97 protein-coding genes (1 of these 97 running past the window's edge) are annotated in these 110,299 nt (G+C 60.3%); 48 read left to right on the forward strand and 49 right to left on the reverse strand.

Annotation, left to right across the window (positions count from 1 at the left end):
- Together BLR20_RS14240 and BLR20_RS14245 are read left to right on the forward strand one after the other, a co-directional pair.
- Nucleotides 1-1,207: the 3' portion of a cyanate transporter gene (locus BLR20_RS14240; protein ID WP_032611632.1), read on the forward strand. It extends 11 nt beyond the left edge of the window; 1,207 of the gene's 1,218 nt are visible here — the last part of the coding sequence; the start codon falls outside the window, past its left edge; it ends in the stop codon at nt 1,205-1,207.
- 77 nt (nt 1,208-1,284) lie between these two features.
- A complete protein-coding gene (locus tag BLR20_RS14245) occupies nt 1,285-2,220 on the forward strand; it encodes a LysR family transcriptional regulator (protein ID WP_032611696.1) in 936 nt (311 codons plus the stop codon).
- Nucleotides 2,221-2,227: 7 nt separating this feature from the next.
- Here BLR20_RS14245 and BLR20_RS14250 read toward each other — a convergent pair whose 3' ends face one another.
- The 6 genes from BLR20_RS14250 to BLR20_RS14280 form a co-directional block, all read right to left on the reverse strand.
- Nucleotides 2,228-2,377 (reverse strand): hypothetical protein, encoded by a 150-nt coding sequence (locus BLR20_RS14250; protein WP_002554136.1) that lies wholly within the window; start codon nt 2,375-2,377, stop codon nt 2,228-2,230.
- Between the two features lie 126 nt (nt 2,378-2,503).
- Nucleotides 2,504-3,181 carry a type 1 glutamine amidotransferase domain-containing protein gene (locus tag BLR20_RS14255; protein ID WP_032611630.1) on the reverse strand — a complete coding sequence of 226 codons (678 nt, stop codon included), beginning with the start codon at nt 3,179-3,181 and terminating at the stop codon, nt 2,504-2,506.
- 165 nt (nt 3,182-3,346) lie between these two features.
- A complete protein-coding gene (locus tag BLR20_RS14260) occupies nt 3,347-4,564 on the reverse strand; it encodes an aldose 1-epimerase family protein (protein ID WP_010438692.1) in 1,218 nt (405 codons plus the stop codon).
- A gap of 475 nt (nt 4,565-5,039) precedes the next feature.
- Nucleotides 5,040-5,384 carry a DUF7693 family protein gene (locus tag BLR20_RS14270; RefSeq protein WP_054994314.1) on the reverse strand — a complete coding sequence of 115 codons (345 nt, stop codon included), beginning with the start codon at nt 5,382-5,384 and terminating at the stop codon, nt 5,040-5,042.
- An 81-nt stretch (nt 5,385-5,465) separates the two neighbouring features.
- On the reverse strand, nt 5,466-6,398 hold the full coding sequence (locus BLR20_RS14275) for a hypothetical protein (RefSeq protein WP_054994315.1): 933 nt from the start codon (nt 6,396-6,398) through the stop codon (nt 5,466-5,468).
- Nucleotides 6,399-6,463: 65 nt separating this feature from the next.
- On the reverse strand, nt 6,464-7,624 hold the full coding sequence (locus BLR20_RS14280; protein WP_054994316.1) for a TDT family transporter: 1,161 nt from the start codon (nt 7,622-7,624) through the stop codon (nt 6,464-6,466).
- Between the two features lie 129 nt (nt 7,625-7,753).
- On the opposite strand from BLR20_RS14280, the gene BLR20_RS14285 reads away from it, so the two are divergent.
- Complete coding sequence (locus tag BLR20_RS14285) at nt 7,754-8,707, forward strand: LysR family transcriptional regulator (RefSeq protein WP_054994317.1); 954 nt, start codon at nt 7,754-7,756, stop codon at nt 8,705-8,707.
- Here BLR20_RS14285 and BLR20_RS14290 read toward each other — a convergent pair.
- The 11 genes from BLR20_RS14290 to BLR20_RS14340 form a co-directional block, all read right to left on the reverse strand.
- Nucleotides 8,641-10,056: a lipid II flippase MurJ gene (locus BLR20_RS14290; RefSeq protein WP_054994318.1), complete on the reverse strand. Its 1,416-nt coding sequence runs from the start codon at nt 10,054-10,056 to the stop codon at nt 8,641-8,643. The two genes, BLR20_RS14285 and BLR20_RS14290, sit on opposite strands and share 67 nt — an antisense overlap.
- Before the next feature lie 15 nt (nt 10,057-10,071).
- Complete coding sequence (locus BLR20_RS14295) at nt 10,072-10,893, reverse strand: acyltransferase (RefSeq protein WP_054994319.1); 822 nt, start codon at nt 10,891-10,893, stop codon at nt 10,072-10,074.
- Complete coding sequence (locus BLR20_RS14300) at nt 10,890-12,305, reverse strand: O-antigen ligase family protein (RefSeq protein WP_054994320.1); 1,416 nt, start codon at nt 12,303-12,305, stop codon at nt 10,890-10,892. Before BLR20_RS14300 ends, BLR20_RS14295 begins: the two co-directional genes overlap by 4 nt.
- A complete protein-coding gene (locus BLR20_RS14305) occupies nt 12,305-13,405 on the reverse strand; it encodes a glycosyltransferase family 4 protein (RefSeq protein ID WP_010430881.1) in 1,101 nt (366 codons plus the stop codon). The genes BLR20_RS14300 and BLR20_RS14305 overlap by 1 nt, the downstream gene beginning before the upstream one ends.
- Nucleotides 13,396-14,613, reverse strand: a complete 1,218-nt coding sequence (locus tag BLR20_RS14310) for a glycosyltransferase family 4 protein (RefSeq protein ID WP_032611613.1) — start codon at nt 14,611-14,613, stop codon at nt 13,396-13,398. The genes BLR20_RS14305 and BLR20_RS14310 overlap by 10 nt, the downstream gene beginning before the upstream one ends.
- Nucleotides 14,614-14,616: 3 nt before the next feature.
- Nucleotides 14,617-15,930: a cellulase family glycosylhydrolase gene (locus BLR20_RS14315; protein WP_054994321.1), complete on the reverse strand. Its 1,314-nt coding sequence runs from the start codon at nt 15,928-15,930 to the stop codon at nt 14,617-14,619.
- 1 nt (nt 15,931) lies between these two features.
- Entirely contained in the window at nt 15,932-17,110 is a 1,179-nt protein-coding gene (locus tag BLR20_RS14320) for a glycosyltransferase (RefSeq protein WP_054994322.1), read from the reverse strand.
- Nucleotides 17,110-19,101, reverse strand: coding sequence for a GumC family protein (locus BLR20_RS14325; RefSeq protein ID WP_054994323.1), 1,992 nt, complete (start codon nt 19,099-19,101; stop codon nt 17,110-17,112). Before BLR20_RS14325 ends, BLR20_RS14320 begins: the two co-directional genes overlap by 1 nt.
- Nucleotides 19,102-19,118: 17 nt before the next feature.
- Entirely contained in the window at nt 19,119-19,898 is a 780-nt protein-coding gene (locus BLR20_RS14330; protein ID WP_010430866.1) for a polysaccharide biosynthesis/export family protein, read from the reverse strand.
- Between the two features lie 132 nt (nt 19,899-20,030).
- On the reverse strand, nt 20,031-21,488 hold the full coding sequence (locus BLR20_RS14335) for a mannose-1-phosphate guanylyltransferase/mannose-6-phosphate isomerase (RefSeq protein WP_032611607.1): 1,458 nt from the start codon (nt 21,486-21,488) through the stop codon (nt 20,031-20,033).
- Nucleotides 21,488-22,924 carry an undecaprenyl-phosphate glucose phosphotransferase gene (locus tag BLR20_RS14340; protein WP_010430860.1) on the reverse strand — a complete coding sequence of 479 codons (1,437 nt, stop codon included), beginning with the start codon at nt 22,922-22,924 and terminating at the stop codon, nt 21,488-21,490. The genes BLR20_RS14335 and BLR20_RS14340 overlap by 1 nt, the downstream gene beginning before the upstream one ends.
- Before the next feature lie 522 nt (nt 22,925-23,446).
- Here BLR20_RS14340 and yegS point away from each other — a divergent pair.
- On the forward strand, nt 23,447-24,364 hold the full coding sequence (gene yegS / locus BLR20_RS14350; protein WP_032611605.1) for a lipid kinase YegS: 918 nt from the start codon (nt 23,447-23,449) through the stop codon (nt 24,362-24,364).
- Here the strand turns inward: yegS and BLR20_RS14355 are convergent.
- A complete protein-coding gene (locus BLR20_RS14355; RefSeq protein ID WP_010430855.1) occupies nt 24,348-25,010 on the reverse strand; it encodes a response regulator in 663 nt (220 codons plus the stop codon). The two genes, yegS and BLR20_RS14355, sit on opposite strands and share 17 nt — an antisense overlap.
- Nucleotides 25,011-25,177: 167 nt before the next feature.
- The gene (locus tag BLR20_RS14360; RefSeq protein ID WP_054994324.1) at nt 25,178-25,609 is read right to left on the reverse strand and encodes a hypothetical protein; all 432 of its coding nucleotides are present in this window, start codon (nt 25,607-25,609) and stop codon (nt 25,178-25,180) included.
- A 450-nt stretch (nt 25,610-26,059) separates the two neighbouring features.
- Between BLR20_RS14360 and BLR20_RS14365 the strand changes: the two genes are divergently transcribed.
- Together BLR20_RS14365 and BLR20_RS14370 are read left to right on the forward strand one after the other, a co-directional pair.
- Nucleotides 26,060-26,986: a chemotaxis protein CheV gene (locus BLR20_RS14365; protein WP_003315817.1), complete on the forward strand. Its 927-nt coding sequence runs from the start codon at nt 26,060-26,062 to the stop codon at nt 26,984-26,986.
- A gap of 102 nt (nt 26,987-27,088) precedes the next feature.
- On the forward strand, nt 27,089-27,898 hold the full coding sequence (locus tag BLR20_RS14370; RefSeq protein ID WP_010430848.1) for an MOSC domain-containing protein: 810 nt from the start codon (nt 27,089-27,091) through the stop codon (nt 27,896-27,898).
- A gap of 57 nt (nt 27,899-27,955) precedes the next feature.
- On the opposite strand, the gene BLR20_RS14375 is transcribed toward BLR20_RS14370, so the two are convergent.
- Complete coding sequence (locus BLR20_RS14375) at nt 27,956-29,884, reverse strand: transglycosylase SLT domain-containing protein (protein WP_003412171.1); 1,929 nt, start codon at nt 29,882-29,884, stop codon at nt 27,956-27,958.
- A gap of 204 nt (nt 29,885-30,088) precedes the next feature.
- Between BLR20_RS14375 and BLR20_RS14380 the strand changes: the two genes are divergently transcribed.
- The gene (locus BLR20_RS14380) at nt 30,089-31,999 is read left to right on the forward strand and encodes an ATP-binding cassette domain-containing protein (protein ID WP_010430843.1); all 1,911 of its coding nucleotides are present in this window, start codon (nt 30,089-30,091) and stop codon (nt 31,997-31,999) included.
- Between the two features lie 68 nt (nt 32,000-32,067).
- On the opposite strand, the gene BLR20_RS14385 is transcribed toward BLR20_RS14380, so the two are convergent.
- Complete coding sequence (locus BLR20_RS14385) at nt 32,068-32,508, reverse strand: universal stress protein (protein WP_054992601.1); 441 nt, start codon at nt 32,506-32,508, stop codon at nt 32,068-32,070.
- Between the two features lie 129 nt (nt 32,509-32,637).
- Between BLR20_RS14385 and BLR20_RS14390 the strand changes: the two genes are divergently transcribed.
- The 7 genes from BLR20_RS14390 (at nt 32,638) to BLR20_RS14435 (ending at nt 41,124) form a co-directional block, all read left to right on the forward strand.
- The gene (locus tag BLR20_RS14390) at nt 32,638-33,075 is read left to right on the forward strand and encodes a hypothetical protein (RefSeq protein ID WP_032611597.1); all 438 of its coding nucleotides are present in this window, start codon (nt 32,638-32,640) and stop codon (nt 33,073-33,075) included.
- Nucleotides 33,076-33,768: 693 nt separating this feature from the next.
- A complete protein-coding gene (fadB, locus tag BLR20_RS14410; protein ID WP_054992602.1) occupies nt 33,769-35,934 on the forward strand; it encodes a fatty acid oxidation complex subunit alpha FadB in 2,166 nt (721 codons plus the stop codon).
- 4 nt (nt 35,935-35,938) lie between these two features.
- Complete coding sequence (gene fadA, locus BLR20_RS14415; protein WP_003370497.1) at nt 35,939-37,114, forward strand: acetyl-CoA C-acyltransferase FadA; 1,176 nt, start codon at nt 35,939-35,941, stop codon at nt 37,112-37,114.
- Between the two features lie 104 nt (nt 37,115-37,218).
- The gene (locus tag BLR20_RS14420) at nt 37,219-37,455 is read left to right on the forward strand and encodes a DUF1653 domain-containing protein (protein ID WP_010430827.1); all 237 of its coding nucleotides are present in this window, start codon (nt 37,219-37,221) and stop codon (nt 37,453-37,455) included.
- 113 nt (nt 37,456-37,568) lie between these two features.
- Nucleotides 37,569-40,181 (forward strand): type I DNA topoisomerase, encoded by a 2,613-nt coding sequence (topA, locus tag BLR20_RS14425; protein WP_046269261.1) that lies wholly within the window; start codon nt 37,569-37,571, stop codon nt 40,179-40,181.
- A gap of 123 nt (nt 40,182-40,304) precedes the next feature.
- On the forward strand, nt 40,305-40,826 hold the full coding sequence (locus BLR20_RS14430) for a DUF6586 family protein (RefSeq protein WP_054992603.1): 522 nt from the start codon (nt 40,305-40,307) through the stop codon (nt 40,824-40,826).
- A gap of 64 nt (nt 40,827-40,890) precedes the next feature.
- A complete protein-coding gene (locus BLR20_RS14435; protein ID WP_003315798.1) occupies nt 40,891-41,124 on the forward strand; it encodes a hypothetical protein in 234 nt (77 codons plus the stop codon).
- A gap of 14 nt (nt 41,125-41,138) precedes the next feature.
- On the opposite strand, the gene sulA is transcribed toward BLR20_RS14435, so the two are convergent.
- Both sulA and lexA read right to left on the reverse strand, forming a co-directional pair.
- Nucleotides 41,139-41,609 (reverse strand): SOS-induced cell division inhibitor SulA, encoded by a 471-nt coding sequence (gene sulA / locus BLR20_RS14440; RefSeq protein WP_010430818.1) that lies wholly within the window; start codon nt 41,607-41,609, stop codon nt 41,139-41,141.
- Nucleotides 41,610-41,618: 9 nt separating this feature from the next.
- Nucleotides 41,619-42,227, reverse strand: coding sequence for a transcriptional repressor LexA (gene lexA, locus BLR20_RS14445; RefSeq protein ID WP_003315796.1), 609 nt, complete (start codon nt 42,225-42,227; stop codon nt 41,619-41,621).
- A gap of 256 nt (nt 42,228-42,483) precedes the next feature.
- Between lexA and psrA the strand changes: the two genes are divergently transcribed.
- From psrA to BLR20_RS14465, 3 genes are all read left to right on the forward strand, one after another.
- The gene (psrA, locus tag BLR20_RS14455; RefSeq protein ID WP_003403692.1) at nt 42,484-43,200 is read left to right on the forward strand and encodes a transcriptional regulator PsrA; all 717 of its coding nucleotides are present in this window, start codon (nt 42,484-42,486) and stop codon (nt 43,198-43,200) included.
- A 123-nt stretch (nt 43,201-43,323) separates the two neighbouring features.
- Nucleotides 43,324-44,334 (forward strand): beta-N-acetylhexosaminidase, encoded by a 1,011-nt coding sequence (nagZ, locus tag BLR20_RS14460; RefSeq protein WP_054992604.1) that lies wholly within the window; start codon nt 43,324-43,326, stop codon nt 44,332-44,334.
- 9 nt (nt 44,335-44,343) lie between these two features.
- Nucleotides 44,344-45,084, forward strand: coding sequence for an S-methyl-5'-thioinosine phosphorylase (locus tag BLR20_RS14465; protein WP_054992605.1), 741 nt, complete (start codon nt 44,344-44,346; stop codon nt 45,082-45,084).
- A 1-nt stretch (nt 45,085) separates the two neighbouring features.
- Here BLR20_RS14465 and BLR20_RS14470 read toward each other — a convergent pair whose 3' ends face one another.
- On the reverse strand, nt 45,086-45,625 hold the full coding sequence (locus tag BLR20_RS14470) for a cytochrome b (protein WP_054992606.1): 540 nt from the start codon (nt 45,623-45,625) through the stop codon (nt 45,086-45,088).
- Nucleotides 45,626-45,829: 204 nt separating this feature from the next.
- Between BLR20_RS14470 and BLR20_RS14475 the strand changes: the two genes are divergently transcribed.
- From BLR20_RS14475 to BLR20_RS14485, 3 genes are read left to right on the forward strand one after another with little or no spacing between them, the layout of a single operon-like run.
- Nucleotides 45,830-46,615: an endonuclease/exonuclease/phosphatase family protein gene (locus tag BLR20_RS14475; protein ID WP_025990935.1), complete on the forward strand. Its 786-nt coding sequence runs from the start codon at nt 45,830-45,832 to the stop codon at nt 46,613-46,615.
- A complete protein-coding gene (clsB, locus tag BLR20_RS14480) occupies nt 46,612-47,862 on the forward strand; it encodes a cardiolipin synthase ClsB (protein WP_054992607.1) in 1,251 nt (416 codons plus the stop codon). Before BLR20_RS14475 ends, clsB begins: the two co-directional genes overlap by 4 nt.
- Entirely contained in the window at nt 47,859-48,857 is a 999-nt protein-coding gene (locus tag BLR20_RS14485) for a lysylphosphatidylglycerol synthase domain-containing protein (protein WP_054992608.1), read from the forward strand. The genes clsB and BLR20_RS14485 overlap by 4 nt, the downstream gene beginning before the upstream one ends.
- Nucleotides 48,858-48,868: 11 nt before the next feature.
- Here BLR20_RS14485 and BLR20_RS14490 read toward each other — a convergent pair whose 3' ends face one another.
- Nucleotides 48,869-49,777 carry a MurR/RpiR family transcriptional regulator gene (locus tag BLR20_RS14490; protein WP_010430794.1) on the reverse strand — a complete coding sequence of 303 codons (909 nt, stop codon included), beginning with the start codon at nt 49,775-49,777 and terminating at the stop codon, nt 48,869-48,871.
- A 283-nt stretch (nt 49,778-50,060) separates the two neighbouring features.
- Between BLR20_RS14490 and BLR20_RS14495 the strand changes: the two genes are divergently transcribed.
- The 16 genes from BLR20_RS14495 (at nt 50,061) to BLR20_RS14570 (ending at nt 69,633) form a co-directional block, all read left to right on the forward strand.
- Nucleotides 50,061-51,998 carry a bifunctional 5-dehydro-2-deoxygluconokinase/5-dehydro-2-deoxyphosphogluconate aldolase gene (locus BLR20_RS14495; RefSeq protein ID WP_054992609.1) on the forward strand — a complete coding sequence of 646 codons (1,938 nt, stop codon included), beginning with the start codon at nt 50,061-50,063 and terminating at the stop codon, nt 51,996-51,998.
- 61 nt (nt 51,999-52,059) lie between these two features.
- A complete protein-coding gene (iolE, locus tag BLR20_RS14500; RefSeq protein ID WP_054992610.1) occupies nt 52,060-52,965 on the forward strand; it encodes a myo-inosose-2 dehydratase in 906 nt (301 codons plus the stop codon).
- Nucleotides 52,966-52,978: 13 nt separating this feature from the next.
- Nucleotides 52,979-53,788, forward strand: a complete 810-nt coding sequence (gene iolB / locus BLR20_RS14505) for a 5-deoxy-glucuronate isomerase (protein ID WP_054992611.1) — start codon at nt 52,979-52,981, stop codon at nt 53,786-53,788.
- Between the two features lie 28 nt (nt 53,789-53,816).
- Nucleotides 53,817-55,319 carry a CoA-acylating methylmalonate-semialdehyde dehydrogenase gene (locus tag BLR20_RS14510; RefSeq protein WP_054992612.1) on the forward strand — a complete coding sequence of 501 codons (1,503 nt, stop codon included), beginning with the start codon at nt 53,817-53,819 and terminating at the stop codon, nt 55,317-55,319.
- Between the two features lie 35 nt (nt 55,320-55,354).
- Nucleotides 55,355-56,185 carry a TIM barrel protein gene (locus BLR20_RS14515; protein ID WP_054992613.1) on the forward strand — a complete coding sequence of 277 codons (831 nt, stop codon included), beginning with the start codon at nt 55,355-55,357 and terminating at the stop codon, nt 56,183-56,185.
- A gap of 58 nt (nt 56,186-56,243) precedes the next feature.
- Nucleotides 56,244-58,181 (forward strand): 3D-(3,5/4)-trihydroxycyclohexane-1,2-dione acylhydrolase (decyclizing), encoded by a 1,938-nt coding sequence (gene iolD / locus BLR20_RS14520; RefSeq protein WP_054992614.1) that lies wholly within the window; start codon nt 56,244-56,246, stop codon nt 58,179-58,181.
- A 68-nt stretch (nt 58,182-58,249) separates the two neighbouring features.
- The gene (iolG, locus tag BLR20_RS14525; RefSeq protein ID WP_010430774.1) at nt 58,250-59,260 is read left to right on the forward strand and encodes a bifunctional inositol 2-dehydrogenase/D-chiro-inositol 1-dehydrogenase; all 1,011 of its coding nucleotides are present in this window, start codon (nt 58,250-58,252) and stop codon (nt 59,258-59,260) included.
- Between the two features lie 52 nt (nt 59,261-59,312).
- Entirely contained in the window at nt 59,313-60,173 is an 861-nt protein-coding gene (locus tag BLR20_RS14530) for a sugar phosphate isomerase/epimerase family protein (RefSeq protein ID WP_054992615.1), read from the forward strand.
- A 66-nt stretch (nt 60,174-60,239) separates the two neighbouring features.
- Nucleotides 60,240-61,259 (forward strand): Gfo/Idh/MocA family protein, encoded by a 1,020-nt coding sequence (locus tag BLR20_RS14535; RefSeq protein ID WP_054992616.1) that lies wholly within the window; start codon nt 60,240-60,242, stop codon nt 61,257-61,259.
- A 247-nt stretch (nt 61,260-61,506) separates the two neighbouring features.
- Nucleotides 61,507-61,677, forward strand: coding sequence for a hypothetical protein (locus tag BLR20_RS27800; protein ID WP_156357939.1), 171 nt, complete (start codon nt 61,507-61,509; stop codon nt 61,675-61,677).
- A 44-nt stretch (nt 61,678-61,721) separates the two neighbouring features.
- Entirely contained in the window at nt 61,722-62,657 is a 936-nt protein-coding gene (locus tag BLR20_RS14545; RefSeq protein ID WP_010430766.1) for a sugar ABC transporter substrate-binding protein, read from the forward strand.
- A gap of 69 nt (nt 62,658-62,726) precedes the next feature.
- Nucleotides 62,727-64,304 (forward strand): sugar ABC transporter ATP-binding protein, encoded by a 1,578-nt coding sequence (locus tag BLR20_RS14550; RefSeq protein ID WP_054992618.1) that lies wholly within the window; start codon nt 62,727-62,729, stop codon nt 64,302-64,304.
- Nucleotides 64,305-64,351: 47 nt separating this feature from the next.
- On the forward strand, nt 64,352-65,377 hold the full coding sequence (locus BLR20_RS14555) for an ABC transporter permease (RefSeq protein ID WP_003370536.1): 1,026 nt from the start codon (nt 64,352-64,354) through the stop codon (nt 65,375-65,377).
- 302 nt (nt 65,378-65,679) lie between these two features.
- The gene (locus BLR20_RS14560) at nt 65,680-66,084 is read left to right on the forward strand and encodes a TraR/DksA family transcriptional regulator (protein ID WP_002554078.1); all 405 of its coding nucleotides are present in this window, start codon (nt 65,680-65,682) and stop codon (nt 66,082-66,084) included.
- Between the two features lie 192 nt (nt 66,085-66,276).
- Nucleotides 66,277-67,881 carry a methyl-accepting chemotaxis protein gene (locus BLR20_RS14565; protein WP_054992619.1) on the forward strand — a complete coding sequence of 535 codons (1,605 nt, stop codon included), beginning with the start codon at nt 66,277-66,279 and terminating at the stop codon, nt 67,879-67,881.
- Between the two features lie 267 nt (nt 67,882-68,148).
- Nucleotides 68,149-69,633: a T6SS phospholipase effector Tle1-like catalytic domain-containing protein gene (locus BLR20_RS14570; protein ID WP_054992620.1), complete on the forward strand. Its 1,485-nt coding sequence runs from the start codon at nt 68,149-68,151 to the stop codon at nt 69,631-69,633.
- A 19-nt stretch (nt 69,634-69,652) separates the two neighbouring features.
- On the opposite strand, the gene BLR20_RS14575 is transcribed toward BLR20_RS14570, so the two are convergent.
- Nucleotides 69,653-69,892 carry a DUF2789 domain-containing protein gene (locus BLR20_RS14575; protein ID WP_032611563.1) on the reverse strand — a complete coding sequence of 80 codons (240 nt, stop codon included), beginning with the start codon at nt 69,890-69,892 and terminating at the stop codon, nt 69,653-69,655.
- A 442-nt stretch (nt 69,893-70,334) separates the two neighbouring features.
- Here BLR20_RS14575 and BLR20_RS14580 point away from each other — a divergent pair, with 442 nt between their 5' ends.
- Nucleotides 70,335-70,802, forward strand: coding sequence for a hypothetical protein (locus tag BLR20_RS14580; protein WP_010430754.1), 468 nt, complete (start codon nt 70,335-70,337; stop codon nt 70,800-70,802).
- A gap of 18 nt (nt 70,803-70,820) precedes the next feature.
- On the opposite strand, the gene BLR20_RS14585 is transcribed toward BLR20_RS14580, so the two are convergent.
- The 7 genes from BLR20_RS14585 to BLR20_RS14615 form a co-directional block, all read right to left on the reverse strand.
- Nucleotides 70,821-71,201, reverse strand: a complete 381-nt coding sequence (locus BLR20_RS14585; RefSeq protein ID WP_010430751.1) for a Na+/H+ antiporter subunit G — start codon at nt 71,199-71,201, stop codon at nt 70,821-70,823.
- Nucleotides 71,198-71,476 carry a K+/H+ antiporter subunit F gene (locus tag BLR20_RS14590; protein WP_002554071.1) on the reverse strand — a complete coding sequence of 93 codons (279 nt, stop codon included), beginning with the start codon at nt 71,474-71,476 and terminating at the stop codon, nt 71,198-71,200. The genes BLR20_RS14585 and BLR20_RS14590 overlap by 4 nt, the downstream gene beginning before the upstream one ends.
- Nucleotides 71,473-71,961: a Na+/H+ antiporter subunit E gene (locus BLR20_RS14595; protein WP_010430747.1), complete on the reverse strand. Its 489-nt coding sequence runs from the start codon at nt 71,959-71,961 to the stop codon at nt 71,473-71,475. Before BLR20_RS14595 ends, BLR20_RS14590 begins: the two co-directional genes overlap by 4 nt.
- Nucleotides 71,958-73,643 (reverse strand): monovalent cation/H+ antiporter subunit D, encoded by a 1,686-nt coding sequence (locus BLR20_RS14600; RefSeq protein ID WP_010430744.1) that lies wholly within the window; start codon nt 73,641-73,643, stop codon nt 71,958-71,960. The genes BLR20_RS14595 and BLR20_RS14600 overlap by 4 nt, the downstream gene beginning before the upstream one ends.
- On the reverse strand, nt 73,640-73,984 hold the full coding sequence (locus tag BLR20_RS14605) for a Na+/H+ antiporter subunit C (protein WP_002554068.1): 345 nt from the start codon (nt 73,982-73,984) through the stop codon (nt 73,640-73,642). The genes BLR20_RS14600 and BLR20_RS14605 overlap by 4 nt, the downstream gene beginning before the upstream one ends.
- On the reverse strand, nt 73,984-76,902 hold the full coding sequence (locus BLR20_RS14610) for a monovalent cation/H+ antiporter subunit A (RefSeq protein WP_010430741.1): 2,919 nt from the start codon (nt 76,900-76,902) through the stop codon (nt 73,984-73,986). Before BLR20_RS14610 ends, BLR20_RS14605 begins: the two co-directional genes overlap by 1 nt.
- A 195-nt stretch (nt 76,903-77,097) precedes the next feature.
- A complete protein-coding gene (locus tag BLR20_RS14615; RefSeq protein ID WP_010430738.1) occupies nt 77,098-78,033 on the reverse strand; it encodes a DMT family transporter in 936 nt (311 codons plus the stop codon).
- A gap of 111 nt (nt 78,034-78,144) precedes the next feature.
- Here BLR20_RS14615 and BLR20_RS14620 point away from each other — a divergent pair, with 111 nt between their 5' ends.
- Together BLR20_RS14620 and BLR20_RS14625 are read left to right on the forward strand one after the other, a co-directional pair.
- Nucleotides 78,145-78,714, forward strand: a complete 570-nt coding sequence (locus tag BLR20_RS14620; RefSeq protein ID WP_054992622.1) for a helix-turn-helix domain-containing protein — start codon at nt 78,145-78,147, stop codon at nt 78,712-78,714.
- A 41-nt stretch (nt 78,715-78,755) separates the two neighbouring features.
- Nucleotides 78,756-80,159: an FAD/NAD(P)-binding protein gene (locus tag BLR20_RS14625; RefSeq protein ID WP_054992621.1), complete on the forward strand. Its 1,404-nt coding sequence runs from the start codon at nt 78,756-78,758 to the stop codon at nt 80,157-80,159.
- A gap of 621 nt (nt 80,160-80,780) precedes the next feature.
- On the opposite strand, the gene BLR20_RS14635 is transcribed toward BLR20_RS14625, so the two are convergent.
- Nucleotides 80,781-81,887, reverse strand: a complete 1,107-nt coding sequence (locus BLR20_RS14635; RefSeq protein WP_054992585.1) for a sigma-54 interaction domain-containing protein — start codon at nt 81,885-81,887, stop codon at nt 80,781-80,783.
- Nucleotides 81,887-83,026, reverse strand: coding sequence for an FMNH2-dependent alkanesulfonate monooxygenase (ssuD, locus tag BLR20_RS14640; protein WP_003407645.1), 1,140 nt, complete (start codon nt 83,024-83,026; stop codon nt 81,887-81,889). Before ssuD ends, BLR20_RS14635 begins: the two co-directional genes overlap by 1 nt.
- 388 nt (nt 83,027-83,414) lie before the next feature.
- Between ssuD and ku the strand changes: the two genes are divergently transcribed.
- On the forward strand, nt 83,415-84,320 hold the full coding sequence (gene ku, locus BLR20_RS14645) for a non-homologous end joining protein Ku (protein WP_054992586.1): 906 nt from the start codon (nt 83,415-83,417) through the stop codon (nt 84,318-84,320).
- A 20-nt stretch (nt 84,321-84,340) separates the two neighbouring features.
- Nucleotides 84,341-86,947, forward strand: coding sequence for a DNA ligase D (gene ligD / locus BLR20_RS14650; RefSeq protein WP_054992587.1), 2,607 nt, complete (start codon nt 84,341-84,343; stop codon nt 86,945-86,947).
- A gap of 85 nt (nt 86,948-87,032) precedes the next feature.
- On the opposite strand, the gene pssA is transcribed toward ligD, so the two are convergent.
- Nucleotides 87,033-88,376, reverse strand: coding sequence for a CDP-diacylglycerol--serine O-phosphatidyltransferase (pssA, locus tag BLR20_RS14655; protein ID WP_010434972.1), 1,344 nt, complete (start codon nt 88,374-88,376; stop codon nt 87,033-87,035).
- Nucleotides 88,377-88,668: 292 nt separating this feature from the next.
- On the opposite strand from pssA, the gene BLR20_RS14660 reads away from it, so the two are divergent.
- Nucleotides 88,669-90,855 (forward strand): TonB-dependent receptor, encoded by a 2,187-nt coding sequence (locus tag BLR20_RS14660; protein ID WP_054992588.1) that lies wholly within the window; start codon nt 88,669-88,671, stop codon nt 90,853-90,855.
- Nucleotides 90,856-90,893: 38 nt separating this feature from the next.
- On the opposite strand, the gene BLR20_RS14665 is transcribed toward BLR20_RS14660, so the two are convergent.
- Nucleotides 90,894-92,036 carry a glycerophosphodiester phosphodiesterase gene (locus BLR20_RS14665; protein ID WP_010434970.1) on the reverse strand — a complete coding sequence of 381 codons (1,143 nt, stop codon included), beginning with the start codon at nt 92,034-92,036 and terminating at the stop codon, nt 90,894-90,896.
- Nucleotides 92,037-92,307: 271 nt separating this feature from the next.
- On the opposite strand from BLR20_RS14665, the gene BLR20_RS14670 reads away from it, so the two are divergent.
- From BLR20_RS14670 to BLR20_RS14680, 3 genes are all read left to right on the forward strand, one after another.
- Nucleotides 92,308-93,240 (forward strand): 2-hydroxyacid dehydrogenase, encoded by a 933-nt coding sequence (locus tag BLR20_RS14670; RefSeq protein ID WP_054992589.1) that lies wholly within the window; start codon nt 92,308-92,310, stop codon nt 93,238-93,240.
- A 109-nt stretch (nt 93,241-93,349) separates the two neighbouring features.
- Nucleotides 93,350-94,072 carry a CTP synthase C-terminal region-related (seleno)protein gene (locus BLR20_RS14675; protein WP_032611545.1) on the forward strand — a complete coding sequence of 241 codons (723 nt, stop codon included), beginning with the start codon at nt 93,350-93,352 and terminating at the stop codon, nt 94,070-94,072.
- Nucleotides 94,069-94,395: an antibiotic biosynthesis monooxygenase family protein gene (locus tag BLR20_RS14680; protein WP_032611543.1), complete on the forward strand. Its 327-nt coding sequence runs from the start codon at nt 94,069-94,071 to the stop codon at nt 94,393-94,395. Before BLR20_RS14675 ends, BLR20_RS14680 begins: the two co-directional genes overlap by 4 nt.
- A 4-nt stretch (nt 94,396-94,399) precedes the next feature.
- On the opposite strand, the gene BLR20_RS14685 is transcribed toward BLR20_RS14680, so the two are convergent.
- The 3 genes from BLR20_RS14685 to BLR20_RS14695 form a co-directional block, all read right to left on the reverse strand.
- Nucleotides 94,400-95,818, reverse strand: coding sequence for a short-chain fatty acid transporter (locus tag BLR20_RS14685; RefSeq protein ID WP_010434966.1), 1,419 nt, complete (start codon nt 95,816-95,818; stop codon nt 94,400-94,402).
- Between the two features lie 204 nt (nt 95,819-96,022).
- Entirely contained in the window at nt 96,023-96,679 is a 657-nt protein-coding gene (locus BLR20_RS14690; protein ID WP_010434964.1) for a CoA transferase subunit B, read from the reverse strand.
- Nucleotides 96,680-96,721: 42 nt separating this feature from the next.
- The gene (locus BLR20_RS14695) at nt 96,722-97,423 is read right to left on the reverse strand and encodes a CoA transferase subunit A (RefSeq protein WP_003391701.1); all 702 of its coding nucleotides are present in this window, start codon (nt 97,421-97,423) and stop codon (nt 96,722-96,724) included.
- Nucleotides 97,424-97,552: 129 nt separating this feature from the next.
- Here BLR20_RS14695 and BLR20_RS14700 point away from each other — a divergent pair, with 129 nt between their 5' ends.
- The 3 genes from BLR20_RS14700 to BLR20_RS14710 all read left to right on the forward strand — a co-directional run bounded on the left by BLR20_RS14700 (nt 97,553) and on the right by BLR20_RS14710 (nt 99,546).
- The gene (locus tag BLR20_RS14700) at nt 97,553-98,443 is read left to right on the forward strand and encodes a LysR family transcriptional regulator (protein WP_010434962.1); all 891 of its coding nucleotides are present in this window, start codon (nt 97,553-97,555) and stop codon (nt 98,441-98,443) included.
- Nucleotides 98,444-98,531: 88 nt separating this feature from the next.
- Nucleotides 98,532-98,813 carry a hypothetical protein gene (locus BLR20_RS14705; protein ID WP_054992590.1) on the forward strand — a complete coding sequence of 94 codons (282 nt, stop codon included), beginning with the start codon at nt 98,532-98,534 and terminating at the stop codon, nt 98,811-98,813.
- 124 nt (nt 98,814-98,937) lie between these two features.
- Nucleotides 98,938-99,546, forward strand: a complete 609-nt coding sequence (locus tag BLR20_RS14710) for a LysE family translocator (RefSeq protein ID WP_054992591.1) — start codon at nt 98,938-98,940, stop codon at nt 99,544-99,546.
- Nucleotides 99,547-99,551: 5 nt separating this feature from the next.
- On the opposite strand, the gene ssuE is transcribed toward BLR20_RS14710, so the two are convergent.
- From ssuE to BLR20_RS14755, 9 genes are all read right to left on the reverse strand, one after another.
- Nucleotides 99,552-100,133: an NADPH-dependent FMN reductase gene (gene ssuE / locus BLR20_RS14715; RefSeq protein WP_054992592.1), complete on the reverse strand. Its 582-nt coding sequence runs from the start codon at nt 100,131-100,133 to the stop codon at nt 99,552-99,554.
- A gap of 250 nt (nt 100,134-100,383) precedes the next feature.
- Nucleotides 100,384-101,472 carry a polysaccharide biosynthesis/export family protein gene (locus BLR20_RS14720; RefSeq protein WP_054992593.1) on the reverse strand — a complete coding sequence of 363 codons (1,089 nt, stop codon included), beginning with the start codon at nt 101,470-101,472 and terminating at the stop codon, nt 100,384-100,386.
- Nucleotides 101,473-101,552: 80 nt separating this feature from the next.
- Entirely contained in the window at nt 101,553-102,962 is a 1,410-nt protein-coding gene (locus BLR20_RS14725; protein WP_054992594.1) for an undecaprenyl-phosphate glucose phosphotransferase, read from the reverse strand.
- A gap of 13 nt (nt 102,963-102,975) precedes the next feature.
- Complete coding sequence (locus tag BLR20_RS14730) at nt 102,976-104,205, reverse strand: glycosyltransferase family 4 protein (RefSeq protein WP_054992595.1); 1,230 nt, start codon at nt 104,203-104,205, stop codon at nt 102,976-102,978.
- 73 nt (nt 104,206-104,278) lie between these two features.
- A complete protein-coding gene (locus tag BLR20_RS14735; RefSeq protein WP_054992596.1) occupies nt 104,279-105,394 on the reverse strand; it encodes a glycosyltransferase family 4 protein in 1,116 nt (371 codons plus the stop codon).
- A 111-nt stretch (nt 105,395-105,505) separates the two neighbouring features.
- On the reverse strand, nt 105,506-106,711 hold the full coding sequence (locus BLR20_RS14740) for a glycosyltransferase family 4 protein (RefSeq protein ID WP_054992597.1): 1,206 nt from the start codon (nt 106,709-106,711) through the stop codon (nt 105,506-105,508).
- Complete coding sequence (locus tag BLR20_RS14745) at nt 106,708-107,709, reverse strand: glycosyltransferase (RefSeq protein WP_054992598.1); 1,002 nt, start codon at nt 107,707-107,709, stop codon at nt 106,708-106,710. Before BLR20_RS14745 ends, BLR20_RS14740 begins: the two co-directional genes overlap by 4 nt.
- A gap of 84 nt (nt 107,710-107,793) precedes the next feature.
- Complete coding sequence (rfaH, locus tag BLR20_RS14750; RefSeq protein WP_010434947.1) at nt 107,794-108,306, reverse strand: transcription/translation regulatory transformer protein RfaH; 513 nt, start codon at nt 108,304-108,306, stop codon at nt 107,794-107,796.
- A 51-nt stretch (nt 108,307-108,357) separates the two neighbouring features.
- Nucleotides 108,358-110,299: polysaccharide biosynthesis tyrosine autokinase (locus BLR20_RS14755; protein ID WP_074594782.1), on the reverse strand; the 1,942-nt coding region annotated here is incomplete at its 5' end.

The following is a 110,299-nucleotide window of genomic DNA, read 5'->3' on the forward strand; positions in this document are numbered from 1 at the left end:
TAGCTCGGTGGTTCAGAATATTGGGTTGATGATCAGTGTCCTGCTGGTGGCGTTGAACCTGCGTCCGTCGATGGCCGCGGTCGGTCCGTTGCTGGTGGCGATTCGTCTGGACATTCCGCTGGGTTTCGGGACGGCGTCATTGCTGACCATGCTGCCGGTCATGACCATGGGACTGGCAATGTTTTTCGGCATGGGCATCGCTCGTTACCTGGGTTCGTATCGCAGCATCATGCTTTCACTGGCGCTTATCGGTCTGGCAACTCTGGCGCGTCTGTTTCTCGATTCTGCTGCGGAACTGATTCTCAGCGCTGTGCTGGCGGGTCTCGGTATTGCCTTGATTCAGGCGCTGATGCCCGCGTTGATCAAATCGCGCTTCAAGTCCGACGTTTCCTTGTGCATGGGCTTGTATGTGACCGCAATCATGGGCGGCGCCGCGCTGGCCGCTTCATTCAGCCCTCTGCTGATGGGCAGCAGCGGCAGTTGGCGCTTCGGCCTGGCGGTCTGGTCGCTATTGGCTCTTCTGGCATTGTGCTTCTGGTTTGCCCAGCGGCACGTATTGCGGCCTGACGCGTCAGCCGCTGCAGGTCTGCGGCAGACCTTCTTCCACACGCCTCGGGCCTGGATGCTGGGGATTTTCTTCGGCCTTGGCACGGCGTCCTATACCTGCGTGCTGGCTTGGCTGGCGCCGTATTATCTGGAGAATGGCTGGAGTGAGCAGAGTGCAGGGCTGCTGCTGGGCTTTCTGACGCTGATGGAGGTCGTATCGGGTCTGCTGGCTCCGGCGTTGGCCAACCGCAGTCGCGATAAGCGCATGGCGCTGGTTGTGCTGCTGATGTTGATGATGATTGGCTTTGTCGGGCTGATTCTGATGCCGCAACAGCTGGGCCTGCTGTGGGCATGCCTGCTGGGGTTGGGGATCGGCGGTCTTTTTCCGATGAGCCTGATCGTATCCATGGATCATTTCGATGATCCACAGCAGGCGGGCAGCCTGACGGCATTCGTGCAAGGTGTGGGTTATCTGATTGCCAGCCTGTCGCCGCTGCTTGCGGGAGTGATTCGTGACCTGACGGGCAGCTTTGAAGGGGCGTGGTGGTCACTGATGACGTTGGTCGCGATCATGCTGTTGATGGTGGTGCGACTCGACCCCCGACGTTATGCTGATCATCTGCGCAACGCACTCGGCGAACCTGTAATCACTGGCAGGTAGGCGGCATGATCGCATTTTGATGCTATCTTGTGCGCGTTGACCTGACCGCCTGGTCACAGCGCCAGCGAGATACCCTGATGCTTAACAGTAATGCCCTGAGAAAGCTGGACATGCAGGACCTGATGGTCTTTGTCTCGGTGTACGAGCAGCGCAATCTGACCCTGGTCGCGGAAGCGTTGCATGTCAGCCAGTCGACGGTCAGTTATTGCCTGAAAAAGCTGCGTGCGAACTTCGAAGACGATCTGTTCATCTGCACCCGCAATGGCATGCGGCCGACCCGCAAGGCGCTGGCCATGCACGACCATGTGCAGCAGATTCTCCGCTCGGTCAATCTGTGCCATAACGGCCTCGACCTGTTCGACCCGACTCGTGCACAGACCACCTTCACAGTCTGCGCCCCTGAGTATTTCGAGCTGCTGGTATTGCCGCATTTGATGCGTGACTTTGTTGCCGCCGGTTTCTCGGTGACGGTCAATGTGCAGAAGCTGGAGAAGCAGTTGCCTGCCGAGCAATTGAACGATGGTCTGTTCGACCTTGCCCTGTGCTTCGGGCCTGGGTTTCACCGAGTCCCGGACAGTCTGATTTCGCAGGTATTGATGGAGGATGATCTGGTTTGCGTCATGGACTCCCGGTTTGCGCCGCTCAGCGCCCTGATCGACCTTGAAACCTTCATCCAGCATCGTCATGTCTATCCGACGCCGTGGACGTCCGACACCAACATGGTGGATGGCTGGCTGCAGCGGCAGGGGCTGGAGCGCAACATCGTCGCGCGGGCCAACAGCTACCGGGCGGCCTTGCAATTGCTGGAAGGCACCGATTTCATGCTGGTGCTGCCACGGCGCATTCAGACGCTGCTGGGTAATGAACTGTGGATTTCAGTTTTCGAACTGCCGCCTGACCTGCCAGGCTTCAGTCTGGACATGCTGTGGAGCGCCCAGGCGGATCGAGACGAAGCCAGTGGCTGGCTGCGTGAACAAGTCGTGAAGGTGTGTGCCGAACGCGGCCTGCTCTGACGCGGTGTCAGTTGCCTGACTTGTCTTTCTGCGGGTCGGGTGAGGTCGCAGGTCGAGCCTGTTCACCCTGCTGATTGAGCTGTTTGTTCTTCTCGCCCACTTTGCCGGCGTTTTCCGGCTTGTGATCGAGGTCTTCGCGTTTGGATTCATCGGCCATGACCGTACTCCTTCTTGTTGGGGTGTGTGGTTATTGGTCAGTGTGGCGTGGGCAAGATTCGATTTAAATGACGCGCGGTCCTTTGCCCGATGCTGATAGCGTCGAACGCCGAACCGCGCAAACCGATCAGTTCAGCAGAGTGATCAGGTCTTTGGCCGCCTGCGCAGAGCTGGCCGGGTTCTGGCCAGTCACCAGTTTGCCGTCGGTCAGCACGTAAACGCCCCAGTCCTCAACTTTGGAATAGTCACCGCCCAGTTGCTTGAGCGTGTCTTCGACCAGAAAAGGCACGACATTGGTCAGGCCGACCGCTTCTTCTTCACTGTTGGTGAAGCCTGTGACGCGGCGACCTTTGACCAGCGGCCGGCCGTCCGGCGCTTTTACGTGACGCAATACGCCAGGTGCATGACAGACCATCCCGTGTGGCTTGTCTGCCTTGGCAAAAGCCTCGATCAGAGCGATGGAGTTCTTGTCTTCAGCCAGGTCCCACAGTGGGCCGTGACCGCCCGGGTAGAACACAGCATCGAAATCGGCAGCATTGACGTCAGCCAGGCGGCCTGTGCTGGCGAGCGCTTTCTGAGCTTCAGCATCTTTGGAGAAACGCTTGGTGTCTTCGGTCTGAGCGTCTGGCTCATCGCTTTTCGGATCCAGCGGTGGTTGACCGCCTTTCGGAGAAACCAACGTAACGTCGGCACCGGCCTCTTTGAACGCGTAATACGGCGCGACGAACTCTTCTAGCCAGAAACCGGTTTTCTTGCCGGTGTCGCCCAGTTGGTCATGGGATGTCAAAACCATCAGGATTTTCATGTGCATGCTCGTCTTTGAAGGGTTGAGAGGGTGTAGACAGGCGAAAGCCTCAAGTGTTGTGAGAATTTTTACGACCTGAACGAGCAGGGCCGGATGTCGACACAATGACTTGCGTCGACATCCGGCCCTGTTTCATCGCTGTGTTGAAGAGACGTCACATGAGGATCATTGCTCTTTGGTCAGATCCACCAGCGGCTCTTTGCGCACTTCGGTCTCGCGACCGTCCTGAATGTGCTTGACCTGCCCAAGGGCTTTGTCGACCGCGCCCTTGTCAGCCAGCAGGCTGTAGCTGATCTGGAACTGACGTTGCTCTTTTGGGGCAATGGTTGGCACCAGATTCAGTGGGCGCTGGAAGCGACGGTTATAGGAGAAGCTGGTCCCCGGTTCCAAGCCGGTGACGTAGCCCTGGCCTTTGGTGTCGGTGTTTTTCCACAGCGAGAACACCGGCAACTGCTTGGTATTGAAACCGACCGACACACCCAGGCTGCCAGCCTTGTTGTGCAGCACGGTCAGCGTGTCACCCTTGGCATCACCGTAGGGCACGATGTTGTAGACCGTCTCGTCGTAATCCGGCGTCGGTGCGCGGTAGGTCTGCCAGTCGCCCAGGTCACCCTTGGCTTTTTCATTGAATGGCGAAACCTGTTTGACCGGTGCTTCGAAACGCGCCCCTTGCTCGAGGAACGGCGTGCTGAAGTTGCTGTGGTACAGCGCCTGGTATTCTTTCGGATAGTCGCCATTGTTGGTCAGCGTATCGTTGAGCGAAAAGCTCGTGCTGCCTGGCTCGGTGACCAGTTCGGTCTGCACCGAGAAGTCGACCTTCTTGAACGCCTGCTCCTTCAATTCACCCTTGAGGCGAATCGCGTAAGGCGGTTTTTCGTCGATCTGCAGTGTCACCTTGCTCGCCGGAATGTTGGCGGCACGGCCGTGCAGGGTCAGCAGTTCGCCGTTATCCATGCCCGGATGGCCCACCCACTCATAGCCGCAGCGAGTCACCAACTCGTTGAAACCTTCCAGCCAGCCCAGTCCGCCGCGTCCATTGAGCTCGATGAAGGCCGGATTGACCACGTCCTTGACCGGCGAATCCCAGCCCATGCGCACATCGCCGACTGATGCCTGCAGCACGTTCATGCCGCGGGTCGGGACGACTGACAGCTTCATCGTGCCGTTGTCGATATCGATGATGCTCACGCCTTCCTGACGACCGCCGTGCAGCGTACGCATTGTGATAGTGAACGGCTTGTCGGTCTTGACGCCCAGTTGCTGGCTGGTGATCTGCTGATTCTGCGCAGCCTTGTCGGTGTCGAGCAGCACGTAATCCCAGGCAAACACACTGGAAGCGGCTGTGAGGGCGCTGAGGCCCACGAGCAGGGGAAGGGATTTCATGGTGGTGGTCCTTCTGTAATTATTGGAATTATGGCGTTGCGTATCGTCTGAGTAGCCATTTAACGCCGAGTTAAACGATTCAGCAATGGGCTGAGTCCAGGCAAAGCGTTTTTCAGTCGCAATGGCACTGACGGCACAGACTGCGAGGTTACTTTGGCCTCATCAAAATGACTCGTCGAACCTCAATCCACCTCCCGGCATAGAACCGCTGTGTGACGCGGAGCGTCACGAACTGCATTCCCACGCGGAGCGTTGGAACGATAGTCAATGTCATGCCGTGTACGCAGCCGCTGCCGACGCAGTGCTTTTCAAGCGCGATGGCACTGACGACGCAGAGTGCGACGTTAGTGACGGCTGAATCCTGGCGCTGATCCGGGGTAGCCTGGCAGGACGCCAGGCTAGCCGCATTCCCACGTGGAGCGTGAGGAACGAGAGGTGCCTCGGCCCAGCATAACCAGGCACGTTAAAGCCACGATCATTGAGAGCCCGACGACTGCCCTCTAACCTGATCGAGAGCGGGCTGCCAGGCCATCGCCTCACCCAGCAACTGCTCGATCTGCGCATGCTCCCAGCCACTGAGCAAGCTCACCGGATCGGTGCGCAGCCAGCTTTCGAACGAGCCTTCCCGACCCTGCGGGCAGCGACATGCGCGACAGCGGGTCGGGGTGCCTTCGGTTATTTCCAGAGTCAGCAGCCAGCCCTCGATCTCGACCTGCTGCAGCCCGGAACCGGACGGCGTGCCGATTAGCTTCAGCGACCGCGTACCCATTGCAGCATCGCGCAGTTGTTGATACACCTCACGAGTCGTCAGCGCTTTCACAGGCGTCCCTCAATTCCATTTTGCTGAGTAAGGCAGGATTCCGAATCATGCCGGTTAGAGCAGACATGCGAGGCAGGCGCTTCAAAACGTTGAAGGCGCGCCAAACAGGCTTTCGATCTCGGGCCGGGTCTGGTTGATCGCACCCAACTGACGGATCAACTGGGCCTGCCTGCTGCCACGCACGCCGGCAGTGGTCATCAGCGCATCGCGCACGTAGGTGTAGACACCGCTGACACCAAACGGTGTGATGTAGCGAACATGCTTGCTGAGGCCTTGGGTGATCGTCTTGAAGTGCTCGCTGGCGTAATAGGTTCTGCGCGTCCAGGCCGATTCGAACACCAACTCCATCATGACGATATTCAGGCGCGACTCTTCGACCTCGTGATTAACATCCGGCGCCGGTGGTGCAGGCTTGGCGTTATCGTAGGGTTGTGCAAGGTGCAGGCGCAGTTTCAGCACGGCATCGGAACTGGCCATGTCATGGGCGAGTTGCTCAATGGCTTTGCGGGCCGCAGGCAGGTCATCGCTGGCGAGATGAAAGTGCAGATGCATCTTGTCCTGCGCGGCGGTTTCGTTGGGGATCGGGTCGGGCAGACGATCCACCAGGGTGCTGGAGCCATCCGGAACGTCGTAGGCGATGGTTTCCTCGAACATGTTCTGCTCGTCGGAGAACAGCAGGGCACTGGCATCCTTGAATTGTTTCTGCGCTTCGGCGGACAGAAAACCGATCTCGACGCCACCATCCAGCACATAGCCCGGCAATGCCGTAACGCCTTCGATGACTGGCCACAGGTGGCCGTCCTTTTCGCGCGTCAGGTGATGCTGAACATACCAGCCCAGGCCTTCAAGCCTGGCGCACAGCGGGCCATGAACGTCGCGCCAGTAAGTCGCAAACAGTTCATGGGGAACACCCGTCTTGCGCAGCACGGTGGTGTAGGAGTTGATAACGATGTTTTCATCGCGAGCGGCGTGGTTGCCGGAAAAGGTGCTCGCGGAAAAGACTGAGTTGGGCATGAAGGCTCTCTGTCATGAAGATATTCCTCTCAGGCGCCTCGTAACAGAGGTAAGTTCAAGGAAACTTACCGGCGGACACCCCCTTGTGCGGCGATGCAAGGCGAGACGAACAGATGACCCCGATAGGCACCGGCCAGCGTCCGTACCGACACGACCGACCACATCAGCGCCAGCAGCGCGACGAGCCACGTGCCAAACACATCAAACAAGCCCAGATGCAGGGTAGCGCCGAGCTTGAGCGTCGCCAGCGCATACACTCCGAGCGGGAAGGTGAACGCCCACCAGCCCAGATTGAAGCCGATGCCCTGTTTCACGTAGCGCACCGTAATCAGCACGGCCAGCGCCATCCACCACAGACCCAGCCCCCAGAACAGCGTACCGACCAGCACACCGATGCCTGCTGCCACCGTGCCGATGGATGCGAGGCCGTGGGCGGCGAAGATGGCCGGGGCGTCGCTGCCCATCACCAGCATGCCCAGTGCGCCCGTACCGATGGGACCGAGTGCCAGCCAGCTGGATGCCGCCATGCTTTCATGGGGCAGTTTGTGCAACGCCAGGCGCAACAGCAGAATCACCAGAATGCTCAACGCCACGGGCACCGAATAGGCCCACAGTACGTAGCTGGTGATCAGCACCGTGAACTGCGAGTCAGCGGCCGCAAGATGCGTCGTCAACGATCCCCCGCAGGCTGCGGCGACTTCTGCTGCCACCACCGGTAACAGCCAGACAGCGGTCATCTTCTCGATGCTGTGTTCCTGACGGGTGAACATCATGAAAGGAATCAGCACGCCGCAGGCCAGGGCCATTGCCACGTCCAGCCACCACAAGGCTTCGGCAACCGGCACAATGGCGCTGCCCCAGCGCGCCGGTCCGAACACCAGCAGGCCATTGATGATGGTTGCCAGGCCCATGGGGATGGTGCCGAAGAACATCGACACGGTGGAGTGCCCGAAGACCTGCCGTGCTTCATCGAAAAACAGCAACCAGCGGCTGGCGTACATCACGCTGAACAGCGTGAACAGGGCGATGTTCAGGAACCACAACGCTTCGCCCACCGCGCGCAGCGAAGCAGGGCCACCCGGCAGTTGAGCCAGCGCCAGCGACAGAATCCCGGTACCCATGGTGACCGCGAACCAGTTGGGAGTGAATTGTCGGATCGCCTCCAGCGGGCTGGTCAGTGCTGCGAAAGGGGCGTTGCCCTTGATGAGGATTGCGAGCCTGCTCATGACAGTCTCCTGCTGATGGTTTCGGGACGTGCCATCAGTCTACGGATCGACAGTCAATCTTCTAAACGGGTAATCTCTCTCATCGTTACCTGTTTTTCAGGTAGGTTTGTTCCGTGAGAGAAGAACGCCTTGAGAATCAACCTGCGGCAATTACAGATTTTTTGCGCGATCACCCGCTGTGGCAGCACCACCAGCGCAGGCAGCGCTCTGGCGCTGTCCCAGTCAGCGACCAGCGCGGCATTGAACGAGCTGGAAAGCGCGCTGGGTACGCGTTTGTTCGACCGGGTGGGCAAGCGGCTGGTTCTCAATGACAGCGGGCAGACACTGCTGCCCCGTGCCATGAAAATGCTGGAAAACGCCCAGCAGATCGAAGACAGCTTTCTGTTGCCCGACGCGGCGCTGAACGCTCGCCTGCGCATCGGCAGCAGTAGCACCATCGGCAACCACGTGGTGCCGCAGATCGTCGGGGCACTGCGCGGCTCGACGCCGCACCTGCGAATCGATGTGGACATCGGCAACAGCGCGCTGATTGCTCGCAAGGTCGCGCAGTTTGAAATCGACATGGGCCTCATCGAGGCACCTTGTCATCTGCCGGAGCTGATCGCCGAGCCGTGGCTGGTGGATGAAATGGTCATCGTCGCCGGCTGCGCCCATCCGCTGGCCGGGCAGGAACACGTGTCGCTGGGCGAACTGCAGAGCGCCGAGTGGCTGCTGCGGGAGCAGGGTTCCGGGACGCGTGAAGAAGTCGAACACTTGCTGCTCAGACATTTGCATGACCTGCAGGACATGCGCCAGGTAGGCAGTTCGGAAGCGATCATGCGCACTCTCGCTCAAGGCATTGGTATCAGTTGCCTGTCCCGTCGTGTGGTCGCCGACCTGCTGGCGAGCGGGCAGTTGCGCACGCTTGCCAGTCCGTTGCCGCCGCTCAATCGTCGGTTCTTCATGATTAGGCACCGCGACAAGTTCATCTCGCCGAGCCTGGAGCGCTTCAGGGAAGCCTGCCGCCAGGCCGCCGATCAGGCGTACACGTTGCGCCACGGTTTGAGCCACAGTGCCAGCCCGACCAGCAGTAGCGCGCCATAGACACAGCTCAGGGCCAATTGCAGCCAGGTGTCGTGCAATGGATGCAGCAGCAGGGCGGCGATAGCCATCAGCAGGCCGGCCAGCAACCAGTGGCTGCGCCACGGCAAGACATTCAGCAATGCCTGGCGGCGCATCAGCAGCACGCCGGTGACCAGCGCGCCGCCCAGCGCGGCGAGGGCAATGCCGGTCAGGCCGACTGTAAAAGGCAACAGGCCGAGCAGCAGCGCATTGCACAGACTGCCGATCAGCTCGCAGTTGAGCGGCAGGCGCGTGTCACCGGCAGCATAGGCATAGCGCGCCAGCAAGGCATTCCAGGCACCGAACATCAGCGGTACGGCAAACCAGGCCAGCAGCCCCGGTAGCGGCCCGCCCTGGGTCTGATCAGGCAGCAACAGTGTCAACAGCGCCCCGGCCGCGCCGATCAGCCCGGCTACCGCCGGCAAGGTCAGCAATGTCGCGCTGCCCAGCCCGCGTTTCAGCAGCAACAGGCGCTGATCGCCAGCACTGCCGCTCATCAGACCGAGCAACACCTGATTCAGGCTCATCAAGGCAATCAGCGGCAGGTTGATCAGCTTGCGCGCCAGGTTCACCCAGGTCACCGCGCCCTCGCCGAGCAGCGAAGCCACCATGCGCTCCAGCAGGGCAAGCCCTTGGCTGGCCAGGTTGCTGCTCAGCAGCGGGCCGATGCGCTGCAACAGCTCACGTATTGCGCCAGCTTCCGCGTGCCACTGCCAGGGCCGCCAGCCCGAACGATACAGGGCTGGCAACAACACACTCGGCATCAGCACGCTACCCAGTACGCATGCGCTGGCCAGCCCGGTCGACGTCGAGGCATGGCTGAACGTGGCGAGGTAGATGACCGGCGGCAGGTTGAACAGCAGCGAGCCGAGCCCGGCCAGCACGAAGCGCGAGCGAGCCTGCAGCGGTACGCAAAACAGCGCATGCAGCATGAAGCCCGGTGCGCACCATGCCAGCCAGCGCAGGCCGCTGGCAGCCTGCGCGTAGCCATCGGCGTCCAGCCCCGGACCGATCAGCCGCACCAGCCCTCCGGCGCCCAGCAGCAGAACGACGCTCACTGCCACGCCAGTCAGTAACAGACGCGGTGCCATGCCTCCCAGCCAGCGCTGTTGCCGTTCAACGCTACGCTGCTGATAAAGGGGCAGGGCGGCAGCGCTGAGCAAGCCTGCCGCAAGTGACATGCGCAGCGCCTCGGGCAGGAACATCGAAACCAGAAACGCGTCGCTCTGGCCTCCGGCACCCCAGGCCGCCACCAACAGCCATTCGCGGGCAAATCCGGCAGCCAGCCCGGTGAGGGTGGCCAGTGTCAGCCAGAGTGTCGAACCCAGCATCGCCTGCGCTTCTGATCAGTGAAACAAGGTGAACAGGCCTTTGCCGCCCACCTTGTAATTGAGGCCACGGGCGCGCTCGCCCTTGATCTCCGCGTTCGGGCCACTGACGATGGCGTACGGCGGAACCGGTTTGGAGACCACGCTGTTACCGCCCACGACTGCGCCTTCGCCGATGTCGGCGCCGAACGAAAGCAGCGCCCGGCTGCAGATCCAGGCGTAGTCGCCGATCAACACCGGTCCGCCTACTGCCCAGAATTCGGGTTCGTTGAGATCATGTCCGCCGGCGATGATCAGCACATGCGAAGCGATGGTGACGTGATCGCCGATCACCAGTCCGCCCCGCGCGTCCAGCTGGCAGTGCCAGCCCACCGTGCTGTCATTGCCGATGCGCAGGCTGTCGACGCCCAGTACTTCGGTATTGCGCCAGACCGTCGACCCCTTGCCGATCTTCGCGCCGCCGATGCGCAACCACAGCAGGCGCAGGGTATGACTGGGGACCTTGCAGATCAGGATGTTGTAAGCCTGCTCCCAGGTCCGCAACATGCGGTCGCGCAGGGTCGGCCAGTTGATTCCGTACAGTGGGATAAGGGGGCCTTTGGTCTCGATGGCCAGCAGCTTGTAAAAGCGTCGCGCCAGCGGGTGTTCGATTCTCGGCTCGATATTGAGGTAGCAGATGAACGACAGGGTGCGTTCCTTGATACGCGTTTCAAAGCACACTTCGTTGTCCAGCATCCACTGGTAGGCGGCTTCCAGCTCTTCGAGCGGCACCGCCATCTTGCGCGCGTAATCGGGCAGTGCCTCTCTGAGATTATGAGAATGCATCATGCGGTGTTTCATGAGGAGGCTCCCGGCTCGGGTGAGGCGTCAAGGTATCTGGATGGGGTGTCGGGCCTGGCGCGCAGGCGTCGGGTTTCCTGCAGGCTGATGCCGAGCAAGAGCCAGAACACTGCAACCAGCACATTGGTGAAACTGAAGTAATGGTCGAACAGACCGCTGAACAGCGCCGCCAGCACACCGGTGGTGCAGCCCAGCGCGATGGCGTTATCGCGAGTCAGTACGACCCGGCCGCTCGCGGGGCGCACTTCTTTCCACCAACTGAGGGTGATGGCGATGAACAGCAGCATGCCGGGTACGCCGATCTTGTAGATGTAGTTCAGCCACAGGTTGGAAATGCCGAACTCGGTGTAGCCCAATACCGGTGGGTCGGTCTTGAAACCGATGCCGAACGGGAACGTGGCAACTGCGTCGGGGAAATGGCTGTATTCCAGAAAGCGAATCGCGGTACTGGCGTCGTCGTCGCTGAACAGCCCCATCAGCCGGTCTTGCAGAGGCGGATAGAACATCAGCAGAAGAATGCCGGCCACCATGCCACCCATCAGCAGCCGTCCCAGGTGCGGAATGCGTCGCCGGGCCATCAGCAGCATCATCGCAATGAGGCTCAACAGCGCGCCGCGTGAGCCGGTCAGCAACAGGCCGACTGCGCCCAGTGCAGCCACCGTGAGGCCCAGCTTGCGAGCCGCGCCGCTGCGCGTCATGCCAAAGCAGAAGGCCAGCGGCAGCAGCATCGCCAGCGCACCCCCCGCCACGTTGGGATGCATCCACGGTGAGCCCATGCGACTGGCGAGCGAACGCAGGCTCTCGTTCAGGATGTCGGCACCGCTGTAGCCCAGGCTGCCGAGGATAGGAATGATTGCAGTGGCCGAGCCTTTGGTGACGTAGACCCCGATCGACAGCATCAGCATCAGCAGCGTCCCGCCGAGCAGCGCAATGATCGCGTCTTCCAGCGTCTTGAGGCTGGTCAGCAAGCGTGGCACCAGAAACAGGATCGACAGGTTGAACAGCCAGCGTATCCAGTTGATCGGGCCGTTACCCTCGGCGACGACGGTCAACTGGCCGACCAGAAACGGAAACGCACTGAACAGCATCAGCGCCACCAGCAGCCGTTCGGGGCGCAGCATGCTGGGCAGCCGATGGCGTTCCTGAAAGACTGCGTGCAGCAGATAGCTTGCCCAGGTCAGCATGATCAGCGCTTCGGACACCGTGGTGCGAATGCCGATCTGAACCGTCGAGTAGGGCAGGAAGGTTCCTAGCAGGCAGAACAGCAGCAGCCCGCGCACCGGCCGACGCATGATCGTGGCAACCGCCACGATACCGATTGCTGCCGCCACCACGAAGGGCGCGGGCAGCATCCAGATCATCACGCCGAACAGCAGGCTGAACAGCAGCCCCAGGGGCAAGGCCAGTGGCATCAGCGCAATTCCTCCAGCGCCGCGTGCACGCGCTCGCAAAAGGCTTTCAACTGGTAGCGCTGCGTCCAGTCCCTGGCAATCGCAGGATCCTCTTCGGGGGCCTGCGACAGGGTGCCCATCAACCTGATCAGATTGCCGCTGTCGACCGGCGAAAAGCGCGGGCTGTCGGGCGGAGCGACTTCGTCCAGCGAGGAGCCCGTGGCCACCGCAACCGGTGTGCCGGTATTCAGTGCCTCAATCACCGGCAACCCGAAACCTTCGCTTCTGGAGGGTTGCCAGAGCCGTTCGGCATTCTTGTAGAGTGCATGCAGTTCGGCGTCGCTCAGGCCGCTGAGCACATGCAGACCCGGTAACTGGCGCTGGGCCTCGGTCAGCGGATCATCGCCACCGACCAGTACCAGCTCCGGAGTATCGACGAATTGCATGCGCGCGGTCTGCCAGGCATCCACGAACCACTTGATGTTCTTGCGCGGTTCGCGGGTGCCCACGCACAGCCAGTAACGCAGCGGCAGTCGCAGGTGAACAATGTCGGCCGGCTCACCCTTGAAGGCTTCTACCAGCAGCGGTATGACGCGCAGCTTGGCCTTGATTCTGGGGAACAGACGCGCTGCTTCGTTGGCAGTGAATTGCGAAGGCACCCAGATCTGGTCGGCAACCTTCAGCGACCAGGCAATCGACAGGTAGTCGGTCATCCGGTAGATCCTGGCTTTCAGTTGCGAACCGTGACTGTTGTGCTGCGTGAGCTGAAACAAGTCGTGCAGTTGCAATACGTAGCGCATACCGGCCGGTTTGCGTCCCAGCGGCAGGCCCATGTTGATATTGGCCACGTAGATCTGAATACCGGCGTCGCGCAGGGCAACAGGCAGGAACCGGCCTTCGAAGCGCAGGCGATCCGGCAGTCGCTGCACCGAATTCAGAGGGGCGGCCCAGCGTGGGGTATGTATCAGGCGGCGCACCGGGTGATCGTAGGGGGCCACGCCGAACAGCTGCAATTGCACGTCCGGATGTTCACGAAACGCCTGTTCCAGTGCCAGGTTCTGGCGACCGATGCCGCTGGTGGGGTAACCGGCTGCCGCGCGGTAGTCGAGTCCTATACGCATGAGCGCAATCCTTGCTTGGAGAACGAAAAGCGGGTGTAGATCACTTCCAACTGAGCGGCCGAAACGGACCAGTCGTGCCGGGCGCGAACATAAACCCGGCCGGCTTCGCCAATCTGCTCGAGCTGCAGTGGTTTGTCAGTGTATTCAGCGATCAGTGTTGCCAGGCCTGAGGCATCCTCGCTGCCCAGGTAATGTTCGCCATGCTTCACCGCCAGACCGGAAACCCCCTGTGCGGTGGTCACTACCGGCAGGCCGGCGGCCATGGCTTCCAGCGTCTTGAGCTTGGAGCCGCCACCCTGGCGCAGGGGCGCGAAGAATATCGAGGCAGTGGCCTGCAATGCACGCAGGTCAGGAACAAAACCCAGCCATTCGATACGCGGGTCAGGCCAGCGCTCGCGCCAGGCCGAGGGCATACCGAAGCCGCCGATGGCAAAACGTACATGGGGTGCCTGAGCCCAGACCTTCGGCATGATCTCGTCCAGCGCCCATTCGATGGCGTCGACATTGGGGCCGTATTCATAATTGCCGATGAACAGCAGGCGATGGCTGTGACGGTCCGCATGGACGCTGGCGTAGTGATCGCAGTCGACACTGTTGACCACATAGGACGTGGCCCTGCCGCTCAGGCGCGAAAGCGCCTTGGCATCGTCCTCGGTGACGGCGATCAACTCGCCGGTCTGACGAAACACGCGGGTTTCCCAGCGCCGGTAGCGCCAGCGGTCATAGACCGCGAAAGCATTGGCCCAGCGCGGCAGACGGTCGTAGCTGGCGGCACCCAGGTCCGATTCGACATTGTGTTCGGTCAATACGAAGGGTTTGCCGGAACGCTTGAGCGCGCGCTCGAAGGGCTGAAAGGCATAGGTGTGCTGCAACTGAATAATGTCCCAGTCCTCCTCCAGCAACTGCTCGAAGACCTTTTCCAGGTGCGGCGCGTAGCCGTTCACGCTGGCCAGCATCGGTGGCGCTGCGAACGCCACAGCCAGCACCGTACGCAGGCTGAGCAGCGGGCGGCGATCGATCACGATCAGGCGCTCCAGCCAGGGCTCCAGCGCCGCGCGTGCGTCGTCGTCCAGCGGGTTCTTGGACTGCACCAGCAGCGTGATGCGATGACCACGCGCTGCCAGGTTGCGCAGCAAATGGTATTCGCGGGTCTTGCCGCCACTGGTGGTGGGCCAGGGCAGGTAGGGTAGCGTCCACAGGATTCGCATGGCTCAGGGCTTCCATTCCAGAATTTGCAGAGTCGGCTTCAACAGTAGGGTGATGCCACGGCTGCCGGTCAGCGGGGTGCTGCTACCGGTCAATGGGTCGTGGACCACAGCATCGGTGATAGTCGGGAAATTCAATGACGTGCCCGCTGCGCTCCAGAACATCAGTAAATGCGAGCCATCTGCGCGCGTCCACGGAACGGCATAAAGGTCGTCCGGTACGCTGCTCACGGCTGGTGGCTCGGCGGGTTGCAGGCGCGGGCCGGTGATTTTCAGAAAGTTCTGCAACGCGGTGTAGGCCGGCTTGGGGCTGGCTTGCAGGTCAAGCAGCCCATAGCCCTGATCGCGGGCCGAGGCACGCTCGTCCAGATCGCTGAGGTTGAACAGGAAGATGCGCTGGAAATCCATGGCGCTCATCAGCGCCAGACGCCGCAGGGTGTAGTCAGCCTGGCCGGAGGTGCCGATCAGGTGCTGCATCTCCACCGGCCCTGCATAGCTCGACCAGCCCCATTCGGTGGCCCACACCTGCTTGACGCCATTGCTGTGCAACAACTGATTCATCGCATTGGCGCGCACCAGAAAATCGCGGTCCGGTATGGAGTCGCCTTCCGGGTATTCGGAGTAGGGGTGATAGGCCGCGACGATATTCTGCTGGCCCAGGCCGTTATCGAGCAGGGTCTGCAGCATGTAGCCGGAGGTGCTGTGCATCTGACTGTAATAAGCCATGCCTGCGGTGACGATCGTCTTGCTCGGCAGGACCGCACGAATCGCATTGGCAGTGGTGGTCAGCAAACGGCCATAGGCAGCCGGGTCCTCTTTGGGCAGCCAGACGATGTTCGGCTCGTTCCAGACCTGCCAGTTGTTGACCTGCGGATAGCGCTGGGCCAGGGCGGTCATGCGTGCGGCAAACACGTTGAAATCCGTCGGCGGATATTGATCGCGGCCCTTTGCATCGGCCGGTGCGCTGCTGGCGAAAGGCGCTGACCCGACCAGATACGCCAGGGTGTTGTAATTGTGCGCCTTGATCGCGGCCATGGCGGCGTCCAGCTCGGTCAGGGCGTAGCGATCCTTTTGCGGCTCGATCAACGGCCAGTGAATGGTCAGTCGCACCCAGTTCAGGCCCAGTTCGTCCAGACGGCTCATCTGCTGTTGATAGATGTCCGGGGCAAAATACTGGAACTGTACGTTGACGCCCAGAAAGTCCGCCCAGACGACTTCGCGGGGAGCCTTGAGGACCGTTGCCGCCTGCGCGGCGCAGCTCAGCGCTGCGCCGAGCAGTACGGTGGTGACGAGTTGCCCGAATCTGGATGGACGCTGCATGTCACTTCTCCTGGCAGGCCTGGCGGAATACATCCCGAAAATGTTCTGCGGTGTGGCTCCAGACTCTGGCCCTGCCCATCTGCGCGGCGTTCTCGGCCCATTGCCTGACCAGCTCCGGTGTTGCGCAGGCGCGCATTAGCGCTTGCGCCAGCCCGTCGACATCGCCTTGCGGGTAGATCGTGCCGTTGCCATGCGAGACTTCTTCGGCAAACGAGCGTGCGTCCGAGGTGATCACGCCTCTGCCACAGGCCACCGCCCACGACAGCGCGCCGCTGGTGCCGCGTAGCTTGCCGAGAATCTTCAGTTTGCTCGACTCGCGATAGGGCAGAACCATGACGTGGTGGGCCTGGATAACCTGCGGAATCTGTTCGGCAGGCAGGTCCAGTTGCCAGTCGATCAGATCGACAAGGCCCAGTTGGCGGATACGCAGTCGCAGTTGCTCCAGATAACTGCCGGATGGGCCGAAGGCCATTTCCGGCTCGCTGCCACCGGCCAGGGTCAAGCGCACGGTCGAGCGCAGCGCAGGCTGGGCAGTGAATACGCTGGACAGCGCATCCAGCAGGTCCTCGATACCCTTGCCGCGATAAATGAAACCGAAATACAGCAAACGCAAAGGCTTCAAGGGCGGCAACGGCGCGGGGGCGATGTCGAGGTTGCCGTGATTGATGACGGCCATCTGCGCCGTTGTCAGGCCCATGCGCTGGCGCAGGCTCTGGCTACCCGCCTGGGTCAGGGTCACCAGCCGGGTCATGTGCCGCGCCAGTTGCCGTTCTTCATGCAGGCACAGTGGGTCGACCAATACCGTGGCGACTTCCGGCAGCGGCGAGCGCATACCGCTGACGATCGACAATGGCCAGGGCAGTTTCTCGCGCCGCCAGACCAGCCGCTCGGGATCGTGCACCGTCGCGGTCAACGGTAGCTTGGGGAAACGCCGACGCAGTGCGCGCAGGGCTTGAAACTCCGCCAGTCTCCCGCCGCCCAGTTCGGCGTGGACCAGATCGATGCCGCTCCAGTCGGTTTCAGCCACTCGCTGTTCTGCGGCGCGGGGATCGTTACCGACCCCCTGCAGTGGTGTACTGACCTGCACACCCAGGCCCTCGAGCGCATGCCGCAGATGTCCGGCGTAATCAGCGATGCCATTCTGCTCGGGTGGCAGCGGCGCAAGCAAAGCTATTCGCATCAGCCTCGGCTCCCGATCCGCTTGAGAAAACTCAGGACCTTTTCAGGCACTTCGAAGCGACGACGGTTGATGATGATGCCGTCGACTTTCTTGAATGCGGTGTTGAGGTTGGTCAGCGTGTCTTCCAGCATCGGCACGGTGGTGTCCTGAGCGCGAACCACCAGCACGATCAGGTCAGCCTTGCGCAACAGCACGAAGGCGTCCTGATTCGCCGAAAGTGCCGAAGCGTTGATCAGCACAATTTCGCCCGCAATGGCCGGACTGCGGCCTTCGGTGCGTACCCGATGGCCCTGTTCGATCAGCAGCGCGCTCAACCGCGCGATCACGAACGACACGCCGGCGCCGTACTTGACCGAGGTAAAACCAATGGTCAAGCCGCGCTCTTCCACCTGGTCCAGCGGCAGAATGCCGTATACCCGATGCAGATTCGAGGTGAGGGCTGCACTGCGTTCCTGGGCACGTTCCAGGTCGGGGAGGCTGGTCCAGACCGGAACACCGAAGCTGCTCTCGATCTTGTCGCCGTCGTGAATGCGCTGGTCCAGCAGGTAGAAGAAGTACAGCGCCACAGCACCGACCACGACGCTCAACGGGAACGCCAGAAACAGCATCAGCAGGCTTTTCGGAAACACCCGGCTGGGGTTGAAGGTCGCTTCTTCAATGGTCGCGATATTGCTGATCTGACTGTTGTCCAGTTCACGGTCGATACGCGATTTTTCCAGGCTGTTTTTGTACAGCGCATAGCTTTTCTCTGCCGCATCCAGCTCGTTCTGCAGGCGTGAAAGTTCCGGCTCCAGATTCAGTGCCTGCTGGCGGTCGCGTTCCAGTTGCGCGATTTGCTCGTTCTGTTGGATGAACTGGGTTTGCAGGCGTGCGTAGCTGGTCTGCTGGTCGGCGTACACGTTCTGCATGCGGTTGTAGATCGGGTTGGGCGTGATGCTTTCGGAACGCTGTACGGTTGCCTCCTGTTCCTTGAGCAGCTTTTTGAGGTTACTGACTTCCTCATTGATCGCACGAATCGGCGGCGCCTCGTCCTTGAACGAGCGGAGCATTTCCTGACGCTCCACTTCCTTGCCGTTGATGCGGTTCTGCAGGTCCTGGCGATTGGGGTTAAGGGCCAGTTCGCGGCCTGCCGAGACGGTCTTGGGCTGCTCTGCCAGTTGTTTTTTCAGCAGGTCCAGACCTGCCTTGGTCGAGGCAATCGAACGGGTGGTGTTGTTGCGCTCGGTGCGCAGGTCGTTGAGCGCCTGCGAGGTGTCCGCCAGGCGCTGGGCGATGCTCACTGCGCTCAATTGGTTCAGGTAGTTCTGGATCTGCTTCTTGTACTCGATGATGTTCGCACCGGTGGTCTTCACTTCCCCTTCGTAGAATGCGTACAGGCTGACCCGCCCCAGCGTCTTGGTGCGCTGTGTCTGGTACTCGGTGATCCAGGTCTTGAGCACCGTCTGCGCGACTTCCGGGTCGTTCCAGGTAAACCTCAGCTCCATCACCGATGAGCCAGGCTCATGGCTGACCTTGAAGTTTTTCTCCAGATCCTCGGCCAGACGCTCGGCCTGGGAGCGGTGCTCCACCAGTCCGATAAATTGCAGAACGCTGCGCACGCCGTTGACGAGCGCACCGACGACAGTCTTGATACCGTTCTTCACCGAGGCCAGGGCGCCGGTTTCGGGAGGCACCGTGGACAGCTCGGCGAGGTACTTCTCGGACACGGCACGCATGATCGGTCGCCCGCTGAGCATGCGCTCCTCGTCGAGCAGCGGATCGCGCAGGCCGCTCGGAATCACGATGGCCTGACGATCGGACAGCTCGATAGGCACAGTGCTGCTGTCGCGGCCGGGCTTGACCAGCAGCAGGGCGGTGGATTCATAGCGGTTGGGGAGCAGAAACGCACCCAGAAGAATGATGACGAACGTCGCCAGCACGGTAATCCTGACTTCGCGCTGGAAGATGAAAAGCAGGCGCAGCAAGTCGCGGAATGAGCGGATGTTGATCATGTCTGTTTCCCTGACAATTAATTGTTGTTGCGCAGCTCGTAATTCAGGCCCAGGCCGATCGACTTCGCGAAGGGGATCAACTGGTTGAAATACAGGGACACGCCGTCAACCTTGTTGCCGACCGATGACTTGGGAACGAACACGATATCGCCGCGTTTCAACAGGACCGGCGCGGTAGGGCCACCGGCGCCGCCTGCCCAGAGGAACTTGCTGTAATCGAAGAAGTAGGTCTTGTAGAGACCGTTTTCTTCCTGACGCAGAAGCGCGACCTGGCCGGCATCGGCATCGAGCGCCACGCCGCCCGCGCCGACAATGGCCTGGTCGAGGTTGGTGGCGACGTTGACCGGCAGGGTGACCGAGTTGCGCACCGCGCCGCCGACGAACACCGTATTGCCCGGTGACTGGGAAATGTTGATGGTCAGCGCGGTCTCGCGGTAGACGTTCTGCAGTTTGCTTTCCAGCAGGTCGTTCAGCTGCTGGAGGGTCAGGCCCGCGGCTTTGACGGTGCCGATGTAAGGGTAGGAAAAGGTGCCGTCGTTGAGCACCTGAAACAGGGTCAGTTCATAGATGGAGTTGGCGGTGAACGCCGAAATCGACGGCGCTTCGCCACTGTTACGTACGATGCGCAGCGTGTCGCCGGGGCGGATTCGCTCCGGCGGCAGCGGTTTGCCAGCCAGCGCGCGGCCCGCAGCCTGGCCAGCCTCGATTTGCGCACGGTCATCGGGCAGGCCCACTCTGGAAGGGGTATTGCACGCACTCAACAGCAATAAGCTGGCAATCAGCATCATGCTTTTCATTGTTCCTGAACTCCTGTCATGCACAAATACAGCTCCCTCGCGGGTAATAAATTCATGTTGGCGGGTCGTGCCTGTTCCGGGTGCTGTCGATTGCGTGCCGCTTGAATCAAGCGGCGCTTATTGCTGCGCCGATCAGTTCTTCGCGGCCTTGTCGGGTGCACGTCCATAAATATCGGTAAAACGCACAATGTCGTCTTCGCCCAGGTACTCGCCGCTCTGGACCTCGATCATCACCAGATCGATGACACCGGGGTTGACCAGACGGTGCGTGTGGCCCGGTTTGATGAAGGTCGACTCGTTGGTATCCAGCATGAATTCACGTTCGCCGTTAGTGACGCGGGCCATGCCGCTGACCACGATCCAGTGTTCGCTGCGGTGATGGTGCATCTGCAGCGACAGGGACGCCTGCGGGCGAACCACGATGCGCTTGATCTTGAAACGCTTGCCCTCTTCGAGGACGGTGTAGGTGCCCCAGGGACGGGTGACCGTGCGGTGCAGGCGGTAGGCATCATGGCCTTGGCGCTTGAGCTCCTGAGCGATGATCTTGACGTCCTGACTGCGACGACCGTCGGCGATCAGCAAGGCGTCAGGGGTGTCGATGATGATCAGGTTGTCGAGGCCGATAGCGCCCACCAGACGCTTGGGCGAGTCGATGTAGCAGTTGCTGACGTCGTGCAGCACGGTTTCGCCATTGCAGTAGTTGCCTTGAGCATCGCCGGGGGACAGTTCACGCACTGCCTGCCACGAGCCGATATCACTCCAGCCAATCTGGCAGGGCACCACGGCGACTTTGTCGGAGCGTTCCATTAGCGCGTAGTCGATGGAAATATCCGGTGTCAGGGCAAACGACTCACTGTCCAGTTCGACTTGCAGCTCACGGTTGCCTTCCTTGCGCGGGCTCGACTCCAGGCACGCGCTGACGGCGCTGAGGACGTCCGGCGCATGGGTGCGCAACTCGCGCAGCACGGCGTCGGCGCGCATGCAGAACATGCCGGCATTCCAGAAATGCTGGCCACTGTCCAGATAGCCCTGGGCGGTGATCGCGTCGGGTTTTTCGACAAAGCGGGCGACCTGACAGGCTTCGGCAGTGAGCGCGGGGCCTTTCTCGATGTAGCCGAAACCGGTTTCCGGCGCGGTCGGCAGGATGCCGAACGTCACCAGCCAGCCTTCTGCGGCCAGCTTCTGTGCGGCGCTCACTGCTCTGGAGAATTCCGCCATGTCGGTAATCAGGTGATCGGCCGGCAACACCAGCAGTTGCGCATCGTCGCCATACAGCTGGCTGACATGCAGTGCCGCAGCGGCGACGGCAGCGGCCGTATTACGGCCGAAGGGTTCGAGGATGAAATCCAGGCGGGCATTGCCTTTGTTCAACTGGCGGTAGTCGTCCACCGTGCGGAAGTACACTTCCCGGTTGGTAACCGTCAGCAGACGCTCGACGCCGGGCAGACCGACCGCACGCAGAAAGGTCTTCTGCAACAGGCTCTGACCGTCCGGCAGGCGCATGAACGGCTTGGGCATGGCTTCACGCGAAACCGGCCACAGGCGAGTGCCGGAGCCGCCGGCAATAATGCAGGGAATGAGAGTGCTCATCAGTAAGCCTCACGGGTGAATAGCACTGCAGGCACAGTGCGCATAAGGATGTAGAGGTCGAACCAGACGGACCAGTTTTCTATGTACTCAAGGTCGAACTCGACGCGTTTTTCGATTTTTTCAACGGTGTCGGTTTCACCCCGATAGCCGTTGATCTGCGCCAGCCCGGTAATGCCTGGTTTGACGCGATGCCGTGAGGTGTACTCCTTCACCGCCTGCTCGAACAGAATCCCGGCAGCCTTGGTTGCCGTGGCATGCGGGCGCGGCCCGACCATCGACATGCTGCCCGCCACCACGTTGAACAGCTGTGGCAGTTCATCCAGGCTGGTTTTGCGAATGAAGCGACCGACTCGTGTGATTCTGGCGTCGCCGCGGGTGGTCTGCCGTTCGGCGGTGGCATCGGCCTGGTGCTGATGCATGGAGCGGAACTTGAATACTTCGATCAAACGATTGTTGTACCCGTAGCGCTTCTGACGGAAAAACACCGGGCCTGGCGAGTCGAGCTTGATCGCCAGCGCGACCAGCAGCATCAAGGGTGACAGTGCGAGCAATGCCAGCGATGACAGCACGATGTCTTCAGCACGTTTGATAAACGGCGACCAGCCATTGAGCGGCAGATCCGAGGCGTTGAACATCGGCAGCCGGGCGACTTCGGTGATGCGGTTGTGGGTGTGCCGGAAGGCGATCATGTCCGGCACCAGCAACACATTGACCGGCAGCCTGCGCAATTCGCGGATGATGTAGTCCATGCGGTTTTCTGCCGTCCAGGGCAGGGCGACCAGCACCTGAGTCACTTTCTCTTCGCGGATCAGCCGTTCCAGATCGCTGGTATTGCCCAGCAGCGGCAGGTTGGCCACGGTCTTGGGCATGCGGCCGATACGGTCGTCGATAAAGCCGGTCACACCTGAACGAATGTCCTGATGCTCAAGCAGGTATTCGGCCAGACGCTGACCATTCTCCGTTGCGCCGAGAATCACGGCGTGCTGCAGGAAGACGCCCTTGCGCATCTGACGTTTGAACAGCATCAGCAGCAGCAGGCGGACAATGCCGAACAGCGCAAGGCTGGTCAGGTACCAGATCAGCAGTTCTTCGGGTGGGAGGTAGCCGAACAGGCCCATCGCCTGCTGCATGAACAGCAGCAGGCCGAAGGCAGCGGTCCAGGCCAGCGCCATCGCGCCCATGCGCAGATCGTTGCTGAACAGCGCTTCGGAATAGACGCCCATGGCCTGAAACACCAGCACCCCGACGAAGCCGAAAAACAGCAGCATGGTCAGGTAACCCTGTTGTGTTTCCGCGCCGCCGTTGTTGACCAGCAGCATGATCACGAAGCCCGGCAGAATGCAGGCGATGCCGTGAGCCAGGCGGATGCCGAAAAGAAAATATTCGACCAGGCTGGTGCGGGTCAGCGAAAGACTGTCGACGGGCTGCAACCTCATAGAAATCCCTTACTCCCTGTATGCGCCTGAATTCTTCTGATCCTGGACGTCTTTCTATTGTCTGCCTGCAACACCCTTGAGGTGTTTCTATGTGGGCTGTATCCAAGCGTAGCCAGTTACACGTCGTGCTGATGAGGAATCCGGACCGTCTTTTGTGAATATCACTTTATATGTGTCGTCCCTTACCGGATTTTATTTAAGCCTTTTCAATCATTTGTGAAGGAAATTTCCCTCAAGTGAGGGTGGTGCTGTCAGTAAAGCTCATGAAACGAATAGCGACAGCACAAAAGTGCTTCAGTCCTGGCGCAGGCATTGATCCGTACAGCCCGTTGCGTGCTTCTCCCCAGTACCGGCGGGGGCGAATGAGCTGTTGCCAGGGTGAAAAAAATTTCCGCAACAGATGGGCTTTTTCCGGCTGACCGGGGTCACAGTCATGCGTCGTGCGAAATGTGTGCGGACGCCGATTACACAAAGAGCGTTGCTCGCAGGCTTCAATTCGTAGGGTTCGGCAGGGGAGGTGTCATGACACAACGCAGGGCAATGCTCATTCTTCACGGTAAACAGGCACTCAACGAAGACGTGCGTGATGCGGTGACAGACAAGCGCAAGCAGGGTTGGGAACTGGACGTGCGTCTGACCTGGGAAGCTGGCGATGCTCAGCGCCTGGTCAACGAAGCCCTGGCCGCCGGCCATCGGCACATCGTTGCGGGTGGCGGCGACGGCACCTTGCGGGATATCGCCGAAGCCCTGGCACTCGCTGAAACCAAGGCCAGCCTGACTATTCTGCCACTGGGGACTGCCAACGACTTTGCCCGTGCGGCCGGCGTGCCTCTGGAGGTCTCCAAAGCCCTGCAACTCATGGACGTGGCTCCGCGTGCCGTCGATCTGGGTGAGGTCGGCGGCAAGCTGTTCCTCAACATGGCGACCGGCGGGTTTGGCAGCCAGGTCACGGCGAACACCTCCGAGGACCTGAAGAAGGTCCTGGGTGGGGCTGCCTACCTGTTCACCGGCCTGACCCGATTCAGCGAGCTGCATGCGGCCCATGGCGAGCTCACCGGGCCGGATTTTCACTGGCGCGGTGATCTGCTTGCACTGGGTATTGGCAATGGTCGGCAGGCGGGTGGTGGACACGAGCTGTGCCCGACCGCGCTGGCCGATGATGGTCTGCTCGACATCAGTATCCTGCCAGCGCCTCAGGAGGTGGTCGGCACACTGAGGAGCCTTCTGGAGGGTGGCCTGGGTATCGATAACATGTTCATTCGAGCGCGCTTGCCGTGGGTAGAGCTCAAGTCCGCGCAAGGCCTGGATATCAATCTTGACGGTGAGCCGCTGTCGGGCGAGGACCTGCGTTTCGAGGCCCGGCCGGGCGCGCTTCAGGTGCACCTGCCAGCGGACTCGCCGGTACTGGGCGGCGCACCGAAGCTCAATCGTCCAGACTGATAATCCGTTCGCGAACGCAGAACAGCACCAGTCCGGCCACGTCGAATATCTGCAGGCGCTTCATGACCTGGGCACGGTGAGTCTCGATGGTCTTGACGCTCAGCCCCAGGCCATCGGCGATCTCGCGCGTGGACTTGCCGCGTACGATCAGGCGCAGGATTTCGAGCTGGCGAGCGGTCAGGCGATAGCGCTCTTTCGCCGCCCAGGCTCTGTCCGAAGGTGTACCGCGCAGTGCGCACTCGATGACCATCTCGGCGATGGCCGGGCTCAGATAGCGCTCGTTGTTACGCAACGCCCCCAGTGCCTGTTCGAGTTCCGCAGCCGTAGTGTCCTTGAGCAGGTAGCCATGCGTGCCGATGTCCAGCGCACGCATGATCATGTCCGGATCATTCTGCATCGACAGGATCAGCACCTTGCAGCGCGGTTGCATCTTCAACAGGTGCTCGAGTGCATCCAGGCCGTCGATGCTTTTCATGCAGATGTCGAGCAGGATGATGTCGGGCTTGAGCTGCTGAGCAAGGCTCGCCAACTGCGTACCGTCAGCCGTTTCGCCGAGGATGGTGTATCCAGGCATGTCTGCAACCAGCGCTCGCACGCCGGCTCTGATAAGGGAGTGGTCGTCGACCAATAACAGATTGCAGGTCATTGTGATTTCTTGTGCAAATGGGACGCGCTCAAGCGCGTGTGCAGTCTCTGGTCAAGCTCGAAGACGATGTTAACGGCATTAAAGACAATGAACGGAAAATGCTGACGCGACAACACTGCCTCAATGACATCGCGATGCGATTCTCAGCGGCCTGACGTGATGGCGTGTTATTGGCGGGTTGCATCTTTCGGCAAGGCCGATTGCGCGGAGACGCTGGCCAGTTTTTCCAGCAGCTCAAGCTGTTCGTGGTCGTCCATCGTCAGCTCTCCTGTTTGCGGATCGAGAAGCTCGACTTGCCAGTACATCAGTGTCAGGCAGTTCTTGACTGCCAGCAGAGCTTCCTGCGAAAGCTCACTGGTCTGGCTGCCGGTTTTCAACAGCTGGCACAGCTGGCGGGAAAAATCGGCAATGCACGGCACAGGAACGGCCTCTGCCTCTTGCGCGAGTTTGCGAAGGGTTGTCAGCAGGCAGCCGGTAGCGTCCTCGTCGTTGGGGATCAGTTCCAGATGCGAAAGACATTCTTCCGACTTGTGCAGAAGTGCCTGAGACAGGCTCAGAAACTCGTCGTGCTTGTGCTGCCAATCGTTGTGACTCAGCATCCTTTGTCTCCACTGATCATGGATAGCGAACTTCCGCCCGCGGCGAATAGCTGACAGTTAATGTCGATTTCAAACAAAAGTATGTAGGGCGTTTCTGAATGTTGCCAGCGCCGCTCGATTGCAAGGATTGGAAAGCGGACACAAACCTGACGCCATTCATATAATGAGAATGGCGTCACGATAGTGGCAAAGAGATGTCGATCATATCAGGTTATCCCTGATTGACTTTTTGCGGTTGTTTGATCTGGCTTTGGGCGCAAAGAAGCACCGAGGCATTTTCGGTGCTGGTTTGTGGCTGCATTTGCGTGTCTGGAAAGCGACATCAGTAAAGCATGATGCTAAAGTGACATCAATGCTTGAGAGTGGCCGTTTATCGCCATTAAGGTCCGGCTGATTTCAGCCGATACAGGCTCAACAGAATCAACGCGACCATCGCTTCAGGAGCTAATAATGGCAGGCATTCTCGACACAGTAGATCAGCGCACACAACTGGTGGGCGAGAATCGCCTGGAAATCCTCATGTTTCGCCTTGCCGGTCGGCAGTTGTTTGCGATCAACGTGTTCAAGGTCCAGGAAGTATTGCAGCTACCCAAGCTGACCCTCATGCCGCAACGTCATTCGTTTGTGTGTGGCGTGGTCAATCTGCGCGGCCAGACCCTTCCGGTGATCGACCTTTCCCAGGCCATCGGCATGCGCCCGCTGGTGCCGGGCCCAGGCAGCACGATCATCGTCACCGAGTACAACCGATCGGTTCAGGCCTTTCTGGTCGGTGGTGTCGACCGCATCGTCAACATGAACTGGGACGCGATCATGCCGCCGCCGGTCAGCGCCGGTCGTCAGCATTACCTGACCGCCATCAGCAAGGTCGATGATCAACTGGTTGAAATCATCGACGTTGAAAAGGTGCTCGCCGAGATCGTGCCGTACAACGCCAAGGTGTCCCGCGAAAAACTCGAAGACCCGGTACTGGAAAATGCCCGTGGTCGCGAAGTGTTGCTGGTCGACGACTCCAAGGTCGCGCTGGCGCAGCTGCGCGACACGCTGTCCCAGCTGGGCCTCAAGCTGCACGTAGCCAGTGACGGCCTCAAGGCGCTGAACATGCTCAAGGCCTGGGCGGATGCCGGCGAGAATGTGCATGAGAAGTTGCTGATGGTGTTCACCGATGCGGAAATGCCGGAAATGGACGGCTACCGTCTGACCACCGAGATTCGCAACGATGCACGCCTGCGCGGTCTGTACATCGTCCTGCATACCTCGTTGTCCGGCAGCTTCAACGAGTCGATGGTCAAGAAGGTCGGCTGTGACAACTTCCTCTCCAAGTTTCAGCCCGACAAGCTGGTCGAGGTCGTGCGCGAGCGTCTTTTGATGATTGTCTGACACCGCGCTCGATTCTTCATCGCGAGTGCCGCCGGCTTCGGCTTCGGATAAGCTTTGCTGTCTGCATCAAAGCTTATCCAGCCCTCAAAGGAATCGGCGCCCATGTTACGTCTCAGCTCGCTCTATCGTTTCCCCCTCAAATCCTGCAAGGCCGAGTCGATGCAGCGCGCATCCTTCGATGCGTTGGGGTTGGCGGGCGATCGACGCTGGATGCTGGTCGACGCCAGCAATGGCCGGTTCTTCACTCAGCGTGCTCTGCCGCACATGTCCCAACTGTCGGTGTTGTGGAGCGCCAGCGGCGGTGTGACGCTTTCGGCACCTGGCTTCGAGCCTCTGGATGTCGCGATTCCGCTGGATATCGACGTGAACCTGCGTGGTGTGACGGTCTGGCGCGACTCGTTGCAGGTGCCGGATGCAGGCGATAAGGCCGCCGAATGGGTCAGCCGGTTTATCGGCAAGCCCACGCGTATGGTCTACCTGCCGGCGGAGCGTGCGCGCTGGATCCCTGGCGGCTATCAGACGGTCAATGATCGGGTGAGCTTTGCCGATGGTTTTCCATTGCTGCTGATCGGGCAGGGTTCGCTCGACGACCTGTCTGCGCGTCTGGGCAGGCCGCTGGAAATGCTGCGCTTCAGGCCCAATCTGGTGATTGAAGGCGCCGAGGCCTTTGCCGAGGATGGCTGGAAGCGCATCCGCATTGGTGACATCGAGTTCCAGCTGCTGACGCCTTGTGCGCGCTGCATCCTGACTACCGTCGACCCGGCAACCGGCGAGCGCAGCGCAGACCGCGAGCCATTCGCCACGCTCAAGACTTATCGGGAAGTGGAAGGCAACGTGCTGTTCGGTCAGAACGTGGCAAACGAGGGGTTGGGCGAGCTTGAAGTGGGGATGTCAGTCGAAGTGCTGGAGTAGGGGCGGGCATCGCTGTTGTCCGGCAGGAGTGCTGTACGCAGCACTCCTGCCGACCGGTCACTGGTCGTCGAAAAACCGCTCGTGCCAGTCCACCAGAGGCTGCGGCGAGTTGAGTTTCTGGCCGTAGATCACCGAGTACGACAAGACGTTCTGCACGTACTGACGGGTTTCGTCGAACGGAATGCTCTCTACCCACACATCGAAGGCCAGATGGTTGGCGCCTTTGAGCCATTGGCGTACGCGCCCCGGCCCGGCGTTATAGGCCGCTGAGGCTAGCACACGGTTGCCGTTGAACTGCGCGTGCACTGAGCTCAGGTAGGCGGCGCCCAGCTGAATGTTGGTGTCCGGGTCCAGCACCTGCTGAGGCGAGGCCAGCGGGATGCTGTACTTGCGCGCGGTCTCCTTGGCGGTGGCAGGCATCAGTTGCATCAACCCGCTGGCACCGACGCCCGAGCGGGCATCGTCCATGAAGGCGCTTTCCTGGCGCGTGATGGCGAACACCCAGCTCGAATGCAGGCCACGCACCTTGGCTTCGCGTACCAGGGTGTCGCGGTGCGCCATCGGGAAGCGAATATCCAGGTCGTCCCAGTATTGCGCCTGGCTGATGGTTCGGATTGCCGGGAAATACCATTGCATGTCGTAGGCCAGCTTGGCCTGCGCAACCATCTCGTCACGATTGAACAGACGGCTCACGTGATACCACTCTCGTCGACCATTGACGATCTCGCCGCGGTCATGAAACTCCAGTGCGCGACGCACGCCGGGCGTGTTGCGCACCTTGTTGATCAGTGCCTGGCTCAGCACCAGCGGCTTGTTGTTGAGCTGGTACGGGCTCTGGGTGCGGTCGGCGGCCAGAAACCCATAGAAGTCACGTTCCTTGGCTACATCCTTGTACAGCGCGGCAATCAGCGGGCTATTGGGTTGCGCCAGTTCCAGAGAACGGGCTTCCCAGTAGCGCCAGCGATTGGTGGCTGCGAGGTCCTTGGGCAGTCGGCGCGCGAGCTCATAGGCGTCCTCCCAGCGACCCAGGCGCAGCAGCAGGCGCAGGCGCCATTCGGTCACGGTGTCGTCACGCAATTCAGGGTCGTATTTGGTCATGACCTCCAGCGCGCGGTCGTCATAACGACGTGCCAGGGTCAGACCGATTTCCTTGGCAATCTCGACCTGCTCTTCGCGGGAGAAATGCATGGTCGCGGCATAGCCATCGAGCATCGACAGGGCTTTCTGCGGGTCCTGCTTGGCGAGCCGGCGCAGGCCGAGACCGACCACGTCGGACATCGCTTCGTCTACCGGGGCAAATTGCGACGGATTGTTGACCATCTCCGGTTTCTGCGCGACAGCCAGCAGCAGGCGTCCTTGCGGTGCCAGCGAGTTGAGGCTGTCGACCAGCGTGCTGGCCAGGCTGTAATTGCGCGTCTGCGCCGCCAGCTTGGCGCGCTGCCAGCGCTTCTGTTCAGTCAGCTGGCCAGCGGCCGCCCACTGGGCAAAGAAACCGTCACAGGCGGCGGGTAATGTCTTGCCGGTCATCCAGAGCTTTTCGGCACTGGCGAAGCCTTCGGCGCGTTTGTTGCTGTTCAACTGGTACTGCCCGTACAGGCAGTCCAGCTCGACGAACTTCATCTTCGGGTCGTAATACTTGACGAAGGTCTGCCAGTCGCCACGCTCGGCCAGCCAGCGCAACCAGCGCAGCTTCATCCAGTTGGCTTGCGGCAGGTCGCCGTGTTCGGCAAGAAACTTCTCGATCTCGGGATTGCTTGCCGTTTTCAGGCGCGCTGTCAGTTCGTCGTATTCGAGGTAAGGCTCCAGCGGATAGTCGGCCAGGGCCGTGGCGTACATCTGGTAGGGGCCTGAATCGCCCTTGGCCAGTGCGCGCTTCGCTTCGTCGTAATACTTGCGTTGTTGGTTGAGGTCTACCGCATGAGCAGTCTGGACGGCGGTGGCGGAGAGGAGCAGGCACGATAAAAAGCTGAACAAACGACTGCGCATGAGACTTCCGAGCAGATGAGTCGGTGAAAAGTATTGCTAGCTTAGCCTTTTGCCAGCTCTTGGTGAAAGCATTGCCGACGAGCTTGTCTCATATGGAAATAATTGGCGGTCATAAAGTCTTGTCGAGGCGCGGGGCGGTGCCATGAATGCCGACATCCGCCTGCTATCTCAGGTAGAATGCGCGCCCGGTTTTTGGAGAAGCTCATGACCCTGCTCAAATTCAGCGATGTGTCCCTTGCTTTCGGCGCCATGCCGTTATTGGACAAGGTGTCCTGGCAGATCGCCCGTGGTGAGCGGGTGTGCATCATCGGCCGTAACGGCACAGGCAAATCCAGCATGTTGAAGCTGGTAAAAGGCGTTCAGAAGCCTGATGAAGGCGCCGTCTGGCGCGCGCCAGGCCTCAAGATCGGTGAATTGCCCCAGGAATTGCCGGTAGCCGACGAACGGACCGTGTTCGACGTGGTGGCCGAAGGTCTGGACGGCGTCGGTGCCTTGCTTGCTGAATATCATCACCTGGCACAGAACTGCGTCACCGAGGAAGACCTTAACAAGCTGATGCATGTTCAGCAGGACCTCGAAGCCCGCGATGGCTGGCGCTTGCAGCAGCTGGTCGACAGCACCCTGAGCCGCTTGCAGTTGCCTGCCGACAAGACCCTCGCCGAATTGTCCGGCGGCTGGCGTCGTCGCGTCCTGCTGGCCCAGGCGCTGGTTTCCGAACCGGACCTGCTGCTGCTCGACGAACCGACCAACCACCTGGACATCGGCGCCATCGCCTGGCTTGAAGAAGCCCTCAAGGATTTCCAGGGTGCGGTGTTGTTCATCACGCACGACCGGGCATTCCTGCAAAACCTCGCCACCCGCATTCTCGAACTGGACCGTGGTGGCCTGATCGACTGGAACGGCGATTACGCAAGCTTCCTGGTTCACAAGGAAGCTGCGCTGGCCGCCGAAGAGACCGCCAACGCACTGTTCGACAAGCGTCTGGCTCAGGAAGAAGTCTGGATCCGTCAGGGCATCAAGGCTCGTCGTACCCGTAACGAAGGTCGTGTGCGGGCGCTCAAGGAGCTGCGTGTAGAGCGCAGCGAGCGCCGTGAACGCACCGGCAAGGCCAACATTCAGCTGGACACTGCCGAGAAATCCGGCAAGCAGGTCATGATCCTTGAGAACGTCAGCTTCGCTCATCCGGGCGGGCCGACCCTTATCAAGGACTTTTCCATGGTCCTGCAGCGTGAAGACCGTATCGGTCTGCTCGGTGCCAACGGTACCGGCAAGACCACGCTGCTCAAGCTGATGCTCGACAATCTGCAGCCGACTGCCGGCAAGGTTGAAGTCGGTACGCGTCTGGACGTGGCCTATTTCGACCAGTTGCGTCACCAGCTCGATCTGGAAAAGACCGTGATCGATAACGTTGCCGAAGGTCGTGATTTCATCGATATCGATGGCCAGAGCCGTCATGTCCTGAGCTACCTGGGTGACTTCCTGTTCAGCCCGCAGCGTGCCCGCACACCGGTCAAGGCGCTGTCCGGTGGCGAGCGTGCACGTCTGTTGCTGGCCAAGCTGTTCAGCAAGCCGGCCAACCTGCTGGTACTCGACGAACCGACCAACGACCTGGACGTCGAAACCCTGGAGCTGCTTGAAGAGGTTCTGCTGACCTTCAAGGGCACTGTGCTGATGGTCAGTCACGATCGGGCATTCCTCGACAACGTCGTCACCAGTACTCTGGTGTTCGAAGGCGAAGGCAAGGTTCGCGAGTACGTGGGGGGTTACCAGGACTGGTTGCGTCAGGGCGGTTCGCCGCGTCTGCTGGGCGTCGCCGACACCAAGTCGGGCAAGGCCGAGCTAGCCAGCGCTGTGGTGCAGGCCGCACCGGTTGCCGCTCAGGACATGCCTGTGGCGAAGAAAAAGCTCAGCTACAAGCTTCAGCGCGAGCTGGAGGCGTTGCCTGCGCAGATTGATGAAGTGGAAGGTAAGATGGCCGCGCTGAATGCGGAAATGGCCGAGCCGGGCTTCTATCAGCGCTCGGCAGAGCAGACTGCAGCTGTGCTGGCGCAGCTGGAAAACCTGCAGGCCGAGCTGGACAAGCTGCTGGAGCGTTGGGCCGAGCTGGACGAGTGATCGTCCGGCGCGTTCCTGACATGCAAAAAAGCCCGGGTTAACCGGGCTTTTCGCTGTAGCGGGGCAGCTTACTCGGGCTTCTTGAGGCTCACTGCCAGCACATCACAGGGTGCGCCGTGCAGGACGTCGTTGGCGGTCGAGCCGAGCAGCAGGGCCAGGCCGTGACGGCCATGGCTGCCGACAACGATCAGGTCGCATTCTTCGCTCTTGGCCAGCTTGTGAATTTCCTGGCGGGGCTGGCCGAACACCATGTGGCTTTTGCTGTTCTCCAGTTGCGGATACTTGTCCTCCAGCTTTGCTAGCTTCTCCCTGGCCTGATCGATCTGTTGCTGTTGCAGCTGTGAAAGGTCCATCGGCACGTCGCCGCCGAACGCCATTGCGATCGGTTCGACGATGTGCACGACCGACAATTTTGCCCCGCTGGCCTTGGCCAGCCCGCTGGCGCGACGTATGACCGGGTCACACTCATCGGTGAGGTCGATGGCAACCAGAATGTGTTCGTACGGCATGAGGGTGTCCTCCGGGAGAATGCAATGATGGGAGTATGGCTCTTTCGTTCGCATCTGGGCAGGCCCATGTGCAAGTCATTGTTTTCAAGAATGTTGTAAAGAGCCTGAAATCGGGTGGGGGCAAGAAATATGACGTTCTGGATAGTCCTGTCAATCATTGGTGTGATGCTGAGTCCGCTGGTATGGTTACGTCCCTCACGTCAGCAGAGCGGCAGGATGGCGCTGCGCATGCAGGCGCGGCGCTTGGGCATGGGCATGCAACTGACCCCGCAGGAATGGCCGCACTGGCTGAGCAAGGAGCCGCCCAGTCCTTGCGCGCAGTACCATCGCCCGCGTCTGGGCTCGCATGCAGATGCCTGGGTGTACTGGCAAAGCGAACCGGGCGTGTGGCGCAACCGCTGGCGCGAACCTTGCGAAGACGCAAAGCTGCTGCCTTATCTGCAAACGCTGCCCGTGGATGCCTACAAGGTCGAGGCTGACGGGCAGTTGATTGCGGTGTACTGGGCCGAGCGGGGCGAGGCAGAAGTGTTACAGCGTATTGACGCGGTGCTCAAGGCGCTGGCCTGACCCTGAATCGCAGGCATTAAAAAGCCCGATAACAACATCGGGCCGGGGTTGGCCAGGCAGGCCGATAATTCGTCGCGTGCCGACAGGCTTTCGCCGCCATGTCGGCTTTCGCTGTTGCGCACCCGCAAATCAGCTGCATTGCGAGCCTCTTGTGGCGCAGTGTTGCGACTCTAGACCTTTTGCTCCTTTTTGTCGCGATTCCTGCAAATATTTTTTGCGCGTGCCCTCGTGCGGTGCGTTTCTGGTTGATTTTTTCCTGTACCTATCGAATGTCACGCGGCGTGGCTATCGTCATGCAGATGCCTGCCAGGCCTTGCGTGGCGGCGTATTACAGCGTGCCCCCTGCGGCAGCTGCAGGGCATTCGAATGGCCACTATCATTGGTGCGAATGATGGAGGATCGTAGGTCTACGTGGGCATTATGAAGTCTGCGCATGCTCCTGTTAAAACGACGATTTTCAGACGTTTTGTCGAATTGACAATCGTGTGGTTATGCCTGATGGTGTGCGTACCCAAATCAAACGGGCGTATGAAATGAGCGTTTGGTCGTCAGAGGGCTCTGACAGAATCCCGACTACCACGTCGCGGCGGTAAGCGTGTGATTTGGCGTGTTCATCGACGGCGACGTCGTAGCCCCGTCGGACATTGAGGTCCGGCGGGTATTGTTCAGCTTCCATATTGTGGAGATCAGTTGATGATTTACGAAGGTAAAGCCATCACGGTTAAGGCTCTTGAAAGTGGCATCGTCGAATTGAAATTCGACCTCAAGGGTGAGTCCGTCAACAAGTTCAACCGTCTCACCCTCAATGAGCTCCGTCAGGCAGTCGATGCGGTCAAGGCTGACGCGTCGATCAAGGGCGTGATTGTCACCAGTGGCAAAGATGTATTCATTGTCGGCGCGGATATCACCGAATTCGTCGAAAACTTCAAGTTGCCGGAAGCTGAACTGGTCGCCGGCAATCTGGAAGCGAACAGGATTTTCAGTGATTTCGAAGACCTGAACGTGCCGACTGTCGTGGCAATCAACGGAATCGCGCTGGGCGGCGGTCTGGAAATGTGCCTGGCCGCAGACTATCGAGTCATCGCCAGCAGCGCTCGTGTCGGTCTCCCCGAGGTCAAGCTGGGCCTGTACCCGGGTTTCGGCGGCACCGTGCGTCTGCCACGCATCATCGGCGCTGACAACGCAATCGAGTGGATTGCCTCGGGCAAGGAAAACGCTGCGGAAGATGCTCTCAAGGTCGGTGCCGTGGACGCGGTGGTAGCGCCCGACAAGCTGCAGTCTGCTGCCCTTGATTTGATCCAGCGCGCCATTTCCGGCGAGTTCGATTACAAGGCCAAGCGCCAGCCGAAGCTGGACAAGCTCAAGCTCAATGCCATCGAACAGATGATGGCATTCGAAACCGCCAAGGGCTTCGTCGCAGGTCAGGCCGGCCCGAACTATCCGGCCCCTGTCGAAGCTATCAAGACCATCCAGAAAGCCGCCAACTTCGGTCGTGACAAGGCGCTGGAGATCGAAGCCGCCGGTTTCGTGAAAATGGCCAAGACTTCTGCTGCGCAGAGTCTGATCGGCCTGTTCCTGAACGATCAGGAACTGAAAAAGAAAGCCAAGGGCTACGACAGGATCGCCAAGGACGTGAAGCAGGCTGCCGTACTGGGCGCCGGCATCATGGGCGGCGGCATTGCCTATCAGTCGGCAGTCAAAGGCACGCCGATCCTGATGAAGGATATCCGCGAAGAAGCCATTCAACTGGGTCTGAACGAAGCGTCCAAACTGCTTGGCGGTCGCCTGGAGAAAGGTCGTCTGACCGCTGCGAAGATGGCCGAAGCGCTTAACGCCATTCGTCCTACGCTGTCCTACGGCGATTTCGGCAACGTCGATCTGGTAGTGGAAGCGGTCGTCGAGAACCCCAAGGTCAAGCAGGCGGTATTGGCCGAAGTCGAAGCCAACGTGGGTGAGAACACCATTCTGGCGTCCAACACCTCGACCATTTCGATCAGTCTGCTGGCCCAGGCCCTCAAGCGCCCGGAAAACTTCGTCGGCATGCACTTCTTCAACCCTGTGCACATGATGCCGCTGGTGGAAGTGATCCGTGGCGAGAAGTCCAGTGAAGAAGCAGTCGCCACGACTGTTGCCTATGCCAAGAAAATGGGCAAGAACCCGATCGTGGTCAACGACTGCCCGGGCTTTCTGGTCAACCGCGTGCTGTTCCCGTATTTCGGCGGCTTCGCCAGACTGGTCAGTGCGGGCGTGGATTTTGTGCGCATCGACAAGGTCATGGAGAAATTCGGCTGGCCAATGGGCCCTGCCTACCTGATGGACGTAGTCGGTATCGACACCGGCCACCATGGTCGTGATGTCATGGCCGAAGGCTTCCCTGATCGCATGAAGGACGATCGTCGCTCTGCGATCGACGCGCTGTACGAAGCCAAGCGCCTCGGGCAGAAGAACGGCAAGGGTTTCTACGCCTACGAGACCGACAAGAAAGGCAAGCCCAAGAAGGTCAACGACCCGGCAGTGCTTGACGTGCTCAAGCCGATTGTCTACGAGCAGCGCGAAGTCAGCGATGAAGACATCGTCAACTGGATGATGATCCCGCTTTGCCTGGAAACGGTCCGCTGCCTGGAAGACGGCATTGTCGAAACCGCTGCCGAGGCTGACATGGGCCTGATCTACGGCATCGGCTTCCCTCCGTTCCGTGGCGGCGCGCTGCGCTACATCGATTCCATCGGTGTTGCCGAATTCGTTGCCCTGGCTGACCAATACGCCGAACTGGGTGCCCTGTATCAACCGACCGCGAAGCTGCGTGAGATGGCCGCCAATGGCCAGAGCTTCTTCGGTCAAGCGTCTTCCGAGGAATGAACCAATGAGCCTTAATCCAAGAGACGTCGTGATTGTCGACTTCGGTCGCACCCCGATGGGCCGCTCCAAGGGCGGCATGCACCGCAACACCCGCGCCGAAGATATGTCCGCGCACCTGATCAGCAAATTGCTCGAGCGCAACAACAAGGTTGACCCGGCTGAAGTCGAGGACGTGATCTGGGGCTGCGTCAACCAGACCCTGGAGCAGGGCTGGAACATCGCGCGCATGGCGTCATTGCTGACCCAGATCCCGCACACCTCGGCTGCGCAGACGGTAAGCCGTCTTTGTGGTTCGTCCATGAGCGCACTGCACACCGCTGCTCAGGCAATCATGACCAACAACGGTGACGTATTCGTCATCGGTGGTGTCGAGCACATGGGCCATGTCAGCATGATGCATGGCGTTGACCCTAACCCGCACATGTCCCTGCACGCCGCCAAAGCCTCCGGCATGATGGGCCTGACCGCTGAAATGCTCGGGAAAATGCACGGCATCACCCGCGAGCAGCAGGACGCTTTCGGTCTGCGTTCCCACCAGCTGGCTCACAAGGCGACGCTGGAAGGCAAGTTCAAGGACGAGATCATCCCGATGCAGGGTTATGACGAAAATGGCTTCCTCAAAGTCTTCGACTACGATGAGACCATCCGTCCGGACACTACTCTGGAAAGTCTGGCGGCACTCAAGCCTGCCTTCAATCCAAAAGGTGGCACCGTGACCGCCGGTACGTCCTCGCAGATCACTGACGGTGCGTCGTGCATGATCGTCATGTCGGCCCAGCGTGCCCAGGACCTCGGTATCCAGCCCATGGCGGTGATCCGCTCGATGGCCGTGGCCGGTGTCGACCCCGCAATCATGGGCTATGGTCCGGTTCCGGCGACCCAGAAAGCGCTCAAGCGCGCCGGTCTGAGTATTGCCGATATCGACTTCTTCGAGCTCAACGAAGCCTTCGCTGCACAGGCCCTGCCGGTGTTGAAAGATTTGAAAGTGCTCGACAAGATGAACGAGAAGGTTAACCTGCACGGCGGCGCCATCGCTCTGGGGCATCCTTTCGGGTGTTCCGGTGCACGCATCTCCGGCACTTTGCTCAACGTCATGAAGCAAAATGGCGGCACCTTCGGTGTGTCGACCATGTGTATTGGTCTGGGTCAGGGTATCGCGACCGTTTTCGAACGCGTCTGACTTCCCGAGTGTGATGCGAGCCGGGGCTTGGTGCCCCGGCTTTTGTTTTTTGAAAAAATGGTTTCAGGCAATTTTTTTGGACGTGTTACAAAGGGGACCGCAACATGCAGCTGCAACCAGGGCTCTATCGCCATTACAAGGGCCCGCACTACCGGGTTTTCAGCGTTGCAAAACATTCCGAAACCGAAGAGGAGGTCGTGTTTTATCAGGCTTTGTACGGCGATTTCGGGATGTGGGTACGTCCCTTGGACATGTTTCTCGAGTCGGTCGAGGTTGACGGCGAGCACGTCCCGCGCTTTGCTCTGGTTGAGGCTGAACCCAGCCTGTTTTCCCGAACGTGAGAGGGGATTGCACAACAGGCTGTGCTTGACCTCACCTTGTAGCCACTATATATAGCGTGGCCTTTACAAGCTCCTCACTGTCTTTCATCTAGTATTCAGGAATTTTCTGATCCATGGGCAAATCGCTGGTCATCGTGGAATCCCCGGCTAAGGCCAAGACCATCAACAAGTATTTGGGCAACCAGTACGTGGTGAAGTCGAGTATCGGCCATATCCGAGACCTGCCCACCAGCGGTTCGGCTAGTGCCGCCAAAGATCCTGCCGCCAAGCGTGGCAAGGCTGCTGCGGGCGAAGGCCCGGTACTGACGCCGAAAGAAAAGGCGCAACGCCAGCTGGTCTCACGCATGGGAGTCGATCCGGAACACGGCTGGAAAGCCAAGTACGAGATCCTCCCTGGCAAGGAAAAGGTCATTGAGGAGCTGCGCAAGCTCGCCAAGGATGCCGACATCATCTATCTCGCGACGGACTTGGACCGCGAAGGGGAAGCCATTGCCTGGCACCTGCGCGAAGCCATCGGTGGTGATGACAGCCGCTACAAGCGCGTGGTGTTCAACGAGATCACCAAGAAAGCCATTCAGGAAGCGTTTTCCAAGCCTGGCGAACTGGACATCGCCCGGGTCAACGCCCAGCAGGCGCGCCGCTTCCTCGACCGCGTCGTCGGCTACATGGTCTCGCCGCTGCTCTGGCAGAAAGTTGCCCGAGGCTTGTCCGCCGGACGTGTGCAGTCGGTCGCAGTAAAGCTGGTGGTCGAGCGCGAGCGTGAAATCCGTGCGTTCAACCCTGAAGAGTACTGGGAGATCCACGCCGATCTGGGCACCGCGAAGGGCGCCAATGTGCGTTTCGAAGTGGCGCGGGAAAACGGCGAAGCATTCAAGCCGCTGAATGAAACCCAGGCCATGGCCGCCCTTGAAAAGCTCAAGGCGTCCAGCTATAGCATCGTCAAGCGTGAAGACAAGCCGACCAGCAGCAAGCCATCGGCACCGTTCATCACTTCGACCCTGCAGCAGGCGGCGAGCAATCGTCTGGGCTTCGGCGTAAAGAAAACCATGATGATGGCGCAGCGCTTGTACGAAGCGGGCTACATCACTTACATGCGTACTGACTCGACCAACCTGTCGGCCGACGCAGTCAGTATGGCGCGTGACTACATCGAAACCGAGTTCGGCAAGAAGTACCTGCCGGAGTCGCCCAACGTTTACAGCAGCAAGGAAGGCGCGCAAGAAGCGCACGAAGCGATTCGTCCTTCCGACGTCAACACTCATCCGAGCAAACTGACAGGGATGGAGCGTGACGCCGAGCGTCTTTACGAGTTGATCTGGCGTCAGTTCGTGGCCTGCCAGATGCTGCCTGCGCAATACCTGTCGACCACTGTCACAGTCGCCGCGAGCGATTTCGAACTGCGCGCCAAGGGTCGTATCCTGAAATTCGACGGCTACACCCGTGCGTTGCCACAGATGGCCAAGCCGGGCGATGACGATGTTCTGCCGGACATGGCGCAGGGCGAAACCCTGAAACTGAACAAGCTCGACCCAAGCCAGCACTTCACCAAGCCGCCTGCGCGTTACTCGGAAGCGAGCCTGGTCAAGGAGATGGAAAAGCGTGGCATCGGCCGTCCGTCGACCTACGCAGCGATCATCTCGACCATCCAGGACCGTGGCTACGTGGCGTTGCATAACCGCCGCTTCTACTCGGAAAAGATGGGCGACATCGTCACCGGACGTCTGTCCGAAAGCTTTTCCAACCTGATGGACTACGGCTTTACCGCCGGGATGGAAGAAAACCTCGACGACGTGGCTCAGGGTGAGCGCGACTGGAAAAACGTACTGGACGAGTTTTACGGCGATTTCCGTAAAAAGCTCGACGTGGCCGAGGCTGCCGATGGCGGCATGCGCGCCAACCAGCCGGTGATGACCGATATCCCGTGCAAGGTGTGCGGCCGTCCGATGCAGATCCGTACCGCCTCGACGGGCGTTTTCCTGGGGTGTTCCGGTTACAGCCTGCCGCCCAAGGAGCGCTGCAAGGCGACCGTCAATCTGACTCCCGGCGACGAAATTGCCGACGATGATGAGGGTGAGTCCGAGTCGCGGGTTCTGCGCGGCAAGCATCGCTGCCCGATTTGCAGTACTGCGATGGATGCCTACCTGCTGGATGAGAAGCACAAGCTGCATATCTGTGGCAACAACCCCGATTGCACCGGCTACGAGATCGAGGAAGGCACTTACCGCATCAAGGGCTACGAAGGTCCGAGCTTGGAGTGTGACAAGTGCGGCAGCGAGATGCAGCTCAAGACCGGCCGTTTCGGCAAGTTCTTCGGCTGCACCAACCCGGACTGCAAGAACACCCGCAAACTGCTGAAAAGCGGTGACGCGGCGCCGCCGAAGATGGACCCGGTGAAAATGCCGGAGCTCAAGTGCGACAAGGTTGACGATACCTACATCCTGCGTGATGGTGCTTCGGGTCTGTTCCTGGCCGCCAGCCAGTTCCCGAAGAATCGCGAAACCCGCGCACCGCTGGTCATCGAAATCGCCCCGCACAAGGACGAAATCGATCCCAAGTATCACTTCCTTTGCGAAGCGCCGAAGAAGGATCCGGACGGTCGTCCAGCAGTGATCCGCTACAGCCGCAAGACCAAAGAGCAATACGTCCAGACCGAAGTAGAGGGCAAGCCTACCGGCTGGCGTGCGTTCTACGACGGCAGCGCCTGGAAGGTTGAAGACAAGCGTTGATCGCAAGCGCCCGGCTCAAGAGAGTCGGGCGCTGTTTTCGATAGGCATCCGCCTGTTTCGCCGGACTGTCCAGTCCCCGCAGACTATGCTGTTCTCTATCCCATCGTTGTGGAGAGTGTCGCCATGGCTCATGAGCTCTATACCCGTACAAACCAGAAAATCTATTTCGCAGGGCTCTCCCTCGAAGCGTTGGGGAGGGCGGAGAAGGGGCAGGCGGTGAACTCTCCTGCGTTGTTGCAGGCAGAGCGCGAGTCCGCGCTGTTTCATCTGTATGGTGCGCTGCTGGGCCTGTGCCACGAGATCGCGGGCTACTACCGTCTGCCGCAAGCCGGTACGCGTCGTGCGGAAGAGTTGTTGACGCAGGAAGTGCTGAACGCCATCGCCATTCCCGAAATGGCCGAGCTGGTAGAGCTCGCCCAGAATCGCCAGACGTGGCTTGCGCAATTGCTGGCGGCCTATAACGCGTTGTATGAGCCACCGCGTGCACCGAAAAAGCTCAAGGGTGATGTTACGCAGCCGATGATACAGGCAGTGAACCTGGACGCCGAGCCGGAGTCTGAACTCTCACGTGAAGAGCTAGAAAATTGGCGTCAACAACTCAAAGGGTTGGCCATCCGTTTTCGTGAAGGCCTGAGCGAGTGCTGAAAACCAATGAAGTAAGGGCTGGCAGGCTGTTACAATGCCGGCTTATCGCGGAGTAACTGTACCAATGCCTACCTCTTTCCTGGAAATTGTCGAACTACCTGACGGACGTATCGAGCTGCGTCGTGCCGATGACGAGGGTTCCCTGGTAACGCTTGATTTCTCTGCGGATGCCAAAGCGTTCATGCAAGGTCAGCATGTCGAAGTCGCCAAAGCCATGTTGAGTGTGGGTGTGCAGATGGCTGGCCGCCTGGCTGAAGGCGAAATCGAAAAGGATGATGTGCCACACGTTCTGCACTGATCGACGACTGGGCTTCAGCCCAGCCGGATGTTCAGGCTCTGTGCTTCCCCGATTTTTGCTGCACTGATCAATTGCTGACGCGCTATGGCGCCCAGCGGGTTGATCCAGCTCACCACCGTATGACTACGGCCCAGTCGAAGTGCTTCGCGAGTCAGCTCCAGTACGCTTTGTGCGCCGCGTGGCTGCAGCAGCAGAATCCGCTCCCTGTTGAGTCCCGCATCGCGGAGCCATGTCTGCGTCAGGCTGGATGGCGGTGCGATCAGTGTCAGCCAGCGTGCATCCAGCTCCTCGCTCAGTTCCCTAAGGATGGGCGCAAGAAGATTGAGGCAGTTCCCGGCGGCGCCGCGCAATGACAGTTCACTGAAGGGCTCTGGCTCATCGCTCCACGGCGTTTCGACTGCATCTGTGAGCAGTGGGGCGATGGGCTGCGCCAGAAATGCCTCGAACAACGGCAATTGCGAATGCGGTGCTTGATGGAACTGCATAACGTCTCCTTAGCGGCGAATGACGCCGACGCTCAAACCTTCGATCACCAGTTCCTGATCCTTGAGATCGACCTCGATGGGTGCGAAATCAGGGTTCTCCGCCAGCAGCCAGACCTTGCTGCCTTCACGCTTGAAACGCTTGACGGTCACTTCATCGCCTATCCGGGCCACCACGATCTGGCCGTTGCGGGCCTCGCGTGTGGTGTGCACGGCGAGCAGATCGCCATCCAGAATGCCGACGTCCTTCATGCTCATGCCATGAACGCGCAACAGGTAGTTGGCGCTGGGGTGGAAGAAGGAAGGGTTGATGTTGCAGGACTCTTCGATGTGTTGCTGGGCCAGGATCGGTGCACCTGCTGCAACGCGGCCGATGACTGGCAGGCTGCTGTCATCCGGCCGCGCTTCGAAGCCGGGGATGCGAATGCCGCGTGAAGCGCCCGGAGTCATTTCGATGGCGCCTTTACGGGCCAGGGCCTTGAGGTGTTCTTCCGCCGCGTTGGGCGACTTGAAGCCCAGCTCCTGAGCGATTTCCGCACGTGTCGGCGGGAACCCGTTGTCTTCCAGGCAGCGTTTGATGAAACCCAGGATTTCAGCCTGGCGTGGCGTCAGTTTGATCATGAGGGGCGCTCTGGCTTTTTATACAGTGACTGGGATTATATACAGTGAAGGCGCGTTGGCAATCATCCATTTCATTTTCGTCGCCGGACGGTGGACAACCCAGACAGCGCCTCTCGTCAAAAACCTCGGCAATACTCGCGTTTTGTCATTTAACATCCATTAGCGTGACTGTTCGGCCACAAAATGAACGGCCTGGCTTGACAACCGAGGCGTTTGATACGTATGTTTCAAACGTTCGTTTGTTAGGCAGAGAGCCATGGCCCAGTCGGAAACCGTTGAACGCATTCTTGATGCTGCAGAGCAGTTGTTTGCAGAAAAAGGCTTTGCCGAAACGTCCTTGCGTCTTATCACCAGCAAGGCGTCGGTCAACCTGGCTGCGGTGAATTATCACTTCGGCTCGAAGAAGGCGTTGATTCAGGCCGTGTTCTCGCGTTTTCTGGGACCGTTCTGCATCAGCCTCGATCGCGAACTGGAGCGTCGCCAGGCAAAACCCGAACACAAGCCAAGCCTTGAGGAACTGCTGGAGATTCTCGTCGAGCAGGCACTTGTGGTGCAGCCGCGCAGCGGTAACGACCTGTCGATTTTCATGCGCTTGCTGGGGCTTGCCTTCAGTCAGAGCCAGGGCCACCTGCGCCGCTACCTCGAAGACATGTACGGCAAGGTGTTCCGTCGCTACATGACGCTGGTCAACGAAGCGGCCCCGCGCATTCCGCCCATCGAGCTGTTCTGGCGTGTGCACTTCATGCTCGGTGCTGCCGCGTTCAGCATGTCCGGGATCAAGGCCCTGCGCGCCATTGCCGAGACCGATTTCGGCGTCAATACCTCCATCGAGCAGGTCATGCGCCTGATGGTGCCGTTTCTGGCCGCTGGCATGCGCGCTGACACCGGCGTCAGCGACCCCGCGATGATCGCCGCCCAACTCAGGCCGCGGACCAAAAGCAGCACCAGCACACCTGCGGTCGCCAAGGCCTGAAGCCTCTGCCGTTAATCAGCCTGCTCTGAATCAGGCTGCACCGGCGTGTCGGATTGCGTCGGGCTTCAGGATCAAGCACCATGCCCGGATTGTGAACGAGCACTGGTGTGTAAGGGTTTTTCTATGAGTTCTGGCCTGCAAGGCTCCCTGATGGTCGATGTCGCCGGCACCTGGCTGACCAGCGAAGACCGTCAGTTTTTGCGTCAGCCCGAAGTGGGCGGTTTGATCATCTTTGCCCGAAACATCGAGCATCCCCGTCAGGTTCGTGAGTTGAGTGCGGCTATTCGTGCCGTGCGCCCGGACCTGCTGCTGGCCGTCGATCAGGAGGGCGGCAGGGTGCAGCGTCTGCGTGAGGGTTTCGTACGCTTGCCGCCGATGCGCTCGATCGCCGACAAGCCTGAAGCCGAGCTTCTCGCCGAACACTGTGGCTGGCTGATGGCGACCGAAGTGCTGGCGGTCGGGCTGGACCTGAGTTTTGCCCCGGTACTGGACCTCGACTACCAGCGCAGCGCTGTGGTCGGCACGCGTTCGTTCGAAGGCGATCCGCAGCGCGCGGCGTTGCTGGCAGGGGCGTTCATTCGTGGGATGAACGCTGCCGGCATGGCTGCCACCGGCAAGCATTTCCCTGGCCACGGCTGGGCTGAGGCCGACTCTCATGTGGCTATCCCGAATGACGAACGCAGCCTGGAAGAGATCCGCGCCAGTGATCTGGTGCCGTTTGCACGCCTGAGTCAACAGCTGGCCGCAGTGATGCCAGCTCATGTCATTTACCCGAAAGTCGATTCGCAGCCCGCCGGCTTTTCAAAGCGCTGGTTGCAGGACATTCTGCGCGACGAACTGCAATTTGACGGTGTTATTTTCAGTGACGACCTGTCGATGGCCGGCGCTCATGTCGTCGGCGATGCGGCCAGCCGTATCGAGGCGGCGCTGACAGCCGGATGCGATATGGGCCTGATGTGCAACGACCGGGCGGCCGCAGAGCTTGCGCTTGGCGCTGCGCAGCGCTTGAAGGTCAAGCCTTCGCCACGTATCGCGCGCATGCGCGGTCAGGCGTCTGCCAGTACCGACTATCGGCAACACCCGCGCTGGCAGGCCGCGCTCCAGGCTCTGCGTGCTGCTCAACTGATCGATTAAGGATGTGCGATGACTGTTTACGCGATTATTGGCGGTACTGGCCTGACCCAGCTCGAGGGCCTGAACATTCGGCAATCCCTGCCGATGAACACCCCTTATGGCGCACCTTCCGGGGAAATCCAGATCGGCGACTATGCCGGTCGCGAAGTGATGTTTCTGGCGCGCCACGGCCACCCGCACCGCTTGCCGCCGCATCAGGTCAACTACCGGGCCAATATCTGGGCACTGAAGCAGGCGGGTGCCGAAGCGATTCTTGCGGTCAACGCAGTCGGTGGCATTCATCCCGCCATGGGCACCGGGCATTTCTGTGTGCCGCATGATCTGGTCGACTACACCAGCGGTCGTCAGCACACGTTCTTCGCCGATGACCTGGAAGAGGTCACGCACATCGACTTCAGCTATCCGTACAGCGAACCGCTGCGTGCCCGGCTGATTGCGGCGTTGGTCGCCGAGGGATGCGCGTTCTCCGACCGTGGCGTCTATGCCTGTACTCAGGGACCGCGTCTGGAAACTGTTGCCGAAATCATCCGCCTCGAGCGTGATGGTTGCGACATTGTCGGCATGACCGGCATGCCCGAGGCCGCGCTGGCTCGAGAGCTGGAACTTGAATACGCCTGCCTGGCGCTGGTGGTCAACCCGGCAGCGGGCAAGTCGACGACCGTCATTACCATGGCGGAAATCGAACAGGCCCTGCGCGAGGGGATGGGCAAGGTGAAGGCCACGCTTGCCCGGGTTCTTTCGGCGTCCTGAGTTACAGCATGCGCTTGAGGGTGTTGTCCTTGCGCACAAGATGGTGCCAGAGCGCGGCGAGCACATGCAGGCCGATGACATAGTAGAAGATCGAGCCCAGCAACTTGTGCACGTCTTCGAACGTCTCGGCCAGGCGGTCCGAGGTGGCCAGCGGCCAGGGAATCTGCAGGTCGGTAAGAGGGATGGGCAGCGCGCCTTTTTCCACCATCACCGTCAACAGCCCCAGTAGAGGCTGGGCAAACAGGAACGCATACAGCGCGTAATGGGTGACGGTTGCGACGATGCGCAACGCCCCTTCAAGCGGCGGTGTAATGCCGGGCGGACGATGACGTCGACGCTCGGCGACACGGAAAAACGCCATGATCAGAATCAGAATGCCGACCCAGAAGTGGCTCTGCACAACCAGCAACCGATATTCCGAGCCCTTGCCGAACTGAGTGCGGCTCAGAATCAGGGTGTACGCCAGCACGATCAGAATGGCCATGAGCCAGTGCAGCCATCTGGCCCGGGCGGTGTAGCGTTGAGAAGTCGATGCATCCACGGTTGGATTCCTTGTCTCTTTTTTTGCAGGGCTGGTAGACAGCTTAGGCTGTCGATCAGGCGCCTGCGTTTCATGTTGGTCTGATTTTTTTCGCGTGCCTCTCCGGCCACTGAATATGGCAAATACATAGCACGTGAGATACGCGACGGAACCTGTGCCCACGGGTGGCTTCATATGCCGTGAATATTCACCCGGGAGCAAGTCTTGACCAGTGCCAATCCGCCTGTCGGCCCAGCAACACCAGTGTCCGCCAGTGTTTCATTGAATGTACTGACCATGAACATGCACATGGGCTTTGGCATTTTCAATCGCCGCTTCATTCTGCCGGAGCTGCGTGAAGCTGTGCGCACTGTATCGGCCGATATCGTGTTTCTTCAGGAAGTACACGGCGAACATCAGAGCCACGCGCGCAGGGTCAAGGACTGGCCGACGATTTCGCAGTACGAGTTTCTCGCCGACAGCATGTGGAGTGATTTTGCCTACGGCCGCAACGCGGTGTATCCGGATGGCGATCATGGCAACGCGTTGCTCTCCAAATACCCGATCATCCAGCATGAAAACCTCGACATTTCCATTCATGGCACCGAGCAGCGCGGCTTGTTGCACTGCATTCTCGAGGTGCCACACGCAGGTCGGGTGCATGCGGTCTGTGTGCATCTGGGATTGCGTGAAAGCCATCGGCGTCAGCAACTCAAACTGCTTAACGAGCTGATGGCGCGTATTCCCGAGGGCGAGCCGGTCATCGTTGCCGGTGACTTCAATGACTGGCGCCAGCGCGCCGATGAGTCGCTCCAGGGGAGCGGGCTGCACGAGGTTTTCGTAGAGCGCTTCGGGGCACCGGCGAAAAGCTTTCCGGCCCGTTGGCCATTGCTCCGCCTGGACCGGATCTATGTCCGCAATGCAACGTCGCATCGGCCGAAAGTACTGTCCAGCCGACCGTGGTCCCACCTTTCCGATCATGCACCGCTGGCGGTGGAGTTGACCTTATGAGCAATACGACAGGGCAGTGGCGTGACGGCAACTCGGTAGAGTTGCTGATCAATGGCGAGGATTTCTACGCCCGGGTATTCGAGTGCATACGTGCCGCGCGCAAGGAAGTGCTGATAGAGACCTTCATTATTTTTGAAGACCGGATCGGCGAGAGCCTGCAACAGGCGTTGCTCGAAGCCGCCGCAAATGGCGCGAAAGTCGTCGTCACGGTGGATGACTACGGCACCTCGGACCTGAGCTCGACGTTTGTCAAAACCATGATCGACGCCGGTATCCAGATTCAGCTGTTCGATCCGCGTCCCCGGTTCATGGGCATGCGCACCAACCTGTTCCGCCGCCTGCACCGCAAGGTGGTGGTGATTGACGGCGAGCTGGGCTTTATCGGTGGCATCAATTACAGCGTCGATCATATGACCGACACCGGTCTGACGGCCAAACAGGATTACGCCGTTCTGGTACGCGGGCCGATTGTTGGCGATATTCACCACAGCGCGATGAACATGCTCAGCAAGGTCGTTCGTGACAAGTTGCCGCCCATTGCACTCAAGCTGGACCGCGCCGGTGACGCCAGCATGCTGCTCGCCGAGCGCGATAATGACGAGCACAGCACTGATATCGAAGAGCAGTACCTTGAGGCGATTCGCGCTGCGAAGCAACGCATCACCCTGGCCAATGCGTATTTCTACCCCAGCTACCGCTTTCTGCGTGAGCTGCGTAATGCCTCACGGCGGGGCGTCAAGGTCACCCTGATCCTGCAAGGCCAGCCCGACATGCCGTTCGTGCGGGTCTGCTCACGACTGACTTACACCTACCTGCTGCGCGACGGCGTGGTCATTCATGAATACAAGCAACGTGCATTGCACGGCAAGGTCGCGCTGATCGACCAGGACTGGTCCACCGTGGGCTCCAGCAATCTAGACCCGCTGAGCCTCGCACTGAACCTGGAAGCCAACCTGTTCATTCGTGATCGCGCGCTCAATGAGCATCTGCAAAGTCATCTGATGGAGCTTGCCGCTGCGCACAGCAAGCAGATGAGCCTCAAGGGTGCGGCGCGTGGCCAGTGGTGGCGTGCGCCAATGATCGTATTGAGTTTCTTCTTCCTGCGCCGTTTCCCGGCCATTGCCGGTTTGTTCCCGGTTCACGGTGTGCGCCTCAAGCCCCTGCGCGCCGGTGACGTAGTGCCCGAAGCGAAAGTGATCGAACAGCAGCAGAATAACCATCCGATGGACCAGGAGAAAACCCTATGACCCAAGCCATGCATGCAGCGCCGCAAAGTGCGCAGGGAACCAGGTGGAAATGGGCAAAGCGGGTATTCAACCTGTTTTTCTTCATCGCCGTACCGGTTCTGTTGTTTCTGCTGGTCAAGAACCTTGACTGGCAAGAGGTGAAACAGGCGTTGGCGTCCTACAAGGCCAGCACCCTGGCCATCGCTGCGGTGGTGGCCTTTGCGAGCTATGCGACCTACTGCTGCTTTGACGTGTTGGCGCGTTATTACACCCGGCACAAATTGTCGATCAAGCAGATCGTGCCGGTGACATTCGTCTGCTACGCGTTCAACCTCAATCTCAGTTCCTGGGTCGGCGGCATTGCCCTGCGTTACCGCTTGTATTCGCGACTGGGGCTCGATGTTTCGACCATCACGCGGATACTCAGCCTCAGCCTGATTACCAACTGGCTGGGTTACATGCTGCTGGCCGGTTTTGTGTTTTCGATGCGCTTTCTGGAGTTGCCCAAGGAGTGGTCGATCGGCACCACGACCCTGCAACTGATCGGCTTTGGACTGTTGGCAGTGTGTTTTGCCTACCTGCTGGCCTGCCGGTTTTCCAAAAAACGCTCATGGACCATTCGTGATCAGGAATTCAATCTGCCGACGCTGAAGCAGGCCCTGATGCAGGCCAGTCTGGGGGCACTGAACTGGTCGTTGATGGCTGCGGTGATTTATACCCTGCTGCCGGACAAGGCGTTCTATCCGGCGATTCTCGGCGTACTGCTGATCAGCAGCATTGCCGGTGTGATCACTCACATTCCAGCGGGCCTCGGCGTGCTTGAGACAGTGTTCATCACCTTGCTGGCGCACCAGTTCTCCAAGGGCAGCCTGCTCGCAGCACTGATCGGCTACCGCGCGATCTACTTCCTGCTGCCGCTGCTGCTGGCACTGGTGGTGTATCTGGTGCTGGAAAAACGCGCGAAGAAAATGGGCGAGAAAAACCAGCAGCGGATGGGCGAGGAGGCCAAGTCCTGAGGGCTCAGCCCTCAGTCGTCGAATCCGACCTGCTCGTGAATTTCGTCAACCTTGAGTTCCAGGCGATACGCCACCGCAATGAATAGCGCCTGGCACAGGCATAGCGTGGCGCTCAGCGAGCGGAAGGCGAACGAGCTGCCCTCGTTGACCAGCAACACCGAGTCGGCGCGCTTGGCCAGCGGCGACAGGTTGCTGTCGGTGATGATCAGCGTCTTGGCCTGATGGTGCTGGGCGATGCGCAGACAGTGTTGGGTCTCCTTGCCATAGGGCGTGAAGCTGATGGCAATCACCAGGTCATTGGCGCGCACACTGCGCATTTGCTCGCGATAGCTGCCCCCCAGGCCGGATATCAGATGAATGCGCTTGTTGGTGTGTTGCAGGTTGTAGACCAGATAATCAGCCACCGCGAACGAACGGCGCACGCCCACGACATAGATGTTGTCGGCGTTGACCACCAGGTCCACGGCTTTTTCGAATTCATCGTCATCCAGCTCGACACTCAGGCGTTCCAGGCCGGAGAGTGTGGCGCTGACGCATTCGCGTGCCAGATCGCCTGCGTTGGCCTTCTGTGACTTGTTGGCGATCAGGCTGCGGATACGCTGCTGGTAATTCTGTACCGGCGTGGTCTTGTGCGTATAAGCCTCGCGAAACAACGCCTGCATCTCGCTGAAGCCGCTGAACCCGAAACGCTGGGAAAATCGCACGATGGCCGAGGGGTGGACTTCACACTCGCGGGCGATGTCACTGATCCGGTCAACCATGATGCGGTCGCTCTGCTGGCTCATATAGCTGGCAATCCGCTTGAGCTGACGCGGCAGTCCTTCGTATTCATCAGTGATCAGCCGCAACAAGCCTTCGGCACTGTTCGGCGGCATGTCGACGCTCGTCCCGGGCAGAGTGGGCTGATCGGCGCTGGTCATATTCAAATCCTTTCTGCTTGTTCTTTTTCAGGGCAATGGCGTGCAGAGCACGACCCTTGTGGGCCTGACGGTGGAGGCTGCCTTGGGGCAGGAACGACGACTATATCCTACCCGCCTGCGCAGTGTGCCAGCACTTGAGTGGCGGTATGGAAAAAATATTCCACTAAAAATAATTATAGAAAAAATATTGATTGATGTGTCTTGACGTTTTACGCTGCATTCACAAAGCAGCGTGTACACATGATGCAAGCGCTGCAGGCTGATAAAAATAACAGGAGCCACCATGGGCCAGACACGCTTTGCCACTGGGCGTCAGTTAGATCTGATTTGCCTCGGACGCCTGGGCGTCGACCTTTATGCGCAACAAGTGGGGGCGCGGCTGGAAGACGTTTCCAGTTTCGCCAAATACCTGGGCGGCTCGTCGGCCAATATTGCCTTTGGCACGGCCAGGCTCGGGCTCAGGTCGGCCATGCTGAGCAGGGTCGGCGACGACCACATGGGTCGATTTCTGGTCGAATCCCTGGCCCGCGAGGGCTGTGATGTCAGCGCCATCAAGCGTGACCCCGAGCGTCTGACGGCGATGGTGCTGTTGGGGTTGAAGGACCGCGAAACCTTCCCGCTGGTGTTCTACCGGGAAAACTGCGCTGACATGGCCCTGCGCGCCGAGGACATCGACGAGCAGCAGATTGCCTCGAGCAAGGCGCTGCTGATCACCGGCACGCATTTCTCCACTGATCAGGTGTTCAAGGCCAGCAGTCAGGCGCTCGACTATGCCGAGAAGCACGACGTCAAACGCGTACTGGATATCGACTACCGCCCTGTGCTCTGGGGGCTGGCAGGCAAGGCCGATGGCGAGACCCGGTTCGTTGCCGATCAGAAGGTCAGCCAGCATGTGCAGCGCATCCTGCCGCGCTTCGACCTGATCGTCGGCACTGAAGAAGAATTCCAGATTGCCGGCGGTTCCACCGATTTGCTCGTTGCCCTGCGCAAGGTGCGTGAACTGACGGCCGCGACACTGGTGGTCAAGCTCGGCCCGCAAGGCTGCACGGTGATTCACGGGGCCATTCCTGCGCGGCTGGAAGAGGGCGCCATCTACCCAGGCGTGCAGGTCGAAGTGCTCAACGTGCTTGGTGCGGGCGATGCGTTCATGTCCGGTTTTCTCAGCGGCTGGCTCAAAGAGGCCAGCGACGAGCGCTGCTGCCAGCTTGCCAATGCCTGTGGCGGGCTGGTGGTGTCGCGTCATGCCTGTGCGCCCGCGATGCCGACCCCAGCCGAACTCGATTACCTGTTTAACAGCCCGGAACCCATCACCCGCCCTGATCAGGATGTCGACCTGCAACGGCTGCATCAGGTCAGCGTGCCGCGCAAGCAGTGGCGGCAGTTGTTCATCTTCGCCTTCGATCATCGCGGCCAATTGGTCGAACTGGCGCAACAGGCCGGGCGTGATCTGGGCAGCATCAGCCAGCTCAAGCAGCTGTTCGTGCAGGCGGTCGAGCGGGTCGAAGCCGACCTGTGCAAGCGCGGTATCGAAGCCGATGTCGGTCTGCTTGCCGACCAGCGCTTCGGTCAGGACTCACTCAACGCCGCCACCGGTCGCGGCTGGTGGGTGGCGCGTCCGGTGGAAGTGCAGGGCTCAAGGCCGCTGGCATTCGAGCACGGTCGCTCCATCGGCAGCAATCTGCTCGCCTGGCCGCAGGAGCAGATCATCAAGTGCCTGGTGCAATATCACCCCGATGACGAGCCGATGCTGCGCCTGGAGCAGGAAGCGCAGATCAAGGCGCTCTATGACGCTTCGAAAGTCAGCGGCCATGAGTTGCTGCTGGAAATCATTCCGCCCAAGGATCATCCGTCGCCGCATCCGGACGTGATGCTTCGCTCGCTGAAGCGTTTGTACAACCTTGGCATCTACCCGGCGTGGTGGAAGATCGAGGCGCAGAGCGCACAGGTCTGGCAGCAACTTGACGAACTGATCCAGCAACGCGATCCGTATTGCCGCGGCGTGGTACTGCTCGGGCTCAATGCGCCTGTCGAAGACCTTGCCGCCGGCTTTGCCGAAGCACGCCACAGCCGCGTCTGCCAGGGCTTTGCCGTCGGCCGGACAATATTCCGTGAGCCAAGCCGGGCCTGGATGGCCGGAGAAATAGACGATGCAACGTTGATCAGTCGGGTGCAGAGCACCTTCAACTGGTTGATCGAATCCTGGCGCGAAAGCCGCGCCTGATTGGTTCCGGATTTCGACGTCACGACAACAACGTCGCGATAACAACAAAAAAGGTGCAGCCATGCCCGTTTCGACTTCCATACCCAGGATCCGCATCGGCATCAATCCGATCTCCTGGAGCAACGATGATTTGCCGGCCCTTGGCGGAGAAACTCCGTTGATCACGGCGCTGAGCGAAGGCAAAGCCATTGGCTACGAGGGCTTCGAGCTCAACGGCAAGTTTCCGAAAGATGCCAAGGGCGTCGGCGATGTACTACGGCCCCATGATCTGGCGCTGGTTTCCGGCTGGTATTCCAGCCGCCTGGCGCGGCGTTCGGTGGCCGAGGAAATCGAAGCCATCGATGCACATGTGCAACTGCTCGCCGAAAATGGCGCTTCGGTGCTGGTGTATGGCGAAGTCGCCGACTCGATTCAGGGGCAGCGTATTCCGCTGGTCGAACGACCGCGTTTTCACACCGATGCCGCCTGGCATGAATACGCCGAAAAACTCACCGAGCTGGCGCGTTTCACCCTGTCCCGAGGCGTGCGTCTGGCGTATCACCACCACATGGGCGCCTACGTCGAGTCGCCGCAGGACATCGACCGGCTGATGGCGCTGACCGGCGAGGAGGTCGGGCTGCTGTTCGATTCCGGGCATTGCTACATGGGCGGTGGCGACCCTCTTCAGGTGTTGAGCAAGCACATCCGGCGTATCTGTCATGTGCATTTCAAGGACGTGCGCAAGCCGGTGGTGCAACTGGCGCGTAACAATCTGTGGAGCTTTCCGGACTGCATCATCAACGGCACCTTCACGGTGCCGGGCGATGGCGACATCGATTTCTCGGCGCTGCTCAAGGTGTTGCTGCAGGCCGATTACAGCGGCTGGCTGGTGGTCGAGGCCGAACAGGACCCTGCCGTGGCGCCGAGTTATGTGTACGCCAAAAAAGGCTATGACACGTTGCGCCAACTGCTGGCCGATGCACGATAAAGAGGACTGAAACATGAACCTGCTGACCAAGAGCAAATCCAGCGGCCGCGACGTCGTGGCGCTGGCCCCCGGCTCGCTGGAATACGTGAACTTTGCCGCCTACCGCCTGGAGGCCGGAGAAACCCTGCCGCTGAGCGCAGAAGAAAACGAGCTGTGCGTGGTGCTGCTGACCGGACATGCCAGCGTCACAGGCGAAGCGCCGGGGCAGGGCGCTTTCAGCTGGGAAAACATCGGCGACCGGCAATCGGTGTTCGAAGAAAAATCGCCGTTTGCGGTCTACCTGCCGCCGCATAGCCAGGCGCAGTTTGTCGCGCGTGGCGCGGTGCAGCTTGCCGTATGCACGGCACCGGGCGATGCCGGCAAACATTTTCCGGCACGCTTGATCATGCCGGGCAGCATGAAGCGCAGCGTACGCGGCAAGGGCGCCAATACCCGTTATGTGTGCGACATATTGCCGGACAGTGAAGCGGCTCATTCGCTGCTGGTGGTCGAGGTACGTACACCTTCCGGGCATTCCTCCAGTTACCCGCCGCACAAGCACGACCGGGACAACCTGCCGCACGAGAGCTTCCTCGAAGAAACCTACTACCACCAGGTCAACCCGCCGCAGGGCTTCGTTTTCCAGCGGGTTTACACCGACGACCGCAGCATCGATCAGGCCATGGCCGTGGAAAACAATGACCTGGTGACCGTGCCCAAGGGCTATCACCCGGTCTCAGTACCCTATGGCTACGAATCCTGGTACCTGAACGTAATGGCCGGCCCGACGCGCGCCTGGCAGTTCCACAACGATCCGCAGCACAGCTGGCTGCTGGATCTCTGATTTCCCATTTTTGTTCTGGAGGCATGAGATGAACGAGTCACCGGTGATCGGCCACTACATCAACGGACACCTGAACAATGGCGAGGGTGAGCGTTACAGCGATGTCTTCAACCCCGCAATCGGCACGGTCCAGGCGCGTGTTGCGCTGGCCAGCGTGAAGACCGTGGATGAAGCGGTTGCGGCGGCCAAGGCGGCGTTTCCGGCCTGGGCCGAGCAGTCCTCGTTGCGCCGGGCGCGGGTGATGTTCAAGTTCAAGGAGCTGCTGGACAAGCATCACGACGAGCTGGCGCAGATTATCTGCCGCGAGCACGGCAAGGTGTTGTCCGACGCGCGCGGTGAGGTGGTGCGCGGGATCGAGATCGTCGAATTTGCCTGCGGTGCTCCCAGCCTGTTGAAGAGCGATTTCAGCGACAACATCGGCGGCGGTATCGATAACTGGAACCTGCGTCAGCCGTTGGGCGTCTGCGCCGGGGTCACGCCGTTCAACTTTCCGGTCATGGTGCCATTGTGGATGATTCCCATGGCGCTGGTGACCGGCAACTGTTTCATCCTCAAGCCTTCCGAGCGCGACCCGTCGGCCAGCCTGCTGATGGCGCGCCTGCTCAAGGAAGCCGGTCTGCCCGATGGCGTCTTCAATGTGGTGCAGGGCGACAAGGTGGCGGTCGATGCGCTGCTGCAGCACCCTGACATCGAAGCCATTTCCTTTGTCGGCTCGACCCCGATTGCCGAATATATTCATCAGCAAGGCACTGCCCACGGCAAGCGCGTGCAGGCGCTGGGCGGGGCCAAGAACCATATGATCGTGATGCCCGACGCTGATCTGGATCAGGCCGCCGACGCCTTGATCGGGGCGGCTTATGGCTCGGCTGGGGAGCGCTGCATGGCGATCTCGATTGCCGTGGTGGTCGGCGATGTCGGCCAGCGCCTCATCGACAAGCTGTTGCCGCGTATCGACCAGCTCAAGGTTGGCAACGGCATGCAGGCCGATTCTGACATGGGGCCGCTGGTCACCGCAGTGCACAAGGCCAAGGTCGAGGGTTTCATCGATCAGGGCGTCAAAGAGGGCGCCAGGCTGCTCGTCGATGGGCGCCACTTCAAGGTGCCGGGTGCCGAGCAGGGCTTTTTCGTTGGCGCGACGCTGTTCGACCACGTCACGCCGCAGATGCAGATCTACAAGGAGGAAATCTTCGGCCCGGTGCTGGGCATCGTGCACGTCGCGGATTTTGCCAGCGCCGTTGCGCTGATCAACGCACACGAGTTCGGCAATGGCGTGTCGTGCTTCACCAGCGATGGCGGCGTGGCGCGCGCATTCGCTCGCAGCATCAAGGTCGGCATGGTCGGCATCAACGTACCGATCCCGGTACCCATGGCCTGGCATTCGTTTGGTGGCTGGAAGCGTTCGCTGTTCGGCGATCACCACGCCTACGGCGAAGAAGGCCTGCGCTTTTACAGCCGCTACAAAAGCGTCATGCAGCGCTGGCCGGACAGCATCGCCAAAGGCCCCGAGTTCAGTATGCCGACTGCCAAATAGTCTTCATCAATGGAATGTTGCGGAGAACAAAAACAATGAACCACCCTCTGCGTTTCGCCCTTAATCGAATGGTCGCGCCACGCCTGTCTCTGGAAAGTTTCGTCGACCTGGCGGTTGAGTTGGGTGCCGATGCCATCGAGATTCGCAACGACCTCAAGGGCATCGAGATCGAAGACGGCACTGCCCCCGAGGTCGTCCGTGATCTTTGTGCTGCCAAGGGGGTAGAGGTGTTGTCCATCAACGCCCTGTACCCGTTCGATGTCTGGAACCAGGAGCGCGCTGCCCAAGCGACCAAGCTGGCGCAGTACGCCCGCGACTGCGGTGCCCGCGGTCTGGTGCTGTGCCCGCTCAATGACCGTGCCGATCCGCGCAACGGCGCGCAGCGTGCTGCGGGGTTACGCACCGTATTGACGGCCTTGGCCCCGATTCTTCGCGAGCACGGAATTCTCGGCTTCGTCGAACCGCTCGGCTTTGAGGAGTGCTCGCTGCGGCTCAAGCGTCAAGCGGTGGATGCGATCAAGGCTGTCGGCGGTCTGGATGTTTACCGACTGGTTCACGATACCTTTCACCACCATCTGGCCGGCGAGGTCGAGCTGTTCCCGGAGCTGACCGGGTTGGTACATATCTCCGGTGTCGAGGATGCGCAGACACCGCTCAACAGCATTCGCGATGGTCATCGCGTGCTGGTCGGCGAAGGCGACATTCTGGGTAATGCGTCGCAGATCGAGCGCTTGCTGGACAGCGGCTATGAGGGGCATCTGTCGTTCGAACCGTTTGCTGAAAGCGTTCACGTGCTGGATGACATTCCTCAAGCAATAGCGGCAAGCATGACGCATTTGTCACGAGCCGTTTCGCAGCGTCACTGACTTCAGCCGTCAGGCCGGCTTAAACCCTGGCCACCTCAAACAAGAACAAGGTGCGAACATGAGTACAACCCGACTGACCATGGCCCAGGCCCTGGTGAAGTTTCTCGATAACCAGTACGTCGAAGTCGACGGCGTACAGAGCAAATTCGTCGCCGGCATTTTCACCATTTTCGGGCATGGCAACGTGCTGGGGCTTGGGCAGGCACTGGAGCAGGACAGCGGCGACCTGGTGGTCCATCAGGGCCGTAACGAGCAGGGCATGTGCCACGCCGCCATCGGTTTTGCCAAGCAGCACCTGCGTCGCAAGATATACGCGTGCAGTTCATCGGTCGGCCCTGGCGCAGCGAACATGGTCACCGCTGCGGCAACGGCCTCAGCCAACCGCATCCCGTTGCTGCTGTTGCCGGGCGATGTCTACGCCAGCCGCCAGCCCGATCCGGTGCTGCAGCAGATCGAGCAGTTTCACGACCTGAGTATCAGCACCAACGACGCGTTCAAGGCGGTGAGCAAATACTGGGACCGTATCAACCGCCCCGAGCAGTTGATGAGCGCTGCGCTCAATGCCATGCGCGTACTGACCGACCCGGCCGACACGGGCGCCGTTACCCTTGCGCTGCCTCAGGATGTGCAGGCCGAAGCCTACGACTACCCGGACAGCTTCCTGCAAAAACGTGTGCACCGTATTGACCGGCGTCCGCCAAGCAAGGCCATGCTTGACGACGCATTGAGGCTATTGGCCGACAAGCGCAAGCCATTGTTGATCTGCGGCGGCGGGGTGCGTTACTCCGGTGCGGCCGATGACTTGCAAGCTTTTGCCGAGCGCTTCGATATCCCGTTCGCCGAAACCCAGGCCGGCAAGAGTGCGATCGTTTCGGCGCACCGGCTGAACATGGGCGGCATCGGCGAAACCGGCACGCTGGCGGCCAATCGGCTGGCCAAAGAGGCCGACCTGATCATCGGCGTCGGCACCCGTTACAGCGATTTCACCACCGCGTCGAAATGGCTGTTCCAGAATTCGGATGTACAGTTTCTCAACCTCAATGTCGGTGCCTTCGATGTGCAGAAACTGGACGGCGTGCAGGTCCTGGCCGATGCGCAGACGGCATTGCAGGCGCTGACCGAAAGCCTGCAAGCCAGCGGTTATCGTGCGGCCTGGGGCGATGCGCCGCAGTCGGCACGTGCCGAGCTGGACGCCGAGGTGGATCGCCTGTACGCGGTCGAGTATCAGCGTGAGGATTTTGTCCCGGAAATCAACGATCACCTGGACCCGGCCGTGCTGCGCGATTTCATCGAGCTGACCGGTTCGTGTCTGACTCAGAGTGGTGTATTGGGCATCCTCAACCAGAGCCTGCCTGCCGATGCGGTGATCGTTGCAGCAGCGGGCAGTTTGCCGGGTGACCTGCAGCGTGCCTGGCGCAGCACTGGTGTGGACACCTATCACGTCGAGTACGGTTATTCGTGCATGGGCTATGAAGTCAACGCGGCACTGGGCGTGAAACTCGCAGCGCCGCATCGCGAGGTCTTTGCGCTGGTCGGCGATGGCTCTTACATGATGCTCCATTCGGAACTGGCCACCTCGATCCAGGAACGGCGCAAGATCAACGTGGTGTTGCTGGACAACATGACTTTTGGCTGCATCAACAATCTGCAGATGGAGCACGGCATGAACAGCTTCGGCACCGAGTTCCGTTTCCGCAATCCGGAAACCGGCAAGCTCGACGGTGACTTTGTGCCAGTGGATTTCGCCATGAGTGCTGCCGCCTATGGCTGCAAGACCTACAAGGTGAGTACCGCCGAACAACTTCGCCAGGCGCTCGCCGATGCGCAACGTCAGACGGTGTCGACGCTGATCGACATCAAGGTCCTGCCCAAGACGATGATCCACAAATACCTGTCTTGGTGGCGTGTCGGGGTTGCCGAAGTGTCGACCACCGGCACTACCGCCCAGGTGTATGAAAAGCTCAACCGCGAGCTGGTCAAGGCTCGTCAGTACTGATCACTTTTATCGTTCAGCGCTCGTGACCCGTTCACGGGTACATCCAATAACAAAAAAGGAACATGAAAATGGCATTGAAACTCGGCGTGATCGGTACAGGCGCAATCGGTCAGGATCATATCCGGCGTTGCAGCAAGACGCTGGTCGGCAGTCAGGTGGTGGCCGTCACCGACATCAATCTCGAACAGGCAGCGAAAGTGGTTCGCGATCTGGACCTCGGCGCCGAAGTGTATGCCGACGGGCACGCATTGATCGCCGCTCCGGATGTCGAGGCGGTACTGGTCTGCTCCTGGGGGCCCAGTCACGAAGAATATGTGCTGGCGGCCATCGCTGCGGGCAAGCCGGTATTCTGCGAAAAGCCGCTGGCAGTCACTGCCGAAGGCTGCCGGCACATTGTCGAAGCCGAGATCGCCAGTGGCAGGCGTCTGGTACAGGTAGGGTTCATGCGTCCTTATGACCAGGGCTATCGCGCGCTCAAGGCAGTGATCGACAGCGGCCAGATTGGCGAGCCGCTGATGCTCCACTGCGCGCACCGCAACCCGCGTGTAGGCGAGAATTACAAGACCGACATGGCCATCACCGATACTCTCATTCACGAACTCAACGTGCTGCGCTGGCTGCTTGACGATGACTATGTGTCGGTGCAGGTGGTATTCCCGCGCAAGACCAGCAAGGCCCTGGCGCACATGAAGGACCCGCAGATCGTGATGCTGGAAACGGCCAGAGGCACACGCATCGACGTCGAAGTATTCGTCAATTGCCAATATGGCTACGACATCCAGTGTGAAGTCGTCGGCGAGACTGGCATTGCCAGACTGCCGGAGCCCTCTCAGGTCCAGTTGCGCAGTGAAGCGAAGCTGTCCAACGCGATTCTGATGGACTGGAAAGACCGCTTTATTGCTGCTTACGACGTCGAGTTGCAGGACTTCATCGACGGCGTCAAAGCGGGGACCCTCTACGGCCCTTCGGCCTGGGACGGCTATGCCGCCGCCGTGGCCGCCGATGCCTGCGTGTTGGCGCAGAACACGGGTGCAGTCGTGCCGATCACCCTCGCCATGCGTCCGGTGTTCTATAGCTGACCATCTTGCGGTTAACCAGGACATCTCTTGAAAGGAATAAAAGGGAGGCATCATGCGTATTGCACTAGACCCTTACATGTATCGCCATCTGTCCCTGGGGGCGATGGTCGATAAAACCGCGCAGCTGGGTTATGAGTACATCGAGCTGTCGCCGCGTGAAGATTTCATGCCGTTTTACAAATACCCTCGGGTAGATCGGGCGCGGATCAGGGAGTTTCGCAAGGCCCTGAGCGATGCCGGGGTGAAACTCTCCTCGCTGCTGCCGTTGTACCACTGGGCTGCGCCAGATGAAGACCTGCGTATTGCAGCGGTTCGCAACTGGAAACGTGCCATTCAGGTCGCCGTTGAAATGGACTGCGACCTGATAAATACCGAGTTCAGCGGGCAATCCGACCATGCGCTGGTCTGTGAAAACCAGTTCATGAAATCCATGGATGAATTGATGCCGCATTTCGAGCGCGAAGGTATAAAGCTCGATATTCAGGCGCACCCCTACGATTTCTGCGAACGCAACAACGAGTCGGTGGATATCATTCGCGGGCTCGATCGGGACTGGATCAACTACCTGTACGCGGCACCACACACTTTCTTCTACGACGATGGCGTTGGCGATATCGCTTCGATGCTGCGCTATGCCGGCGACAAGCTCACGCATCTGATCATTGCCGACACCTATAATCACCGTGCTTCTTCCAACCTTCGCTACATCGTCAACCCGCCCGGCGTGACGGCGACTGTGCATCAGCACCTGGACATCGGCCAGGGCGAGGTGAACTGGGAGGCGTTCTTCTCGACGTTGCGGGACATCAAGTTCGACGGTATTGCCACAGTGGCGGTATTTGCCTGGGAGGAACGCGCAGATGAATCGAGCCGATTCATGCTGGAGCGGGTCAAAAGCGAGCTGCTCCGTTGAAACGGCGGCATCAACCACACAACCGACGGCTGCGGCCATGAGGTTCATGGACTACAGGAGACATGCATGCGAGCAGGGCTGGTTGGCTATGGCAAAGGCGGGCGTTACTTTCATGCGACGCTGATTTCAAGTTTGCCGGGTGCTACGTTTGTGGGCGTGGTCACACGCTCTGCAGAGCGCAAACAGGAAGTTGCCAAAGACCATCCCGGCGTGGCGACCTTCGACACGCTGGCCGACCTAGTCGCTGCCGGGGTTGATGTGGTGGTGATTTCCACACCGCTGGCCTCGCGGCGAGCACTGATCCTCGAAGCGATAGAACTGGGTGTCGGGGTGGTCAGCGACAAGCCCTTCGCCAGTGATGCAGCGCAGGCACGCGAGCTGGTGGGCGCAGCCGAGCGCCGTGGCGTGCTGCTCAGCGTTTATCAGAACCGCCGCTGGGATTCGGACTTCCTCACTGTGCGCAAGTTACTCGACAGTGGCGCGCTGGGCGCGGTCAGCCGATTCGAGTCCAGCATCGAGCGTTATTCGCCACGTTCTGTCGGCAAGGCCAGCGGCGGCGGCGTGCTGCGTGACCTGGGCAGTCATCTGGTGGATCAGGCGCTGGTGCTGTTCGGTCCGGTCGAACGGGTGTACGCCGAACTGCAATTCGCTACGCCTCAGGACGAACTGGACCACACGTTCTTCGTGTCCCTGAGCCATGCCGGTGGCGTGACCTCGCACCTGTCCGGCAGTTGCCTGCAAAACAGTGCCAAGCCGCGCTTCAGGGTCAGTGGAACGAAGGGTTGTTACAGCGTCGACGGGCTGGACGGCCAGGAAGAGGCCGCCTTTGCCGGGCTGACACCAAAATCCGAGGGTGAGCGCTGGGGTGTCGAGGAGCATCGTCGCTGGGGCTGGTTCGAGCAGGGCGAGCATCGCGAGCGTGTGCCGTCGGAGCGCGGTTGCTGGCTCGAGTTCTACCGCCAGTTGCAAAGCGCCGTTGACGAGCAGGGCTGTAATCCGGTCAACCCACAGGATGCGATAGCCTCGGCGCAGGTCATGGATGCCGCGCGCCTGAGCGCTAAAGAAGGAAGGGTTGTAGTGCTGTAGTCATCGTGCGCTGCAGCACACCTGTCAGTCCGTCATCGAAGAGAGCCTGACGCTTGCCATGCGTCGGGCTCTGTCGTTTCTGCAACCGAATAAAATGAAATGGAATAAAATTCTAAAACCAGTTGAATTGGAAAATATTTTCCAATAGAGTCGTTTTCAGGTTACCGACTATCGAATCACTCGCGCTTTGAAGGTTTTTCAGATCACGAGAAGCAAGCCCGACAAAAACAAAAGATAGGTACTGTCGATGAAAACCCCTACCTCTGGCGTCACCGCCAAGCGTTCTGCCACCTCGTCATTCTGGATCCGGACCATGGAGCGATTTCTCACCGTCGTCGCCCGGGGCCTGTGTGTGCGCCATAAGGATGCGCAACTGTTCTGCATCCCCGGTGCCACCGGGATCCGCCTGTCACGCTGATTCGCTGCATCCGTACAACAACAATAATTTGGAGACAGATCCTCATGAAGACCAAGATTGCTTTGACCTCATTGGCGATGGCGCTGATGCTGGGCAGCGGTGCAGCTTTGGCCGATCTCAAGATCGGTGTGGCCATGTCGCAGTTCGACGACACCTGGCTGACCTACCTGCGTGACGACATGAATGCCAAGGCCAAAGTCATGTCCACGACCGAGAAAGTGGACCTGCAGTTCGTCGATGCCCGCGCGGACGTCAACAAGCAGCTCGATCAGGTCAAGGACCTGATCAACAAGAAAGTCGACGCCCTGATCGTCAATCCGGTCGACACCGCTGCGACTGCGCGGATCACCAAGGAAGCGGTCGCTGCCGGTATCCCGCTGGTTTACGTCAACCGTCGCCCGGACGATCCGAAACTGCCTGCAGGCGTTGCCACCGTGACGTCGGATGACATGGAGGCCGGTCGACTTCAGGCGCAATACATCGCTGACAAGATGGACCACAAGGGCAGCGTCATGATTCTGCTGGGTGATCTGGCCAACAACTCCACGCAAAACCGCACCAAGGGCATCAAGGAGGTATTGGCCAAGTACCCGGACATCAAGATAGACCAGGAACAGACCGGTACCTGGCTGCGCCAGAAGGGCATGGACCTGACCAACGACTGGCTCACCCAAGGGCGCAAATTCAACGCTGTGCTGGCCAACAACGATGAAATGGCCATTGGCGCGGCGATGGCGCTGAAGCAGGCCGGCGTCGGCAAGGGCAGCGTTTTTGTCGCCGGTGTCGACGGTACGCCTGACGGGCTCAACGCCGTGACCAAAGGTGATCTGGCCGTATCGGTCTATCAGGACGCGAAAGGACAGGCCGACGGGGCGATCGATGCCGCGGTGAAACTGGCCAGGAAGGAAAAGGTCGAGCCCCAGGCGATCATCATTCCTTATCGTCTGATCACCCCTGAAAACGTCGCCACCTTCAAATAACAACGATCGCCAGACCCGGGAGGGCACGCCAATGTCCTCCCGCAGTCTGCCGCTTGAGGAGTTGTGATCATGTTCGGTTCTGCTACTGCCAATCCGCCCGCGCAACGCGATCTGCCGTCCGGCGACGGGGGTGGCGGGGCGCCTGACGCCCAGGCCCCGTATCTGCTGGAAATCAGCCATGTCAGCAAGGGCTTCCCTGGCGTCATTGCGCTCAACGATGTGCAACTGCGCGTTCGCCCTGGCAGCGTGCTGGCGCTGATGGGCGAGAATGGAGCCGGAAAATCCACCCTGATGAAAATCATTGCGGGCATCTATCAGCCGGATTCGGGGGAGATCCGCCTGCGTGGCAAACCGGTCCGCTTCGATACGCCTCTTTCCGCGTTGCAGGCAGGCATCGCCATGATCCATCAGGAACTGAACCTGATGCCGTTCATGAGCATTGCCGAGAACATCTGGATCGGCCGCGAGCAGCTCAACGGCCTGCACATGGTCGATCATCGCGAGATGCACCGCTGCACTGCCGAGCTGCTGGAGCGTCTGCGCATCAAGCTCGATCCCGAGGAACTGGTCGGTACGCTGAGCATTGCCGAGCGGCAAATGGTGGAAATCGCCAAGGCTGTGTCATACGACTCGGACGTGCTGATCATGGACGAGCCGACCTCGGCGATCACCGAAACCGAAGTCGCTCACCTGTTTTCGATCATCAGCGACCTGCGTGCCCAGGGCAAAGGCATCATTTACATCACCCACAAGATGAACGAAGTCTTCGAAATCGCCGACGAAGTGGCGGTGTTCCGCGACGGCGCCTACATCGGCCTGCAGCGCGCCGAAAGCATGGACGGCGACAGCCTGATCACCATGATGGTGGGCCGTGAACTGACCCAGCTGTTTCCCGAGCGGGAAAAGCCGGCAGGCGACGTGCTGCTGTCCGTCAACCAACTGAGCCTGAACGGCATTTTCAAGGATGTGAGCTTCGACCTGCGTGCCGGGGAGGTGCTTGGCATTGCCGGGCTGATGGGTTCTGGGCGCACCAATGTGGCCGAGACGCTGTTCGGCATAACCCCCAGCGACAGCGGCGAGGTGCGCTTCGATGGCAAGACGGTGCACATCGGCGATCCTCATCAGGCCATCGAACTGGGTTTTGCGCTGCTCACGGAGGACCGCAAACTGACCGGCCTGTTTCCATGCCTGTCAGTGATGGAAAACATGGAGATGGCGGTGCTGGCCAACTACGCCGGTAACGGTTTCGTGCAACAGAAGGCCTTGCGCGCACTGTGCGAAGACATGTGCAAAAAGCTTCGGGTCAAGACGCCGTCGCTGGAGCAGTGCATCGACACATTATCCGGAGGTAACCAGCAGAAGGCGCTGCTGGCGCGCTGGCTGATGACCAACCCCCGGGTGCTGATTCTGGATGAGCCCACACGCGGTATCGACGTGGGTGCCAAGGTGGAAATCTACCGCCTGATCTCCCTGCTGGCCAGTGAGGGCATGGCCGTCATCATGATTTCCTCGGAGTTGCCGGAGATTCTCGGCATGAGTGATCGGGTCATGGTCATGCACGAGGGTGAAATGATGGGCATCCTTGATCGCGGTGAAGCGACCCAGGAAAAAGTCATGCATCTGGCCTCCGGCCACAAGGTTCATTGAGTTCGTACTGCAGGGCTCGGTAGAAGAAGAACAAGAGGATAACGAACATGAGCGACGCGATTTTGCAAAATAAACCGGCCATGACGCCGACCAGAAGCAAACGGCGGCTGCCTACCGAACTGAGTATTTTTCTGGTGCTGATCGGCATCGGGCTGATCTTTGAACTGTTCGGCTGGATCGTCCGCGATCAGAGCTTCCTGCTCAATTCCCAGCGTCTGGTACTGATGATCCTGCAGGTGTCGATCATCGGCTTGCTGGCTATCGGCGTGACCCAGGTGATCATCACCACCGGCATCGATCTCTCGTCCGGCTCGGTGCTTGCGCTTTCAGCGATGATTGCCGCGAGCCTGGCGCAAACCTCCGACTTCTCCCGGGCGGTGTTCCCTTCGCTGACCGACCTGCCGGTGTGGATTCCGGTCGTCGTCGGTCTCGGGGTCGGGCTGCTGGCGGGCGCCATCAACGGCAGCATCATTGCCATAACCGGCATTCCGCCGTTCATTGCCACGCTGGGCATGATGGTCTCTGCGCGCGGTCTGGCACGCTTCTACACCGAAGGTCAGCCGGTGAGCATGCTCTCCGACTCGTACACGGCCATCGGCCAGGGCGCGATGCCGGTGATCATCTTTCTGGTGGTGGCGGTCATCTTTCACATTGCCCTGCGTTATACCAAGTACGGCAAGTACACCTACGCCATTGGCGGCAACATGCAGGCGGCACGTACTTCGGGGATCAACGTCAAGCGCCACCTGGTCATTGTCTACAGCATCGCCGGGCTGCTGGCCGGGCTGGCGGGGGTGGTTGCCTCGGCGCGAGCGGCAACCGGGCAGGCCGGGATGGGCATGTCCTATGAACTGGATGCCATCGCCGCCGCGGTCATTGGTGGCACCAGTCTTTCCGGTGGGGTGGGACGGATCACCGGTACGGTGATCGGTGCGCTTATCCTCGGCGTGATGGCCAGCGGCTTTACTTTTGTCGGGGTGGACGCCTATGTTCAGGACATTATCAAAGGCCTGATCATTGTCGTGGCCGTGGTAATCGATCAATATCGCAACAAGCGCAAAACCAAGCGCTGATTTAATCACCTGCATCAAAGGGCCTTTTAAGGCCCTTTTGTGCGTTGGAAGTTGCAGGAACCGATTCGCTGTCAGTGGGTCAGAGCCTCATCAAGCAACATGCTGGTCAGATGTTTCGCCCGCATTTCAAGGGTTTTACGGCATTTGCTGTACAAAAACCCTTCAATTGTGTTGCCGAGCCCGCTAGCCGGCCTTAGACTGCCGCCCCTCGTAAATTGAGTGCCAGGTGGCGCTTGGAGATTATTGGTTTGCACGGCAACGTCAGGCCGCTCCTCAATGCACGTTTTTTTATAGAGAAATAAATGACAAAGGAAAAGTTGCTGGCCATGCCGGCCGATGACTACATGAACGCCGAGCAGCACGCTTTCTTCGTCGAGCTGTTGCAGGGCATGAAGGTCGAGATCCATGAGCGTATCGAGCAGAGCCGCATTGCGATCGAGAGCCTGGACACGCCTGCCGACCCTGCCGACGCCGCTTCGGTCGAAGAAGAGCGTCACTGGCTGGTCAACGTGATCGATCGCGACCAGCGCATGCTGCCCCAGTTGGAAATGGCCCTTTCGCGTATTGCCGATGACACCTTCGGCTGGTGCGACGACAGCGGCGAGCCAATTGGCCTCAAGCGCCTGCTGATCAGCCCGACCACCAAGTATTGCATCGAAGCGCAAGAGCGCCACGAGCAGATCGACAAACACCAGCGCCAGGCCTGATACGCAGGCAGCCGCGACTGAGTGACCAGACCGGGAGGCAAGCCATTGCCTCCCGGTTTTGTTGTGCCCGGAATTTGTCGAAAACGCCTTGATCGCCTTCGTTGGGCCGCTACGACCAACAGCGCATGGCACAAGGCCGTTATCTGGCGTTTAATAGCACCATAACGACAATTACAGAAGGGGTGACGCAGCATGGCCGAGAACCTATCCATGGCAGCCGGATTACCGCTGGCCGATACGCCCGACGCTGCATCGAAGTGGTGGGTGCCGGCGGTGCAAAGCGTTGTTCTGTGCCTGCTGTTCGCCGCTATGAGTGTTGCTGGCCTGTCGTTGTATGTCGTCGTTCCTCTGGCGTTGCTGGCGGTCTGGTTGCCACGCCTGGTGCGCAGCAGGCAACCGCTGCCACGGAGTGCGGTGGGCAACAGTGATATCGCCTTGTTGACCCGTGACCTGTCGCGCACCACCAGCCACAACGCCCTGTCTGCGGCCCAGGTGGCGTTTTCCGTTGGCCAGCTGGCTGGCAAGGTGCAATCGCAACTGGGTGCTGCCGAACAGATCGTCAGCAGTGCCGAGCAGATGATCGCCACCGAGCAGCAGACCGCCCAGTTGAGTCAGCAGGCATTGGTTGCCGCCAGCGAAGCGCGGCAGCGTAGCGAGTCGGGCAGCAGCGTGCTGAATGAGTCCATCGAACGCATGCACCGCTTGAGCAAACGTGCTGTCGGCAGCCGTGAGCTGATCGAGGCGCTGAGCCAGCGCAGTGAGGAAATCCAGCGTGTGACGCTGGTCATTCAGTCGATTGCCAGCCAGACCAACCTGCTGGCGCTCAATGCCGCCATCGAAGCTGCACGGGCTGGTGAGCACGGACGCGGTTTCGCAGTGGTAGCCGACGAAGTCCGCGGGCTCGCTGGCCGTACTGCCAGCGCTACCGGGGAGGTCGGGCAGATGGTCGCGGATATCCAGCAGCGCACCGCGCAGGTCGTGGAGCAGATTCGCGAGCTGTCGTCCGATCTGGATGTGGGGGTCGAGCAGGTCGAGCTGACCGGCGAGCACCTGGGCAATATCGCCCGGCTTGCGGTTGAGCTGGAAAGCCAGGTCGGCGAAATCGCTCAGGGCGCGAGTAGCAATCAGAATCAGTTGGCGAGCTTGTTCGATGCCGTCGAGCATATGCGCAGTGATCTTGCCGTCAGCGATGAGCAGACCCTGCACCTGGCCAAAGCCTCAGTGCAGATGGAGGGGCAGGCCGAGACCATCAGCCAGCGCCTGGCGCAGGTCGGTCTGGATGAATACCACCAGCGCATTTATGACCTGGCTCGCGAGGGTGCGCGAATGATCACCAAAAAGTTCGAGGCCGATATCGAGCAGGGGCGGGTCAGCCTGGAGGACCTGTTCGATCGCAATTACAAACCCGTCGCCAATACTTCACCGACCCGCTTTACGACGCGGTTCGACCGTTACACCGATCAGGTGTTGCCAGCACTGCAGGAACCGCTGCTGTCACGTCATGAAGGTCTGGTATTTGCCATCGCCTGTACCCAGCAGGGTTATGTGCCGACGCACAACAACGCCTTCAGCCAGCCTTTGACGGGCGATGCGACGGTGGATAATGCGCGCAATCGGAGCAAGCGCAAGTTCGATGACCGTACCGGCATTCGTTGTGGCAGCCACCAACAGCCGGTCCTGCTGCAAACCTACACGCGAGACACCGGCGAACTGATGCACGATCTGTCTGTGCCGATCATGGTCAACGGGCGGCACTGGGGTGGGCTGCGCCTCGGCTACAAACCGCAAGGCCGTTGATACGTGTAAACAGGCCAGTCACAGACGGGCCTGTTAGTGGGATGGTTAAATGGAAGTAAGATCGAGCAGAGAGGATTATCTGTGCGCGTGTAGGTTATTTGTTAGCAAACAATAAAGTTATTGCGATACAGGTTGTAGGAGCTGTCTGAAAACGCATTTCCCGCCTTGACTGCTCACTGTCTTTAAGCAAGCTGTTTAAATCAACGTTATTTACGTTTTGATTTAAGTGCGGCCTTTTTATGGCTTGCCTCTAAGGATGGAAAAGTTATGAGCGAGAAATGGAGTTTCCAGCAGTCAGCAGCAGTGTCAGAGGTTGCAACGCGACGCGTCACGGCGCGCGTAGGGATTTTCTTCGACGGCACGGGAAATAATCGCGTTAACAGTCAGATCGGTGCCGACTGCCAGGCATTGATCGAGATCAATGAGGGTAAGCACATTAAAGAGTGTGCAGGGCGTCATGTTCAACCGGGCAGTAGTTACAGTAATGAGCCGAGTAATATAGCCAGGCTGGTCGATATGTATCGTCTGCAAGCTGTGGCCGAAAATGACGGTGAAGGGCTGAGGGTGTATTACCCGATCTATGTCAGCGGGGCCGGCACTACTTCCGGAGGGCGTGATTCTATATGCCCTGGGCAAAGTTTCGGTCGTGGTGCCACCGGCGTGATTTCCAAGGTGGAAAATGCATTCAGAAAGCTGGAATCGGTATTGAAGGCGTTCCCCCGCGACAACCCCGATTGTGTGCTGGATGCGCTGGAACTGGACGTGTTCGGCTTCAGTCGAGGTGCAGCGTCTGCCAGGCATCTGATCAATGAAATTCTCAAGCAGCGCTCCGGCATGCTCGAGCCCATACTCGGAAGCCGCAAGGTCAGGTTGAGCGAACGTTTCAGCTGGGTTAATGACAGCGTACGGCTCAAGGTTATCGGCCTGTTCGACACCGTTGCCGCCATAGGCAGCTTCAAGGACATGGGCAATACCCGGGATGCGAGCAACAGAAGGGTCAATCTGTATCTGCCACCCGGGTGCGCGCAACAGGTTTTACACCTGGTGGCACGCGATGAGATAAGGCGCAATTTTGCGCTGAACAGTGTTCTGCCAGTGTGGCCCAGGGAAATCATTCTGCCGGGTGCGCATTCCGATATCGGTGGGGGTTACCCTCCGCAGATGGAAGAAAGCGTACTGCTCACGCGCCCCCGCAGCAGTGTGGTCAGCCGTGGCAGCCCGTGCGAGGAGGCGCCGAGCTGGAAGGAGGCACAGGCTGACTTGACCCGAATGAACCGCGATCGCTGGATCGACCCGCTCGATAGTCAGGCCTGGCTGAGGGTTCAGGCTTGCGAGAGCAAGTGTTATCCGTGCAGAAAAAGCTTGAATGGCATGAGTACAGTTGTTGCCGCAGTGGGCATGGGCCGCCAGGTATTTGGCCACCTGTCGAGGGTATCGTTGCTGGTGATGCACACACTGGCGTGTGACGAGGGCGTGCCTTTCAATCCGGTGCCACTGACCCCCGAATTCCAGCTGCCTCCCGAGCTCGAGAACATCTCTAGCCGGTTGATCGACTATGCGCGAGGCGGGCCTTACCTGCTGGACAGTCATGAAGAGGCATTACTGCGCTGGCGCTATATCCATCAGTCTGCGCACTGGAATGCAGTGGTCGGCAGAGCGGGGACTTTTGGCGACGCCGTTTTCGTCCACGCACCACAACCAGGCGGCCGGATATTGCATCCCAATATCGGCCAGCCCGGTTATCCGCAATAGTCATCAACGCCCGAGTAGTTCACTCGGGCTTTTTGTGAAGACGCACGTTCAGTTCGTCGACCACCATCGCCCATTCGGCGTCTTCGTGCAGCTGTTCCTTGAGAAAGTCAGCCTGACGCGGCGTCCAGAACTCTGCATCAATCAGTTTGACGTCATCGGGCAGAGGATGGCTGGCGATAAACTTTTCGATGCTCTCATCATCGAAATCCAGCGCCAATTGGGCGAACAGGTCGTTGATGGTAGTTGTGGTCTGTTCCATGTCATCTCCTCACCGGGGGATATCCCCGTATTCATCAGTTCTTATGGGAGTGGTGGGCACAAGCAAGAGTTCGATGCATTTGGCCGTGTAGAAAAGATGGCTTTTTCTGCAGCGGATATAAATGATATGTTTCCGCTTTCGCAGGATGCACCCACCGCAGGCTGGAACCCGTCCAGTCTTTGCGCCGTGCCCGGGTTGAGCGCAATTTTCAGAGCACCAGCGCTTGCGCGACACTGCTGTGTACAAAAGGTATATATCCCGTAGCGGCCATGAGCCGGTAGAATCCGCCACCCGTCTGCACAAGGTTTGTGGCGGCGCTGTCTGCGCCTCTGCGTGCAGCATGCCGAAAAATTTCCGGCCACATGAAGCGGTCTATGGATGAATCACTTTCTCGACTGCCCTGACATCAGGCAGCCTCATTTCATGTTTGAGGGTTTGTACTTTGGCTGTAAGTAATCTGGATACCCATGCCTTGTTCGTGCTCGGCGATCTCCGCGCACAATTGGTCAAGCAGTTCCAATCCCGTTTTGTCTACATCACCGAGCAATCAGCCGAAGGCATCTATATCGCTGAAATCGATACCGAAACCGCACTGGTAGTCGACGACAAGCCGCGTCTTGAACTCAAGGTGGGCGATCATTTCCGCGCTTCTGTTCTGCCCAGCCGCGAGGGCGGCAAGCTTGAATTGAAATTCCGTGAAATCAAGACCACCGTCTACGGGCTGGGCGAATATGCCTTCGTCGATATCCCCGAAGGTCACGGTATCGTGTTCAAGGAAGGTCAGACCGTCTTCATGGTCTTCGCTGCGCAAGAGCAACTGCAGATCGGCATGAGCAAACTTCTGAAAGGCGCAGTCGGCAAGGCCGCCAAATGGCGCAAGGGCGAGCTGACGTTCAAGGCCAGCGAGTAACACTGGCCAGGCATCGACTCAGCCGCCTGCCGATTCTCCGTTGCCGGTACCGCTGCTGACTTCCGCGGGCACGTCATCACCGGCCATGCGCTTGCGGAACAGCGCCGTGCGCGCCAGCAACAGGGTCGTCACCGGTACCGTGATCGCCAGCAATACCGGGATCAGCCAGGCGTGGATCACCGGTTCCGACTTCAGCGCCGAGAAATAGATGATCGACGCCAGCGCAACGCACCAGGCGCCCAGCGTCGACGCCAGGGCAGGCGGGTGCATGCGCTGGAAAAAGTCCTTGAGGCGCAGCAGCCCGAGCGCGCCGGTCAAGGCGAACAGGCTGCTGGCGATCAGCAGCCCGGCGGTCAGTATTTCCACCCAGAAAGGTACTGTATTCGGCAGTCCGGTCATTCGATCACTTCTCCGCGCAGCAGGAACTTGGCCAGAGCGAACGAGCCGACGAAGCCGAACAGGGCAATCAGCATGGCCGCTTCGAAATACGTGTCACTGGCGTAGCGAATGCCAAGCACCAGCATCATCAGCATGGCAATGATGTACAGATAGTCCAGCGCCAGCACCCGGTCCTGGGCTGAAGGCCCCTTGAGCAGGCGCAGCAGGGTGATCACCATCGCCAGGGCGAAGATCAGCAGGCTGATCAGGATGGCGTTGTCGAGCAATGCACTCATTGAAAGATCTCCATCAACGGTCGCTCATAGGTGGTTTTGAAGTGCTCGATGAACTGTGCCTCGTCCTCCAGATCGAAGACATGCATCAGCAACACGCTGCGATCCAGTGCCAGCTCCGACCATACCGTTCCGGGTATTACCGTGGTGACCATCGCCAGCGCGGCGAGGCCGTGGGCGTCGTGCAGCTCCAGTGGAATGCGCACGAAGGCCGAACGTGGCGGGCGTTTTTCAAGCCGCCAGACGCTCAGGCCCACCTGCACGTTGGAGACCACCACATCGATTCCCACCAACCATAGAAATTTCAGGATCGTGCCGGGTTTGCGAATACGTACCGGCAGCGGGCGCAACGGAGCCATCAACAACGGCGCGAGAAAACCCAGTACCGCGCCCAGCAGCAGGTGACCGGGGCTGATCGACAGGTTCAATACCAGCCACAGCAGCCAGAGTGCCAGCGACAGGAGCGGGGCGGGAAACAGGCGCTTCATGGCCGTTCCTCCTGGTCTACTTCCTGACTGGTGGGGCCGGGTATCGGGCGTGTGGCGAGCACTGACTGCACATACTGTTTGGGCTCATGCAGCGCTGCAGCGGTGTCCTGGGTGTAGCGCAACAACGGCTCGGCCTTGAAGGTCAGCGCGATGCACAGACCCAGAAGAATGATGATCGGCAGGCATTCGTTGCGTCGCAGCATCGGCGAAGGACGCTCGTGTGGTGTCCAGAAACGTTGCGTACCGAGCCTTGAAAAAGCGATCAGTGATGCCAGCCCGGAAAAGATCAGCAGACCGATCAGCATCCATGCCTGAGTGGAAAGCGCCTCATCTTTAGCGACGTCCAGACCCAGCGGGTTCATCAGGGCGCTGATCAATGTGAGCTTGCCGATGAATCCCGAGAGCGGTGGCATGCCGATGATCAGCAAGGCGCAGGCAATGAAGCTCAGGCCCAGAAAAGCCATGGTCATGGGAATGACCTGACCGACCACCACCTTCTGTTCGTCGTCCAGGTTGGCGCCGGGCGGCGGATGCAAAGACTCCAGGGTACGAGGCAGTTGATCCACGTCGTATTCCAGGGGGATCTCGTTGGCCGAGCGGGAGCGTTCGATCAGTTCGCCCAGCAGGAACATAGCGCTCAATGCCAGCGTCGAACTGACCATATAAAACAGCGCGCCCGAGGTCAGGCTCGGCTGGGCGAAACCGACGGCGGACAGCAGAATGCCTGCGGACACCAGTATGCTCAGGCTGGCGAGGCGTTCCAGGCGCTGGGCGGCGATGATCGCTATGGCCGCGGTGAAAATCGTCGCCATGCCGCCGTAGATCAGCCAGTCGCCGCCGAAGAAGGCCGATGCACCGGCCTGACCGGAAAACAGCAGTGTCCACAGACGCAACAGGGTGTAGACCCCCACCTTGGTCATGATCGCAAACATCGCTGCCACCGGCGCACTCGCTGCCGAGTAGGCGGGGACCAGCCAGAAGTTCAGCGGCCACATGCCAGCCTTGGCCAGAAAGGCCGTGGCCAGAATCGCAGCCCCGGCATGCAGCAAGCCCAGATCGGACTCCGCCACCTGCGGGATCTTGATTGCCAGGTCGGCGAAGTTCAGCGTGCCGGTCACCCCGTAAATCAACGCGGCACCAATCAGAAACAGCGACGAAGCCAGCAGGTTGATCGAAATGTAATGCAGGCCCGTGGACACTCGTGCCCGGCCGGAGCCGTGCAACATCAGGCCGTAGGACGCCGCGAGCAGCACTTCGAAGAACACGAACAGGTTGAACAGGTCAGCAGTCAGGAACGCGCCATACAGCCCCATGAGCTGGATCTGAAACAGCGCGTGGAAGCTGGCCCCGGCCCTGTCCCAGCGAGCCAGGGCGAACAGCAGGGCGCAGACACCGACAATTCCGGTCAGTACCAGCATCATCGCCGACAGGTGGTCCACCACCAGCACGATGCCGAACGGTACGCCCCAGTTGCCCGGAAGATAGACACCGATCGAGCCGCTGCTACCACTGTGTTGTACCCAGAGAAACAGCACCACGGAAATGCCCAGCCCGAGGATGCTGGAAAACAGATTGATACGCCCCTTGAGCGGCCGATGCTTTTCGCCCAGCCAGAGCATCAGCCCCGCAGTCAGCAGCGGCAGCAGGATGGGCGCGATGATCAGTTGGTTCATCCAGCTCATGCCTTGGGCTCCCGGCCATCTACATGGTCGGTGCCGGTCAGGCCTCTGGAGGCGAGCAATACCACCAGAAACAGCGCAGTCATGGCGAAGCTGATGACAATCGCGGTCAGCACCAGTGCCTGTGGCAACGGGTCAGTGTAATTGAGCAGGTCCTGGGGAATGCCGTCCTTGATGATCGGCTCCCTGCCGATGAACAGGCTGCCCATGCTGAAGATGAACAGGTTGACCCCGTATGACAGCAGGCACAGCCCCATGACCACCTGAAAGGTACGTGGCCTCAGTATCAGCCAGACGCCCGAGGCGGCCAGCACGCCGATGGCGATTGCAATGACTTCTTCCATCAGAGGATTCCTTGCGGGTTGGCGACAGGCTTGGGCAACTGCGTCGGCCGATGGCTGCGCACCGACTGGTGAGCCAGTGCGGTGAGGATCAACAGCGTCGACCCGACCACCACGGCGTAGACGCCGACATCGAAGAACAGCGCGCTGGCGATGTGGATATCACCCAGGATCGGCAAATCGACATGGGCGGTGTGGGTGGTCATGAACGGATAACCCAGCACCATCGAGCCCGCGCCGGTCAGAACCGCGCACAACAGGCCTGTGCCCATCCAGCGTAGCGGACGCAGGCTCATTTGCGCCTCGACCCACTGGGTGCCTGCCACCATGTATTGCAGGATGAACGCCACCGACATCACCAGGCCAGCAACAAACCCGCCGCCGGGCTGGTTGTGGCCGCGAACGAACAGGTACATCGAGATGATGAAGGCGATCGGCAGCAGCAATCGAACCAACGCTGCCGGGACCATCATGAAACCGAGTGCGGTATCGCTGGCGCTGCGCGGGTTGACCAGATCCGTCACCACATCACGGGCCAGCAGGCGCTGCTGTGCTGGCAGCAGGATGCTTTCCTTCGGTGGACGGAAGCGTCGCAACAGGGCGAACACGGTCATGGCAACCGCTGCCAGCACAGTGATCTCGCCAAACGTATCGAAGCCGCGGAAATCCACCAGCATCACGTTGACCACGTTGGTGCCGCCGCCCTGGGGCAGTGCGCGACTCAGGTAGAAGGACGAGATGGCGTTGGGCGTCTGGCGGGTCAGCATGGCGTAGGAGAGTATCGCCATGCCCAGACCCACGAGCACCGCCAGGCCGAAGTCGCGTATGCGCCGGGTGCGGGCACGCAAGCGTGCACTGAGCGGAGCGACGTCTTCATTGCGTCGCGGCAGCCAGCGCAGGCCGAGCAGGATCAGCACGGTGGTCACTACTTCCACGACCAGTTGCGTCAGCGCCAGATCGGGGGCCGAGAACCAGACGAAGGTGATGCAGGTCATCAGCCCGCAGACGCTGACCATGACCAGTGCTGCCAGACGGTGATATTTACCTTGCCATGCCGCGCCTATGGCGCAGGCAATCGCGATGAGCCATAACGTGACAAACACCCCGGAGCCCGGAATCTTCGGCCGGTCGCCCCAGGTCAGGCCGCTGAAATACATCGGAATGAAGCCGCCCAATACGGCCGCGAGCACCAGTAAAAACAGTTGTGGCTGCAGGCGGCGAGTGCTGACCTTGCGTTCAAAACGGCGCGCCCAGTGCATCATCACCACCTGGCTGCGCTCGAAAAAGCGCTTGCCATTGAGGCGTCCCACCAGTGGCGGGGCGGTGATGCGCTCGTGCTTGAGCGGCTTGCGCAGCAACAGATACAGGATGATACCGCCCGCCATCGCCACCAGGCTCATGACCATCGGCAGGTTCCAGCCGTGCCAGATCGCCAGGCTGTATTCGGGCAGTGTTCCGCCGACCACCGGACGCGCAGCGGCGGCGAGCAACGGGGCGACCGATTGCGCCGGGAAAATCCCCACCACCAGACACGTCAGGACCAGCAGTTCCACCGGCGCACGCATCCAGCGCGGCGGTTCGTGCGGCAAGTGCGGAAGATCCTTGGCCGCCGGACCAAAAAACACATCGACCGTGAAGCGCAGTGAATAGGCAACGCTGAAGATCCCGGCGATGGTCGCGATCACCGGCAAGGCAATCTCGACCCAGGCTGTGGCGGAAATGAACACGGTTTCGGCGAAGAACATTTCCTTGGACAGGAAGCCGTTGAGCAGCGGTACGCCCGCCATCGACGCGCTGGCGACCATCGCCAGTGTCGCGGTGTAGGGCAGCAGCCTTACCAAGCCACTGAGACGCCGGATGTCGCGGGTCCCGCTCTCATGGTCGATGATGCCGGCGGCCATGAACAGCGACGCCTTGAAGGTGGCGTGGTTGAGAATGTGGAACACCGCAGCCACTGCAGCCAGCGGGCTGTTGAGACCGAGCAGCAGGGTGATCAGGCCCAGGTGGCTGATGGTCGAATAGGCCAGCAGGCCCTTGAGATCATTCTGGAAGATGGCCGCGTAAGCGCCGAGAATCAGCGTGCAGGCACCCGCGCCACTGACGATCCAGAACCATTGCTCGGTGCCGGAGAGCGCCGGCCACATGCGCGCCATGAGAAACACCCCGGCCTTGACCATGGTCGCCGAGTGCAGATACGCCGACACCGGTGTGGGGGCCGCCATAGCGTGCGGCAACCAGAAATGGAACGGGAACTGGGCGCTCTTGGTCAGTGCGCCGATCAGAATCAGGGTCAGTAACACCGGATACAGGGCATGCGCGCGAATCGCGTCGCCGGAGGCCAGTACACGATCCAGGTCATAACTGCCGGCCACATGGCCGAGGATCATCATGCCTGCCAGCAGCGCCAGACCGCCCGCGCCGGTGACCATCAGCGCCATGTAAGCGCCACGCCGTGCATCGGCCCGATGGTGCCAGTAGCCGATCAGCAGGAACGAGAACAGGCTGGTCAGTTCCCAGAAAAACACGATCTGAATCAGGTTGCCGGACATCACCAGTCCGAGCATGGCGCCCATGAATGCCAGGAAAAACGCAAAGAAGCGCGGCACCGGATCGTCCGGCGACATGTAGTAGCGTGCGTACAGCGAGACCAGCGCACCGATGCCCAGCACCAGCATGGAGAACAGCCAGGCGAAGCCGTCGATGCGCAGAACGAAATTCATGCCCAGGCTAGGCAGCCAGAAATACTCTTCGCGAATCACGCCGCCGTCGGCGATCTGCGGGAACCACAAGGCCATCTGCACAGCGCCGATGAGGGCGATCAGACCGGCCAGAAACGATTCTGCGTTACGCGCGTTGTGCGGCAAAAAGGCCGCTAGACAGCTGCCGATGAAAGGCAGAAGCAGTAGAACTATCAGGGACATAGGCTTCTAATCTGCAGGGGAATGTCAAGCATCATACGTGCCAGACACCCCGATACCAAAGGGACGGTTTCCGAAATTTCCTACAAAAAGTGTCTGATTTTTTAATTCAGTAAATAATTGCTTCCGGATACAGCGACAGGTCGTTGAAATAGTTTTGAAGAAACGAGGTGTTTCACGGCCTGCGATACCCACTGTTCATTCAGCTTTGCGCATGCCTTGTTGTTCTTCCTCTTCGTCGACAATGTTCTGTTCATCAGGCGCAGAACGCCGCTTCATTTCGCTGACGATCACCCCGGCCACAATCAATGCCGCGCCCAGCAGGGCGATACCCGGCAAACGTTCACCGGCGAGTCTTCCGACAATCCCGGCCCAGACCGGTTCACCCGCATAAATAACGGTGGCGCGGGTAGGCGAAACACTTTTCTGCGCCCAGTTCATGGCGATCTGGATCACCGCACTCATGGCCCCAAGTCCCACAGCACTGAGCACCAGCAGCCAGGAAAAATCCGGCAAGTGTTCCTGGGTGGGAACGATCATCAGAAATGCCAGCGCCGAGGCGGTCGCCAGTTGCACCACCGTGACTCGCCGCACATCGACCTCACCGGCATAGGCACTGATCATGATGATCTCGGCGGCGATGGCCACCGCGCTGATCAGCGTCACGATTTCGCCGGAACTGAGTTGCAGGGATGCGCCTTGCGGCCCGGCTACCAGCATCAGCCCGGTGAAGGCGAGGACGATGCCCAGTGTCGGCATCAACCCTGGCCGCCTGCCGAGTACCAGCCATTGCAACAACGGCACGCAGGGCACGTAGAGCGCCGTGATGAACGCGGACTGGCTGCTGGGAATGGTCTGCAGTCCGATGGTCTGCAGACCGTAACCGAGCATGATTGCGATGCCGATGAAGGCGCCGGCCTTGAGCTCGAGAATGGTAAGACCGCGCAGCACCTTCATTGAAAACAACGCTACGATAAGCGCTGCGGCGGCGAAGCGCAGGCCGACGAAGAACATCGGCCCGCTGACGGTCATCGCGTGCTGGACCAGCAGAAAGGTGCCTCCCCAGAGCATGGTGATCAGAATCAGTACGGCTTCTGCCTTGCTGATGCGGGGTATGCGGCTGATAGACTTCATGTCAGCTCCGGATTCCTGTTAATTGCCATGCGCGCGATGAGAGGCTGAACACTCTGACAGTGTTCCTGGGCTGGGCAGTATAATGCGCAACGGTTTGATGTGAGCACCAGCATGCACAAAGAAAATTCTCAGCGCCCTCCGGTGCTGCAGCACGTCAGCCAGAACGTGCGGCGTCTGCGCAACAGTGCGGACCTCAGTCAGACGGCTCTGGCGGAAAAGTCGGGGGTCAGCCGACGCATGCTGGTCGCTATCGAGGCCGGCGAGAAAAACGTCAGTCTGGCGACCCTTGATCGTGTGGCCGAAGCCCTGCAAGTGGCGTTCAGCGACCTGATCCAGGCACCTGAAAATCGTGATTACAGCCGTATCAACGAGCTGGCATGGGCAGGTACGATCGCGGGCAGCAAGGCGGTTTTGCTGGCCAGGGCTGTTGCCCGGCGCGAGGTGGAGTTGTGGGAGTTCTGTCTGCAGCCTGGGGACGCCTATATCTCGGAAGCCGATCCCGATGGCTGGAGTGAACAGGTCTACGTCGTCGAAGGGCATCTGACGTTGCGCTTGTCCGAACCTGCAGCCATTCAGCAGGTGGCTGCGGGCGAGTTCTTCATGTTCCCCAGCAATCAGCCGCACCGCTATTGCAACGACGCCGATGTGCCCCTGCGATTTGTGCGCAATGTCGTGCTCTGACCTTCCGATTCTTTATCGCAACCCGACCGAGGCGCTGTTCGATGACCGAAGATTCCAACCAGACGGCTGACATTCTGATCATCGGCGGCGGTCTGAGCGGCACCATGCTGGCGGCGCAACTGCTGCGCAGGCCGGGCCAGCGCCGAATCCTGATTATCGAAACCCGCAGCGAACTCGGCCGGGGCGAGGCCTACAGTGCGACGGAGCCGGGCCACACGCTCAATGGCAACGCTGCACGGATGAGCGTCGATCCGGATAACCCGGATGACCTCACTCAGTGGCTGAGCGACTATCTGGCCGCCGGGGGCTGGCCTGAAGCTGCCGGGCAGAGGGTGCCGGTCGCCGAACTGTTTCCGCCGCGTGGTGTGTTCGGGCTTTATGTTCAGCAGCGATTGCGTGAAGCCCGAAGTGCTGGTGAAGCTTTTGGCTCGACCGCCGTGCATGTGCCTGGCGAGGCGGTTGACCTTCAGGTCCATGAAGGTGGCGTCAGTGTCTCGCTGGCTGACGGTCGTATGCTGCGCGGCAGCCGCGCCGTGCTGGCGACCGGCATGTACGCGGCTTCACGTACTCCGCGACGTGATTCGAACGAGCTGAACACGGCAGCGCTGGATCCCTGGGATGTGGCGGTGATGAGAAAGCTTGATCCGCAGTCGAGGGTGCTGATCATCGGCTCTGGTCTGACTATGGTCGATGCGCTGGTCTCGCTGGAAACGGCCGGGCATCGCGGTGCCATTCAGATTTTTTCCCGGCACGGCCTGCTGCCGCATGTCCGGCGTCAGCCGCCGGAATGGTCTGATTTCCTGGGTCAGGATCCGAGTATCCGCAGCACTCGGCAACTGGTGCGCAAAGTGCGTGAACAGTGCGAGCTGGCCATCGAAAGTGGTATTGACTGGCAGGCTCCGCTGGACACCGTGCGCGCCAACGTCGGCAGGCTGTGGAATCAGGCCAGCGACCAGCAGCGCCGCCAGTTCGTCCGTCATGTCCGGCCGTGGTGGGAGAGCCACCACCATCGTTCCCCGCCACCGAGCGCTGCGCTGCTGGCGCGGCTGATCAGGCAAGGACGGCTGAGCATTGATGCGGCCTCGTTGCAGGGCGTGGCAAGCCTGCCGTCAGGTCAGGTACAGATCAGTGTTCGTCGGCGTGGTGAGAGTCAGCCGACGCAGGTCACCGGCGATGCGTTGATCAACTCCACCGGTATCGAGTACGACTGGCGGCGCGTGGATCGCCCGTTGCCTCGGCAGTTGCTGACGCGCGGGCTGATCCAGCCTGGCCCGCTTGCACTCGGTATCGCCGCCGACGCCACTGGCGCAGTGCTCGACGCACAGGGTCAGTACTCGGCGCGCCTGTTCGCCATGGGCCCGCCATTGCGGGGCATGTGGTGGGAAAGTACCGCAGTCACCGACGTGGCGATTCAGGCCAAGGCGCTGGCGATGCATTTGTCATAAAGCGCCGCGCGCTCAGAAGAGGACGCAGAGCGTCCGGAACGGCATACCCACGCGGATCATGGGCACGATGGTGTTCTGCCGGACGCCGATCGTTCCTCACGCTCCAGCGTGGGAATGCAGTTCGTGGCGCGCCGCGTCAGCTCTCGGCGTAGCGCAGCATGGGTACGATAGTGTTCTTCCGGACAGCAATCGTTCCCCACGCTCCAGCGTGGGAATGCAGTTCGTGACGCTCTGCGTCACACAGTGGTTCTGTGATGTCAGGTAGATTGGGGGTCGACTCAGGTCACCTTTTCGCCCCTCGGCGACTTACTTTGATGGGGCCAAAGTAAGCAAAGCCCCAAGCTCCGTTTCCGGCCCGACTTCGTCGGGTTCCTTCGCCCTGTCACTGATCCGGGGGGCGCCGCAACGGGCCATCCATGGCCCGGTGCGGCTAGCCTGGCGTCCTGCCAGGCTACCCCCGGATCAGCGCCAGGACTCAGCCGTCACTTACGTCGCACTCTGCGTCGTCGGTACCATCGTGCTCGAAAAGCACTTCGCTGGCAGCGTGCGGACAGCGATCGTTCCTCACGCTCCAGCGTGGGAATGCCTTTTCGTGACGCTCTGCGTCATCTGCTCTGCGCTTCACACCGACAGGTGCAGCATGCGGTCGCCCTGGAGGTTTTCACCCGGTCTGCGTTTGTTGACTGCCAGCTCGCCAATCTTGATCAGACGTGTGCGCGTGACGTTGCGGGTCAGGCCCAGCAGGCTGGCGGTGTGCACCTGGTTGTGGTGGCAGAAGCGATAGGCGGTTCTGAGCAAGGTGTCTTCGACCTTCTCGTGCAAGGCACCGGCCTGTTCTTCAAACAGCTTTTGAAACGCCCGGTTGAGCAGTTGCTCGGCTGATTCGTCGGACGGGTTCTGTTCATCCTGACGCTCGATTCTGAGGTTGGACATGCGCAGGTCATCACGCTGAATGACGCCTTCACGGCACACCAGCAGGGTGTGATGGATGACGTTTTCCAGCTCGCGAATATTGCCCGGCCAACTGTAGGTCTTGAGCTTGTGCTCGGCTTCGGGGCTGATCCGTACCGGACCATGCCGCAGCCGCTGGCTGTAGACCTCTATGAAGTGCCGGGCCAGGGGCAGGATATCGCCCGGCCGGTCGCGCAGCGGGCTCAATTCCAGATTGACCACGTCGAGCCGGTAATAAAGGTCTTCACGAAAATGCCCGGCGTTGATGGCCTTTTCCAGCTGCACGTTGGTCGCCGCGAGGACGCGCACGTCAATCGGCACACTCTTGCGCGAGCCCAGACGTACCACTTCACGCTCCTGAAGCACGCGCAGCAATTTGACCTGCAGGGTCATCGGCAGGTCGCCGATCTCATCGAGAAACAGCGTGCCGCCGTTGGCCTCCTCAAACCAGCCCGCCTTGGCGCTGATCGCTCCGGTAAACGCGCCTTTTTCGTGGCCGAACAACTCGGCCTCGATCAGGTTCTCGGAGAACGCGCCGCAGTTGACCGCCACGAACGGTTTGTCGCGGCGGGCGCTCAGTTCGTGGACGTGACGGGCGACCAGTTCCTTGCCGGTGCCGGTCTCGCCAATGATCAGCACGCTGGCATCGCTGGGCGCGACCTGGCGCACGTGAGCGAGCAAGGCTCGGGACTTGGGATCTTCGAACACCTGCGCAGTGGCCCTGATCGAGGTGGCCAGTGCAGGCGAGTGCGGTAAGGTCAGCAGTTGCCCGGACATCACTTGGCCTGCGGGGGCAGATCGTTGGCGATCATTTCGCCGAACGGGCCCGTCAGGTTGGTGATGCCGCGCCCGGCGAGGCTGGCGTAAGGCTCAGGCAGCAGCGGGAAGACCAGTTCGGCGAAGCGATAAGCTTCCTCCAGATGCGGGTAACCCGAGAAAATGAAGCTCTCGATGCCCAGGTCGGCGTATTCCTTGATGCGTGCCGCGACTTCTTCGGGATTGCCGACCAGCGCCGTGCCTGCACCACCACGTACCAGTCCGACACCGGCCCACAGGTTAGGCGCGATCTCCAGGTTGTCGCGGCGCCCGTCATGCAGCGCTGCCATGCGCCGCTGGCCTTCGGAATCAAAACGCGAAAAGGATTTCTGCGCCGCAGCAATGGTGTCATCGCTGATGTGTTCGATCAGCGTGCTGGCAGCTTTCCAGGCTTCCTCGCTGGTTTCGCGGACGATGACGTGCAGGCGAATGCCGAACTTCACGGTACGTCCCTTGCGCGCTGCCCGCTCACGGACATCGGCGAGCTTCTGCGCCACGGCTGCCGGTGGCTCGCCCCAAGTCAGGTACACGTCCACCTGATCGGCCGCAAGGTCATGCGCCGCGTCGGAGGAACCACCGAAGTACAGCGGCGGGTAGGGTTTTTGAATTGGCGGGTAAAGCGCCTTGGCGTTCTGCACGCGCAAGTGCTTGCCTTCGAAGTCGACCGCTTCGCCCTGCAGGACGCGACGCCAGATTTTCAGAAATTCGTCGGTGACTTCATAACGCTCGCTGTGGTCAAGAAAGCTGCCATCGCCACGGTTTTCGTCCGGGTCACCACCGGTCACCACGTTGATCAACAGCCGGCCGCCGGAAAGGCGATCCAGCGTGGCTGCCATGCGTGCCGAGACGGTCGGCGAGATGATGCCAGGGCGGATCGCCACCAGGTACCTCAGGCGCTCGGTCAGCGGTACCAGCGCCGAGGCGATGACCCACGAGTCCTCGCAGGAGCGACCGGTAGGAATCAATACGCCGTAATAACCCAGGTCATCGGCGGCCTGCGCTACCTGTTTCAAATAATTGAGGGTGACGGGACGTGCGCCCTTTGTCGTGCCCAGATAATGGCCATCGCCGTGAGTCGGAAGAAACCAGAAAACGTTCATGACAAATCCTTGGAAGTAATCAGCCAGGTGGTAGCTGACGGGACCCGCTGTCGGTTGGCAGACACCTCACCAGCAGCGTTCGGGGTGGGGCCATTTATAGAACGTCTTTTTTATTCCGCAAAAGAACGTTAAACCATATTTTTAGATCCTAAATGCATATGAGTGTCGCAACCTCGATAAAGCCTTCAGGGCAGCCCTTTGAATACGAGGCTTTGGCGTCGGGCGGAGCCGTACCGACACCTGATCTGTCGAGCGTCGACGTACTGACGGTTTGGCTGTCAGGGTAAAAAACGTCTCCAGCTCGGCTGGTTTCCCGGCGCTCGTCAGGCTGCCGAAACTTTTCTCCGACCGGCCCTGTCACTTTTTCAGGACCAACAGGAGTCAGACCATGGCAAGGGCAATCTGGAAGGGCGCAATCAGCTTCGGGCTGGTGCATATACCGGTCGCGCTGGTCTCGGCGACAACGTCGACCAGTGTCGATTTTGACTGGCTCGACAAACGCAGCATGGACCCGGTCGGCTACAAGCGAATCAACAAGGTCACCGGCAAGGAGGTCACCAGCGAAAACATCGTCAAGGGTGTGGCGTACGAGAAGGATCGCTATGTGGTGCTCAGCGAGGAGGAAATTCGTTCTGCGCACCCCAAATCGACGCAGACCATCGACATATTCGCCTTCGTCGACAGCCAGCAGATCCCCTTGCAGAACATCGACACGCCTTATTTCCTGACCCCCGACAAGCGCGGCGAGAAAGTTTACGCGTTGTTGCGCGAAACCCTGGTCGACACCAAAAAGGTCGCCTTGGCCAATGTCGTGCTGCATACCCGTGAACACCTGGCGGCGGTCATGCCGCTGGAATCGGCGCTGGTGATGGTGATCCTGCGCTGGCCTGCCGACGTGCGTGAACTGGACACACTGGAACTGAGCGATGCGGTGACCGATGCCAAGTTGAACAAAAGCGAACGTGACATGGCCAAGCGTCTGGTCAAGGACATGAGCGCTGACTGGCAGCCTGAGCAGTATCGCGACACCTTTCAGGACAAGATCATGCACTTGGTCAAGACCAAGGCAGACGAAGGCGAGATCGAGGATGTCGAGACCGATCCGGCCGAGGAAGAACGCAAGAGTGCCGATGTCATCGACCTCACCGACCTGCTGCGGCGCAGTCTGGCGGGCAAGGGCGGTGCCAGTAAAGGCAAGGCGAGCAAGCCTGCGGCGAAGGAAAAACCGGCCGACAAGGACAGCCCCAGGCCCAAGCGGCCCGCCGCGCGCAAGAAAACCAGCAAAGCCTCTTGAGCCCTACGGAGTGACCGGTGATGGCCAAGCCCGCCAGTGAATACACCCGCAAGCGCAATTTCGACATCACGTCCGAGCCTGCGGAAAGCAAACGCAAGGGCAAAGGCAAATCGCAGCCCGGTGCGCTCGGTTTCGTGATCCAGAAGCATGACGCGCGTAACCTGCACTACGACTTCCGACTGGAGCTGGATGGCACGCTGAAGAGCTGGGCCGTGCCCAAGGGCCCGAGCCTGGACCCCACGCAAAAGCGTCTGGCAGTGCATGTCGAAGACCATCCGCTGGACTACGCCGACTTCGAGGGGAGTATCCCGCAGGGTCAATACGGTGGAGGTGATGTGATTGTCTGGGACCGGGGTGTCTGGCAACCGCATGGTGATCCGCAAAAGACCTACGAGGACGGCAAACTCAAGTTCACCCTGGTCGGCGAGAAGCTCAGCGGCGACTGGGCGCTGGTGCGTACCCGGCTCAAGGGCAGCGGCAGCAAGGAACAGTGGCTGCTGATCAAGGAAAAGGATGACATCGCGCGACCTGCTGCGGAGTACGACATTACCCATGAGCAGCCGCAAAGCGTGATCAGTGGTGCTCATGTGGGCAAGCACCGCAGCACTCCGAAAAAGTCTGCGGCCAGTGCTGCAAGCGGCAAAGCCAGGGCCGCGACACCTGCTGCATCAAAGGCGCCGAAGGCAGCTGCAAAGCCGACGCGCAGGAAAGCGAAATCGGCTTTCCCGGACACGCTTTCGCCGCAACTGGCAACGCTGGTAGACGCGCCGCCAGCCGGTGACTGGCTGTACGAAATCAAATTCGATGGCTATCGCATGCTGACCCGTATTCAGGGTGACGATGTGCGTCTGTTCACTCGCAACGGGCATGACTGGACCGAGCGACTGCCGGAGCTGGTCAAGGCGCTCAAGGGCATGAAGCTGCGCGACAGTTGGTTCGATGGCGAAGTGGTGGTTCTCGACGAGCAGGGGCTGCCCGACTTCCAGGGGCTGCAGAATGCCTTTGACGCGGGGAACAGCAAGGACATTCTGTATTACCTGTTCGACATGCCGTTTCTGAGCGCGGAAGACCTGCGTGAAGTGCCGCTTGAGCAGCGTCGTGACGCCTTGAAGCAAGTCCTCGACGCGCAGAAAAGTCGCCTGTTGCGTTATTCGGATGCCTTTCAGGCGGGCCATCAGGACATTGTCGCGAGTGCGGCGGCAATGGGTCTGGAAGGGGTCATCGGCAAGCGTGCCGGCAGCGCGTATGTCAGCAAGCGCAATGCCGACTGGATCAAGCTCAAATGCCGCTTGCGGCAGGAATTCGTGGTCGTCGGCTACACGGCGCCGCAGGGTAGCCGCTCGGCGTTCGGGGCCCTGTTGCTTGCGGTCAATGCCGGTGAGGACGGGTTGGTCTACGCCGGGCGGGTCGGCACCGGGTTCACTGAGGTGAGCCTTGAGCAATTGCATAAACAGCTGAAGAAATTGCAGTGCAAGGATTCACCGCTGGCCAGAAAACTCACCGCGTCCCAGGCCCGTGGCGTGCAGTGGGTGAAGCCGCAACTGGTCTGCGAAGCCGAGTTCGCCCAGTGGACCCGTGAAGGTATCGTCCGCCAGGCCGCCTTTGTCGGACTGCGCAGCGACAAGCACGCCAAGGACGTGGTGCGTGAAGACGCTCAGCCTGCCAAGGTGGCCAGCCAGGCTCCAGCCGCAACGGCAGCGCCCAAGGCGCGCAAAAAGGCCGCGCAGGGAAAAGTTGATGTGGCGGGCACCGGGATCAGTCATCCGGACCGCGTCATCGACAGCAAGACCGGCACCCGCAAGATCGAGCTTGCGCAGTTTTACCAGTCCATCGCCGACTGGATTCTGCCCTACCTGAATAAGCGTCCCGTGGCACTGCTGCGCTGTCCGGAGGGTATCGACGGTGAGCAGTTTTTCCAGAAACACGCCGAGCACCTGGCGATCCCGCACATCAGGCAACTGGATCGTGCCCTTGACCCCGGGCATGCCGCGCTGATGGAAATAGATTCGGTGTCGGCACTGGTCGGTGCTGCGCAAATGGGCGCCATCGAGCTGCATACCTGGGGCGCGACGCGTGACAGGATCGAAACGCCGGACCATTTCGTGCTGGACCTTGATCCCGATCCGGCACTGCCCTGGCGCAGCATGATCGAGGCCACGCAAATGGTTCTCGCTGTGCTGGAAGAGCTGGGTCTGGAGGCGTTCCTCAAGACCAGCGGCGGCAAGGGCATGCACATCATCGTGCCCTTGGCGCGGCATGCAGACTGGGACACCGTGAAGGCGTTCGCCAAGGCCATCGCCGAGTTTGCCAGCCGTCAGTTGCCGGAGCGCTTCACCGCCACCATGGGACCGAAAAACCGCGTCGGAAAAATCTTCATCGATTACCTGCGCAACAGCCGCGGCGGCAGCACCGTGACCGCCTATTCAGTACGCGCCCGGCCAGGGTTGCCGGTCTCGGTGCCGATCGCGCTGGATGAACTGGCGGGTCTTAAGTCTTCGGCACAGTGGGACATCACCAACCTTGAACAGCGTTTGAAGCGGCTCAAGGACGACCCGTGGGCCGGCTACAGCAACCGGCGCAAAATCACGCAGAAGATGTGGAAACAACTGGGCGCGAAGCGGCCTTGAGGCAAGGTCGCTGTCCGGGGTTTGCAAAGGGATGCGTGGCCGGCACGCCTGGCAATAACCGACATGCCGGCCGCACGCTGAGTGCTTAGAGAATCCGGTACAACAGACGCTCGACCCGGACGCGGCTGACACGCTTGAGAAACTTGCGCACGCCTTCCGGGTAGTTGGCCAGAGTGTCGAGTTCGTCGTACTGGTTGACGCGCTGTGTGTTGCGCATCAAATGAGCGATTTCCGCTTCCCGTGGCTCGCTCCACTGGCCCTTCGGATCGTCGATCAGCAAGGCGTTTTCCAGGTCCAGATTGAAGGCGCGCGGGTTCAGGTTGTTGCCGGTCAGCAGGGTATAGCGCTGGTCGACCCAGATACCCTTGAGGTGGAAGGTGTTATCACCGTGTTTCCACAGATGCACATTGAGGCGGTGCTGGGCGATTGCCTTCTGATGCTTGTGGGCAAAGCGTCGCAGGCTGATCTCATAGAGATAGGGCAGGGCGGAGATCACCTTGAAAGGCTCATCCGGATCTATGAAGAAGTCGTTGGCGGTCTTGTCGCCAATGATGATATCGACCTGCACGCCGCGCTTGAGCGCCCGATTGATCTCGCGGGTGACGGCGACCGGCAGGTTGAAGTATGGCGTGCAGATGGTCAGCTGGATCTTGCTCGACGCGATCAGGTCACAAATGGCGCGGTTGAGACTGTTGCGCGGTCCGACGCCCAGCAGCGGAATGACGCGCATTTCGCCGTTTTCCTTTTCGCCCGCCGAGGTGTCGTAGGCGGCGCGTTTCAGGTCGCCGCGAAACGCGCGGATCTCGCTGCGCAAACTGCGTGAGCTGGGCGGCGATTGCAGATCGAGGCGGTGCACGGCCGGCGAGGAGAGTATTTCTTGCTGCACCAGATTCTGGAAGGCGTCGGCCAGTGCTGCGCTTTCGATCAGGTGATAACGGTCCAGACGATATTTGTCGAGCTTGTGCAGGTAGACGTTGTTGATGCTTGCGCCGCTGTAGATCACACAGTCGTCGATCACACTGCCCTTGAGGTGCAGCACGCCGAACAGTTCTCGGGTCTGCACCGGCACGCCGTAGATCGGAACTTCTTCATCGTATTCGAGGTTCTGCGCCTGATACCACGTCGAGTTGCCGGGCTGGCGTCCGGCACCGATCAGCCCGCGCTGCGCGCGGAACCAGTCGACCAGTACCACCACATCCAGCTCCGGCCTCGCGGATTTGGCGGCGTACAGCGCGTCGAGAATCTCCTGGCCGGCTTCATCCTGTTGCAGGTACAGCGCAATGATATAGATGCGCCGGGTGGCCGAGGCGATCCTTTCCAGCAGGCAGCGTCGATAGTCGGCGGCAGAAGGAACAATGGAGATTGCATCGCTCTGCACGGCAAAACCGCGAAGTGCTGCCAGGGTCGAGCGTCGGAAAGTGGACTGCATAGGCCTCTCGATGGGAAAACCAATAGCCTGTGAGCTTACACGACAGTCGCCCTCATGTGGCTGTCGCCAACCTGTTTCAAGGCATTGCGGAACGCTACGGGCCGCCATGCGCGCTGATTGCTCACGCTGCAGCGCGGGAACGACGCGTTTGGCGTTGCGCGGTTATCACTTTTCATGCGTAAACAAATGATAAGCATTACCAGTAACATCTGATATCATTTCGCATCCCCCGATCGGTGATGTCCAGGACGGTTGCTTCCGATCTCGTTCAACTTGTCTTCAGGACCTATTGATGAACTCCCCATCGTTCCCGATGCGCCTTACGTTGCTCGCGTTTTGCTGTTCCATTGGATCTCCGGCCTGGGCCGCTGCAGAGGCTGCTACCCGGCAGGACGGCCCTGTGGTGCTGGGCGAGACCGACATCAGTGCCGACAAGGCCGACCCGCATGCGCTGCCGCCGGTCTATGCCGGTGGGCAGGTGGCGCGCGGCGGGCAACTGGGTGTTCTGGGCAATGCCGACATCATGGATGTACCGTTCACCATGACCAGTTACACCGAACAGTTGATCGAGGACCAGCAGGCCGAAACCGTCGGCGACGTACTGCTCAACGATGCATCGGTGCGTCAGTCGAGTGGTTATGCCAACGCTTCGCATATCTTCGTCATTCGTGGCCTCAAGCTGACCACCGATGATATTTCCTACAACGGCCTTTACGGCGTACTGCCACGCCAGATCATATCGACCGATGCGCTGGAGCGCGTTGAAGTGTTCAAGGGTCCCAACGCCTTTATCAACGGTGTGACCCCGACCGGTTCCGGGATTGGCGGCGGCGTGAACCTGCAGCCCAAGCGCGCGCAGGACACACCGACGCGTCGTTTTACCACCGACATCAGCACCGACGGTCGGATCGGCGAGCATCTCGATCTGGGGCAGCGCTTTGGCGAAGGCAATCGCTTCGGCGCGCGTCTCAACCTGTCGCAGCGCGAAGGCGAGACGGGTGTCGAGGACGAAGAGCATCGCAGCAAGCTGTTCGCGCTGGGGCTTGATTATCGAGGTGACAACTTCCGTCTGTCCGGCGATTTTGCCTACCAGAAGCAGCGCATCAACCAGAGCCGCAACACGGTGTTTGTCGACAGCGCCCTGACCAGCGTGCCGCATGCCCCGGACTCGGACACCAATTACGCGCCGAACTGGACCTGGACGGAAACCGAAGACACCTTCGGTATGAGCCGCGCCGAGTACGACCTCAACGAAGACTGGACGCTGTACGCCGCAGTGGGCGCCAAGCACACCCGCGAGGTCGGCATATACGGCTCGCCAACCGTCCACGATGCCGCAGGCAACACCACGGCCGCACCGTCCTTTATCCCGCACGACGAAGACAACAAGACCGCCATGGCCGGCATCAACGGCAAGCTGCAGACCGGTGCGGTCAGTCACAAGGTCAACGTCGGCCTGTCCGGTATCTGGACCGAACAGCGCAGTGCGTATCTGTTCGGCGGCACCTCCAGCAACAACCTTTACGACCCTGTTTCCCAGGAGCGTCCGGCACTCGACAGTTTCACCGCAGGCGATCTGAATGATCCCGGCATTGTCGGCAAGAGCCGCATGCGCAGCGTCGCGTTCTCCGACACATTGGGCTTTTTCGATGATCGCCTGTTGCTGACCGCAGGCCTGCGTCGCCAGCAACTGCGCGTTCAGGGGTATGAATACGGCAGCGGCCCGCGCAATGCGCTGTACGACGAAGCCATCACCACGCCGGTCTACGGGGTGGTATTCAAGCCTTGGCAATATGTGTCGTTCTACGCCAACCGCATCGAAGGTCTGGCGCAAGGTCCAACGGCTCCGGATACAGTCACCATCAACCCTGGCGAAGTTTTTGCGCCGTCGCGTTCGAAACAGGTGGAGGCGGGCGTCAAGCTGGACATGGGCACGTTCGGCGCGAGCCTGGGCGTGTACCGCATCGAGCAACCGGCTGACGGCTACCAGGTTCTGGAAGGCACCGAGTCGCGTTATGTTCGTGATGGTCAACAGCGCAACCGCGGCGTGGAGATGAACGTGTTTGGCGAGCCTGTCAGCGGCCTGCGTCTGCTGGCCGGTCTGACCCTGATGGATACCGAGGTGAGCGGCACGTCCGGCGGCAGCAACGACGGCAATCGCGCCGTGGGTGTGCCGACCTTCCAGTTCAACGCGGGTGCCGATTGGGATATCCCCGGGATCGAAGGTGCGGCCATCAATGCGCGCATGCTGCGCACCGGTGGGCAATATGTCGATGCTGCCAACAACCAGAGCATCCCGACCTGGAACCGCTTCGACCTGGGCGCACGCTATACCTTCAACGTTGCGCAGAAGGACGTGACCCTGCGTGCCAATGTCGAGAACCTGATGAACAAGGATTACTGGGCATCAGCCAATGGCGGTTACCTGACTCAGGGCGAGCCGCGTACCCTCAAGCTGTCGGGCACTATCGACTTCTGATTGACTGGCCGCATCGCAGGATGCGGCCAGCCGCTGGATCAGTAGCCGTTACGCTTCAGAATCGTTTCAATGCTTTCTTTCGCTGGCCGCTCGTAGAACTTCAACAGTTCGGCGGTGCGGTTGGTGAAGAAGCCATCCGCGCCATCATGGCTGATCCGCTTGAAGTCCTCTGCGTCGTCCACGGTGTACGGGTGGATCACCATGCCTTTCTCGTGGGTCAGGTTGTTCATCCAGGGTTTGACCAGGTCCATGTAGCTCTGGTCGCCACCCTTGGCCAGTTGCGACGAAGGGCCGGTGCCGATGGCGCCGTGGGCCTTGGCCCAGTCAATCCACTGCTCGAACTCCTGCGGTGATTTGACTTCCTGTGTCGCGTAATAGCTGGCCTTGTCCTTGGCTCCGGAGTCCTTGAACGCGACGCTGGACTTGGGCTCTATCGAGCCTTCGCCAATCCACAACAGCATGACTTTGGGCACTTTCGGCATTTCTTTCTGCAGCAGTTCCAGGCTTTGCTTCTCGAACGTCTGCAGGACCACGCGTCCCGGCATGTGCGCGACGTTGACATGGCCGGCCGCTGCCGCAGGGCGCTGGTCGAGCCAGCCGCGTTTGGCCAGTAGTTTTTTCAAGTCGGCTTCGACACCGGGAAACTTGTTTGGCACCTTGGTCTCGATGTACAGCCCCGGCTTGTTCGCGCCGCCCTCGGCGATGTCGATGACCTCATCCAGCGTCAGGATCTGCAACCCGTTGTAACTGTCGCGGGCCCTGTCCGGGTAAGCCTTGTTGAACCACGAACCGGCGTCCAGTTGCTTGAGCTCCGCCAGGGTGAACGTGCTGACCGGGTCTTTCACCCGTGTCGGGAACACTTGTGCGATGTTGGTTGTGCGTTCGAGCACGTCATCGTGCAGTGCTATCAGCACGCCGTCCTTGGTCCGCTGGATGTCCATTTCCAGGTAGTCCGCGCCCAGATCGCGCGCCAAGGTGTAGGCCGGGATGGTCTCTTCCGGCGCGTCGAACGAAGCACCACGATGGGCAATCACAGCCGGCCAGGGCAGGCCGTATTTCTCGCTCAGCACCTTGCCTGGGGCGTCCGCCGCCGCTGCCATGCCTGACGACAGCATCAGGCCTGACATGACAGCCGCAGCCAAAAGGGTCTTTTTCAACAGGGTGGTGGGAAATCCTTGCATGGGCGGGTGTTTCCTTGTTTTTGAGAAAGCCTGTTTTATGAGCAGCCTGCGCGCCAGCTCATAGCGGCACTGCTCGCGCCGCTGCGCGCAACGATAGCGCACTTGCTGATTGCCAGGTCTGCTTGCCGGTTAGTCTGTCCGGAAAATGCGTCCACTTTATGAATGCCCGGCGCGTTCGGGAAGGCTTTTTTCAGTTCCAGCGTCAGCAGCCCTGCACAAGCGCGTCGAGTCGCGTTAAGGTCAGCGTTTTGCTGATCGAGCGGGAGCGCGCATGACAACGGTATTGGTGCTGGTCGAAAACCTGGACACGTATTTGCCGATTCTTGAAAGCAGCGGTTATCAGTTGATTCGCGCCCCGACGGCCGAACTGCGCGCCGAGGCGATTGCCACGCACGGGCAGAGCATCAATGCAGTGGTGACCCGCGGGCCGCTGGGATTTTTCGCCGAGGAAATGGATGCACTGCCGCAGCTGCGCATCATTTGCGTAAGCGGCGCCGGTTACGAGAAGGTCGACCTGCCTGCCGCGCAGGCGCGGGGCATCGTCGTGACCAATGGTGCCGGCGTCAACGCCGCCACCGTGGCCGATCATACGCTGGCGTTGCTGCTGTCGTTGGTACGCGACATTCCGCAGGTCGATGCGTCGGTGCGACGCAGCGAATGGCGCAAGGTGGTACGCCCGTCACTGGCAGGCAAGCGCTTGGGGATCGTCGGGCTGGGGGCAGTGGGGCTGGCGATTGCCAGGCGTGCTGCCGCCTTCGACATCGCCATCGGTTACCACAACCGCAAACCGCGCAGCGACTGCGATTACACCTGGCATGCGACGGCGCAGGCCCTGGCGGCCGCGTCGGATTTTCTGGTCATCGCCACGCCCGGTGGCAGCGGCACGCAGCACCTGATCGACGCTGGGGTGCTTGAAGCGCTGGGCCCTGAGGGGTTTCTGGTCAACATTGCCCGCGCCAGCGTGGTGGATACCCAGGCGTTGGTCAGTGCACTGCAGAATCAGCAGATTGCCGGAGCCGCGCTGGACGTGTTCGACGATGAACCGACGGTGCCGGACGTGTTCAAGACCCTCGGCAATGTGGTGCTGACACCGCACGTGGCAGGTCTGTCCCCCGAGGCCTCGAGAGACAGTGTGCAAATGGTCAACGATAACCTGCTGGCGTTTTTTGCCGGGCAACCGGTGCTGACGCCTGTGACTGAATGAGCAACCGTGCAGCGTTGCATGCGAGGCATTGCTGTAACGCCCATTCTGCTGATTTTGCTGCCTGTTTATAGTCCGCCCGGGCTGTACGACATTAAACAGGGAGCAGGACATGGGCAAAGCAGATAACACGCGCAACGGGATACGGATCGGTCTGGTAGGGGACTTCAATGCGGATGTCCCCGCGCATCAGGCCATTCCATTGGCCTTGCAAAGGGCGGCGGAGGCCAATCACGTATCGGTCGGCTTCGAATGGTTGCCGACGCCGCTGATCGGCAGCGGTGCGCAACTTGCCGGATTCGACGGCCTGTGGTGCGTGCCGGCCAGTCCGTATCTGGACATGCAGGGCGCGTTGACGGCCATTCGTTTCGCTCGCGAGCATCGGGTGCCGTTTCTGGGGACCTGCGGGGGCTTTCAGCACGCGTTGGTCGAGTACGCACGCAACCAGTTGGGCTGGGCAGACGCCGAACATGGCGAAACGGCGCCGGACGCGGCAAACGTGATCATCGAGCCGCTCAGTTGCTCACTGGTCGAATCGGTGGCAGCGATCCAGTTGCAACCCGACACGCTGATTGCCCAAGCCTATGGCAGGCTCGATATCGAAGAGCGCTACCACTGCCGCTATGGCCTGCGCCGCGAGCTGGAGCCAGCGCTGTTCGGCGAGCATCTGAAGGTCAGCGGGCGCGGTTCCGAGGGCGAAGTGCGCTGTATGGAGTTACAGGGGCACCCGTTCTATGTCGCCACACTGTTCCAGCCGGAGCGCGCTGCGCTGCAGGGTCAAACGCCTCCTGTGGTGGCCGCGTTGGTCCGTGCCTGCCTGAGCAAGCCGGCATGATGGCCGCCCGGTTTGCCAAGCCTTACTTTGCCGTGGTGTTCACTTCGCTGCGCACGCCTGACGATGATCAGGCGTATGCAGAGGCGGCGCAGCGCATGGTCGGCCTGGCCCGACAACAGCCCGGCTTTCTGGGCGTGGAGTCGGCGCGTGGCGAAGACGGCCTGGGCATCACCGTGTCCTACTGGACTGACGAAGCCGCGATCCTCGCCTGGAAACAGCAGGCCGATCATGCCGAGGTCCGCGAGCAGGGGCGTTCGCACTGGTATCAGGCGTTTACCACGCGAATCTGCCGAGTCGAGCGTGACTACGCATTCGATGCGTAGCCCTTCAGGGCATTACCGGTGGTACATAAGCCAGCGTGGTGCCCAGTGCCCAGAGCAGAAACAGCACCAGCGGCGTGTGGACCAGCAACTGCACGAACGAGAAGCCGATCAGGTCACGCGCCTTCAGGCCCAGTACACCCAGCAGCGGTAGCATGTAGAACGGGTTTATCAGGTTGGGCAAGGCTTCGGCTGCGTTGTAGATCTGTACCGCCCAGCCGAGGTGGTACTGCAGGTCGTTGGCGACTTGCATCACGTAGGGCGCTTCGATGATCCACTTGCCGCCGCCTGACGGAATGAAAAAGCCCAATATGGCCGAATAGACCCCCATCAGAATCGCGTAAGTGTCGTGGGAGGCAATGCTGGTGAAGAACGTCGAGATGTAATGCGCCAGGGTCTGCGCGTCGCCGCCCTTGACCGTCGTCAGTAGCGCGGCGATCGAACCGTACAGAGGGAATTGAATCAGCACGCCAGTGGTGGTGGGCACCGCCCGTGCGACGGCGTCTAGAAAACTGCGCGGTCGCCAGTGCAGCAGGGCGCCGAGCATGATGAACAGGAAGTTGTAGGTGTTGAGCCCGGAAATGGCGGTGATCGCCGGTTTGTTCGAGAACTCGTTGAACAGCCAGCCAACCCCCAGCAGCACCATCAGGATGATCAGCAGCGGGCTGTATTCCAGCCATTCACCGGGCCGTGTGCGGGGCGGCAGTGGCGGCAGATTGAAGGCCGGATCGACACCGCAGGCTTTGGCATCGCGGGCGCTGTTCGGACCCGGCGCGGTGGCGTAGGCAACGATCAGTGAGATGACCACCAGCGCGGCGAGCATGACCCCGGATTGCCAGAGAAAGATGGTTTCGGTGAACGGGATCACGCCGGTAATCGCCAGGATCGACGGCGGCAGACTGGCCGGGTTGGCCTGCAGTTGCGCGGCCGAAGACGACAGCCCCAGCGCCCAGACCGCGCCCAGGCCCAGATAGGCTGCCGCGCCCGCTGCACGGTAATCCATGCGCAGGTCGGTGCGGCGTGCGAGGGCACGCACCAGCAGGCCGCCGAACACCAGCGACAGGCCCCAGTTGAGCAGCGAAGCGAGCATGGAAATCAGCGCCACCCAGGCGACTGCCGAACGGCCGTTGCGCGGCACCCGGGCCAGGCGGTCGATCAGGCGCACCGCAGGCGGTGAGCTGGCGACCACGTAACCGCCGATGACCACGAAGGCCATCTGCATGGTGAACGGAATCAGACTCCAGAACCCGTCACCGAATGCCTTGGCAGCCTCTGCCGGACGTGCGCCGATGGCCAGCGTCGCCAGCGTGACGATGACCACCGCCAGTGCGGCAAATACCCATGAATCAGGAAACCAGCGTTCAGCCCACGCCGCGCAGCGCAAGGCAAATCGGGCGGAGCGGCTTTCTTCTATGTTGGCGGCCATCTGGGGCACCTCTTTTTGTAATTATTATCGGGGAGTTACTTGAACAGCCGACTATTGCGGACGCAGAGCGTCCAGAACGGCGTTCCCACGCTGGAGCGTGGGAACGATGGGGGCTGGCTATGCATTTCGTGACGCTCTGCGTCATACGGTTGTGCAGGCCACACGAGCGTGTGGCAACGAGAGGCGCGTCAAAGATGCCTGCGCTCAGAAACTCATCTCGATGACGTCGTCCGGCACGATCAGCCTGCCTGCTGTTTTGGCCACGATTTCTTCCACGCTGACCCCCGGCGCGCGTTCGCGGAGGATGAATGCGCCGTTTTCGATTTCCAGGTACGCCAGGTCAGTCAGCACCTTGCGGATGCAGCCCGCACCGGTCAGCGGCAGGCTGCAACGGGTGAGCAGTTTGGATTCGCCGTCCTTCGACGCATGGGTCATGGTGACGATGATATTGTCGGCACCCGCCACCAGGTCCATCGCGCCCCCCATGCCTTTTACCAGCTTGCCGGGGATCATCCACGAAGCGATGTTGCCTTCGATATCCACCTCGAAAGCGCCAAGCACCGTCAGGTCGACATGGCCGCCGCGGATCATCGCAAAGGATTCGGCCGACGAGAAAATGGATGCGCCGACGCGTGCGGTGACCGTCTGCTTGCCGGCATTGATCATGTCCGCGTCGATGGTGTCTTCGGTCGGGAAGGCGCCCATGCCCAGCAGGCCGTTTTCCGACTGGAGCATGACGTCGATGTCATCGGGCACGTAGTTGGCCACCAGGGTCGGAATACCGATGCCAAGGTTCACGTAATAACCGTCCTTGAGTTCACGGGCGACACGTTGAGCCATTTGTTCGCGGGAAAGTGCCATCGTCTGAAGCCTCTTTGTTGTTGTAGGACCAAGGCTGCGCTATCAGGATTTTCTGACGGTGCGCTGTTCGATGCGTTTTTCGAAAGTGCCCTGAATGACCCGGTCGACGTAGATGCCGGGGGTGTGGATCTGGGTGGGCAGCAGCACGCCGGGCTCGACGATTTCCTCGACCTCGACCACGGTGATCCGTCCGGCGGTGGCCACCACCGGGTTGAAGTTCTGTGCGGTATGACGATAGATGACATTGCCGAAATGGTCGGCTTTCCAGCCCTTGATCAGCGCGAAATCACCGGTAATGGCCTCTTCCAGAATCACGTTGCGGCCGTTGAACTGACGGGTTTCCTTGCCTTCGGCGACCGGCGTCCCGTAACCGGTCGCGGTATAGAACGCGGGAATGCCCGCGCCACCGGCGCGCAGTTTTTCCGCCAGGGTGCCTTGTGGCGTGAGTTCGACTTCCAGCTCGCCGCTGAGCAGCTGTTTTTCGAACAAGGCGTTCTCGCCCACATAGGACGAAATCATTTTCCGGATCTGCCGGTCTTCCAGCAGGATGCCGAGTCCGAAGCCGTCAACGCCGCAGTTATTGGAAACCACGGTCAGGCCCTTGATGCCCATGCGCTTGATCTGCGCGATCAGGTTTTCCGGGATGCCGCACAGGCCGAAGCCGCCGCAGAGTACCGTCATGTCGTCGGTCAGCCCGGCGAGGGCTTCTTCGTAGGTCGCTACTCGTTTATCGAGTCCAGCCATGATGATCCGCCTTTTATAGTTGTTGACCGGCAGTCGCACTGCCGGAGGATCGGGTGACCTGCATCTTCTCTCGACGGGACTGATTTGTTAATTTTGTTTTTCTGATCAATTCATAAGAAAAGCAAATATATGAACGTGAAGCAGCTTCGCGCTTTTCTGGCCGTAGCGCAGTACCTGAGCTTCGCTCAGGCCGGAGAGCGGCTGAACGTTTCGCAACCGGCCTTGAGCCTGACGATTAAAAGCCTGGAAGAAGACCTTGGCGGACAGTTGTTGACGCGCACCACGCGCAATGTGGGTCTGACGCCCGAAGGCGAAACCCTGTTGCCGCTGGCGCGCCAGTTGCTGGCCGACTGGGACAACACCGAAGAACTGCTGCGTCAGCGTTTTACCCTGCAAATGGGGAGGGTGTCGGTCGCCGCCATGCCGTCGTTCGCCGGCAATCTGCTGCCAGCGGCCTTGAAGGTGTTTCGTGGGCGCTACCCGCGCGTCAATGTGGCGGTGCATGACGTGATCAACGAGCAAGTGCTGGAGATGGTCCGCCATCGCCGTGTCGAACTGGGTATCGGCTTTGAGCCCGAGTCGAACAGTGCCCTTTCGTTTACTCCGTTCTATATGGACCGCTTCGTCGCCGTGGTGCCCCGTGAGTCGCCGCTGGCCGAGCGGCGCGAGGTCGCCTGGGAAGAACTGCTGCGTGAAGACTTCATCGCCCTGCAACGCCCGTCGGCGGTACGTTTGCTCCTGGAACAGGCCATCGAGCCTCGCCATGGCAAGCTGGCGGTCGCGTTCGAGAGCCATCAGTTGTCGACCATCGGGCGCATGGTCGCCAATGGCCTGGGCGTCAGCGCGGTGCCGTCGCTGTGCATCGGGCAGATGCAGGAACTGGGGGCCTGCTGCATTGCGCTGGTAGAGCCGCTGATCGAGCGGCGTATCGGGCTGATGATGCTCGCCGATCACAAGCTTTCAGCGGCTGCCCAGGCGTTGTGCGAAGTGTTGATCGAGAATGCTCGCAACAGTCGATAGCGACTATCACGGCGGATGATTTTTGCTGCGTCGGGGGCGGGCGTAACCTTGCTTCATTCCTGAAATGAAGCCCGACCGGAGGCCCCCGATGAACCGTATGCTCGCCCTTGCGCTTGTCCTGACATTTACTGTTGCACTGGTTTCCGGCTGCTCCACTCACCACGCTGTCGAGCAGCGGGCATTCAGCGCTGAAGAAAGCCATCAGTTGGCCCTTGAAGACCTCAACCGTCGCGGTCTGTCGTTTGATGAGTATCAGGCACGCAAGGCGCAATTGATGGCGGACCCACAGATCCAGCAGGCGCGGGACTTCGATGAAAAAGGCGAAACGAGTGTCGACCTGGGTATCGCGGGTCAGCAGCCACAAGGCTAACAGTCTGCCTGAACATGGCTTTCCGTAAAAACTGTACTGCTGTAATTGGCCGTCAACTGTCCGTGTGTTTCCTTGACCGCCTTCGATAGGGTGAGTACCTGACTCACTGATCCGGACAGGCAGCATGTTTCTCTCTTTCGATTTGCTTCTGGCATTCACACTCTTCGCGTTCGTCACCTCGATCACTCCCGGCCCCAACAACATGATGCTGCTGGCCTCGGGCGTGAACTTCGGTTTCAGTCGCACCATGCCGCACATGCTGGGTATCAGTGTCGGCTTTTTCGTTCTGGTGCTGGCCGTCGGCTTCGGTCTGGGCAGTGTGTTCAAGGCCTGGCCGGTTCTCTACACGATTCTGCGCTACGTGGGCGCTGCCTATCTGCTTTACCTGGCCTGGAAAATCGCCACCTCGGGGCCGGCCTCCGACAACGTCGACAGCCAGGGCAAGCCGCTGAGTTTCATGAGCGCTGCGCTCTTTCAATGGGTCAATCCCAAGGCCTGGATCATGGCGATCGGGGCAATCAGCACCTACACCCCCATGCAGGGCTACTTCTACAACGTGGTGGTGATTTCGGCAGTGTTTGCGCTGATCAACCTGCCCAGCGTGGGCGTCTGGGCAGGCTTTGGCAGCTTGCTGCGCAACGTTCTGCGCGATCCGCTCGGGTTACGTATTTTCAACGGCGTGATGGCAGCGCTGTTGGTGGCCTCGTTGTATCCGCTGTTCATCGAGCATTGAAGGTTCTACAACGCCAGTTGCAAATGCCCGCCAGCCTGCTTGTGACGCGCCTGCAAGCGGCGTTGCAGACCGTGGTGGAAATGTTCCAGCCCTTCATGCAGACGCTCGGTGAGGATTTCGTCCAGCGTACCGCCCTGTTCGTTGTCGTCGTAGCTGACCTGGGTATCGATGGCGAAGATGCCGTGCAGCACTTCCTGTGACTTGAGCGCCGAGAGCACCGGCTTGAGCGCGTAATCCACGGCCAGCATGTGCGCGATACTGCCGCCGGTGGCCAGCGGCAAGACCACTTTGCCATGCAGCGCGCGCTCGGGCAGCAAGTCGAGCAGGGTTTTCAGTGCACCGGAAAATGATGCCTTGTACACCGGCGTACCGATCAGCAGGCCATCGGCCTGACTGACCGCTTCGATCAATTCCAGTACCTGCGGACTGTCGAAGCGGGCGAAAAGCAGATCCTCGGCATTGAAGTCGCGTATGCGCAATGTGGTGACTTCAATGCCGTGACTCTGCAGCCAGCGGCTGGCGTGGGCCAGCACAACGCCGGAACGGGATCTGGGGGAGGGACTGCCTGAAAGTGAAACGACGCGCATGTGGGATGTCCTTGCGATAAGCGTAAATCTGCAAAGCAGCTTATGTGCCAGCCTTCTTGTGCGTCTGGCTATGGCCCGCAGCCATTGGCTCTGCGTGTGTTGCGTACCGCGAGAGCGGGATCGCCGCGCTGATGCAAAACCCGTCAACTGTTGAACAGCTGTTGCTCTGGCAACAGTCTGGCGTTGTGCGACGGGCAAAAAAAATCCCTGCACAACCGCGTGCAGGGAGATTGGAGAACCGCCGCCTGGGTCAGTTGCGAAAGGCCGCACCGGTCTGTATCACACTGGCCGAGCCGAGCAACTGGCTGATGAAGCGGCTCCAGCGGGTGATATCGGCCGGGCCGACGAACACCACATCCTGCGCCTTGAGCTCGAACTGCCCCGCCAGCAGGTAAGCGGTGGGCTTTTTGGCATTGAGGTGGTAGACGGTGGAGGGCGCCTGGGCAAAGTTTTCCGCACCGCGTATGACGTACACCGCATCGCCGTCTGCGCTGTCCGGGCTGAGTCCGCCGGAATTTCCCAACGCCTCGAGCAGCGTCAGGCGGGTGGTGCCGAACGAGATCACCTGAGGGTTACGGACCTCGCCCAGCACGTAGATCTTGTTTCGCGAGTTGCTGTTGAGGTGCAGGTAGTCGCCATCCTTCAGGAAGATCCGGCTCAGTTGCGAGTCCCGGCGATTCAGCGAGTCGATGTCGATCAGGTAATCCTTGCCCTCCCGGCGCAAGGTCAGCCCGGCCAGGTTGGCATCGGTCAGGTCGACGCCGGCGACACTCACCGCCTGCACCAGGCTCAACGGAATATTGGTAATCGGTTGCGGGCCGGGGACCTTGAAGGAACCGGACAGCAGTATTCGCTGGCTGTTGTAGCGCAGCACTTTGACGTCGACCTTGACCTCGGTGTACTGCGGCGCCAGGCCCATGCGCAACTGCTCACGAACCTCGCTGACCGTTCTGCCACTCGCGCGGATTTTACCTACATAGGGGAAGTAGAGCGTGCCGTCGTTGAGCACTTCCCGGGTGTTGGCATCCAGTTGGTCCTGTGAGCCGGGCGCGGTCAGTTCCGGGTGTTCGAACACGGTAACCAGCAAGGTATCGCCAGCACCGATCACGTATTCCGGAGTCCTGTAGTCCAGCAGCGCCTGCGGCAGGGCCTTGGCCTCTGCAGTGGCGCGCAGTTGCTGTTGCTGCAGGGTTTTCGGGGTGACTTCGATCAACTGTGCCCGGGGTTCGTCCGGCGTATCGAGGGTGACGTCATCCGGCGTCATATGTTGCCCCGGCGCGAACGCACAGCCTTGCAGCGCCAGGCTGACCAGCAGTAACGCAGTAAAGCTTCGATTCATGACGTTTTTCCTTTCATGGCATTGCTCCTTTCTCGTTGCGTACCGAGGGTGTTCGGTGGGTGCTCAGGTCAGCGCCGGCATCAGAAGGCGTTCTTGTTGACGAACCCCTTGAGCAGCGTCAGCAGAATGATTTTCAGGTCCAGCCAGAGCGACCAGTGCTCGATGTATTCCAGGTCGAATTCGACGCGCATGCGCATCTTGTCCAGCGTGTCGGTTTCGCCGCGCCAGCCGTTGATCTGCGCCCAGCCGGTGATGCCGGGCTTGACCTTGTGGCGCAACATGTAGCCGCTGACCTGCCCGCGGTACTGCTCGTTATGGGCAATGGCATGGGGGCGTGGGCCGACGATGGACATGTCGCCGTGCAGCACATTGAAAAACTGCGGCAGTTCATCCAGCGACGTCCGGCGCAAAAAGCGCCCGAGCGGCGTTACCCGCGGGTCGTTGCGTGTCGCCTGAAGCACCACGTCGGTGTTTTCCTGGACGCTCATGCTGCGGAACTTCCAGACCATGATCGAGCGGCCGTCCAGCCCGTAGCGGCGCTGGCGGAACAGCACCGGGCCGGCCGAGGTGAGCTTGATGGCTGCCGCGATGGTCAGCAGCGGCACAGCGATCAGCAACAGGATCAGGCTCGACAGCACGATGTCTTCGGCACGTTTGGCCAGGCTCCAGGCACCGTCCATGGGCGAGTCGAAAATGCTGATACTGGCCAGGCCGTTGATGCTTTCACTGCGCGCATGCAGCAGGTCGAACATGAACACATCCGGAATCAGATATACCGAGGCGGTGGTGTCGCTCAGGCCGCTGATCAACTCGCGCAGTTGCGGTTCGGCGCTGAAGGCGAGGGTTATGTACACCTTGTCGATCCGGCCTGCGCGGGCATCTTCGATCAACTGCTGCAGGTCACCCAGTACTGGCGGGCGGCGCTTGTGTGCCTGCAGATTCATCTGCTGCGGGTGCGCGTCGTAAAAACCGAGCAGGATCAGGCCCATCCAGGGCGCAAGGGCGATGGACCGGGCCAGCCGCTCGCCGACCTGGCCGGTGCCGACGATGGCCACCCGACGCGTGTTGAAGCCACGCCGACGCAACGTGTGCAGGGTCAGACGGATCAGCAGCCGGTAGCCGCAGAGCACGGCGAGTGCCAGCGCGAACCAGCTCATCTGGCCGTTATCGGGCAATTGCGTCTGGCTGAGCAGCAGGCTGTTCAGCGACAGCAGGGTGATGAAGGTCATCGCCCAGTAACTGAAGACCTTGGTCAGCTCGCGCAGGATGCGCTCGCCACGCCATGAGCCATATAGCTGGTGATACTCGCTGACCCAGTGAAAGACCAGCACCGCGAGGAAAATGTGCGACCAGGCTTCTGTGCTGCCGGTGACCGTCAGCCCGGTTTGCCAGTACCCGATCAGCACGATGACGGTCAGGTCCAGCAAGCGATGGGCAAGCGAAAGCGCTGACTGATGGGCACGCAGAATGCCGCGGACTGAAGTACGCATTGGGAGGGCTCGCTCAGACGGTTTTCAGGGAGACGACACGGCCTGGCAGTTCGCTGCCTGCCTCCGGCGATGCTTGAACGACCCATTGCGACTGAGGCGGGCGCGCCATATGAGCCCTGTGCGAGATGGCCAGGCGGCCCTCGACGAAGGCTTTGATCTCCTGCTCGAAGCGCACGACCGAAAACCGCTCGGCATTGGCCCGGCAGGCCTCGGGAGAGATGCGCGATTGCGCCGCTTCGAATTCGCCGATGGCGGCGCTCAGTGACGCGACCGTTTGCTGTCGGTAGAACACGCCGGTCGGCTGCGGGTGATCCAGACCGCGCACGGTCTCCATGACGCCGCCCTTGGCGAAGGCGATGACCGGCGTGCCGCAGGCCTGGGCCTCGACCGGGCTGATGCCGAAATCCTCCTCGGCAGCGAAGACAAACGCCCTGGCGCTGCGCATGTGCTCCAGCAGTACGCTGCCTGGCTGAAAACCCAGCAGTGTCACGTTGCTCACCTGGCCGGCAATGGCCTGCGCCTTGGCCAGGTCCGGCCCGTCGCCAATCATGATCAGGCGTTTGTCAGGCATCGCGGCGAAGGCTTCGACGATCATCGGCATGCGTTTGTAAGGCACCATCCGCGAGGCGCTGATGTAGAAGTCTCCGCGCGCGCCCTGGGCGGTGAAGCCGAGCGTGTCCACTGGCGGGTAGATGACGGTGGAGTCGCGCCGATAGGCCTTGGTGATGCGCGCTCCTATAAACCCGGAATTGGCAATGAAGGCATCCACGCCGGTCGATGTGCGTTGGTCCCACAGGCGAATGTAATGCAGGATCAGGCGCGCCAGACCACTCTTGATGCCCTTGCTCAGCCCTGACTCCTGAAGGTACTGATGCTGCAGGTCCCAGGCATAGCGGATCGGCGAGTGCACATAGCTGACGTGCAATTGGTCCGGGCCGCACAGCACGCCCTTGGCCACCGCGTGGCTGCTGCTGATGATCAGGTCATAACCGGACAGATCCAGTTGCTCGATGGCCAGCGGCATCAGCGGCAGGTAGCGCGAGTAGTGTTTGCGGGCGCCGGGCAGCTTCTGGATGAACGTCGTTCTGGCGATCTTGCCATGCAGGTGTGCGCGGTCCTGATCGCTGAGGAAGTCGATGACCGCAAACAGGTCCGCAGTGGGCCAGACGTTGATCAGTGACGCGAGCACGCGTTCGGCACCGGCGTAGCTCACCAGCCAGTCGTGGACGATAGCGATTCTCATGGGCGTTCCTTGCTGTAATGGCCCGCGCTACTGCGGACGCGACGGCGCGCATCCTGGCGTTGCTGTTGTGGATTCAGGGTTTACCGGTGGACGATTCGGCGGTAACGGCCAGTCTGCTTTGCGCCTCTGGGCCGGACGCCAGCAACGTATCGATGCGTTGGGACAGGCGCTGCGCGGAAAGCTCCCAGGAAAAGCGCTGGACGTTTTGCAGACCCTGGACACGAAGTGCCTTGCGCAAGGGCGCATCCAGCAGAATGCGCTGCATGGCTGCGGCCATGTGGCTGACATCCAGTGGGTCGAAATACAGTGCACTGGCCTGCAGAACTTCAGGGATCGATGCAGCGTTGGCCGCCAGCACCGGGCAGCCGCAAGCCTGGGCTTCGAGCGGCGGGATGCCGAAGCCCTCGTAAAGCGAAGGGAACACGAAGGCGGTAGCGCCCTGGTATTGCGTGATCAGTTCGGCATCACTGAGGCGACCCAGAAAACGGATACGCGGATCACGGCAGGCGAGGTGTTGAAGGTTCGGGTCGGCGAACAACCCACTGGCTGCGCCGACAATATGCAACTGCAGATCCGTGTGGCCACGCAGACTGAGAAAGGCCTGAATCATGCGTCTGAAATTCTTGTGCACGGCCGGCGAGGAAACGGCCAGCAGGTATTTAGGCTGATCGACAGTGGTCGGACCCGGTATGAAATCGTCGCTGACCGCAGCCGGTAAGACGAGCACCTTGTCTTCGGCGTAGCCATAGAACGAGGATATTTCTTTGCGCGAGAAGTGGCTGCCGGTGATCAGTGTTCTGGCGCGTGACAGCAGGATCGGGGTGATGGTCCGATAGGCCAGCCGGAACAGCCGGGTGTAGCTTTGCGGGTAGCGCACATAGTTGATGTCGTGGTGAGTCGCAATCTGGTTGCCATACAGCATGGGCCCTGTGTTACTGATCGAGATCAGCAGCGGACTGCCACGACGCTTCAGGTACAGCGGCAGATCGATCTGTTCCCACGCATGCCCGGTGCAGCGCCCGATGCAGTGCGCCTCCAGTGCGCTGGCGCAGTCATGCCGTCTGATATTGCGCGGGGCAACGAATACCAGATCGTCGCGCAGTCGTTTCAGCGCTCTGCACATCTGCTCTGCGTAGCGCTGTACGCCACTGATGTCCTGGGTAAGGAACCGTGCATTGATGAAAATCATCTTGAGCATCCTGCTGATGAAGGTGAGCGGGCGGGTGCCACACCGTGTCCGTGATGTCGTCAAAGGGGGCGATTGCGCCCGTGCGCCGTGCTACGTGTTAGGTGCTACGTGCTACGTGCTGCGGTCCTGCAAGGTCTGGGCGAAGATGCTTTCGTACTGGTCCAGCATCAGGTCCAGGTTCATCAACGACGCGACGCTGTTGCGCGCCTGGCTGCCGAGGCGTGCCAGCAGTTCGGGCTGCTGATGCAGCCTGAGCATCGCCAGCCCCAGTGAGTCCGGATCATCTGGGCTGCACAGCAAACCGTTGAGCGGTTCCTGAATGATTTCCGTCAGCCCGCCCATGCGGCTGGCGATGACCGGCAGCGAATGCGCGCAGGCCTCGACCGCGACCATGCCGAACGGCTCATTCCACAGGGAAGGCACAATCGCCACGTCGATCTGGCGGTAGAAATGTTCGGGTCTCTGAAAACCGACGAAGCTGATGTCGGGGGATGTGACCATGGCCCTGAAGCGCTTTTCATCGGATGGCTGTCCGCGCCCGGCAATCTGCAGGGTGGCTTTGAACGGCAGATGCTGGAACTGATCGATCAGCCACTCCAGCCCCTTGTTGGTCGACAGTGTGCCCAAGTAACCGAAGCGCAACGGCGCGGTATCGACAGGTGCTCTTGGCTGCTCGCGACTCGCTGGCGTAAACGGGCTGGCGTTATGCACCACATACCCTCTGGCGTTCTTGAAGTAACCCTGTGCCTGCAGTGTGTCGAGCATGAAGCGGCTGACACCGACCACAGCGCCGACCTGTTCCGACTGTTGTGCATGATGGCTGCGCAACCGTGTGCACGTGGTGCAGCGGTGCTGGCAATTTTTGCCCTTTCTGAACATCGTGCTTGCCGGGCAGAGCAGGTAGAAGTCATGCAGGACCTGCACGATCGGCCAATCGGCCTGGGCGATCTGGTCCCATGCCGAGACCGACCAGCCCGTCAGGTTATGGCACACCACCAGTTCCGGTTGCTCCAGCTCCATCACACGCTCTACGTACTCGCGCATGTCTGCGTTATAGCGATCACGCCAGTGCCAGGCAAACCGCGTCAGACGGCCTGGGCGCTGGGCCATGAAGTGCCAGTAGCAGTTGAGCAGGCCGGCCCGATAGACCTTCACCCGATTGACCTCCGCCAGTTGCAAGCCAGGCCGGTCGGTGGTGGCCAGTACCGCGACGCTGTGCCCACGCTGCTGCAGACCCTCGACGGTACGTTGCAGAATGATTTCTGCGCCGCCACCGATATCGGGTGCGTAGAGGCTGTTGATGAACAGGATTTTCATAGTGGGTAGGCCTTGTTCAGGCCCAGCCTGCCGGCTTCGCCCTCGCGAATGGCGTCGTTGAGCAGGTCCAGACGCAGGGCCGCGTCATAGCGCCAGGCATACAGGTTCAGAAGGCAGAGAAAGACCCGGCGGTTGAGTCGATAGCTGAGTGTGGAGGCTGCCCAGACATGCTTGTCGAACCAGGCCTGATTGCGTGCTGCGTAGTAGGCGCGCAGATCCGATCCGCCCAGCAGGTAGCTTTCATAGACATTGCGCGTACGTGCCTTGATGTTCCAGGAATCTTCCAGATCATCCAGCCGCGCGTCGGGCACCAGAAACAGCTTTCCGCCACCGTCGGTGATGCGCCAGGTGTATTCGCTGTCATCGCTGTACAGCTTGAGAGAATCCAGTGGCAGGCCGATCTTTTCGTAAAGGCTGCGATGGGCAAGCAGCCCCCCGTAGGTGGCAAAGGGCAGTTGCACGCGTTCCGGCATCAGCCGGGCCGCATCTGGCTGTCCCCAGGGCAGGCGTCGCCAGATCTTGTACGGCAACTGGGCGATGTGAAAGCCGAAGAAACTCGAGCGTCGCTGAATCGCGTATTGCAGCGGTACACCTGCGGCTATATCGGCTTGATGCGTGGGGCGAAAGCCGAGCACCGCGCAGTTGTCCTGGCCGTCGATGACTTGCCGTTCACGCAAGGACCGATGCAATACCTCGATGGCGTGCGCGGTCGGCGCGTTGTCGTCGTCCATCAGCCAGATGCACTCGTCTCCGGCCTGCAGCGCGGCGTTGATGCCCACCGAGTAGCCATTGGCCGAACCGGTGTTGTGCGATAGCCAGATCACTTGAACCTGATCGGGCCACTCGTCGCACAGCGCATGCAGCGGCGCGACGGAGGCATTGCTGACAACGATCACACGGCCGATCAGCGGACTCTCCAGCGAGCGACTGATCAGGGTGTGCAGATAGCTGAAACGTTCACCATAGGTGAGCGTCACCAGGGTGGTCTGGCGCGGCATGGTGCGATTCCAAGGCGGGTGAAACGGGCGTGCGACGCATGTTTTCAGGACGCGTCGAGCGGCAGATTGCGGCGGGTTCCAGCGCTAGGCGCTGGCCTCGATTAGCGACAGGCTGCTGATCGGCAGCACCACTTTTTGCTGACGCTGCAACATATTGAGCAGGATCACTGCGCGCTGCGTGCCGTCCTCGCTCAGAAAGATGGCCTCGACGTCACCCCAGCTGGCATGCGTAATCAGCACCGCGTCCCCTCGGGCAAACTGTGTTTTCGGCGCTGGTGTGGCCAGTCGCTGGCGGATCTGCTCGATCAGATGATCGCGAACCGGCACCGGGTGACCGCCAAAGGTCACGATGCGCGAGACTCCGCGGGTGGAGCGGATCGGGTACCAGTTGTCCTGCACCTGATCCATGTGAATGAACAGGTAACCGGGGAACAAGGGCTCGTCGGCCTGACCCCGAATGCCGGTTTTTTTGGCATCGGCCTGTAGCGGTCGATAGCACTCAAACTGCTGACGCCGCAAATGCTCTTCGGCGCGGGCTTCCTGCCGCGGTTTGGTCTGGATCAGGTACCAGCGGACATCCTGTTCGGAGCGGGACATGGTTAATTCCTTTTAATGAAACGGCTCGGTCAGCGGCAAGCAGCGCCCCGTCTATCGGGGCGCGGGGTGGTAGTTGTAGCCATAGGCGGCGCAGTCGTAGTCGGACGTCGTAGCCTTGCGCACCACCGCGTTGAAAATGGCGCCCTTTATCAGGATGCCGTTCTGCCCCAAACGGCGTTTGCAGGCTTCGATTTCCTGGACGGTGGTCATGCCAAAGCGCGCCACCAGCAGGCAAGTGCCCGCCTGACGACCCACCAGCGTCGCGTCGGTCACGGCCAGAATGGGCGGGGTGTCGATCAGAATCAGGTCATACAGCGGCGACAGTTCGGCAAGCATCTTGTTGAAGTTGTCATGCATCAGCAGTTCCGAGGGGTTGGGCGCGGCGAAACCACAGGAGATGAAATCCAGATGCCGGACACGCGTGGCGTTGATGACCTCGGTGCAACGCAGACGCGCCGCCAGTGCGTCGGACAGCCCGTGTTTGGGTTGCAGACCGAAGAGGCGATGCAGGTAGCCTTTGCGCATGTCGGCATCGATCAGCAGGACCCGTTTGCCGGTCTGGGCAATGATGGTCGCCAGATTGCTCGATACAAACGACTTGCCGGCTCCCGGTGTCGGGCTGGATATCATCAGCACGTTGTTGCGTGCTTCAAGCATGGCGAAGTGCAGACTCGTACGCAGGCTGCGCAATGATTCGATCGCCAGCTCGGCGGGCGCGGCAATGCTCAGCAACTTCGAGTCCTTGCCGGCAGGGTCGCGCTTGTCCAGATGCTCCTGTTGACGCGAGTGGGGCAGCGACGCGTAGACCGGCATACCCAGGTTTTCAATGACCTCGGCGCTTTCGACGCCGCGATAGAACGCCTGGCGCACGAAAACGATGGTCATTGCGACCAGTGCGCCGAATAGCGTGGCAATCAGCACGATCAGCGTCTTCATCGGTTTGACGGGTCTTTCGACATTGGTGTCCGCGTTGTCGATGACCCGGACATTGCCGATGTTGCCGGCGCGCAGAATGTCCTGCTCCTGGCTTTTGTTGAGCATCAGTGTGTAGGTCTGGCTGATGACCTGCATATCGCGGGTCAGACGCAACAATTCCTGCTGGGTCATGGGCAGCGCATCGATTTTCTTCAGCAGGCCCTGTTTCTGTTGTTCCAGCTGGTTCATCTGGCTCATCAGGCTGCGATAGGTCGGGTGCTCTCGGGTATAAAGCCGCTCCAGTTCGACGCGCTTGAGCTTTAGTTCGGAAAGCATCGATTCGAGACTGACCACCTGATCAAGCACCCCCTTGGTCTCGATACTCAGGTCCACCGATCGGGCACTGGTCTGGAAGGTGTTCAGCGCGGTTTCCGATTCCTCCAGCTGCTTGCGCACGGCCGGTAACTGCGAACGCAAAAACTGCAGTCGCTGGGCGGCTTCGGCCGAACTGCGCTCGACGTTCTGGCGTACATACAGATGGCTGACCTCATCGAGAATCCGGTTGGCCCGCTGTGCGTCCTGGTCCTCGATCGACAGGTAGATGATCCCGGAGTCTCTGCCGGCCTCTATGATTTTCAGGCGGTTCTGATAGAGCAGCGCGGTGCTGAGCGTGCGTTGTCTGGAGACAGTGAAATCGGTACCGGGCCGCGCCTGCAGCGTAGCGACCTGGATCTTGATCCCTTTGCCTTCGACGACGCGATTGACGGCACCGCCGAGCAGCAGATTGTGTTCGTTATCGTAGAGCGAGAACTGTCCCGGCTTGCCTGCGGTCAGGGTGAGCTTTTCACCCAGCAGGTGCTCCGGCACTTCCAGTTGGAACAGCTCTATTTTTTCGCCGCCCCACGCATAATGGGTCAGGCCGAACAAAGGCTGCGCCAGTTCACCGTCGCGTGCGGGCTTGAAGGTGCGATACAGATAAGGACCGATCACAGGGAAGAAGTCGGGCGTCTGGAGCGTACTGAGCTTCAGATCGTCGACGACCTTGCCCAACAGGGCGCGGGACTTGATCAGCTCGATC

The organism is Pseudomonas congelans (assembly GCF_900103225.1).
GTDB lineage: Bacteria > Pseudomonadota > Gammaproteobacteria > Pseudomonadales > Pseudomonadaceae > Aquipseudomonas > Aquipseudomonas congelans.

What these genes read in the sequence shown, in the direction of transcription:
- BLR20_RS14660 (WP_054992588.1), top strand. Translation starts at nt 88,669, where the DNA reads ATGAACTCCCCATCGTTCCCGATGCGCCTTACGTTGCTCGCGTTTTGC.
- BLR20_RS14575 (WP_032611563.1), bottom strand. Translation starts at nt 69,892, where the DNA reads ATGGAACAGACCACAACTACCATCAACGACCTGTTCGCCCAATTGGCG.
- sulA (WP_010430818.1), bottom strand. Translation starts at nt 41,609, where the DNA reads ATGCAGTTCCATCAAGCACCGCATTCGCAATTGCCGTTGTTCGAGGCA.
- BLR20_RS14330 (WP_010430866.1), bottom strand. Translation starts at nt 19,898, where the DNA reads ATGAAAAGCATGATGCTGATTGCCAGCTTATTGCTGTTGAGTGCGTGC.
- BLR20_RS14665 (WP_010434970.1), bottom strand. Translation starts at nt 92,036, where the DNA reads ATGCAAGGATTTCCCACCACCCTGTTGAAAAAGACCCTTTTGGCTGCG.
- BLR20_RS14710 (WP_054992591.1), top strand. Translation starts at nt 98,938, where the DNA reads ATGTTTCTCTCTTTCGATTTGCTTCTGGCATTCACACTCTTCGCGTTC.
- BLR20_RS14420 (WP_010430827.1), top strand. Translation starts at nt 37,219, where the DNA reads ATGCAGCTGCAACCAGGGCTCTATCGCCATTACAAGGGCCCGCACTAC.
- BLR20_RS14465 (WP_054992605.1), top strand. Translation starts at nt 44,344, where the DNA reads ATGACTGTTTACGCGATTATTGGCGGTACTGGCCTGACCCAGCTCGAG.
- BLR20_RS14535 (WP_054992616.1), top strand. Translation starts at nt 60,240, where the DNA reads ATGCGAGCAGGGCTGGTTGGCTATGGCAAAGGCGGGCGTTACTTTCAT.
- BLR20_RS14380 (WP_010430843.1), top strand. Translation starts at nt 30,089, where the DNA reads ATGACCCTGCTCAAATTCAGCGATGTGTCCCTTGCTTTCGGCGCCATG.
- BLR20_RS14700 (WP_010434962.1), top strand. Translation starts at nt 97,553, where the DNA reads ATGAACGTGAAGCAGCTTCGCGCTTTTCTGGCCGTAGCGCAGTACCTG.
- topA (WP_046269261.1), top strand. Translation starts at nt 37,569, where the DNA reads ATGGGCAAATCGCTGGTCATCGTGGAATCCCCGGCTAAGGCCAAGACC.
- BLR20_RS14390 (WP_032611597.1), top strand. Translation starts at nt 32,638, where the DNA reads ATGACGTTCTGGATAGTCCTGTCAATCATTGGTGTGATGCTGAGTCCG.
- BLR20_RS14675 (WP_032611545.1), top strand. Translation starts at nt 93,350, where the DNA reads ATGGGCAAAGCAGATAACACGCGCAACGGGATACGGATCGGTCTGGTA.
- psrA (WP_003403692.1), top strand. Translation starts at nt 42,484, where the DNA reads ATGGCCCAGTCGGAAACCGTTGAACGCATTCTTGATGCTGCAGAGCAG.
- BLR20_RS14295 (WP_054994319.1), bottom strand. Translation starts at nt 10,893, where the DNA reads ATGAAACACCGCATGATGCATTCTCATAATCTCAGAGAGGCACTGCCC.
- rfaH (WP_010434947.1), bottom strand. Translation starts at nt 108,306, where the DNA reads ATGTCCCGCTCCGAACAGGATGTCCGCTGGTACCTGATCCAGACCAAA.
- BLR20_RS14610 (WP_010430741.1), bottom strand. Translation starts at nt 76,902, where the DNA reads ATGTCCCTGATAGTTCTACTGCTTCTGCCTTTCATCGGCAGCTGTCTA.
- BLR20_RS14510 (WP_054992612.1), top strand. Translation starts at nt 53,817, where the DNA reads ATGAACGAGTCACCGGTGATCGGCCACTACATCAACGGACACCTGAAC.
- BLR20_RS14355 (WP_010430855.1), bottom strand. Translation starts at nt 25,010, where the DNA reads ATGACCTGCAATCTGTTATTGGTCGACGACCACTCCCTTATCAGAGCC.
- BLR20_RS14325 (WP_054994323.1), bottom strand. Translation starts at nt 19,101, where the DNA reads ATGATCAACATCCGCTCATTCCGCGACTTGCTGCGCCTGCTTTTCATC.
- BLR20_RS14670 (WP_054992589.1), top strand. Translation starts at nt 92,308, where the DNA reads ATGACAACGGTATTGGTGCTGGTCGAAAACCTGGACACGTATTTGCCG.
- BLR20_RS14300 (WP_054994320.1), bottom strand. Translation starts at nt 12,305, where the DNA reads ATGCCACTGGCCTTGCCCCTGGGGCTGCTGTTCAGCCTGCTGTTCGGC.
- iolB (WP_054992611.1), top strand. Translation starts at nt 52,979, where the DNA reads ATGAACCTGCTGACCAAGAGCAAATCCAGCGGCCGCGACGTCGTGGCG.
- BLR20_RS14725 (WP_054992594.1), bottom strand. Translation starts at nt 102,962, where the DNA reads ATGCGTACTTCAGTCCGCGGCATTCTGCGTGCCCATCAGTCAGCGCTT.
- BLR20_RS14625 (WP_054992621.1), top strand. Translation starts at nt 78,756, where the DNA reads ATGACCGAAGATTCCAACCAGACGGCTGACATTCTGATCATCGGCGGC.
- clsB (WP_054992607.1), top strand. Translation starts at nt 46,612, where the DNA reads ATGAGCAATACGACAGGGCAGTGGCGTGACGGCAACTCGGTAGAGTTG.
- yegS (WP_032611605.1), top strand. Translation starts at nt 23,447, where the DNA reads ATGACACAACGCAGGGCAATGCTCATTCTTCACGGTAAACAGGCACTC.
- BLR20_RS14570 (WP_054992620.1), top strand. Translation starts at nt 68,149, where the DNA reads ATGAGCGAGAAATGGAGTTTCCAGCAGTCAGCAGCAGTGTCAGAGGTT.
- BLR20_RS14485 (WP_054992608.1), top strand. Translation starts at nt 47,859, where the DNA reads ATGACCCAAGCCATGCATGCAGCGCCGCAAAGTGCGCAGGGAACCAGG.
- BLR20_RS14245 (WP_032611696.1), top strand. Translation starts at nt 1,285, where the DNA reads ATGCTTAACAGTAATGCCCTGAGAAAGCTGGACATGCAGGACCTGATG.
- BLR20_RS14720 (WP_054992593.1), bottom strand. Translation starts at nt 101,472, where the DNA reads ATGAATCGAAGCTTTACTGCGTTACTGCTGGTCAGCCTGGCGCTGCAA.
- BLR20_RS14735 (WP_054992596.1), bottom strand. Translation starts at nt 105,394, where the DNA reads ATGATTTTCATCAATGCACGGTTCCTTACCCAGGACATCAGTGGCGTA.
- BLR20_RS14730 (WP_054992595.1), bottom strand. Translation starts at nt 104,205, where the DNA reads ATGAGAATCGCTATCGTCCACGACTGGCTGGTGAGCTACGCCGGTGCC.
- BLR20_RS14310 (WP_032611613.1), bottom strand. Translation starts at nt 14,613, where the DNA reads ATGCGAATCCTGTGGACGCTACCCTACCTGCCCTGGCCCACCACCAGT.
- BLR20_RS14280 (WP_054994316.1), bottom strand. Translation starts at nt 7,624, where the DNA reads ATGAGCAGGCTCGCAATCCTCATCAAGGGCAACGCCCCTTTCGCAGCA.
- BLR20_RS14385 (WP_054992601.1), bottom strand. Translation starts at nt 32,508, where the DNA reads ATGCCGTACGAACACATTCTGGTTGCCATCGACCTCACCGATGAGTGT.
- fadA (WP_003370497.1), top strand. Translation starts at nt 35,939, where the DNA reads ATGAGCCTTAATCCAAGAGACGTCGTGATTGTCGACTTCGGTCGCACC.
- BLR20_RS14555 (WP_003370536.1), top strand. Translation starts at nt 64,352, where the DNA reads ATGAGCGACGCGATTTTGCAAAATAAACCGGCCATGACGCCGACCAGA.
- BLR20_RS14590 (WP_002554071.1), bottom strand. Translation starts at nt 71,476, where the DNA reads ATGAGTGCATTGCTCGACAACGCCATCCTGATCAGCCTGCTGATCTTC.
- BLR20_RS14430 (WP_054992603.1), top strand. Translation starts at nt 40,305, where the DNA reads ATGGCTCATGAGCTCTATACCCGTACAAACCAGAAAATCTATTTCGCA.
- iolD (WP_054992614.1), top strand. Translation starts at nt 56,244, where the DNA reads ATGAGTACAACCCGACTGACCATGGCCCAGGCCCTGGTGAAGTTTCTC.
- BLR20_RS14360 (WP_054994324.1), bottom strand. Translation starts at nt 25,609, where the DNA reads ATGCTGAGTCACAACGATTGGCAGCACAAGCACGACGAGTTTCTGAGC.
- BLR20_RS14435 (WP_003315798.1), top strand. Translation starts at nt 40,891, where the DNA reads ATGCCTACCTCTTTCCTGGAAATTGTCGAACTACCTGACGGACGTATC.
- BLR20_RS14530 (WP_054992615.1), top strand. Translation starts at nt 59,313, where the DNA reads ATGCGTATTGCACTAGACCCTTACATGTATCGCCATCTGTCCCTGGGG.
- BLR20_RS14620 (WP_054992622.1), top strand. Translation starts at nt 78,145, where the DNA reads ATGCACAAAGAAAATTCTCAGCGCCCTCCGGTGCTGCAGCACGTCAGC.
- BLR20_RS14740 (WP_054992597.1), bottom strand. Translation starts at nt 106,711, where the DNA reads ATGAAAATCCTGTTCATCAACAGCCTCTACGCACCCGATATCGGTGGC.
- BLR20_RS27800 (WP_156357939.1), top strand. Translation starts at nt 61,507, where the DNA reads ATGAAAACCCCTACCTCTGGCGTCACCGCCAAGCGTTCTGCCACCTCG.
- ssuE (WP_054992592.1), bottom strand. Translation starts at nt 100,133, where the DNA reads ATGCGCGTCGTTTCACTTTCAGGCAGTCCCTCCCCCAGATCCCGTTCC.
- ku (WP_054992586.1), top strand. Translation starts at nt 83,415, where the DNA reads ATGGCAAGGGCAATCTGGAAGGGCGCAATCAGCTTCGGGCTGGTGCAT.
- BLR20_RS14560 (WP_002554078.1), top strand. Translation starts at nt 65,680, where the DNA reads ATGACAAAGGAAAAGTTGCTGGCCATGCCGGCCGATGACTACATGAAC.
- iolE (WP_054992610.1), top strand. Translation starts at nt 52,060, where the DNA reads ATGCCCGTTTCGACTTCCATACCCAGGATCCGCATCGGCATCAATCCG.
- BLR20_RS14595 (WP_010430747.1), bottom strand. Translation starts at nt 71,961, where the DNA reads ATGAAGCGCCTGTTTCCCGCCCCGCTCCTGTCGCTGGCACTCTGGCTG.
- lexA (WP_003315796.1), bottom strand. Translation starts at nt 42,227, where the DNA reads ATGATCAAACTGACGCCACGCCAGGCTGAAATCCTGGGTTTCATCAAA.
- BLR20_RS14290 (WP_054994318.1), bottom strand. Translation starts at nt 10,056, where the DNA reads ATGCTGGGTTCGACACTCTGGCTGACACTGGCCACCCTCACCGGGCTG.
- BLR20_RS14495 (WP_054992609.1), top strand. Translation starts at nt 50,061, where the DNA reads ATGGGCCAGACACGCTTTGCCACTGGGCGTCAGTTAGATCTGATTTGC.
- BLR20_RS14255 (WP_032611630.1), bottom strand. Translation starts at nt 3,181, where the DNA reads ATGAAAATCCTGATGGTTTTGACATCCCATGACCAACTGGGCGACACC.
- iolG (WP_010430774.1), top strand. Translation starts at nt 58,250, where the DNA reads ATGGCATTGAAACTCGGCGTGATCGGTACAGGCGCAATCGGTCAGGAT.
- BLR20_RS14545 (WP_010430766.1), top strand. Translation starts at nt 61,722, where the DNA reads ATGAAGACCAAGATTGCTTTGACCTCATTGGCGATGGCGCTGATGCTG.
- BLR20_RS14370 (WP_010430848.1), top strand. Translation starts at nt 27,089, where the DNA reads ATGTTACGTCTCAGCTCGCTCTATCGTTTCCCCCTCAAATCCTGCAAG.
- BLR20_RS14315 (WP_054994321.1), bottom strand. Translation starts at nt 15,930, where the DNA reads ATGCAGCGTCCATCCAGATTCGGGCAACTCGTCACCACCGTACTGCTC.
- BLR20_RS14685 (WP_010434966.1), bottom strand. Translation starts at nt 95,818, where the DNA reads ATGGCCGCCAACATAGAAGAAAGCCGCTCCGCCCGATTTGCCTTGCGC.
- BLR20_RS14260 (WP_010438692.1), bottom strand. Translation starts at nt 4,564, where the DNA reads ATGAAATCCCTTCCCCTGCTCGTGGGCCTCAGCGCCCTCACAGCCGCT.
- BLR20_RS14490 (WP_010430794.1), bottom strand. Translation starts at nt 49,777, where the DNA reads ATGACCAGCGCCGATCAGCCCACTCTGCCCGGGACGAGCGTCGACATG.
- fadB (WP_054992602.1), top strand. Translation starts at nt 33,769, where the DNA reads ATGATTTACGAAGGTAAAGCCATCACGGTTAAGGCTCTTGAAAGTGGC.
- BLR20_RS14705 (WP_054992590.1), top strand. Translation starts at nt 98,532, where the DNA reads ATGAACCGTATGCTCGCCCTTGCGCTTGTCCTGACATTTACTGTTGCA.
- BLR20_RS14375 (WP_003412171.1), bottom strand. Translation starts at nt 29,884, where the DNA reads ATGCGCAGTCGTTTGTTCAGCTTTTTATCGTGCCTGCTCCTCTCCGCC.
- BLR20_RS14275 (WP_054994315.1), bottom strand. Translation starts at nt 6,398, where the DNA reads ATGCCCAACTCAGTCTTTTCCGCGAGCACCTTTTCCGGCAACCACGCC.
- BLR20_RS14635 (WP_054992585.1), bottom strand. Translation starts at nt 81,887, where the DNA reads ATGTCCGGGCAACTGCTGACCTTACCGCACTCGCCTGCACTGGCCACC.
- pssA (WP_010434972.1), bottom strand. Translation starts at nt 88,376, where the DNA reads ATGCAGTCCACTTTCCGACGCTCGACCCTGGCAGCACTTCGCGGTTTT.
- BLR20_RS14585 (WP_010430751.1), bottom strand. Translation starts at nt 71,201, where the DNA reads ATGACCGGACTGCCGAATACAGTACCTTTCTGGGTGGAAATACTGACC.
- nagZ (WP_054992604.1), top strand. Translation starts at nt 43,324, where the DNA reads ATGAGTTCTGGCCTGCAAGGCTCCCTGATGGTCGATGTCGCCGGCACC.
- BLR20_RS14615 (WP_010430738.1), bottom strand. Translation starts at nt 78,033, where the DNA reads ATGAAGTCTATCAGCCGCATACCCCGCATCAGCAAGGCAGAAGCCGTA.
- BLR20_RS14250 (WP_002554136.1), bottom strand. Translation starts at nt 2,377, where the DNA reads ATGGCCGATGAATCCAAACGCGAAGACCTCGATCACAAGCCGGAAAAC.
- BLR20_RS14745 (WP_054992598.1), bottom strand. Translation starts at nt 107,709, where the DNA reads ATGCCGCGCCAGACCACCCTGGTGACGCTCACCTATGGTGAACGTTTC.
- BLR20_RS14680 (WP_032611543.1), top strand. Translation starts at nt 94,069, where the DNA reads ATGATGGCCGCCCGGTTTGCCAAGCCTTACTTTGCCGTGGTGTTCACT.
- ligD (WP_054992587.1), top strand. Translation starts at nt 84,341, where the DNA reads ATGGCCAAGCCCGCCAGTGAATACACCCGCAAGCGCAATTTCGACATC.
- BLR20_RS14305 (WP_010430881.1), bottom strand. Translation starts at nt 13,405, where the DNA reads ATGCGTATAGGACTCGACTACCGCGCGGCAGCCGGTTACCCCACCAGC.
- BLR20_RS14515 (WP_054992613.1), top strand. Translation starts at nt 55,355, where the DNA reads ATGAACCACCCTCTGCGTTTCGCCCTTAATCGAATGGTCGCGCCACGC.
- BLR20_RS14690 (WP_010434964.1), bottom strand. Translation starts at nt 96,679, where the DNA reads ATGGCACTTTCCCGCGAACAAATGGCTCAACGTGTCGCCCGTGAACTC.
- BLR20_RS14565 (WP_054992619.1), top strand. Translation starts at nt 66,277, where the DNA reads ATGGCCGAGAACCTATCCATGGCAGCCGGATTACCGCTGGCCGATACG.
- ssuD (WP_003407645.1), bottom strand. Translation starts at nt 83,026, where the DNA reads ATGAACGTTTTCTGGTTTCTTCCGACTCACGGCGATGGCCATTATCTG.
- BLR20_RS14340 (WP_010430860.1), bottom strand. Translation starts at nt 22,924, where the DNA reads ATGAGGTTGCAGCCCGTCGACAGTCTTTCGCTGACCCGCACCAGCCTG.
- BLR20_RS14600 (WP_010430744.1), bottom strand. Translation starts at nt 73,643, where the DNA reads ATGAGCTGGATGAACCAACTGATCATCGCGCCCATCCTGCTGCCGCTG.
- BLR20_RS14320 (WP_054994322.1), bottom strand. Translation starts at nt 17,110, where the DNA reads ATGCGAATAGCTTTGCTTGCGCCGCTGCCACCCGAGCAGAATGGCATC.
- BLR20_RS14605 (WP_002554068.1), bottom strand. Translation starts at nt 73,984, where the DNA reads ATGGAAGAAGTCATTGCAATCGCCATCGGCGTGCTGGCCGCCTCGGGC.
- BLR20_RS14335 (WP_032611607.1), bottom strand. Translation starts at nt 21,488, where the DNA reads ATGAGCACTCTCATTCCCTGCATTATTGCCGGCGGCTCCGGCACTCGC.
- BLR20_RS14365 (WP_003315817.1), top strand. Translation starts at nt 26,060, where the DNA reads ATGGCAGGCATTCTCGACACAGTAGATCAGCGCACACAACTGGTGGGC.
- BLR20_RS14550 (WP_054992618.1), top strand. Translation starts at nt 62,727, where the DNA reads ATGTTCGGTTCTGCTACTGCCAATCCGCCCGCGCAACGCGATCTGCCG.
- BLR20_RS14695 (WP_003391701.1), bottom strand. Translation starts at nt 97,423, where the DNA reads ATGGCTGGACTCGATAAACGAGTAGCGACCTACGAAGAAGCCCTCGCC.